The sequence below is a fragment of the Georgenia sp. X1117 genome (assembly GCF_057784635.1).
Map to the genome: position 1 here is coordinate 2,674,142 of NZ_CM173492.1, position 113,720 is coordinate 2,787,861.

General features: G+C 73.4%; 106 protein-coding genes and 2 riboswitches (1 of these 108 cut by a window edge). Of the genes, 86 read left to right on the plus strand and 20 right to left on the minus strand.

Annotation, left to right across the window (positions count from 1 at the left end; translation table 11 throughout):
* From fusA to rplQ, 33 genes are all read left to right on the plus strand, one after another.
* A protein-coding gene (gene fusA / locus AC3D3D_RS12345) for an elongation factor G (protein WP_463661692.1) crosses the window boundary here: on the plus strand, positions 1-1,417 show its 3' portion. The gene continues 698 nt to the left of window position 1, outside the view; only the last 1,417 of its 2,115 coding nucleotides appear in the window; its start codon lies off the left edge, out of view; the stop codon is at positions 1,415-1,417.
* Positions 1,418-1,536: 119 nt separating this feature from the next.
* Positions 1,537-2,730 carry an elongation factor Tu gene (tuf, locus tag AC3D3D_RS12350; protein WP_463661691.1) on the plus strand — a complete coding sequence of 398 codons (1,194 nt, stop codon included), beginning with the start codon at positions 1,537-1,539 and terminating at the stop codon, positions 2,728-2,730.
* Positions 2,731-3,344: 614 nt separating this feature from the next.
* Positions 3,345-3,653, plus strand: coding sequence for a 30S ribosomal protein S10 (gene rpsJ, locus AC3D3D_RS12355; RefSeq protein ID WP_425708338.1), 309 nt, complete (start codon positions 3,345-3,347; stop codon positions 3,651-3,653).
* Between the two features lie 11 nt (positions 3,654-3,664).
* Positions 3,665-4,333, plus strand: coding sequence for a 50S ribosomal protein L3 (gene rplC, locus AC3D3D_RS12360; protein ID WP_463661690.1), 669 nt, complete (start codon positions 3,665-3,667; stop codon positions 4,331-4,333).
* A 2-nt stretch (positions 4,334-4,335) separates the two neighbouring features.
* Positions 4,336-4,980, plus strand: a complete 645-nt coding sequence (rplD, locus tag AC3D3D_RS12365) for a 50S ribosomal protein L4 (protein ID WP_463661689.1) — start codon at positions 4,336-4,338, stop codon at positions 4,978-4,980.
* A complete protein-coding gene (gene rplW / locus AC3D3D_RS12370; protein WP_463661688.1) occupies positions 4,977-5,282 on the plus strand; it encodes a 50S ribosomal protein L23 in 306 nt (101 codons plus the stop codon). The genes rplD and rplW overlap by 4 nt, the downstream gene beginning before the upstream one ends.
* A gap of 33 nt (positions 5,283-5,315) precedes the next feature.
* Positions 5,316-6,152, plus strand: a complete 837-nt coding sequence (gene rplB, locus AC3D3D_RS12375) for a 50S ribosomal protein L2 (protein WP_463661687.1) — start codon at positions 5,316-5,318, stop codon at positions 6,150-6,152.
* A 19-nt stretch (positions 6,153-6,171) separates the two neighbouring features.
* On the plus strand, positions 6,172-6,453 hold the full coding sequence (rpsS, locus tag AC3D3D_RS12380) for a 30S ribosomal protein S19 (protein WP_463661686.1): 282 nt from the start codon (positions 6,172-6,174) through the stop codon (positions 6,451-6,453).
* Positions 6,454-6,491: 38 nt separating this feature from the next.
* On the plus strand, positions 6,492-6,881 hold the full coding sequence (gene rplV / locus AC3D3D_RS12385; protein WP_463661685.1) for a 50S ribosomal protein L22: 390 nt from the start codon (positions 6,492-6,494) through the stop codon (positions 6,879-6,881).
* Complete coding sequence (gene rpsC / locus AC3D3D_RS12390) at positions 6,881-7,672, plus strand: 30S ribosomal protein S3 (protein ID WP_463661684.1); 792 nt, start codon at positions 6,881-6,883, stop codon at positions 7,670-7,672. The genes rplV and rpsC overlap by 1 nt, the downstream gene beginning before the upstream one ends.
* A gap of 2 nt (positions 7,673-7,674) precedes the next feature.
* On the plus strand, positions 7,675-8,094 hold the full coding sequence (rplP, locus tag AC3D3D_RS12395) for a 50S ribosomal protein L16 (protein ID WP_463661683.1): 420 nt from the start codon (positions 7,675-7,677) through the stop codon (positions 8,092-8,094).
* The gene (rpmC, locus tag AC3D3D_RS12400) at positions 8,094-8,345 is read left to right on the plus strand and encodes a 50S ribosomal protein L29 (RefSeq protein ID WP_463661682.1); all 252 of its coding nucleotides are present in this window, start codon (positions 8,094-8,096) and stop codon (positions 8,343-8,345) included. Before rplP ends, rpmC begins: the two co-directional genes overlap by 1 nt.
* 8 nt (positions 8,346-8,353) lie before the next feature.
* On the plus strand, positions 8,354-8,650 hold the full coding sequence (gene rpsQ / locus AC3D3D_RS12405) for a 30S ribosomal protein S17 (protein WP_463661681.1): 297 nt from the start codon (positions 8,354-8,356) through the stop codon (positions 8,648-8,650).
* A 79-nt stretch (positions 8,651-8,729) separates the two neighbouring features.
* Positions 8,730-9,098: a 50S ribosomal protein L14 gene (rplN, locus tag AC3D3D_RS12410; protein WP_425713570.1), complete on the plus strand. Its 369-nt coding sequence runs from the start codon at positions 8,730-8,732 to the stop codon at positions 9,096-9,098.
* The gene (gene rplX, locus AC3D3D_RS12415) at positions 9,098-9,439 is read left to right on the plus strand and encodes a 50S ribosomal protein L24 (RefSeq protein WP_463661680.1); all 342 of its coding nucleotides are present in this window, start codon (positions 9,098-9,100) and stop codon (positions 9,437-9,439) included. The genes rplN and rplX overlap by 1 nt, the downstream gene beginning before the upstream one ends.
* Position 9,440: 1 nt before the next feature.
* Entirely contained in the window at positions 9,441-10,007 is a 567-nt protein-coding gene (gene rplE, locus AC3D3D_RS12420; RefSeq protein WP_463661679.1) for a 50S ribosomal protein L5, read from the plus strand.
* Positions 10,008-10,011: 4 nt separating this feature from the next.
* Positions 10,012-10,197, plus strand: a complete 186-nt coding sequence (locus AC3D3D_RS12425) for a type Z 30S ribosomal protein S14 (RefSeq protein ID WP_463661678.1) — start codon at positions 10,012-10,014, stop codon at positions 10,195-10,197.
* A 57-nt stretch (positions 10,198-10,254) separates the two neighbouring features.
* A complete protein-coding gene (gene rpsH, locus AC3D3D_RS12430) occupies positions 10,255-10,653 on the plus strand; it encodes a 30S ribosomal protein S8 (RefSeq protein ID WP_463661677.1) in 399 nt (132 codons plus the stop codon).
* 19 nt (positions 10,654-10,672) lie between these two features.
* Entirely contained in the window at positions 10,673-11,212 is a 540-nt protein-coding gene (gene rplF / locus AC3D3D_RS12435; protein WP_463661676.1) for a 50S ribosomal protein L6, read from the plus strand.
* A gap of 3 nt (positions 11,213-11,215) precedes the next feature.
* Positions 11,216-11,587 (plus strand): 50S ribosomal protein L18, encoded by a 372-nt coding sequence (gene rplR, locus AC3D3D_RS12440; protein WP_463661675.1) that lies wholly within the window; start codon positions 11,216-11,218, stop codon positions 11,585-11,587.
* 29 nt (positions 11,588-11,616) lie between these two features.
* Positions 11,617-12,327, plus strand: a complete 711-nt coding sequence (rpsE, locus tag AC3D3D_RS12445) for a 30S ribosomal protein S5 (RefSeq protein WP_463661674.1) — start codon at positions 11,617-11,619, stop codon at positions 12,325-12,327.
* Positions 12,327-12,509: a 50S ribosomal protein L30 gene (gene rpmD / locus AC3D3D_RS12450; protein ID WP_463661673.1), complete on the plus strand. Its 183-nt coding sequence runs from the start codon at positions 12,327-12,329 to the stop codon at positions 12,507-12,509. Before rpsE ends, rpmD begins: the two co-directional genes overlap by 1 nt.
* Positions 12,510-12,511: 2 nt before the next feature.
* Positions 12,512-12,982 carry a 50S ribosomal protein L15 gene (gene rplO / locus AC3D3D_RS12455; RefSeq protein ID WP_463661672.1) on the plus strand — a complete coding sequence of 157 codons (471 nt, stop codon included), beginning with the start codon at positions 12,512-12,514 and terminating at the stop codon, positions 12,980-12,982.
* A 215-nt stretch (positions 12,983-13,197) separates the two neighbouring features.
* On the plus strand, positions 13,198-14,490 hold the full coding sequence (secY, locus tag AC3D3D_RS12460; protein ID WP_463661671.1) for a preprotein translocase subunit SecY: 1,293 nt from the start codon (positions 13,198-13,200) through the stop codon (positions 14,488-14,490).
* Complete coding sequence (locus AC3D3D_RS12465; protein WP_463661670.1) at positions 14,487-15,068, plus strand: adenylate kinase; 582 nt, start codon at positions 14,487-14,489, stop codon at positions 15,066-15,068. The genes secY and AC3D3D_RS12465 overlap by 4 nt, the downstream gene beginning before the upstream one ends.
* A gap of 49 nt (positions 15,069-15,117) precedes the next feature.
* On the plus strand, positions 15,118-15,903 hold the full coding sequence (map, locus tag AC3D3D_RS12470) for a type I methionyl aminopeptidase (RefSeq protein ID WP_488512647.1): 786 nt from the start codon (positions 15,118-15,120) through the stop codon (positions 15,901-15,903).
* A gap of 284 nt (positions 15,904-16,187) precedes the next feature.
* Positions 16,188-18,605, plus strand: a complete 2,418-nt coding sequence (locus tag AC3D3D_RS12475; RefSeq protein ID WP_463661668.1) for a helix-turn-helix transcriptional regulator — start codon at positions 16,188-16,190, stop codon at positions 18,603-18,605.
* A 520-nt stretch (positions 18,606-19,125) separates the two neighbouring features.
* The gene (gene infA / locus AC3D3D_RS12480; RefSeq protein ID WP_043501486.1) at positions 19,126-19,347 is read left to right on the plus strand and encodes a translation initiation factor IF-1; all 222 of its coding nucleotides are present in this window, start codon (positions 19,126-19,128) and stop codon (positions 19,345-19,347) included.
* A gap of 79 nt (positions 19,348-19,426) precedes the next feature.
* On the plus strand, positions 19,427-19,540 hold the full coding sequence (rpmJ, locus tag AC3D3D_RS12485; RefSeq protein WP_100421663.1) for a 50S ribosomal protein L36: 114 nt from the start codon (positions 19,427-19,429) through the stop codon (positions 19,538-19,540).
* Between the two features lie 142 nt (positions 19,541-19,682).
* Positions 19,683-20,057 (plus strand): 30S ribosomal protein S13, encoded by a 375-nt coding sequence (rpsM, locus tag AC3D3D_RS12490; RefSeq protein WP_463661667.1) that lies wholly within the window; start codon positions 19,683-19,685, stop codon positions 20,055-20,057.
* A 72-nt stretch (positions 20,058-20,129) separates the two neighbouring features.
* Positions 20,130-20,537, plus strand: a complete 408-nt coding sequence (rpsK, locus tag AC3D3D_RS12495; protein WP_463661666.1) for a 30S ribosomal protein S11 — start codon at positions 20,130-20,132, stop codon at positions 20,535-20,537.
* A gap of 151 nt (positions 20,538-20,688) precedes the next feature.
* Entirely contained in the window at positions 20,689-21,711 is a 1,023-nt protein-coding gene (locus AC3D3D_RS12500) for a DNA-directed RNA polymerase subunit alpha (RefSeq protein WP_463661665.1), read from the plus strand.
* A gap of 35 nt (positions 21,712-21,746) precedes the next feature.
* Positions 21,747-22,325, plus strand: coding sequence for a 50S ribosomal protein L17 (gene rplQ / locus AC3D3D_RS12505; RefSeq protein ID WP_463661664.1), 579 nt, complete (start codon positions 21,747-21,749; stop codon positions 22,323-22,325).
* A 225-nt stretch (positions 22,326-22,550) separates the two neighbouring features.
* Here the strand turns inward: rplQ and AC3D3D_RS12510 are convergent, their stop codons facing one another.
* Positions 22,551-23,099: a hypothetical protein gene (locus AC3D3D_RS12510; RefSeq protein ID WP_463661663.1), complete on the minus strand. Its 549-nt coding sequence runs from the start codon at positions 23,097-23,099 to the stop codon at positions 22,551-22,553.
* Between the two features lie 184 nt (positions 23,100-23,283).
* Between AC3D3D_RS12510 and AC3D3D_RS12515 the strand changes: the two genes are divergently transcribed.
* From AC3D3D_RS12515 to AC3D3D_RS12535, 5 genes are all read left to right on the plus strand, one after another.
* Positions 23,284-24,198, plus strand: coding sequence for a tRNA pseudouridine synthase A (locus AC3D3D_RS12515; protein WP_463661662.1), 915 nt, complete (start codon positions 23,284-23,286; stop codon positions 24,196-24,198).
* A 341-nt stretch (positions 24,199-24,539) separates the two neighbouring features.
* The gene (gene rplM / locus AC3D3D_RS12520; protein ID WP_463661661.1) at positions 24,540-24,998 is read left to right on the plus strand and encodes a 50S ribosomal protein L13; all 459 of its coding nucleotides are present in this window, start codon (positions 24,540-24,542) and stop codon (positions 24,996-24,998) included.
* A gap of 29 nt (positions 24,999-25,027) precedes the next feature.
* Positions 25,028-25,519: a 30S ribosomal protein S9 gene (gene rpsI / locus AC3D3D_RS12525; RefSeq protein ID WP_463661660.1), complete on the plus strand. Its 492-nt coding sequence runs from the start codon at positions 25,028-25,030 to the stop codon at positions 25,517-25,519.
* Between the two features lie 131 nt (positions 25,520-25,650).
* The gene (glmM, locus tag AC3D3D_RS12530; RefSeq protein ID WP_463661659.1) at positions 25,651-27,015 is read left to right on the plus strand and encodes a phosphoglucosamine mutase; all 1,365 of its coding nucleotides are present in this window, start codon (positions 25,651-25,653) and stop codon (positions 27,013-27,015) included.
* Positions 27,016-27,019: 4 nt separating this feature from the next.
* The gene (locus tag AC3D3D_RS12535; RefSeq protein WP_463661658.1) at positions 27,020-27,817 is read left to right on the plus strand and encodes a DedA family protein; all 798 of its coding nucleotides are present in this window, start codon (positions 27,020-27,022) and stop codon (positions 27,815-27,817) included.
* A 4-nt stretch (positions 27,818-27,821) separates the two neighbouring features.
* Here the strand turns inward: AC3D3D_RS12535 and coaA are convergent, their stop codons facing one another.
* Complete coding sequence (coaA, locus tag AC3D3D_RS12540) at positions 27,822-28,814, minus strand: type I pantothenate kinase (RefSeq protein WP_463661657.1); 993 nt, start codon at positions 28,812-28,814, stop codon at positions 27,822-27,824.
* Between the two features lie 41 nt (positions 28,815-28,855).
* On the opposite strand from coaA, the gene glmS reads away from it, so the two are divergent.
* The 11 genes from glmS to AC3D3D_RS12595 all read left to right on the plus strand — a co-directional run bounded on the left by glmS (position 28,856) and on the right by AC3D3D_RS12595 (position 40,221).
* Positions 28,856-30,709 (plus strand): glutamine--fructose-6-phosphate transaminase (isomerizing), encoded by a 1,854-nt coding sequence (gene glmS / locus AC3D3D_RS12545; protein ID WP_463661656.1) that lies wholly within the window; start codon positions 28,856-28,858, stop codon positions 30,707-30,709.
* Between the two features lie 11 nt (positions 30,710-30,720).
* Positions 30,721-31,077: a holo-ACP synthase gene (locus AC3D3D_RS12550; RefSeq protein WP_463661655.1), complete on the plus strand. Its 357-nt coding sequence runs from the start codon at positions 30,721-30,723 to the stop codon at positions 31,075-31,077.
* A complete protein-coding gene (locus AC3D3D_RS12555; RefSeq protein WP_463661654.1) occupies positions 31,077-32,687 on the plus strand; it encodes an NAD(P)H-hydrate epimerase in 1,611 nt (536 codons plus the stop codon). Before AC3D3D_RS12550 ends, AC3D3D_RS12555 begins: the two co-directional genes overlap by 1 nt.
* Before the next feature lie 20 nt (positions 32,688-32,707).
* On the plus strand, positions 32,708-33,874 hold the full coding sequence (gene alr / locus AC3D3D_RS12560; protein ID WP_463661653.1) for an alanine racemase: 1,167 nt from the start codon (positions 32,708-32,710) through the stop codon (positions 33,872-33,874).
* A complete protein-coding gene (gene tsaE / locus AC3D3D_RS12565; protein WP_463661652.1) occupies positions 33,871-34,458 on the plus strand; it encodes a tRNA (adenosine(37)-N6)-threonylcarbamoyltransferase complex ATPase subunit type 1 TsaE in 588 nt (195 codons plus the stop codon). The genes alr and tsaE overlap by 4 nt, the downstream gene beginning before the upstream one ends.
* A complete protein-coding gene (locus tag AC3D3D_RS12570) occupies positions 34,455-35,381 on the plus strand; it encodes a hypothetical protein (RefSeq protein ID WP_463661651.1) in 927 nt (308 codons plus the stop codon). The genes tsaE and AC3D3D_RS12570 overlap by 4 nt, the downstream gene beginning before the upstream one ends.
* A gap of 139 nt (positions 35,382-35,520) precedes the next feature.
* Entirely contained in the window at positions 35,521-36,210 is a 690-nt protein-coding gene (gene tsaB, locus AC3D3D_RS12575; RefSeq protein WP_463661650.1) for a tRNA (adenosine(37)-N6)-threonylcarbamoyltransferase complex dimerization subunit type 1 TsaB, read from the plus strand.
* Positions 36,207-36,704: a ribosomal protein S18-alanine N-acetyltransferase gene (gene rimI, locus AC3D3D_RS12580; RefSeq protein ID WP_463661649.1), complete on the plus strand. Its 498-nt coding sequence runs from the start codon at positions 36,207-36,209 to the stop codon at positions 36,702-36,704. Before tsaB ends, rimI begins: the two co-directional genes overlap by 4 nt.
* Before the next feature lie 165 nt (positions 36,705-36,869).
* On the plus strand, positions 36,870-37,502 hold the full coding sequence (locus tag AC3D3D_RS12585; protein ID WP_488512648.1) for a succinate dehydrogenase cytochrome b subunit: 633 nt from the start codon (positions 36,870-36,872) through the stop codon (positions 37,500-37,502).
* An 11-nt stretch (positions 37,503-37,513) separates the two neighbouring features.
* Positions 37,514-39,478, plus strand: coding sequence for a fumarate reductase/succinate dehydrogenase flavoprotein subunit (locus AC3D3D_RS12590; RefSeq protein ID WP_463661647.1), 1,965 nt, complete (start codon positions 37,514-37,516; stop codon positions 39,476-39,478).
* A 50-nt stretch (positions 39,479-39,528) separates the two neighbouring features.
* Entirely contained in the window at positions 39,529-40,221 is a 693-nt protein-coding gene (locus tag AC3D3D_RS12595) for a succinate dehydrogenase/fumarate reductase iron-sulfur subunit (RefSeq protein WP_488512650.1), read from the plus strand.
* Between the two features lie 84 nt (positions 40,222-40,305).
* Here the strand turns inward: AC3D3D_RS12595 and AC3D3D_RS12600 are convergent, their stop codons facing one another.
* A complete protein-coding gene (locus AC3D3D_RS12600; protein ID WP_463661861.1) occupies positions 40,306-41,097 on the minus strand; it encodes a helix-turn-helix domain-containing protein in 792 nt (263 codons plus the stop codon).
* 86 nt (positions 41,098-41,183) lie between these two features.
* On the opposite strand from AC3D3D_RS12600, the gene ilvD reads away from it, so the two are divergent.
* Together ilvD and tsaD are read left to right on the plus strand one after the other, a co-directional pair.
* Positions 41,184-43,046, plus strand: coding sequence for a dihydroxy-acid dehydratase (gene ilvD, locus AC3D3D_RS12605; RefSeq protein ID WP_463661645.1), 1,863 nt, complete (start codon positions 41,184-41,186; stop codon positions 43,044-43,046).
* A gap of 115 nt (positions 43,047-43,161) precedes the next feature.
* A complete protein-coding gene (gene tsaD / locus AC3D3D_RS12610; protein ID WP_463661644.1) occupies positions 43,162-44,205 on the plus strand; it encodes a tRNA (adenosine(37)-N6)-threonylcarbamoyltransferase complex transferase subunit TsaD in 1,044 nt (347 codons plus the stop codon).
* A gap of 81 nt (positions 44,206-44,286) precedes the next feature.
* Here the strand turns inward: tsaD and AC3D3D_RS12615 are convergent, their stop codons facing one another.
* Both AC3D3D_RS12615 and AC3D3D_RS12620 read right to left on the minus strand, forming a co-directional pair.
* Entirely contained in the window at positions 44,287-45,408 is a 1,122-nt protein-coding gene (locus AC3D3D_RS12615) for a glutamate--cysteine ligase 2 (RefSeq protein WP_463661643.1), read from the minus strand.
* 130 nt (positions 45,409-45,538) lie between these two features.
* Complete coding sequence (locus AC3D3D_RS12620) at positions 45,539-46,792, minus strand: THUMP-like domain-containing protein (protein WP_463661642.1); 1,254 nt, start codon at positions 46,790-46,792, stop codon at positions 45,539-45,541.
* 253 nt (positions 46,793-47,045) lie between these two features.
* Here AC3D3D_RS12620 and groES point away from each other — a divergent pair, with 253 nt between their 5' ends.
* On the plus strand, positions 47,046-47,342 hold the full coding sequence (gene groES, locus AC3D3D_RS12625) for a co-chaperone GroES (RefSeq protein WP_463661641.1): 297 nt from the start codon (positions 47,046-47,048) through the stop codon (positions 47,340-47,342).
* Between the two features lie 137 nt (positions 47,343-47,479).
* On the opposite strand, the gene AC3D3D_RS12630 is transcribed toward groES, so the two are convergent.
* Positions 47,480-47,782: a WhiB family transcriptional regulator gene (locus AC3D3D_RS12630; RefSeq protein ID WP_463661640.1), complete on the minus strand. Its 303-nt coding sequence runs from the start codon at positions 47,780-47,782 to the stop codon at positions 47,480-47,482.
* 221 nt (positions 47,783-48,003) lie between these two features.
* Between AC3D3D_RS12630 and AC3D3D_RS12635 the strand changes: the two genes are divergently transcribed.
* Entirely contained in the window at positions 48,004-49,101 is a 1,098-nt protein-coding gene (locus AC3D3D_RS12635; RefSeq protein WP_463661639.1) for a MerR family transcriptional regulator, read from the plus strand.
* A gap of 4 nt (positions 49,102-49,105) precedes the next feature.
* A complete protein-coding gene (gene guaB / locus AC3D3D_RS12640) occupies positions 49,106-50,617 on the plus strand; it encodes an IMP dehydrogenase (protein WP_463661638.1) in 1,512 nt (503 codons plus the stop codon).
* Positions 50,618-50,698: 81 nt separating this feature from the next.
* Here the strand turns inward: guaB and AC3D3D_RS12645 are convergent, their stop codons facing one another.
* Positions 50,699-51,829, minus strand: coding sequence for a DNA glycosylase AlkZ-like family protein (locus AC3D3D_RS12645; protein ID WP_463661637.1), 1,131 nt, complete (start codon positions 51,827-51,829; stop codon positions 50,699-50,701).
* A gap of 12 nt (positions 51,830-51,841) precedes the next feature.
* Positions 51,842-52,552: an exonuclease domain-containing protein gene (locus AC3D3D_RS12650; RefSeq protein WP_463661636.1), complete on the minus strand. Its 711-nt coding sequence runs from the start codon at positions 52,550-52,552 to the stop codon at positions 51,842-51,844.
* 65 nt (positions 52,553-52,617) lie between these two features.
* Between AC3D3D_RS12650 and AC3D3D_RS12655 the strand changes: the two genes are divergently transcribed.
* A complete protein-coding gene (locus AC3D3D_RS12655) occupies positions 52,618-53,742 on the plus strand; it encodes a GuaB3 family IMP dehydrogenase-related protein (RefSeq protein ID WP_463661635.1) in 1,125 nt (374 codons plus the stop codon).
* A 215-nt stretch (positions 53,743-53,957) separates the two neighbouring features.
* Complete coding sequence (locus AC3D3D_RS12660; protein WP_488512651.1) at positions 53,958-55,322, plus strand: class II fumarate hydratase; 1,365 nt, start codon at positions 53,958-53,960, stop codon at positions 55,320-55,322.
* A 70-nt stretch (positions 55,323-55,392) separates the two neighbouring features.
* Here AC3D3D_RS12660 and AC3D3D_RS12665 read toward each other — a convergent pair whose 3' ends face one another.
* Positions 55,393-56,580, minus strand: a complete 1,188-nt coding sequence (locus tag AC3D3D_RS12665) for an acetate/propionate family kinase (RefSeq protein WP_463661633.1) — start codon at positions 56,578-56,580, stop codon at positions 55,393-55,395.
* On the minus strand, positions 56,577-58,649 hold the full coding sequence (pta, locus tag AC3D3D_RS12670) for a phosphate acetyltransferase (protein WP_463661632.1): 2,073 nt from the start codon (positions 58,647-58,649) through the stop codon (positions 56,577-56,579). The genes AC3D3D_RS12665 and pta overlap by 4 nt, the downstream gene beginning before the upstream one ends.
* 144 nt (positions 58,650-58,793) lie before the next feature.
* On the opposite strand from pta, the gene AC3D3D_RS12675 reads away from it, so the two are divergent.
* Both AC3D3D_RS12675 and AC3D3D_RS12680 read left to right on the plus strand, forming a co-directional pair.
* Complete coding sequence (locus AC3D3D_RS12675) at positions 58,794-59,894, plus strand: SURF1 family protein (protein WP_463661631.1); 1,101 nt, start codon at positions 58,794-58,796, stop codon at positions 59,892-59,894.
* A 64-nt stretch (positions 59,895-59,958) separates the two neighbouring features.
* Positions 59,959-60,780 (plus strand): DsbA family protein, encoded by an 822-nt coding sequence (locus AC3D3D_RS12680; RefSeq protein WP_463661630.1) that lies wholly within the window; start codon positions 59,959-59,961, stop codon positions 60,778-60,780.
* A 51-nt stretch (positions 60,781-60,831) separates the two neighbouring features.
* Here the strand turns inward: AC3D3D_RS12680 and AC3D3D_RS12685 are convergent, their stop codons facing one another.
* Positions 60,832-62,565: an ABC transporter ATP-binding protein gene (locus AC3D3D_RS12685; protein ID WP_463661629.1), complete on the minus strand. Its 1,734-nt coding sequence runs from the start codon at positions 62,563-62,565 to the stop codon at positions 60,832-60,834.
* Entirely contained in the window at positions 62,562-64,469 is a 1,908-nt protein-coding gene (locus AC3D3D_RS12690) for an ABC transporter transmembrane domain-containing protein (RefSeq protein ID WP_463661860.1), read from the minus strand. Before AC3D3D_RS12690 ends, AC3D3D_RS12685 begins: the two co-directional genes overlap by 4 nt.
* 196 nt (positions 64,470-64,665) lie before the next feature.
* Between AC3D3D_RS12690 and AC3D3D_RS12695 the strand changes: the two genes are divergently transcribed.
* The 7 genes from AC3D3D_RS12695 (at position 64,666) to AC3D3D_RS12725 (ending at position 70,922) form a co-directional block, all read left to right on the plus strand.
* Positions 64,666-65,139, plus strand: coding sequence for a DUF3817 domain-containing protein (locus AC3D3D_RS12695; protein ID WP_463661628.1), 474 nt, complete (start codon positions 64,666-64,668; stop codon positions 65,137-65,139).
* Positions 65,136-66,740 carry a glutamine-hydrolyzing GMP synthase gene (gene guaA, locus AC3D3D_RS12700; protein WP_463661627.1) on the plus strand — a complete coding sequence of 535 codons (1,605 nt, stop codon included), beginning with the start codon at positions 65,136-65,138 and terminating at the stop codon, positions 66,738-66,740. Before AC3D3D_RS12695 ends, guaA begins: the two co-directional genes overlap by 4 nt.
* 236 nt (positions 66,741-66,976) lie before the next feature.
* On the plus strand, positions 66,977-67,324 hold the full coding sequence (locus AC3D3D_RS12705) for a hypothetical protein (protein WP_463661626.1): 348 nt from the start codon (positions 66,977-66,979) through the stop codon (positions 67,322-67,324).
* 120 nt (positions 67,325-67,444) lie between these two features.
* Positions 67,445-67,918, plus strand: coding sequence for a DUF456 domain-containing protein (locus tag AC3D3D_RS12710; RefSeq protein ID WP_463661625.1), 474 nt, complete (start codon positions 67,445-67,447; stop codon positions 67,916-67,918).
* Between the two features lie 313 nt (positions 67,919-68,231).
* Positions 68,232-68,990, plus strand: a complete 759-nt coding sequence (locus tag AC3D3D_RS12715) for a DUF4352 domain-containing protein (RefSeq protein ID WP_463661624.1) — start codon at positions 68,232-68,234, stop codon at positions 68,988-68,990.
* A gap of 315 nt (positions 68,991-69,305) precedes the next feature.
* Positions 69,306-70,049, plus strand: coding sequence for a hypothetical protein (locus AC3D3D_RS12720; RefSeq protein WP_463661623.1), 744 nt, complete (start codon positions 69,306-69,308; stop codon positions 70,047-70,049).
* A 369-nt stretch (positions 70,050-70,418) separates the two neighbouring features.
* Positions 70,419-70,922: an FBP domain-containing protein gene (locus AC3D3D_RS12725; RefSeq protein WP_463661622.1), complete on the plus strand. Its 504-nt coding sequence runs from the start codon at positions 70,419-70,421 to the stop codon at positions 70,920-70,922.
* A 16-nt stretch (positions 70,923-70,938) separates the two neighbouring features.
* Here AC3D3D_RS12725 and AC3D3D_RS12730 read toward each other — a convergent pair whose 3' ends face one another.
* Both AC3D3D_RS12730 and AC3D3D_RS12735 read right to left on the minus strand, forming a co-directional pair.
* Positions 70,939-71,592 (minus strand): response regulator, encoded by a 654-nt coding sequence (locus AC3D3D_RS12730; RefSeq protein WP_463661621.1) that lies wholly within the window; start codon positions 71,590-71,592, stop codon positions 70,939-70,941.
* Between the two features lie 9 nt (positions 71,593-71,601).
* Entirely contained in the window at positions 71,602-72,897 is a 1,296-nt protein-coding gene (locus AC3D3D_RS12735; protein ID WP_463661620.1) for a sensor histidine kinase, read from the minus strand.
* A gap of 159 nt (positions 72,898-73,056) precedes the next feature.
* Between AC3D3D_RS12735 and AC3D3D_RS12740 the strand changes: the two genes are divergently transcribed.
* Positions 73,057-73,755, plus strand: coding sequence for a DUF4352 domain-containing protein (locus tag AC3D3D_RS12740; RefSeq protein WP_463661619.1), 699 nt, complete (start codon positions 73,057-73,059; stop codon positions 73,753-73,755).
* Positions 73,756-73,988: 233 nt separating this feature from the next.
* A complete protein-coding gene (locus tag AC3D3D_RS12745) occupies positions 73,989-76,688 on the plus strand; it encodes a UvrD-helicase domain-containing protein (protein ID WP_463661618.1) in 2,700 nt (899 codons plus the stop codon).
* A gap of 27 nt (positions 76,689-76,715) precedes the next feature.
* On the opposite strand, the gene AC3D3D_RS12750 is transcribed toward AC3D3D_RS12745, so the two are convergent.
* Positions 76,716-79,034, minus strand: a complete 2,319-nt coding sequence (locus AC3D3D_RS12750; RefSeq protein ID WP_488512653.1) for a 6-phosphofructokinase — start codon at positions 79,032-79,034, stop codon at positions 76,716-76,718.
* Positions 79,035-79,366: 332 nt separating this feature from the next.
* Between AC3D3D_RS12750 and AC3D3D_RS12755 the strand changes: the two genes are divergently transcribed.
* The 3 genes from AC3D3D_RS12755 to sucD all read left to right on the plus strand — a co-directional run bounded on the left by AC3D3D_RS12755 (position 79,367) and on the right by sucD (position 83,946).
* On the plus strand, positions 79,367-81,619 hold the full coding sequence (locus AC3D3D_RS12755) for an acyltransferase family protein (RefSeq protein WP_463661616.1): 2,253 nt from the start codon (positions 79,367-79,369) through the stop codon (positions 81,617-81,619).
* Between the two features lie 214 nt (positions 81,620-81,833).
* Entirely contained in the window at positions 81,834-83,000 is a 1,167-nt protein-coding gene (gene sucC / locus AC3D3D_RS12760; RefSeq protein WP_463661615.1) for an ADP-forming succinate--CoA ligase subunit beta, read from the plus strand.
* A gap of 19 nt (positions 83,001-83,019) precedes the next feature.
* Complete coding sequence (gene sucD / locus AC3D3D_RS12765) at positions 83,020-83,946, plus strand: succinate--CoA ligase subunit alpha (RefSeq protein WP_463661614.1); 927 nt, start codon at positions 83,020-83,022, stop codon at positions 83,944-83,946.
* A gap of 293 nt (positions 83,947-84,239) precedes the next feature.
* Here sucD and AC3D3D_RS12770 read toward each other — a convergent pair whose 3' ends face one another.
* Complete coding sequence (locus AC3D3D_RS12770; RefSeq protein ID WP_463661613.1) at positions 84,240-85,040, minus strand: MerR family transcriptional regulator; 801 nt, start codon at positions 85,038-85,040, stop codon at positions 84,240-84,242.
* A gap of 300 nt (positions 85,041-85,340) precedes the next feature.
* Here AC3D3D_RS12770 and AC3D3D_RS12775 point away from each other — a divergent pair, with 300 nt between their 5' ends.
* Positions 85,341-87,047 (plus strand): cell division protein PerM, encoded by a 1,707-nt coding sequence (locus AC3D3D_RS12775; protein WP_463661612.1) that lies wholly within the window; start codon positions 85,341-85,343, stop codon positions 87,045-87,047.
* 155 nt (positions 87,048-87,202) lie between these two features.
* Here AC3D3D_RS12775 and AC3D3D_RS12780 read toward each other — a convergent pair whose 3' ends face one another.
* Positions 87,203-88,447 (minus strand): cystathionine gamma-synthase, encoded by a 1,245-nt coding sequence (locus AC3D3D_RS12780; RefSeq protein WP_463661611.1) that lies wholly within the window; start codon positions 88,445-88,447, stop codon positions 87,203-87,205.
* Between the two features lie 82 nt (positions 88,448-88,529).
* Positions 88,530-89,087, minus strand: coding sequence for a hypothetical protein (locus tag AC3D3D_RS12785; RefSeq protein ID WP_463661610.1), 558 nt, complete (start codon positions 89,085-89,087; stop codon positions 88,530-88,532).
* Positions 89,088-89,182: 95 nt separating this feature from the next.
* Here AC3D3D_RS12785 and purN point away from each other — a divergent pair, with 95 nt between their 5' ends.
* Together purN and purH are read left to right on the plus strand one after the other, a co-directional pair.
* Entirely contained in the window at positions 89,183-89,791 is a 609-nt protein-coding gene (gene purN / locus AC3D3D_RS12790) for a phosphoribosylglycinamide formyltransferase (RefSeq protein ID WP_463661609.1), read from the plus strand.
* 4 nt (positions 89,792-89,795) lie between these two features.
* Positions 89,796-89,884, plus strand: a riboswitch (ZMP/ZTP riboswitch).
* Between the two features lie 44 nt (positions 89,885-89,928).
* Positions 89,929-91,626 carry a bifunctional phosphoribosylaminoimidazolecarboxamide formyltransferase/IMP cyclohydrolase gene (gene purH / locus AC3D3D_RS12795; protein ID WP_463661608.1) on the plus strand — a complete coding sequence of 566 codons (1,698 nt, stop codon included), beginning with the start codon at positions 89,929-89,931 and terminating at the stop codon, positions 91,624-91,626.
* Positions 91,627-91,738: 112 nt separating this feature from the next.
* On the opposite strand, the gene AC3D3D_RS12800 is transcribed toward purH, so the two are convergent.
* Positions 91,739-93,040, minus strand: coding sequence for an FAD-dependent oxidoreductase (locus AC3D3D_RS12800; RefSeq protein WP_463661607.1), 1,302 nt, complete (start codon positions 93,038-93,040; stop codon positions 91,739-91,741).
* Between the two features lie 22 nt (positions 93,041-93,062).
* Here AC3D3D_RS12800 and AC3D3D_RS12805 point away from each other — a divergent pair, with 22 nt between their 5' ends.
* From AC3D3D_RS12805 to AC3D3D_RS12825, 5 genes are all read left to right on the plus strand, one after another.
* Complete coding sequence (locus AC3D3D_RS12805; RefSeq protein ID WP_463661606.1) at positions 93,063-93,344, plus strand: hypothetical protein; 282 nt, start codon at positions 93,063-93,065, stop codon at positions 93,342-93,344.
* A 72-nt stretch (positions 93,345-93,416) separates the two neighbouring features.
* Positions 93,417-94,805, plus strand: coding sequence for a hemolysin family protein (locus tag AC3D3D_RS12810; protein ID WP_463661605.1), 1,389 nt, complete (start codon positions 93,417-93,419; stop codon positions 94,803-94,805).
* 85 nt (positions 94,806-94,890) lie between these two features.
* Positions 94,891-95,880: a malate dehydrogenase gene (locus AC3D3D_RS12815; protein ID WP_463661604.1), complete on the plus strand. Its 990-nt coding sequence runs from the start codon at positions 94,891-94,893 to the stop codon at positions 95,878-95,880.
* Between the two features lie 282 nt (positions 95,881-96,162).
* The gene (locus tag AC3D3D_RS12820; RefSeq protein WP_463661603.1) at positions 96,163-97,239 is read left to right on the plus strand and encodes a CE1 family esterase; all 1,077 of its coding nucleotides are present in this window, start codon (positions 96,163-96,165) and stop codon (positions 97,237-97,239) included.
* A 237-nt stretch (positions 97,240-97,476) separates the two neighbouring features.
* Positions 97,477-103,383 carry an ExeM/NucH family extracellular endonuclease gene (locus AC3D3D_RS12825; RefSeq protein WP_488512102.1) on the plus strand — a complete coding sequence of 1,969 codons (5,907 nt, stop codon included), beginning with the start codon at positions 97,477-97,479 and terminating at the stop codon, positions 103,381-103,383.
* A 180-nt stretch (positions 103,384-103,563) separates the two neighbouring features.
* Here AC3D3D_RS12825 and purU read toward each other — a convergent pair whose 3' ends face one another.
* Positions 103,564-104,427 (minus strand): formyltetrahydrofolate deformylase, encoded by an 864-nt coding sequence (gene purU, locus AC3D3D_RS12830; protein ID WP_463663284.1) that lies wholly within the window; start codon positions 104,425-104,427, stop codon positions 103,564-103,566.
* 187 nt (positions 104,428-104,614) lie between these two features.
* Here purU and AC3D3D_RS12835 point away from each other — a divergent pair, with 187 nt between their 5' ends.
* From AC3D3D_RS12835 to AC3D3D_RS12870, 8 genes are all read left to right on the plus strand, one after another.
* The gene (locus AC3D3D_RS12835) at positions 104,615-105,130 is read left to right on the plus strand and encodes a GNAT family N-acetyltransferase (RefSeq protein ID WP_463663285.1); all 516 of its coding nucleotides are present in this window, start codon (positions 104,615-104,617) and stop codon (positions 105,128-105,130) included.
* 81 nt (positions 105,131-105,211) lie between these two features.
* A riboswitch (ZMP/ZTP riboswitch) is annotated at positions 105,212-105,314 on the plus strand.
* Between the two features lie 50 nt (positions 105,315-105,364).
* Entirely contained in the window at positions 105,365-106,666 is a 1,302-nt protein-coding gene (gene glyA, locus AC3D3D_RS12840; RefSeq protein ID WP_463663286.1) for a serine hydroxymethyltransferase, read from the plus strand.
* Complete coding sequence (locus AC3D3D_RS12845) at positions 106,663-107,538, plus strand: bifunctional 5,10-methylenetetrahydrofolate dehydrogenase/5,10-methenyltetrahydrofolate cyclohydrolase (RefSeq protein WP_463663287.1); 876 nt, start codon at positions 106,663-106,665, stop codon at positions 107,536-107,538. Before glyA ends, AC3D3D_RS12845 begins: the two co-directional genes overlap by 4 nt.
* A 95-nt stretch (positions 107,539-107,633) precedes the next feature.
* Entirely contained in the window at positions 107,634-108,449 is an 816-nt protein-coding gene (locus AC3D3D_RS12850; RefSeq protein ID WP_463663288.1) for an exodeoxyribonuclease III, read from the plus strand.
* Between the two features lie 66 nt (positions 108,450-108,515).
* The gene (locus AC3D3D_RS12855; RefSeq protein WP_463663289.1) at positions 108,516-109,778 is read left to right on the plus strand and encodes a YihY/virulence factor BrkB family protein; all 1,263 of its coding nucleotides are present in this window, start codon (positions 108,516-108,518) and stop codon (positions 109,776-109,778) included.
* A complete protein-coding gene (locus AC3D3D_RS12860; RefSeq protein WP_463663290.1) occupies positions 109,775-110,905 on the plus strand; it encodes a mannose-1-phosphate guanylyltransferase in 1,131 nt (376 codons plus the stop codon). The genes AC3D3D_RS12855 and AC3D3D_RS12860 overlap by 4 nt, the downstream gene beginning before the upstream one ends.
* Before the next feature lie 82 nt (positions 110,906-110,987).
* Positions 110,988-112,253, plus strand: a complete 1,266-nt coding sequence (locus tag AC3D3D_RS12865; RefSeq protein WP_463663291.1) for an amidohydrolase — start codon at positions 110,988-110,990, stop codon at positions 112,251-112,253.
* A gap of 252 nt (positions 112,254-112,505) precedes the next feature.
* Positions 112,506-113,693 (plus strand): BMP family lipoprotein, encoded by a 1,188-nt coding sequence (locus tag AC3D3D_RS12870; RefSeq protein ID WP_463663292.1) that lies wholly within the window; start codon positions 112,506-112,508, stop codon positions 113,691-113,693.
* Positions 113,694-113,720: the final 27 nt, after the last annotated feature.

Consider the following 113,720-nt stretch of genomic DNA (forward strand, 5'->3'; position numbering starts at 1 on the left):
CATGGAGAAGTACTTCGAGGGCGAGGAGCTGACGGTCGAGGAGATCAAGGCCGGCATCCGCAAGCTCACCGTCAACTCCGAGATGTACCCGGTGCTGTGCGGGTCGGCGTTCAAGAACCGCGGCGTGCAGCCGATGCTGGACGCGGTCGTCGACTACCTGCCCAGCCCGCTGGACGTCCCGGCGATCCCCGGTACGGACCCGAAGGACGAGTCGATCGTCGTCGAGCGTCACGCCGACTCCACGGAGCCGTTCTCGGCGCTCGCCTTCAAGATCGCCGTGCACCCCTTCTTCGGCCGCCTGATCTACATCCGGGTCTACTCCGGGACGATCAAGTCCGGCTCGCCGGTGCTCAACTCGACCAAGGGCAAGAAGGAGCGCATCGGGAAGATCTTCCAGATGCACGCCAACAAGGAGAACCCGGTCGAGGAGATCGGTGCCGGCCACATCTACGCCGTCATCGGGCTGAAGGACACCGTCACCGGTGACACCCTCTCCGACGTCAACAACCCGGTCGTCCTCGAGTCGATGACGTTCCCGGAGCCGGTCATCCACGTGGCCATCGAGCCCAAGACCAAGGGTGACCAGGAGAAGCTCGGCACCGCGATCCAGAAGCTCGCCGAGGAGGACCCGACCTTCACGGTCCGCCTGGACGAGGAGACCGGCCAGACCGTCATCGGCGGCATGGGCGAGCTCCACCTCGACGTCCTCGTCGACCGCATGAAGCGCGAGTTCCGCGTCGAGGCCAACGTCGGTGCGCCGATGGTCGCCTACCGCGAGACGATCCGCCGCAAGGTCGACAAGGTCGACTACACGCACAAGAAGCAGACCGGTGGGTCGGGCCAGTTCGCCAAGGTCCAGGTCTCCTTCGAGCCCATGGAGACCGAGGACGGCGAGCTCTACGAGTTCGTCAACTCCGTCACCGGTGGCCGCATCCCGCGCGAGTACATCCCCTCCGTGGACGCGGGCATCCAGGACGCCATGCAGGGCGGCGTCCTGGCCGGGTACCCCCTGGTCGGCATCAAGGCCTCCCTGCTCGACGGCGCGTACCACGACGTCGACTCCTCGGAGATGGCCTTCAAGATCGCCGGCTCGATGGCCCTCAAGGAGGGCGTGAAGAAGGCCGACCCGGTCCTTCTCGAGCCGATGATGGACGTCGAGGTGCGTACGCCCGCCGAGTACATGGGCGACGTCGTCGGCGACATCAACTCGCGGCGTGGCATGATCCAGTCGATGGAGGACGCAACCGGCGTCAAGGTCGTCCGGGCGCTCGTGCCGCTGTCCGAGATGTTCGGGTACGTGGGCGACCTGCGGTCGAAGACCCAGGGCCGTGCCGTGTACTCGATGCAGTTCTCCAGCTACGCCGAGGTTCCTCGGAACGTGGCGGAGGAGATCATCAAGAAGACCCGGGGCGAGTAGGTCCCACGGGCCGCACCCCAGCACCAATCCCAACCGACCCGTAGGATCCATCTGCCCCTGGCGTGGGCATCCGGTTCTCGCCAGACAGACAACTACCCGAGTCCCAGGAGGACACCACAGTGGCTAAGGCCAAGTTCGAGCGGACCAAGCCGCACGTCAACATCGGCACGATCGGTCACGTCGACCACGGTAAGACGACGCTGACCGCGGCGATCTCCAAGGTTCTGGCGGACCAGTACCCGGACCTCAACGACTTCACGCCGTTCGATCAGGTCGACAACGCTCCCGAGGAGCGTCAGCGCGGCATCACGATCAACGTCTCGCACGTCGAGTACCAGACCGACAAGCGTCACTACGCGCACGTCGACGCCCCCGGTCACGCGGACTACGTGAAGAACATGATCACCGGCGCGGCGCAGATGGACGGCGCGATCCTCGTGGTCGCGGCGACCGACGGCCCGATGGCCCAGACGCGTGAGCACGTCCTGCTCGCCCGTCAGGTCGGCGTGCCCTACCTCCTGGTGGCTCTCAACAAGTCCGACATGGTCGACGACGAGGACCTCCTCGAGCTCGTCGAGATGGAGGTCCGTGAGCTGCTCTCGGAGCAGGACTTCCCCGGTGACGACGCCCCCGTCGTGCGCGTCTCGGCGCTCAAGGCGCTCGAGGGCGACGAGCAGTGGGTCAAGTCGGTCCAGGACCTCATGGCGGCCGTGGACGAGAACGTCCCGGACCCGGTCCGCGACATCGAGAAGCCCTTCCTCATGCCCATCGAGGACGTCTTCACGATCACCGGCCGCGGCACCGTGGTCACCGGTCGTGTCGAGCGTGGCCAGCTCAAGGTCAACGACGACGTCGAGATCGTCGGCATCCAGGAGCAGAAGCAGACCACCACGGTCACGGGCATCGAGATGTTCCGCAAGCTGCTCGACACCGCCGACGCCGGCGAGAACGTCGGTCTGCTGCTGCGCGGCACCAAGCGCGAGGACGTCGAGCGCGGGCAGGTCGTCTGCAAGCCGGGCTCGATCACCCCGCACACGCAGTTCGAGGCGCAGGTCTACATCCTCGGCAAGGACGAGGGTGGCCGCCACAACCCGTTCTACTCGAACTACCGTCCGCAGTTCTACTTCCGGACCACGGACGTCACCGGCGTCATTCAGCTGCCCGACGGCGTCGAGATGGTCATGCCCGGTGACAACACCGAGATGACCGTCGACCTCATCCAGCCCATCGCCATGGAGGAGGGCCTCGGCTTCGCCATCCGTGAGGGTGGCCGCACCGTCGGCTCGGGCCGGGTCACCAAGATCATCAAGTGATCTGACGCCGGCGAGGGCCGGCGCCTCGGAAGGGCCCGTCACCCCCAGGGGTGGCGGGCCCTTCCGCATGCCCGCCCGGGGATGCTGCTCGCCGGCGCGCGCCTTCCGGGGTCCGCCGCTCGCCGAGATGGACCGTGCTCGTCCCAGGACGACCGCGGCGAGGTCAGGCTCGACCGAGAGTGGTCCACCTCGACGGGGGGAGCGCGGGAACGGTCAGGTGCAGCGAGGCGAGGCGCGGGACAGTTCCGGCCCGACGGTTCGGTGCGCAGCCTCACAGGCGGGGGAGGGGCCCCGGGGTTCCGGCGGGACAACCGCGCTGGTAACGTTGACGGCCGGACATCGGTGGCGCGCGCATGCGTGTCCACCAGCTGCGGCAGGCACTCCAACCTGCGGCAGGCAGACGTTGCGGACGTCCGGGCCACGCCCGGCAGGCCGCAGGCCGGCGATCACGGGCTTCCGGCCCGGGAGAGCGGGGCGTGGGCGCGAGGCCCGCGACGGACAGCATCCAAAGGTCAGGCCCATCAGGGTCGCTCGGGCCGGACGTGCGCCAAGTGCGACACGCCCGGGCGCGGGGGTCGGCCGAAGCAAGGGTACGAGAGAGGTATGACGACGCCATGGCGGGACAGAAGATCCGCATCCGGCTCAAGTCCTACGACCACGAGGTCATCGACAGCTCGGCGCGCAAGATCGTCGACACGGTGACGCGCGCTGGTGCGACGGTCGTGGGCCCGGTGCCGCTGCCGACGGAGAAGAACGTCTTCGTCGTCATCCGGTCGCCCCACAAGTACAAGGACAGCCGCGACCACTTCGAGATGCGCACGCACAAGCGGCTCATCGACATCATCGACCCGACGCCGAAGGCGGTCGACTCGCTCATGCGGCTCGACCTGCCGGCCGACGTCAACATCGAGATCAAGCTCTGAGGATCGACGCCATGACCACCACTTCCCAGCAGACTGCCGGGGCCACCGTCAAGGGCCTCCTCGGCACCAAGCTCGGCATGACCCAGGTGTGGGACCAGGACGGGCTCCTGGTCCCCGTGACCGCCGTCAAGGTGGACACCAACGTCGTGACCCAGGTCCGCACGGTCGAGCGTGACGGCTACACCGCCGTCCAGCTCGCCTACGGCGAGATCGACCCCCGCAAGGTCACCCAGCCGCTGCGCAAGCGCTTCGACGCCGCCGGCGTCACGCCGCGCCGCCACGTCACCGAGCTGCGCACGGCCGACGCCGAGGAGTACTCGGTGGGCCAGGAGCTCGACGGCTCGGTCTTCGAGGCCGGCGAGATCATCGACGTCGTGGGCACCACCAAGGGCAAGGGCCTGGCCGGTGTGATGAAGCGCCACGGCTTCGCCGGCGTCTCCGCCTCCCACGGTGCGCACCGCAACCACCGCAAGCCCGGCTCGATCGGCGGGGCCGCCACGCCCGGCCGCGTGTTCCGCGGCCAGAAGATGGCCGGTCGGATGGGCAACGCCCGCCGCACCGTCCACAACCTCCGTGTCCACGCCGTGGACCTCGAGCACGGCGTGCTGATCATCGCCGGCGCGATCCCCGGCCCGAAGGGCGGCCTCGTCGTCGTCCGCACCGCCGCGAAGGGGGCCTGACCATGACCGCCATCGACGTCACCGACGCCACCGGCAAGAAGACCGGCAGCGCCGAGCTGCCGGCCCACGTGTTCGACGTGCAGGCGAACGTCGCCCTCATGCACCAGGTCGTCGTCGCCCAGCTCGCCGCGGCGCGCCAGGGCACGCACGCCACCAAGACCCGCGGCGACGTCCGCGGCGGTGGCAAGAAGCCCTACAAGCAGAAGGGCACCGGCCGCGCCCGCCAGGGCTCCACGCGCGCCCCGCAGTTCGCCGGCGGTGGCATCGTCCACGGCCCGCAGCCGCGCGACTACGCCCAGCGCACCCCCAAGAAGATGAAGGCCGCCGCCCTGCGCGGCGCCCTGTCCGACCGGGCCCGCGCCGGCCGCGTGCACGTGGTCAGCTCGCTCGTCGAGGGGGAGACCCCCGCGACCCGCACCGCCCGCGCGACCCTCGAGGGCCTCGTCGGCACGCGCCGCGCGCTCGTCGTGCTCGCCCGTGAGGACCGCGTCGCCGAGCTGTCGGTGCGCAACCTCGCCGAGGTGCACACGCTGTGGGTCGACCAGCTCAACACCTACGACGTCCTGGTCAACGACGACGTCGTGTTCACCTCCGCCGCCCTCGACGTCCTCGTCGGCGGCCGCGCGGACGAGGAGGAGTCGAAGTGAGCCTCGAGAGCGCCAAGAACCCGCGGGACGTCATCGTGCGCCCCATCGTGTCGGAGAAGAGCTACAACCTCATCGACCAGGGCAAGTACACCTTCGAGGTGGACCCCCGCTCGAACAAGACCGAGATCAAGCAGGCGATCGAGCAGATCTTCGACGTGAAGGTCAGCGCCGTCAACACGATCAACCGCAAGGGCAAGACCCGTCGCACGCGCAACGGGCTCGGCAAGCGCAAGGACACCAAGCGCGCCATCGTCACCCTGCGGACCGGCACCATCGACATCTTCGGTGAGGTGGCCGGCTGACCGCCGGCCGGATAGGACCAGGGGAACCAGATCATGGGAATCCGTAAGCACAAGCCGACCACGCCGGGCCGTCGCGGCTCGAGCGTGGCCGACTTCGTCGAGATCACGCGCGCCACGCCGGAGAAGTCGCTCGTCCGCCCGCTGAGCAAGTCCGGCGGCCGCAACTCCACCGGTCGGATCACCACCCGGCACAAGGGTGGCGGCCACAAGCGCGCCTACCGCGTCATCGACTTCCGTCGCCACGACAAGGACGGCGTGCCCGCGAAGGTCGCGCACATCGAGTACGACCCGAACCGCACGGCGCGCATCGCGCTCCTGCACTACGCGGACGGCGAGAAGCGCTACATCCTGGCGCCGAAGCAGCTGCGCCAGGGCGACGCCGTCGAGGCGGGTCCCGGTGCGGACATCAAGCCCGGCAACTCGCTGCAGCTGCGCAACATCCCCGTCGGTACGACCGTGCACGCGATCGAGCTCCGCCCCGGCGGCGGCGCGAAGATCGCCCGCTCGGCCGGCTCGTCGGTCCAGCTCCTCGCGAAGGAGGGCATCTACGCCGCGCTGCGCATGCCCTCCGGCGAGATCCGTCAGGTCGACGCCCGTTGCCGCGCCACCATTGGTGAGGTCGGCAACGCCGAGCAGTCGAACATCAGCTGGGGCAAGGCCGGCCGCATGCGGTGGAAGGGCAAGCGCCCCACCGTCCGCGGTGTCGTGATGAACCCCGTCGACCACCCGCACGGTGGTGGTGAGGGCAAGACCTCCGGTGGTCGCCACCCGGTCAGCCCGTGGGGCCAGCCCGAGGGCCGTACCCGCCGTCCGAACAAGCCCAGCGACCAGCTGATCGTGCGCCGTCGCCGTACGGGCAAGAAGCGCTGAGTCTAGGAGCACTGACGAGATGCCACGCAGCCTGAAGAAGGGTCCCTTCGTCGACGACCACCTGCAGAAGAAGGTGGACGCTCAGAACGAGAAGGGCTCCAAGAACGTCATCAAGACCTGGTCCCGCCGGTCGGTGGTCACGCCCGACTTCCTGGGCCACACCTTCGCCGTGCACGACGGCCGCAAGCACGTCCCGGTGTTCGTCACCGAGGCGATGGTCGGCCACAAGCTGGGCGAGTTCGCCCCGACGCGGACCTACCGCGGGCACGACAAGGACGACCGGAAGGGCCGCCGCCGCTGAGGCGCGCGCCCGACGACCAGTAGAGGTAAGGCAGAGACATGGAAGCCAAGGCGCAGGCGCGATTCGTGCGTGTCACGCCCCAGAAGGCTCGCCGGATCGTGGACGTCGTCCGCGGCCGGGGTGCCGAGGATGCCGTGGACGTGCTCCGGTTCGCCCCCCAGGCGGCGGCGGAGCCCGTCCGCAAGGTGCTCGAGTCGGCGATCGCCAACGCTCGTGTGGCGGCCGACCGCGACGGCGAGCGGTTCGACGCGGGGGACCTCCGCGTGCTCGAGGCGTACGTCGACGAGGGCCCCACGATGAAGCGGTTCCGCCCGCGCGCCCAGGGGCGCGCGGCCCGCATCCTCAAGCGGACGAGCCACATCACCGTCGTCGTCGGCGACGAGTCCGAGGTGCCCGCGGGCGCCGGAAGCAAGGGAGGGACCAACTAGTGGGTCAGAAGGTCAACCCGACCGGATTCCGGCTCGGCGTCACCACGGATCACCGTTCGCGCTGGTTCGCCGACTCCCCCAAGGAGGGGCAGCGCTACCGCGACTACGTCCGCGAGGACGTCGAGGTGCGCAAGCTCATGTCGAAGGGCCTCGAGCGCGCCGGCATCTCCAAGGTGGACATCGAGCGCACCCGTGACCGCGTGCGCGTCGACCTGCACACCGCGCGCCCCGGCATCGTCATCGGCCGCCGCGGCGCCGAGGCCGACCGCCTGCGCAGCGACCTGGAGAAGCTCACGGGCAAGCAGGTCCAGCTCAACATCCTCGAGGTGAAGAACCCCGAGACCGATGCGCAGCTGGTCGCCCAGGGCATCGCCGAGCAGCTCGCCTCGCGCGTCTCCTTCCGCCGCGCCATGCGCAAGGGCATGCAGTCCGCCCAGCGCGCCGGCGCCAAGGGCATCCGGGTGCAGTGCTCGGGCCGCCTCGGCGGCGCCGAGATGTCCCGCTCGGAGTTCTACCGCGAGGGGCGCGTGCCGCTGCACACCCTGCGCGCGAACATCGACTACGGCTTCTTCGAGGCCCGCACCACGTTCGGCCGCATCGGCGTCAAGGTGTGGATCTACAAGGGTGACGTGACCGAGAAGGAGTACGCCCGCCTGGAGGCCGACTCCAGCCAGCAGCGCGGCCCCCGCGGCCGCGGCGGTGGCCGTGGGCCGCGCCGCGACTCCCGCCCCGCGGCGGCCGGCAACGAGGGCGCCCCCGCGGCGTCCGCAGCACCGAACACGGAGGCCTGAGCATGCTCATCCCCAGGCGGACCAAGCACCGCAAGCAGCACCACCCCGGTCGGCGTGGCACCTCCACCGGCGGCACGACGATCTCCTTCGGCGACTACGGCATCCAGGCGCTCGAGCACGCCTACGTGACCAACCGCCAGATCGAGGCCGCCCGTATCGCCATGACCCGTCACGTCAAGCGTGGCGGCAAGGTGTGGGTGAACATCTTCCCCGACCGCCCGCTGACCAAGAAGCCGGCCGAGACCCGCATGGGCTCGGGCAAGGGCTCGGTCGAGTGGTGGGTCTCCAACGTCAAGCCGGGCCGAGTGATGTTCGAGCTCGCCGGCGTCCCCGAGGACCTGGCCCGCGAGGCCATGTCCCGTGCGCAGCACAAGCTCCCGATGAAGACGCGATTCGTCGTGCGTGAAGGTGGTGAGGGCTGATGGCCATCGGATCGAAGGGTCTGACGCCGATCGAGCTCGACGAGATGGACGACACCGTCCTCGCCGAGAAGCTGGCCGAGGCCAAGACCGAGCTGTTCAACCTGCGGTTCTCCTCGGCCACGGGCCAGCTCGAGGACCACGGCCGGCTCAAGGCGGTCAAGCGGGACATCGCGCGCATCTACACGATCGCGCGTGAGCGCGAGCTCGGGCTGCGCACCGCGCCGGCCCCGGCCGAGACCAAGAAGAAGTGAAGGACGAGATGAGCGAGAACACCACCTCCGCCGTCGAGCCGTCGGACGCCGCCGAGCGCAACTACCGCAAGGTCCGCCGCGGCTACGTCGTGTCGGACAAGATGGACAAGACCGTCGTCGTCGAGGTCGAGGACCGCGTCAAGCACGCCCTCTACGGCAAGGTCCTGCGCCGCAGCGAGCGCGTCAAGGCGCACGACGAGAGCAACGAGGTCGGCGTCGGTGACCTGGTCCGGATCATGGAGACCCGTCCCATGTCCGCTACCAAGCGCTACCGCGTCACCGAGATCATCGAGAAGGCCCGCTGACCGGGCCCTCGACCCCCACCATCACATCCGTTCGGCCAGGCTCGCCCGGCGAGAACCGGCACGACGACAGGAGTAAAGAATGATCCAGCAGGAGTCGCGGCTCAAGGTCGCCGACAACACGGGTGCGAAGGAGATCCTCTGCATCCGTGTCCTCGGTGGCTCGGGCCGTCGGTACGCCGGCATCGGTGACGTCATCGTCGCCACCGTCAAGGACGCGATCCCTGGCGGCAACGTGAAGAAGGGCGACGTCGTCAAGGCGGTCATCGTCCGCACCCGCAAGGAGCGTCGTCGTCCGGACGGCAGCTACATCCGCTTCGACGAGAACGCGGCCGTCATCCTCAAGGCCGACGGCGACCCGCGGGGCACCCGCATCTTCGGGCCGGTCGGCCGCGAGCTGCGCGACAAGAAGTACATGCGAATCATTTCCCTGGCACCGGAGGTGCTGTGATGGCGAAGATCAAGAAGGGCGACCTCGTGGTCGTCATCGCGGGCCGTGACAAGGGCAAGCAGGGCCGTGTGCTGCGCGTCGACGTGGCCAAGGACCGGCTCATCGTCGAGGGCGTCCAGCGCGTGACCCGCCACACGAAGGTCGGCCAGTCCGCCTCCGGCGGCACGAGCGGTGGCATCGAGACCGTCGAGGCCCCGATCCACGTGAGCAACGTGATGCTGGTGGACCCGGAGACCAAGAAGGGCACCCGCGTGGGGTACCGCACCGAGCAGGTGGAGCGCGACGGACGGACCCGCGACGTGCGCGTCCGCATCGCCAAGCGCTCCGGTAAGGACGTCTGACATGAGCGAGACCACCACCGTCGCCGCGCCGCGGCTCAAGGAGCGCTACCGCTCCGAGATCAAGCCGGCGCTCCGCGAGGAGTTCGGCCACGAGAACATCAACCAGGTCCCGGGCCTGGTCAAGGTCGTCGTCAACATGGGTGTGGGGGACGCCGCGCGCGACTCCAAGCTCATCGAGGGTGCCATCCGCGACCTCACCCTCATCACGGGGCAGAAGCCGCAGGTCACCAAGGCCCGCCGCTCCATCGCGCAGTTCAAGCTGCGCGAGGGCATGCCGATCGGCGCGCACGTCACGCTGCGCGGCGACCGCATGTGGGAGTTCCTCGACCGTCTGATGTCCATCGCGCTGCCCCGCATCCGCGACTTCCGCGGGCTGTCGACCAAGCAGTTCGACGGGAACGGCAACTACACGTTCGGTCTCAACGAGCAGTCGATGTTCCACGAGATCGACCAGGACGCCATCGACCGGGTCCGCGGCATGGACATCACCGTGGTCACGTCCGCCATCAACGACGACCAGGGGCGCTCGCTGCTGCGTCGCCTCGGCATGCCCTTCAAGGAGGACTGATCCCGTGGCCAAGACCGCTCTCAAGCAGAAGGCCTCGCGCGCGCCGAAGTTCAAGGTGCGCGCCTACACCCGGTGCCAGCGCTGCGGCCGTCCGCACTCCGTGTACCGCAAGTTCGGCCTGTGCCGCATCTGCCTGCGCGAGATGGCCCTTGCCGGCCAGCTCCCCGGCGTCACCAAGTCCAGCTGGTAATCCACTGACGTCGCAGGTCCGCGAGGAAACCGCGACGAGGAAGGGCTGCAGCCCACCATGACCATGACCGATCCCATCGCAGACATGCTCACGCGTCTGCGCAACGCCAACTCGGCGTACCACGAGTCGGTGTCGATGCCGTACTCCAAGCTCAAGGCCGCGATCGCCGAGATCCTCCAGGCCGAGGGCTACATCGCCGGGTTCTCCGTCGAGGACGCCGAGGTCGGCAAGACCCTCGTCCTCGCCCTGAAGTTCGGGCCCAACCGCGAGCGCTCGCTCGCCGGCGTGCGCCGCGTGTCCAAGCCCGGTCTGCGTGTGTACGCGAAGTCCACCAACCTGCCCCGTGTCCTCGGCGGCCTCGGTGTGGCCATCCTGTCCACCTCCTCCGGCCTGCTCACCGACCGTGAGGCCGGCGACAAGGGCGTGGGCGGCGAAGTCGTCGCCTACGTCTGGTGATCGGGAAGGAAGAGACAACATGAGCCGCATCGGAAAGTACCCCGTCACCGTGCCCGCGGGCGTCGACGTGACCATCGAGGGGACCGCCGTGTCCGTCAAGGGCCCCAAGGGCACCCTGTCGCACACCGTCAAGGAGCCCATCGTCGTCACCCGTGACGACGAGGGTCAGATCGTGGTCAGCCGCCCCGACGACGAGCGCGAGTCGCGCTCGCTGCACGGCCTGACCCGCACCCTCATCGCCAACATGGTCACCGGCGTGACCGAGGGTTACACCCGGGGCCTGGAGATCGTCGGCACCGGTTACCGCGTGGTCGCCAAGGGCTCGAACCTCGAGTTCGCCCTGGGCTACTCGCACCCGGTCGTCGTCAGCCCGCCCGAGGGCATCACGTTCACGGTCGAGTCGCCCACCAAGATCAAGGTGTCGGGCATCGACAAGCAGCTGGTCGGCGAGACCGCCGCGAACATCCGCAAGATCCGCCGGCCCGAGCCGTACAAGGGCAAGGGCGTGCGGTACGAGGGCGAGCAGATCCGCCGCAAGGTCGGAAAGGCTGGTAAGTAAGCGATGGGCATCACCATCAAGGGCAAGGGGCGCATGGTCGCCCGCAGCCGCCGCCACCTGCGCGTGCGCAAGCACGTCCACGGCACGGCCACCCGTCCGCGCCTGGTCGTCACCCGCAGCTCGCGCCACATGGTCGCGCAGCTCGTGGACGACGCGGCCGGCGTCACGCTCGCCTCGGCGTCCACGCTCGAGGCCGACCTGCGCTCCGCCGACGCGGAGAAGGTCGAGAAGGCCCGCACCGTCGGGCGTCTGGTGGCCGAGCGTGCGAAGGCCAAGGGCGTCACCTCCGCGGTCTTCGACCGCGGCGGCAACAAGTACCACGGTCGGGTCGCCGCCGTCGCCGACGGCGCTCGCGACGCGGGCCTGGAACTCTGACCCCGACCAGAGAGCTATAGGAGACAGATATGGCTGCACAGCAGCGAGACCGAAGCTCTGGCTCGGCCGCCACGGGTGGTCCCACGGAGGGCCGTGAGGACCGCCGCGGTCGCGGCGACCGCCGGGGCGGGCGCGACAACCGTCGCGAGGAGAAGAGCCAGTACATCGAGCGCGTGGTGACCATCAACCGCGTGTCCAAGGTCGTCAAGGGCGGCCGCCGCTTCAGCTTCACCGCGCTGGTCGTGGTGGGCGACGGCGACGGCACCGTGGGCGTCGGCTACGGCAAGGCCAAGGAGGTGCCCGCGGCGATCGCCAAGGGGACCGAGGAGGCCAAGAAGAACTTCTTCAAGGTGCCGAGGGTCCGCAACACGATCCCCCACACGGTGCAGGGCGAGGACGCTGCCGGCGTCGTCTTCCTGCGTCCGGCCGCCCCGGGTACCGGTGTCATCGCCGGTGGTCCGGTCCGCGCCGTCCTGGACTGCGCCGGGATCCACGACATCCTCAGCAAGTCGCACGGCTCCTCGAACGCCATCAACATCGTCCACGCGACGGTGGCGGCGCTCAAGGGCCTCGAGCAGCCCGAGTCCGTGGCCGCGCGCCGCGGGCTGCCGCTCGAGCGGGTCGCCCCGGCGGCCATGCTGCGCGCACGGGCCGAGGGTGACGCCAAGGAGCGCGAGGAGAAGGCCGCCGAGTCCGCCAAGGCGGAGAACGAGGCCGCCGCCGCGGGGGTGTCTGCCTGATGTCCCAGCTCAAGGTGACCCTGACGAAGTCCACCATCGGTGGCAAGCAGTTCCAGAAGGACACCCTGCGGACGCTGGGCCTGCGCAAGATCGGCCAGTCGGTCGTGCGCGAGGACCGCCCCGAGGTCCGCGGGATGATCAGCACGGTGGCGCACCTCGTCGCCGTCGAGGAGGTCGACTGACCATGTCGGAGGAGACGACGGGCGCCTCGCGCCCGATCAAGGTCCACCACCTGCGTCCGGCGCCCGGTGCCAAGACCACCCGCACCCGCATGGGTCGCGGTGAGGCCGGCAAGGGTGGCAAGACCGCCGGCCGCGGTACCAAGGGCACCGGCGCGCGCTACCAGGTGCCCGCCGGGTTCGAGGGTGGCCAGACGCCGCTGCACATGCGTCTGCCGAAGATGCGCGGGTTCAAGAACCCGTTCCGCGTCGAGTACCAGGTGGTCAACCTGGACACCCTCGGCGAGCTGTTCCCCGAGGGCGGCACGGTCGGCGTCGCCGAGCTCGTGGCCAAGGGCGCGGTCCGCAAGGGCCGCCCCGTCAAGGTCCTCGGCGACGGCGAGCTGTCGGTGGCCCTGACGCTGAGCGTCGACAAGGCCTCGGCGTCCGCCCGCCAGAAGATCGAGGCGGCGGGCGGCACGGTCACCACCGCGTGACCACCACCCATCCACGTACGAGGGCGGTCCGGCTCCGACCGGGCCGCCCTTCGTGCACCCCGGGCGGCGGCCGGGGGACCCACGTCACGTCCGAGCGGCGCGCGCCGGCCCGGACCGCCCCGGGCGGCAGGTAAGGTGTCCCGGGCGCCTCGTGCGCCACAGACCGCGTGCCGACGGCGCAGCCGGTCGACGAACCTGATCAGGAGACGAACTAGGTGCTGAGCGCATTCCTCCAGGCGTTCCGGACTCCGGACCTGCGGCGCAAGCTGCTCTTCACGCTCGGGATCATCGCGATCTACCGTGTGGGGGCCTTCGTGCCCGCGGTCGGCGTGAGCTACCCCAACGTCCAGCAGTGTCTCGGCGTGACCCAGCAGAACGACCTCATGGGGATGATCAACCTCTTCTCCGGCGGGGCGCTGCTGCAGCTGTCCGTCTTCGCGCTGGGCGTCATGCCCTACATCACCGCGAGCATCATCACCCAGCTCATGCGCGTGGTGATCCCGCGGTTCGAGGAGCTGCACAAGGAGGGCTCCTCGGGCCAGGCCAAGCTCACCCAGTACACCCGCTACCTCACGGTGGGCCTGGCCGTCCTGCAGTCCGCCGTCGTGGTGACCGTGGCCAACAACGGGCTGTTCCCCGGCTGCCCGGTCAACCCGATCCCCGACACCTCCCCGATGGGCCTGCTCATCACCGTCATCTCGCTGACGGCCGGGACCGTGCTCATCATGTGGTTCGGCGAGCTCATCACCGAGCGCGGCGTCGGCAACGGCATGTCGCTGCTCATCTTCATCTCCATCGCCGCCTCCTTCCCCTCGGCCATGATGACCGTGGCCCGCGGCGACGGCGGCGCCGGCCGCTTCGCCCTCATCGTGGGCCTGCTGCTCGTCATCACGCTCGTCATCGTGTTCGTCGAGCAGAGCCAGCGGCGCATCCCGGTGCAGTACGCCAAGCGGATGGTCGGACGCCGGATGTACGGCGGCTCCTCGACCTACATCCCGCTGAAGATCAACATGGCCAACGTCATCCCGGTCATCTTCGCGTCGTCGATCCTCATGCTGCCCACGATGGCCGCCCAGTTCGGCGACCAGGCCGACCCCGCGGGCTGGGCCGTCTGGGTGATGACGAACTTCTCGCCCCAGAGCTGGGGCTACATGGTCCTCATGGGCCTGATGATCTTCTTCTTCGCGTTCTTCTACACGTCGATCACGTTCAACCCCGACGAGATCTCGGACAACATGAAGCGCGCCGGCGGGTTCATCCCCGGGATCCGCGCGGGCCGGCCCACCGCCGAGTACCTGCGCTACGTGACCACGCGCATCACCACGGTCGGCGCCACGTACCTGACGATCGTCGCGCTCATCCCGACGATCGCCCTGGCGGCCATGAACGTCACGGAGATCCCGTTCGGCGGCACCTCGATCATCATCGTCGTCGGCGTCGGCCTGCAGACCGTCAAGGAGATCAACTCCCAGCTCCAGCAGCACCACTACGAAGGGTTCCTGCGATGACCACCCGCCTCGTCCTCCTCGGCCCCCCGGGGGCCGGCAAGGGCACCCAGGCCGCCCGGCTCTCGGCGGCGCTCGGCGTGCCCGCCATCTCCACCGGCGACATCTTCCGCGCCAACGTCGCCGAGCAGACCGAGCTGGGCCGCCGCGCCCAGCGGTACATGGACGCCGGGGAGTACGTCCCGGACGAGGTCACCAACGCGATGGTGCGTGACCGCCTCGCCCAGGACGACGCCGCGGGCGGCTTCCTCCTCGACGGCTACCCGCGCACCGCGGACCAGGTCACCGAGCTCGACGGCATGCTCGCCGACGCCGGGACCACCCTCGACGCCGTCGTCGAGCTGACCGCCGAGACCGACGAGGTCGTGTCCCGGCTGCTCCAGCGCGCCCAGGAGCAGGGCCGTGCCGACGACACCGAGGTGGTCATCCGCCGCCGGCTCGAGGTCTACGCCGAGCAGACCGCGCCCCTGGCGAGCACCTACGCCGAGCGTGGGCTGCTGGTCCAGGTCGACGGCATGGGCGCCGTCGAGGACGTGACCGACCGGCTGCTCGCCGCCCTCGGCACGGGCACCCAGGACTGACGTGGCACGGGGCAGGATCGAGTACAAGTCCGACGCCGAGGTCCTCGCGATGCGGGCCCCCGGGCTCGTCGTCGCCGCCATCCACCGCGCGGTCCGCGCGGCGATCGCCCCGGGCGTGACCCCGGTCCAGCTCGACGAGGTGGCCGCCGGCGTGCTCGCCGAGCACGGCGCGGAGTCGAACTTCCTCGGCTACCACGGCTTCCCCCGCCGCATCTGCGTCTCGGTCAACGACCGGGTCGTGCACGGCATCCCCGACGAGGTGCCCCTGGCCGACGGCGACGTCGTCTCGGTGGACGTCGGCGCCGTCCTCGACGGATGGCACGGCGATGCGGCCTTCACCGCGATCGTGGGGGAGTCCGCCGAGCGTGACCGCCACCTGGTCGAGGCCACCCGGCGCGCGATGTGGGCCGGGGTCGCCGCGCTCGGGCGCGGCGGGCACGTGACGGACGTCGGCCACGCGGTGCGCGACGAGGTCGAGGCCTACGACGCCGAGCACGGGGTGGACCACGAGGTCGTGCGCGACTACATCGGGCACGGGATCGGCTCCGCCATGCACATGGCGCCCGACGTGGTCAACCACCGCTCCCGGGTCTCCCGCGTCCCGGTCGTGCCGGGCCTGGTGGTGTGCGTCGAGCCGCTGCTGACCGTGGGCGCGCAGGACAACACCATCCTCGACGACGACTGGACGGTCGTCACCCTCGACGGCTCGCGGGCCGCGCACTGGGAGCACACCGTCGCGGTGCACTCGCGGGGCGTGTGGGTCCTCAGCGCACCCGACGGCGGGGCCGCGGAGCTGGCCGCGCGCGGCGTCGACGTCGTGCCGCTCGGCGACTGACCGCCCCTCGTCGGTCACGACGCCGGCCGCGGTGCCGGCCCCGGCCCGCCCGCGCCGGCCGCGGCGCCGGCGCGCACCGGACCCGGACCGTCCGCGTCTATCCGACGCGTCCATCCCTTCCGGCCCGGCCGCGGTCTCGGTACTGTGGCCACACCTCTCCCCCGGGAGGTGGGTAGGCGGCCCGGACAGGTCCGACGTGAGGGCAGCGCGCGGACGCCGACGTGCGGTGCCGCACGCCCGGTAACCGCGTCCGCAGCGCCGGATGCCCGGACTGGAGCTGCTCGATGATCGGCATCCCGCGTGTCTCGGTCGGATACGCCATGCCCGCGGCCGCCGCCGCGCAGCTCGATCCGTTGCCGGCCCTCACCCTCGTGCACGCGCCGCGCGGCTGGGGCAAGTCCTCCCTCATCGCCTCGCGCCTGTCGCCCGAGGGCAGCCACGACGGGCCCGTGCTGTGGGTGGCCCTGGGCGAGGAGGAGCTCACCGGTGCCGAGTTCCGGCGCCACCTCGATGCCCTCCTGGCCCACGCGGCCGACCGGCCGGAGCGCCCCACGCTCGTGCTGGACAACATCGCCTCCCTGGCCCCCGACGCCACGCCCGTCATCCTCGAGGTCGCCGAGGCCTGGGACGGACCGAACCTCGTGCTCATCTCGCGCGACTCCGCCCCGCTGGCCTCGCTCGCCCCCCTGGCCCCGGACTCGGTCATCATCACCGGCCAGCACCTGCGCATCGACGCCGCCCGGACGATGGCGATCGGGGCGCGGATGGGGGTGAGCATCGACGAGGAGCAGGCCCAGGTCATCGTCGACGACTTCGCCGGCTGGCCGGGGCTCGTCCGCGGCGCGCTGTTCGGCCAGGTCACCGGCGGCGAGGGGGCGGCCAACTACGACGTGCTCACCCGGCTGTCCGCGCACGTGATGACCGACTTCTCCGCGATGACCTCCGGCGGGTACGCCGGCCTGCTGCTGCCGGAACGGATCGAGAACTGGGTCACCGACGAGCTCTTCGGCGGGGTGGACGCCTCCTTCGTGGTGCGCCGGGTCGAGGGGCTGGGAGTGGTCCGTCCCGACCACGGCGGCTACGTGTTCGCGCCCGGGATCCGGCGGATCGGCCTGCGGGCCTTCCGCGAGGCCCACCCCGACCACCTGCAGGCCCTCGCCGCCCGGCTCCAGGCACGCGCGCGCAAGGAGGGGGACATGCGCGCGGAGATGCTGCTCGCCGCGGAGGCCGAGGACTGGGCCGCGGTGCGCGAGGTGGTGCACGCGGGGTGGGAGCACCTCGCCCTGGCGGCGCCCGCCGCCCTGCACGAGGTCGCCACCCGGGTACCGGACGCCCAGGTCGCCGGGGACGCCCGGCTGCTCGCCGCCCGCCACCTCCTCAGCGCCGACCACCCGCCCGGGTGGATGTTCGAGTTCATGTCCGCCCGGATCCTCGCGGAGCCGCCCGCGCCCACCATGGGTCCGCTGCCCCCGGCGGGCCGGGGCGGCATCGACGCCCAGGAGTGGCGCCGCACCCTCTCGCTGCTCGCCGTGGCCCGGCTGCGTGCGGCCGACGGTGTCACGGCGGCGGTCGCGGCGCACCAGGCGCTGCGCTACCGGCCCGGGCCCGACGAGGAGGTCCCGACGTGGGCGCGGGAGGAGGCGGTCGCCGCGAGCCTCATGCTGGCCCTGACCCTCGTGGGCAGCACGAGCGACGCCCTGCGGTGGATGCACCGCTACCCCGAGCCGGGCGCGGACCCCGGGGACGCGGCGGCGAGCGGCGAGGACCCGGGCCTCACGGCGGCGACGGAGGCGGTGTCGGTCGCCGGGGAGCTGGCCCGCGTCGCCGACGCGATCGACCTCCTCGGCGAGATCGTGGCGGGGGAGAGGTCCGCGGGCGCCGCCACCGTCGAGCGGCTGCGCGCCATGCTCGACGTCACCGTGGACCCCGGCCTGCAGGGCGGGCTCCTGCTCGTGCTCACCGGGATCGCCCTCGTGCGCGGCGAGGCGGCGTCGATGCTCCTCGAGGTCGAGCGCCGGGCGATCGTCGCGCGTTCCTCGCCCCAGATCCCCGTCGCGCGCGTGCTCATGCACGCCTGTGCCGCCGACCTGTGCCTCGCGCTCGGGCACACGACCTCGGCGCGCTCCTGGCTGGACTCGGCCACCGCGACCGGGAGCTCCTCGGTCCTCGTCGAGCCGGCGTCGATCCGGCTGCTGCTCGCCGACGGCGACGAGGCCGAGGTGCTGCGCCGCACCGAGTCCGTCGCGGCCACGGTCGCCCCCCGCTACGCCATCGAGCTCTGGCTCGGTCGGGCCGTCGCCGCCCACCGGACGGGCCTGCTCTACGTCCAGTCCGAGGCGATCGAGCGCGCCGCCGCCCTGGCGGTGGAGCACGGGATCGTGCGCCCGTTCGTCATGCTCCCCAAGGACGCCTCGGCGGCGATCCTCGAGCGCGCGCGGCCGCTGCTCGGGGAGCTCGCGGTGCCGCTGCTGTCGACCCATCCGGGCGTGTTCCCCGCGCCCGACGGCCAGGTCCGGCTCACCGCCCGCGAGTCGGAGGTCCTCGGTGAGCTCGCCCGGGGGACGACGGTGCCCGGCATCGCCCGGAAGTACGTCGTCGCGCCGTCGACGATCCGCACCCACACCTCGGCGCTGTACCGCAAGCTCGGGGTGACCACCCGGGCGGCCGCGATCGAGCGCGCCGAGCGTCTCGGCCTGCTCTAGGGCCGCGCGGGCACGGCGTCTCGACGCCGGGTGGACACGATCTCGACGCCCCTCGCCGCGACCTCGGCGCCCCCGGGCCTCCCGCGCAGGGGGTCGGGCGGGGTTGACTTCTCTCACGTCCGCGGGGGCCCGACGTGCAGCCACGGGAGCCGGGACGGGAAGGGACCGGCACCCGTCCGAGGACAGCGTCGTCAGGCGCGGCGGGGGCCGCCCCTGACGAGGCGTGTCCCAGGGGGTGGGGGCGAGATCGCCCCCACCCCCGCCCACCGTCCAGGCCGGGGTGGCGACGGGAGGGGAGCCGCGCCGTCGGGCCAAGCCGGTGCGTGCCTGTGCCCCGGGAACCGCTCGCTGCGTGCCCGCGGCCCGGGAACCACCCGCTGCGTGCGCTGGCTCACCTGCTACGCCTGTTCCCCGGCGCGGGTCGATGGCGTAAAGTTGTCCGCTGGGCATGGCTGTGTCTTGCGCACGGCCGCGCGACCGCACGGCGCGGTCGGGCCACACCACGACGTGAGCGGAGAGCATGGCGAAGAAGGACGGGGTCATCGAGATCGAGGGCAGTGTCGTCGAGGCACTCCCCAACGCGATGTTCCGGGTTGAGCTGAGCAACGGGCACAAGGTCCTCGCTCACATCTCGGGCAAGATGCGTCAGCACTACATCCGGATCCTCCCCGAGGACCGGGTCGTGGTCGAGCTCAGCCCGTACGACCTCACCCGCGGCCGCATCGTCTACCGCTACAAGTAATCCATCCGACTCTCGAGCGTCGACGCCGCCCGTGCCCCCAGGGGGACGGCGGGCGAGCGACGATGAAGGAACAACCACCATGAAGGTCAAGCCCAGCGTCAAGAAGATCTGCGACAACTGCAAGGTGATCCGTCGCCACGGCCGCGTCATGGTCATCTGCGACAACCTTCGCCACAAGCAGCGCCAGGGCTGAATCCCTGGAAGTCGGCGGTAGCTACCGGCCGGCGACGTTCCGACAGCACCCTCGGGTGCGACCCTCGGCCCGGAGGCCGGGGCCCGCAGCAGGCGGGAGGTCGGGGCGATAGGACCTCCGGAACGGATCGAGGAGACCCGAGTTGGCACGTCTTTCCGGCGTCGACCTTCCCCGCGAGAAGCGGCTGGAAGTAGCGCTCACCTACATCTACGGCGTCGGCCGCACCCGTGCGGTCGAGACCCTCAAGGCCACCGGCATCAGCCCGGACCTGCGCGTCAAGGACATGACCGACGCCGACCTCGTCGCCCTTCGCGACCACATCGAGGGCAACTACCAGATCGAGGGTGACCTGCGACGCGAGGTCGCCGCAGACATCCGTCGCAAGGTCGAGATCGGCAGCTACCAGGGCATCCGGCACCGCCGCGGCCTGCCCGTGCGGGGCCAGCGCACCAAGACGAACGCGCGCACCCGCAAGGGCCCGAAGAAGACCGTGGCCGGCAAGAAGAAGACCAAGTAGCGCTCGCGGCGCCCGCCCGCCGCGCGGCGCCGTACCGATCAATCACAGACCCTCGCGAGAACGGAACCTCCCATGCCTCCCAAGGCTCGTACCACGACGGCCACCCGCCGTCCGCGTCGCAAGGAGCGGAAGAACGTCTCCGCCGGCAACGCCTTCATCAAGTCGACGTTCAACAACACCATCGTCTCCATCACCGACCCCTCCGGCGCGGTGATCTCCTGGGCATCCTCGGGCCAGGTCGGCTTCAAGGGCTCGCGCAAGTCGACGCCCTTCGCCGCCCAGCTCGCCGCCGAGGCGGCCGCCCGCCGCGCCCAGGAGCACGGCATGAAGAAGGTCGACGTCTTCGTCAAGGGCCCCGGCTCCGGCCGGGAGACCGCGATCCGCTCGCTGACGGCGACCGGCCTCGAGGTCGGCTCGATCCAGGACGTCACCCCCCAGGCCCACAACGGCTGCCGCCCGCCGAAGCGCCGTCGGGTCTGACCCAACCTTCCGGTCCCGCAGGCGCCACGGCGTCGGCGGGACCGTTCGGCCCCCTGCGGGGGCCACCGGCACCACCCGCCCGGACGGACCGAGCCCGGGCGGCCCTGCGCGGCGTCATATAGCGGATGCCCGCCGAAAGGAATGATCACCAGTGCTCATCGCACAGCGCCCCGTTCTCAGCGAAGAGGTCGTCGACGACCGCCGTTCGCGCTTCGTCATCGAGCCGCTCGAGCCCGGTTTCGGCTACACGCTCGGCAACTCGATGCGTCGCACCCTGCTGTCCTCGATCCCCGGTGCCGCCGTCACGTCGATCCGCATCGACGGCGTGCTGCACGAGTTCTCCACCGTGCCGGGTGTCAAGGAGGACGTCTCCGAGATCATCCTCAACATCAAGGACCTCGTCGTCTCCTCGGAGAACGACGAGCCGGTCGTCATGTACCTGCGCAAGCAGGGCTCCGGCGTCGTCACGGCCGAGGACATCACCCCGCCGGCCGGGGTCGAGGTGCACAACCCCGAGCTGCACATCGCCACCCTCAACGCCAAGGGCAAGCTGGAGATCGAGCTGACGGTCGAGCGTGGCCGCGGCTACGTCTCCGCGCAGCAGAACAAGTCCTTCGACGCCGAGATCGGCCGCATCCCGGTCGACTCGATCTACTCCCCGGTGCTCAAGGTCAGCTACAAGGTCGAGGCCACCCGTGTCGAGCAGCGCACCGACTTCGACAAGCTGATCGTCGACGTCGAGACCAAGAGCGCGATCACCCCGCGTGACGCGCTGGCCTCCGCGGGCAAGACGCTGGTCGAGCTGTTCGGCCTGGCCCGGGAGCTCAACGTCGAGGCCGAGGGCATCGAGATCGGCCCCTCGGCGATGGACACGGAGCTCGCGCAGGACCTGGCCCTGCCGATCGAGGAGCTCGGCCTCCTGTCGCGCTCGTACAACTGCCTCAAGCGCGAGGGCATCCACTCCGTCGGCGAGCTCGTCGCCCGCTCGGAGGCGGACCTGCTCGACATCCGCAACTTCGGTGCGAAGTCGATCGACGAGATCAAGGAGAAGCTGCAGGCCCTGGGCCTCGGCCTCAAGGACAGCCCCGCCGGCTTCGACCTCGCCCAGCACCGCGGCACGGAGGCGGACGACGACTTCGGCGACATCCGGTTCTCCGCCGAGAACCCCGCCTGACGCACCGCCCACCGCATTTCACCCAAGGAGTCATCATGCCCAAGCCCGCCAAGGGTCCGCGTCTGGGTGGCAGCCCGTCGCACGAGCGCCACATGCTCGACAACCTCGCGCAGTCGCTCTTCGAGCACGGCCGCATCACGACCACGGTCGTGCGCGCCAAGCGCGTCCAGCCGCTCGCCGAGCGCCTGGTCCAGCTCGCCAAGCGGGGCGACCTCGCCTCGCGCCGTCGCGTGCTGCGCCACCTGTCCGACAAGGGCGTCGTCCACTCGCTGTTCGCCGAGACGGCCCCGAAGATGAGTGAGCGCAACGGCGGCTACACGCGCATCACCAAGGTCGGCAACCGCAAGGGTGACAACGCCCCCATGGCGCAGATCGAGCTCGTCCTCGAGCCCGTCTCGCCGAAGCAGGCGGTCGTCAAGGAGGCCACCAAGGCGGCGGCCAAGGCTGCGCCGAAGGAGGAGGCCGCCCCGGCCGAGGCCGTCGAGGAGACCCCGGCGACCGAGGAGACCGCGGTCGAGGCCGCTGCCGAGGAGGCCCCCGAGGCGGAGGCCGCCGCGGAGGAGACCCCTGCCGAGGACACCCCCGAGTCCGAGGAGTCGGCCGACAAGGCCTGACACTTCCCGCCAGACGCGGACGGGGCCCGGCACCACATGGTGCCGGGCCCCGTCCGCGTCCGTGGGCACGTGTCCGCTCGCAGATGTCCGTGTACCCGCGGACGCAGTCTTCCTGCGGGCGGGCACGAGAAGGGGCCGACGGCGGAACCCCCTCAGGATCCGCCGCCGGCCCGTGCGCGGGCGTCGCCGCGCGGGAGGCGTCCCGGCCGTGGGCCGGGCGCGTGGTCAGTCGCCGGAGTCGGCGCTCGGGGCCGAGTGGCCCGACGGGGCGCTCGCCGCGGAGACCGGCGACGGCGCGGAGTAGCCCGAGTCCGCCGAGACCGGGGCCTGGCGCTGGACCGGAGCCGGCGCCGGGGCGGGAGCCTGGGTGCGCGGGGCCTGCTGGACCGGGGCGGGAGCGGGCGCGGGGGCCTGCTGACGCGGCGCGGCCGCCGGCGACTGCGCGGAGACCGCGGACGGGGCGGACGCCGGGGACGGCGCGGGGGCGGGTGAGGCGGCCGAGACCGCGCTCACGGCCGTGGGCGGGGAGGCGGGGGTGTCGATCGACTTCGCGGACATGGCGATCTCGAGGGCCTGGCCGGGCTCGACGACCGGGGCGCTGGCCGCCGACGGTGCCGACCGGGGCGAGGGCGCCGAGGCGGTGCGTTCGGTGGCGGTCGAGCCCGGGTTCCGGTCGCCGCGGTCGTCCGTGTCGTCGGCGACGGCCAGGCTGCCGCCGGCGATGATCGCGACCGCCGACAGGGTCCCGGTGGTGATCCACAGCTTCTTGCTCATGTCGTTCTCTCCTTCGTCCGTCATCCGGGGGGATGGGGTGGCTTGATGAGGACCACTCTGCCGACGCGTGAGGTGAGGACCAGGAGATCCGGGTGAAGGACTCCTCATCCCGGGTGAGGCTCGGCTCATCGCTGTGGGCGCGCGGCGGGGAGCCCCGCCGTCGGGGCCCGGCTACCCTCGCCGGGTGGAGGACGAGGACCGGGGAGCGGGCACGCTGCGGGTGCGGCTCGACCTGGCCTACGACGGCTCGGCCTTCTCCGGGTGGGCGGCGCAGCCCGGCCTGCGGACCGTCGAGGGCGAGCTCATCGGCGCGCTGGCGACCGTCCTGCGCACGCCCGAGCTTCGCCTGACGGTGGCCGGTCGCACCGACGCGGGCGTGCACGCCCGCCACCAGGTCGCCCACCTCGACGTCCCCGCCTCGCGCTGGGAGCTGCTGCCGGGACGGTCCGACCGCGCCCCCGGCGAGGCCCTCGTCGACCGGCTGGCCGGGGTGCTCGCCCGGGGCTCGGGCGGTCCGCGCGGGACGAGCGACGTCGTCGTGCACCGCGCCGCACCCGCGCCGCCGGGCTTCGACGCGCGCTTCTCGGCCACGTGGCGGCGCTACGCCTACCGGGTGAGCGACGCCGTCGCCACCCGCGACCCGCTTCGCGCGGGCTCCGTGCTCTGGCACGGCCGGGGCCTGGACACGGACCTCATGGCGCGGGCCGCCATCGCGCTGATCGGCGAGCACGACTTCCTGTCCTACTGCCGCCCGCGCGAGGGGGCCACGACCATCCGCACGCTGCGCTCCCTGGCGGTGACCCGCCCTTCCGACGGTGCGGACGCCGGGCTCGTGGTGCTCGCCGTCGAGGCCGACGCCTTCTGCCACTCGATGGTCCGCTCGCTTGCCGGCGCGCTGCTGGCCGTCGGCGCCGGCCGCCGGCCCGTGACCTGGCCGGGGGAGGCGCTCGCGCTGCGCAGCCGCGAGGCGAAGGTGGACGTCGCCCCGGCGCACGGCCTCACCCTCGAGGAGGTCGGTTACCCGCCCGCGGGCGAGCTGGCCGCGCGGGCCTGCGCCGCGCGCCGCGTGCGCACCCTCGGCGACGACGCGGCCACCTGATGCCGGCGGACCGCCCCTGTCGGCGGCCTGCGCCCGTCGACGGCCGCAGGCCGCCCCCGCGACGGGCGCGAACTGCTCCCGCGACGGGCACGAGCCGCACCGGTCGACCGGCGGCGGTGGTGTCCACCATCACCTGGTCGCCGCGCGCGCAGTCTTCCTGCGCGCAGCCGTCGTGGGCTACCCTGGGGAGTCGTCGTACGTCCCTGGTGCGCCCCGGTGCCTCCCACTCGCCGGAGCTGCGCCCTCGGAGACCACGGCAGACGTCAACCGACCGTCGCGGTGCCTCACGGCGCCGCACCCGTTCGTCAAGAACGCCGACAGTAGTAGTGAGGCATACGCCCGTGCGCACGTACACCCCCAAGCCCGGTGACATCAAGCGGCAGTGGCACGTCATCGACGCCACCGACGTCGTCCTGGGCCGCCTGGCCAGCCAGGTCGCCACCCTGCTCCGTGGGAAGCACAAGCCGACCTTCGCACCGCACGTCGACGGCGGCGACTTCGTCATCGTCGTCAACGCGGACAAGGTCGCCCTGACCGGGGCGAAGCTGGCCGACAAGAAGACTTTCACCCACTCGGGCTTCCCGGGCGGGCTCAAGTCGACGACGTACGTCGAGATGCTCGCGAAGCACCCGACGCGCGCCGTGGAGCGCGCCGTGCGCGGCATGCTGCCCAAGACGACCCTGGGTCGTCAGCAGCTCGACAAGCTCAAGATCTACGCGGGCCCCGAGCACCCGCACGCGGCCCAGCAGCCGCAGCCCTTCGTCATTGACCAGGTCGCTCAGCAGCCCGCCAAGGCCTGAGCCCACCACCGATACCCACGAGGAGAACCGTGGCCGAGCCCACCACCGAGTTTGACGTCGACGTCGACGACGCACCTGCGAGCTACACGTCCGAGAGCGAGTCGGCCCCCGAGGGCAGCGGCTCGTCGATCACCGCCCCCGGCCAGGCCCTGGGCCGCCGCAAGGAGGCCGTCGCCCGCGTCCGGCTCGTGCCCGGCACCGGCGAGTGGACGATCAACGGTCGCACGCTCGAGTCGTACTTCCCCAACAAGCTCCACCAGCAGCTGGCGCGCTCGCCCTTCACGCTGCTGGACCTCGACGGTCGCTTCGACGTCATCGCCCGCATCGCCGGCGGCGGCGTCTCCGGCCAGGCCGGTGCGCTGCGCCTGGGCATCGCCCGGGCGCTCAACGAGATCGACCGCGACGCGAACCGCGCCGAGCTGAAGAAGGCCGGTTTCCTCACGCGTGACGCCCGCGCCATCGAGCGCAAGAAGGCCGGTCTGAAGAAGGCCCGCAAGGCTCCGCAGTACTCCAAGCGCTGACCGCGCCACCGACGGCCCCGTCCCCTCCGCGGGACGGGGCCGTCGCCGTATCAGGGCAGGTGTACCGATCGACGGACCGGTGCCCACCCGGCAGGCTGGACCCGAGGCACGAGACACGAGGAGGGGACCGGATGGCGCGACTGTTCGGCACGGACGGGGTTCGCGGGCTCGCGAACCGGGACATCACGGCGCGGCTGGCGCTCGACCTCGGCGTGGCCGCGGCGCGCGAGCTCGTCGCCGAGGGGCACACGCACGGGAGCGGGGAGCGGCCGCGGGCCATCGTGGGCCGCGACACCCGCGTGTCCGGCGAGATGCTCTCGGCCGCCGTGGGCGCCGGGCTCGCCTCGGCCGGCGTCGACGTCGACGACGTCGGCGTGCTCCCCACCCCGGGCATCGCGCACCTCACCGCCACCTCCGACGTCGACCTCGGCGTGGTCATCTCCGCCTCGCACAACGCCATGCCCGACAACGGCATCAAGTTCTTCGCCCGCGGCGGGTACAAGCTCGACGACGCCGTCGAGGACCGCCTCGAGTCGCTCCTCGGGACCGACTTCGTCGCGCCGGTGGGCGACGCCGTCGGGCGGCTCGGCTCCGGCTCGGTGCGCGCGGACTCCACCTACGTCGAGCACCTCGTCGGCGCGATCGACCACACCCCCCTCAAGGGGCTGCGCATCGCCGTCGACTGCGCCAACGGCGCCGCCTCGGACATCGCCCCTCTCGCCCTGCGCGAGGCCGGGGCCGACGTCGTCGTGCTCAACGCGTCCCCGGACGGGTACAACATCAACGACGCCTGCGGCTCGACCCACCCCGAGCAGCTCCAGGCCGTCACCGTCGCCGCGGGCGCCGCCTTCGGCGTGGCCTTCGACGGCGACGCCGACCGCTGCCTCGCCGTGGACGGCGCCGGCACGCTGGTCGACGGCGACCAGATCATGGGCGTGCTCGCCACCGCGCTCAAGGAGTCCGGCGAGCTCGCCCAGGACACCCTCGTGGTCACTGTCATGTCCAACCTCGGCCTCCTGCAGGCCATGGACCGGGCGGGCATCTCCACGGTGCAGACCGGCGTCGGGGACCGGTACGTCCTCGAGGCCATGCGCGCCGGCGGCTTCGTCCTCGGCGGCGAGCAGTCCGGCCACATCATCTCCGCCTCGCACGCCTCCACCGGCGACGGCGTGCTCACCGCCCTGCTGCTCGCCGCGCGCGTGGTGCAGACCGGGCGCTCGCTGGCCGACCTGGCGTCGGTGGTCACCCGCCTGCCGCAGGTGCTGCTCAACGTCAAGGGCGTCGACCGGGCCGCCGCGGGCACGGACCCCGGCGTGGCCGACGCCGTGGCCGCCGCCGAGGGCCGCCTGGGCCGGAGCGGACGCGTCCTGCTGCGCCCCTCGGGGACCGAGCCGGTCGTGCGCGTCATGGTCGAGGCCGGCACCGAGGACCGGGCGCGCGAGGAGGCCGAGACCCTGGCCGCCGTCGTCGCCGAGCGCCTCGCCCTGACCGCCTGAGCCCATGGGGCAGGTGCTCGAGCTCGTCGACGCGGTCCAGACCTGGCTGGTGGACCTGGCGGCCTCGCCCTGGGTGCTGCTCATCGTCCTGCTGGGCTGCATCGTCGACGGCTTCTTCCCTGCCGCACCGAGCGAGGGCGTGGTCATCTCCGCCGCCGCGCTGACCGCCGCCGGCCACGGACCGCACCTGTACCTGCTCTGGCCGCTGGCCGCCGTGGGCGCCTTCGTCGGCGACCTCATCGCCTACCGGATCGGGGCGGCGATCCCGCTGGACCGCGTCCCGGTGCTCAACCGCCCCGGCGGGCGACGGGCGGTCGCCTCGGCCCGGCGCACGCTCGGCCGACGGGGGGCCTCGCTGGTCCTGGCCGCCCGGTTCATCCCCTTCGGCCGGGTCGCGGTCAACATGACCGCCGGCGCGGTGGCCTACCCGCGGGCGCGGTTCACCGTGCTGGCCGGCATCGCCGCCGTGGTCTGGTCGAGCTACTCCGTGGCGCTGGGGTACGGGGCCGGCTCGGTCCTGGCCGACCACCCGCTGCTCGGGGTCCTCGCCGGCGTCGTCGGCGGGGTCCTGCTGGGGATCCTCCTCGAGCGGGTCCTCGGCTGGGCGCAGGGGCGCCTGCTGCCCGACCTGGGCGTGCGCACCCACGACGACGACGGCGGACCCGCCGACGACGGCGCCACCACCGAGGCCGGAACCTCGGCCGACGGCGGCACGACCGCCGGCGACGACACCGCCGACGGCGAGCCCGAGGACGCCGACCCGGCGGGGGAGGACGAGGAGCGTCCCGGCCGCGTGGCCTGAGCGCTCAGAGCTTGCGCAGAAGCATCCGGTGCATGCGGTGGTGGCCGTCCTTGGTGATGACGAGCTTGGCCCGGCTGCGGGTGGGCAGGATGTTCTGCTCGAGGTTGGGGGCGTTGATCGACTCCCAGATCTCGGTGGCGGTGCGCACGGCCTCCTCGTCGTCGAGGTCGGCGTAGCGGCGGAAGTACGAGCCCTCCGTGGCGAAGGCCGTCCGGCGCAGCTTGAGGAACCGGTCGACGTACCACCGGCGCACGTCCGAGGTGCGGGCGTCGACGTAGATGGAGAAGTCGAAGAAGTCGCTCACCGCGAGCATCGAGGACCGCCCGGCGCTCGACCGCGCCGGCTGGAGGACGTTGAGGCCCTCGACGATGAGGATGTCCGGGTGCTCGACGACGTTGCGGGCGCCGGGGACGATGTCGTAGGTGAGGTGGTCGTAGACCGGCGTCGAGACCGAGGCTGCGCCCGCCTTGACCGAGGCGACGAAGCGCAGCAGCGCCCGCCGGTCGTAGGACTCCGGGAAGCCCTTGCGGCCGAGCAGCCCGCGCCGCTCCAGCTCGGCGTTGGGCAGCAGGAACCCGTCGGTGGTGACGAGCTCGACCCGCGGGGTCTGGGGCCAGCGCCGCAGCAGCTCGCGCAGCAGGCGTGAGGTCGAGGACTTGCCCACGGCCACGGAGCCCGCCACACCGATGACGAACGGCGTGCGCGTGTAGCTGCCGCCGAGGAAGTGCGCCGACGCGGTGTGCAGCTGGTCGGTCGCCGCCACGTACTGCTGGAGCAGCGCCGACAGCGGCCGGTAGACGACGTCGACCTCGGACAGGTCGAGCGGGTCCCCGAGGCCGCGCAGGTGCACGACGTCGGCATCGGTCAGGGGCAGCGGCGTCGTCGCGGCCAGCCGGGACCACGAGGCGCGGTCGAGCTCGGTGTACGGCGTGAGGTGACGGTCGAGATCCTCGACGGGGCGGCGGTGGTTGCCGCGGGCAGGAGCGTCGTCGGTCACCGGGACATCGTGCCACCGAGGTGGCAGTTATCCTCGCTCCCATGTGTGGAATCGTCGGCCACGTCGGTCGCAGCACCCCGTCCGCCCGCCCGCTCGAGATGGCCATGGAGGGCCTGGCCCGGTTGGAGTACCGCGGCTACGACTCCGCCGGGATCGCGCTGCACACCGGCGAGGAGATCGTCGTGCGCAAGCGCGCCGGCAAGCTCCAGAACCTGCGCGACGCCATCGAGCAGGACCCGGTGCCCGCGGGCGTGGCCTCGCTCGGGCACACGCGCTGGGCCACCCACGGCGGCCCCACCGACGCCAACGCCCACCCGCACGTCGGCGGCGACGGCGCCGTCGCGGTCATCCACAACGGCATCATCGAGAACTTCGCCCCCCTGCGCCGCGAGCTCGTCGCCGACGGCGTGACCATGACGTCGGAGACCGACACCGAGGTCGTCGCCCACCTGCTGGCCGCCGCCTACGACGGCGACCTCACCGCCGCGATGCTCGCCGTCGTCGGCCGCCTCGAGGGGGCCTTCACCATCCTCGCCCAGCACCGCGACCAGCCCGGCGTCATCGTCGGCGCCCGCCGGTCCTCGCCGCTCGTGGTCGGCCTGGGCGAGGGGGAGAACTTCATGGGCTCCGACGTCGCCGCGTTCATCGGTGGCACCAAGGAGGCCCTCGAGCTCGACGAGGACCAGGTCGTCACCATCACCCCCGACACCGTCGAGGTCGTCGGCTTCGACGGCACGCCCGCGCAGGGGCGCCGCTTCACCGTCGACTGGGACTCCGAGGCCGCCGTCAAGGGCGGGTTCCCCACCTTCATGGACAAGGAGATCCACGACCAGCCGGCCGCCGTGCGCGACACGCTGCTGGGCCGCCAGGACGAGTCGGGGCACCTGGTCCTCAACGAGATGCGCATCGAGGAGTCGGTGCTGCGCACGGTGGACAAGGTCGTCATCATCGCCTGCGGCACCGCCGCCTACGCCGGGCACGTGGCCAAGTACGCCATCGAGCACTGGTGCCGCATCCCCTGCGAGGTCGAGCTGGCCAGCGAGTTCCGCTACCGCGACCCGATCGTCACCGAGCGCACCCTCGTGGTGGCCATCTCCCAGTCCGGCGAGACCATGGACACCCTCATGGCCGTGCGCCACGCCCGCGAGCAGGGCTCGAAGGTGCTCGCCATCGTCAACACCTTCGGCTCGACCATCGCCCGCGAGGCCGACGCGGTGCTCTACACCCACGCCGGGCCCGAGATCGCCGTGGCCTCCACCAAGGCCTTCCTCGCCCAGATCACCGCCTGCTACCTGCTCGGGCTCTACCTGTCCCAGCTGCGCGGCAACAAGTACGCCGACGAGGTCTCCGGCTACCTCGAGGAGCTCGCCGCGATGCCGGACAAGATCTCCGCGCTGCTCGAGGCGGAGGAGGAGAACGTGCGCGAGCTGGCCCGGTCGATGCGCGAGGAGTCCTCGGTGCTCTTCCTCGGCCGCCACGTGGGCTACCCGGTGGCCCTCGAGGGCGCGCTCAAGCTCAAGGAGCTCGCCTACATCCACGCCGAGGGCTTCGCGGCCGGCGAGCTCAAGCACGGGCCGATCGCCCTGGTGGACCAGGACCAGCCCGTGTTCGTCGTCGTGCCGACCCCGCGGCGCCCCGTCCTGCACCAGAAGGTCATCTCCAACATCCAGGAGGTGCGGGCCCGCGGCGCGCGCACGATCGTCGTCGCCGAGGAGGGGGACACCGACGTCGAGGAGTTCGCCTCCCACATCATCCGCGTGCCCCGCACGCCCACCCTGATGATGCCGCTGGTGACCACGGTGCCGCTGCAGATCTTCGCCTCGGAGATCGCCGCGGCGAAGGGGCTCGACGTCGACCAGCCCCGCAACCTGGCCAAGTCCGTCACGGTGGAGTAGGAGGCGCGTCGGTGGCGGTGCGCTCGGTGGGGATCGACGTGTGCTCGGTCGCACGGTTCACGGCGGCGCTCGAGCGTTCGCCCCGGCTGCTCGAGCGGCTGTTCACGCCCGCCGAGCGTGAGTTGCCGCCCGCCTCGCTGGCGGCGCGGTTCGCCGCCAAGGAGGCCATCGCCAAGGCACTGGGCGCGCCGGGGGGCATGCGCTGGCACGACTGCACCGTGCGCCGCGTGCCCCACGGACCGCCGCAGGTGGAGATCACCGGGACCGTGGCCGCCCGGGCGGCCGAGCTCGGCATCGAGCGCTGGCACCTGTCGATCTCGCACGACGGCGGGATCGCCGCCGCCGTTGCCGTGGGGGAGGGGGACTGATGCGCACCGCCCTGACCTCGACGGACGTCCGCGCCCTCGAGGCGCCCCACCTCAAGGCCGGCGAGCCGCTGATGGAGCGGGCTGCACGCGCCGTCGCCGACGCGGTGACCGCCGAGCTGCGCACCACCCGCAAGGACGTCAGCGGGTCCCGGGTCCTCGTCCTGGCCGGGGGCGGGGCCAACGGCGGCGACGCCCTGTTCGCCGGCGCCATGCTCTCCGGCGCGGGCGTGCGGGTCGTCGCGCTCGTCGTCGCCGCCGAGCCGCACCCGCCGGGGCTGTACGCGGCGCGCACCGCGGGCTGCGAGGTGCTGGCCGCGCCCGGCTCGGGCTTCGGGGACGCCCCGGTGGCCGGCGACCTGGCGGACCTCTCCCGGTGGGCCGAGCTCGTCGTCGACGGCGCCGTGGGCACCGGCGCGAGCGGTCCGCTGCGCGGTGCGGCGCTCGAGGTCGCCGAGGTCCTCGCCGCCGCCCCGCGCTCGACGGTCGTCGCCGTCGATGTGCCCTCGGGGGTCGGGGTCGACGACGGCACGCTGCCGGGGACGGTGCTGCACGCGGACGTGACGGTGACGATGATCGCCCCCAAGCCGGCGCTGCTCCTGCCGCCGGCGGCGGGCCGCGCCGGCCGGGTCCAGGTCGCCGACATCGGCGTGGCACCGGCGGCCGCGCCGCGCGTGCTGGCCCCGGACGTCGTCGACGCCGCCGAGCAGCTGCGTCCGCCGGGCTGGGCGGACGATAAGTACACCCGCGGCGTGCTCGGGGTCGTCGCCGGCTCGCAGCGGTACCCCGGGGCGGGGGTGCTCGCCGTCGGCGGTGCGCTGCGCACGGGGCTGGGGATGGTCCGGCACCTCGCCGAGGGCCGGGCCGCGGACCTCGTCCTGGCCGCCCACCCCGAGGTGGTTGGCGCCGACGGACGGGTCCAGGCCCTCGTCATCGGTCCGGGCACCGACGACGCCGACGGCGAGCGCCTGGGTGCCGCGCTGCGCCGGGCCGAGGCCGAGCGGGTGCCCGCCGTCGTCGACGCCGGGGCGCTCGACGCCCTGGCAGCGACCCTCACCGGCGACGAGCCCACGGGACGGCAGCTGATCCTCACCCCGCACGCCGGCGAGGCCGCGCGGCTGCTCGGCGCCGTCACCGGCCGGGAGGTGGGCCGCGAGGAGGTGCTCGCCGCCCCGGCGCACGCCGCCGAGCAGCTCGCCGGCGCCACCGGGTCGGTCGTGCTGCTCAAGGGGGCCCGCACGGTCGTCGCCGGGGGCGGCCCGCTGCGGGTGGCCTCCGCCGGCGTGCCGTGGCTGGCCACCGCCGGCACCGGGGACGTCCTGGCCGGCGTGCTGGGCGCCCTGCTGGCGGGCGCCGGCGCCCGCGCCGAGGCCGCCGACCGGTCCCTCGACGCCGCGGCGCTCGCCGACGTCGCGGCGGCCGCCGCCCTCCTGCACGGCGCGGCCGGGCACCGGGCCGCCGGGGAGGCACCGGGCCGGCCGATCTCCGCCGGCGACGTCGTGGCCGCCCTGCCCCAGGTCGTCGCCGACCTGCTGGCGGGCCGCGATCCCGCGGGCGAGGAGGATGGCCGGCGGGGGGCCACCGGGCTGCTCTCGCGGTTCGGGCTGCGGTGAACCCCTGGCACACTGTCGCGGTGACCGACGAGCAGGGCAGAGCGGCGTCCGCGTGGCCCGCCACGGCGCGGGTCGACCTCGACGCCTTCGCCCACAACCTCACCACCCTCCGCGAGATCGCCGGCGGCACCGACGTGCTCGCCGTCGTCAAGGCCGACGCCTACGGCCACGGCCTGCTGCCCGTCGCCCGCACCGCCCTGGCCGCCGGGGCGGCGTTGCTCGGCGTCGCCCAGCTCGCCGAGGCGCTCGACCTGCGCGCCGGCCTCGGCCCCCACGGGCGGGTCCTGGGCTGGCTCTACGCCCCCGGCGCCCCGCTGCAGCAGGCGATCGAGGCCGACGTCGAGATCGGCGTCGGGGCGCCGTGGATGCTCGAGGAGGTGCTGGCCGCCGTCGACGCGGCCGACCGACCGGCGACCGTCCACCTCAAGCTCGACACCGGGATGGCCCGCAACGGGCTGGCCCCCACCGAGCTCGACGGGGTCCTCGCCCGCCTGGGCCCGGCCCTCGCCTCGGGCGCGGTGCGCCTCGCCTCGACCTTCTCCCACCTGGCCAGCGCCGACGAGCCGGCCACCGGCACCACCGAGCGGCAGACCGAGCTGTTCCTCGACCTCGTCGCCCGCATGCGCGCGGCAGGCATCGACCCCGGCGCGCTGCACCTGGCCGGCTCCTCGGGCGTCCTGCTGCACCCGGCGACCCACCTGGACATGATCCGCCCCGGCATCGCCCTGTACGGCGTCTCGCCCGAGGAGGAGGTCGCCCCCGCCGCCGCGTACGGGCTGCGCCCGGTCATGACCGTCGCGGGACGGCTCGTGCGCACGCGCGCGGCCGGCGCCGGCACCCCGATCGGCTACGGGCACACGGCCCGCACGGAGCGGGACACGGTCCTCGGCCTCGTCCCGCTCGGCTACGCCGACGGCGTGCCGCGCGCCGCCTCGAACAGCGTCGCCCCGGCCGTGGGCGGCCGACGCGCCCCCCAGGTGGGGCGCGTGAGCATGGACCAGATCGTCGTCGACCTCGGACCCGGCGCGACCGAGCGGCCCGGCGAGGAGGTCGTCCTGTTCGGCGACCCGGCCCGCGGCGAACCCTCCGCCTGGGACTGGGCGCGCCCGGCCGGCACCATCGCCTACGAGATCCTCACCTCCGTGGGCGCCCGCGTGCCCCGCGTCCACCACGGGGGTGCGGCGTGACCGGCCCCGACGAGCAGGGCGCCGGGCCGGGCGCGGACCCGGTGGCGCCGACCGCGCGCAGCTGGCGCGCGCACGCCCCGACGGCGGACGAGACCCGGGCGGTCGCCGCCGCCCTGGCCGGTCACCTGCGGGCCGGCGACCTCGTCGTCCTCACCGGGCCGCTCGGCGCCGGCAAGACGACCTTCGTCCAGGGGCTCGGCGCCGCGCTGGACGTCACCGGCACGATCGCCTCACCGACCTTCGTCATCGCCCGCGTGCACCGCGCCCGCGGCGCCGGGCCGGACCTCGTGCACGTCGACGCCTACCGGCTGGGCGGGATGGACGAGCTCGACGCCCTCGACCTCGACACCGCGCTCGAAGACTCGGTGACGGTCGTGGAGTGGGGCGGCGGCACCGTCGAGACGCTCGCGGACAGCCGCCTCGAGGTCGTGCTCACCCGGCCCACCGGGCTCGCCGCGGGCGTCGGTGGCGCGGGTGTCGAGGAGGGGGAGGAGCCGGCGGGCGACGAGCCGCGCGGCATCGAGATCACTGCCGTCGGACCGCGGTGGGAGGGCGTCGACCTCTCCGGCGTCGTGGCCCCGTGACCGCGTCCCCTCCCTCCGCGCAGGGCCCGCACCGGAGGGGTCGGGACGGCGCCGCATCGGCCGTGGTGGCCGCGCTGCTCGCGGCCTGGCTGCTGGTCGGCTGGCTGCTGCCGCCCGCCGGTCCCGCCTCGGCCTCGGGGGAGGAGTCCGCCACCGGATCGGGCTCCGAGGGTCCCGCGTCCGAGGAGGTCGACGAGCCCGACCCCACCCTGTCCGACCTCCTCGTCCTGCCGCCGGCCGTCCTGCGCTGGTTCGAGTCCGACGGTCTGACCGTGGCCCGGTCCGGGGCGCCCTCCGTCCTGTCCGACCAGGTCGGCAGCCGTGGCGGCGAGGTGACCGTGGGCAGCCCCAGGCCCGTCCTGACCTGGTCGCCCGAGCTCCTGGCGGGCTCGGCCGAGGACCCCGTCGTGACCACGACGGGCCGTGCCGTCGCCCCGGTCCTGCTCGAGGACGAGGCCGTCGGCGTGCTCGTCCTCGACACCTCCTCGGGCAGCTACGAGGGCGAGGTCCTCCAGGTGCCCGGGCTCGGGCCGGCGCTGCGCGAGCTGCCGCAGACGGTCGGGGTCGTGCACGACCCGCGCACCACGGCCTGGTACCGCTACGCCCACCGCCGCATCGGCCCGCTCGACGCCCAGGCCCAGGTGCTGCTCGCCGGTTCGGCCGACGTCGAGGACTACCTCGACTTCCTGCTCGATCCCGAGCCGACCGCCGCCGCGGCCGACGGCGGCAGCCGGACGGTGGTGTGGGTCGTCGTCGTCGGCGCGGTCGTCGTCGGCGGCCTGCTGGTCACCGCCGGGCTCGTGGTGTGGCTGCGCGGCGACGAGGACGAGCCCGAGGAGCGCCCCAGCACCGACAGCCTGCGCGCCCGCGTGCGCGCCGAGCTGCGCAACGCCCGCTCCGGCACCTGGGACCACCGCGGCTGACCGAACGTGACCGACCTGCTGCCGGCCGCGCTCGGGGCCCCCGACCGGCCCGCGGCCGGCCCGCGGCGCCCCGGCCACCACCGCACCGCCGCCCGGGGTCCGACACCGGCCCCGGCGGCGGTGCCCCTACCCTTGTCCGGTGCGCCTGCTCCTCATCGACACCTCCGCCCGCCCCGTCGCGGCGCTCGCCGACGCCCCGGGCGCCGACCCCGCGGCCGCCGCCCTGCTCGGCGCCCACGAGGGCGCCTCGGACCGCCGGCACGCCGAGGAGCTCGCCCCCGCCGTCGAGTCCCTCGTCGCGGCCCACGGCCGCCCCGACCTCGTGGTCGTGGGCACCGGGCCTGGCCCCTTCACCGGCCTGCGCGTGGGGCTGGTCACCGCCCGCACCCTGGCGCGCGGCTGGGGCGCCGAGGTGCTCGGCGTGCCCTCCCTGGACGCCCTGGCCCGGGCCGCGCTCGACCGGGCGACCGGTGCGGTGGTCGTCGTGGCCACCGACGCGCGTCGTCGGGAGGTGTACCACGGCCGGTACCGGGCTGCGGGCGAGAACGAGGTCGAGGTCCTCGCCGGCCCCGCGGTGGCCGCGCCCGCCGCGGTGCGCGACGCGCTGGTGGCGGGCGACGTCGTCGTGGGGGACAAGGCCGACGAGGTGACCGGCGAGCAGGCGCCCGGCACCGAATCGGCACCGGAGCGACCCGAAGCCACGGCAGCGGCGGCCCTGGCGATGGCCCGGCTCGCCCTGTCCCGCCGCGCCGCCGGGACCGAGCAGCCCACCGAGCCGCTCTACCTGCGCCGTCCCGACGCCGCCGTGCCCGCCCAGGTGCGGGCATGACCTACGGGATCCGGCCGCTGCGCCCGGGCGACCTCGACCGGGTCGCCGAGCTCGAGCCCGCCCTGTTCGGCCCCGACGACTGGTCGGCCGCCACCTACCACCAGGAGCTGCAGACCCCCGGGCGCACCTACCTGGCCACCGTCGACGCCGAGGACCGCCTCGTGGGCTGGGCCGGCGTCGCCGCGGGGGACGAGACCCAGGTGATGACGATCGGCGTCGACCCCGCGCACCGCCGCCGCGGCCTGGCCACGGCGATGCTCGCCGAGCTGGTGGACGTCGCCCGCCGGGCGGGCGCGCGCAGCATGCTCCTCGAGGTCCGCTCCGACGACGACGGCGCCCGCACCCTCTACGAGCGGGCCGGCTTCACGGGCGTGGGGACCCGCCGGCGGTACTACCAGCGATCGGGGCGCGACGCGCTCGTCATGCGGCTCGAGCTGGGCGAGGAAAATATCGATCACATTTCGTCAGGCAATGCTGGCAAAAATGAGCCATGACCATTCTTTGACGCTTCTCGAACGCATTCTGGGACAATCCGTCCCAGCGTCGGTCAAGGCGCAGAAGGTGCTCCGCGCGGGGGTTAGGATCGCCGGGTGACCACCACAGCAGCGCCAGCGAGGGCGCGAACTGCTCGCCGGACGACGGTCGCCCTCAAGGCCGCGATGGCGGTGACGGGCATCATCTTCGTGCTCTTCGTCCTCACGCACATGTACGGCAACCTGAAGATGTTCCAGGGCGCCGAGGCGTTCGACGGATATGCGCACTGGCTGCGCGAGGCCTTCTACCCGATCCTTCCGCACCAGGGTCTGCTGTGGATCATGCGGGTGGTCCTGCTGGCCTCGCTGGTCATCCACGCCGGCGCCGCCTTCGCGCTGTGGCGCCGCGCCCGCGCCGCGCGCGGCACCCGGTACGTGGTGAAGCGGTCCGTGCGGCAGTCCTACGCCTCGCGGACGATGCGGTGGGGCGGCGTCATCCTGCTCGCCTTCATCGTCTTCCACCTGCTGCAGTTCACCACCATGACCGTCGAGGTCGGGGGTTCCTTCGACAGCCCCTACGAGCGCATGGTCGCGGCCTTCCAGCCCGAGCACTGGTGGGTCTACGTCGTCTACCTCGTCCCGATCGTCCTGCTCGCGCTGCACGTGCGCCACGGCGTGTGGTCCGCGCTGGCCACCCTGGGCCTGTCGACGAAGCGGCGCGAGGCCGCGTTCAACGCCGTCGCCGCCGTCGTGGCGATCCTGCTCCTGGTCGGGTTCATGGCGACACCGACGGCCATCCTGCTCGGACTCGTGAAGTGAGTGAGACGTCCATGACCGCACTGATCAACGACCTCTACCGCGAGGGCGAGCCGATCGCCGACACCAAGGCGCCCACCGGCCCGCTCGCCGAGAAGTGGTCCCAGCGCAAGTTCGGCGCCAAGCTCGTCAACCCGGCCAACCGCCGCAAGATCTCCGTCATCGTCGTCGGCACCGGCCTGGCCGGCGGTGCGGCGGCCGCCACGCTCGGCGAGGCCGGCTACCAGGTCAAGGCCTTCTGCTACCAGGACTCCCCGCGGCGCGCGCACTCGATCGCCGCCCAGGGCGGCATCAACGCGGCGAAGAACTACAAGAACGACGGCGACTCCGTGTACCGCCTCTTCTACGACACGGTCAAGGGCGGTGACTTCCGCTCGCGCGAGTCCAACGTCTACCGCCTGGCCGAGGTCTCCACCGAGATCATCGACCAGTGCGTGGCCCAGGGCGTGCCCTTCGCCCGCGAGTACGGCGGCCTGCTGGACAACCGCTCCTTCGGCGGCGTCCAGGTCTCCCGCACGTTCTACGCGCGCGGCCAGACCGGTCAGCAGCTGCTCATCGGTGCCTACCAGGCCCTCGAGCGGCAGATCGGCGCCGGCACGGTGCAGATGAACGCCCGCCACGAGATGCTCGAGCTCGTCGTCGTCGAGGGCCGGGCCCGCGGAATCATCGCCCGCGACATGGTCACCGGCGAGATCGAGACCCACCTGGCCGACGCCGTGGTCCTCGCCTCGGGCGGCTACGGCAACGTCTTCTTCCTCTCGACCAACGCCATGGGCTGCAACGTCACCGCCACCTGGCGCGCGCACCGCAAGGGCGCCTACTTCGGCAACCCCTGCTACACGCAGATCCACCCCACCTGCATCCCCCAGGCCGGCGACTACCAGTCCAAGCTCACCCTCATGAGCGAGTCGCTGCGCAACGACGGCCGCATCTGGGTGCCGAAGCGGGCCGAGGACTGCACCAAGGACCCGCGCCAGATCCCCGAGGAGGACCGCGACTACTACCTCGAGCGGATCTACCCCTCCTTCGGCAACCTCGTGCCCCGGGACATCGCCTCGCGCCAGGCGAAGAACATGTGCGACGACGGCCGCGGGGTCGGCCCCGAGGTCGAGGGTGTGCGCCGCGGCGTCTACCTCGACTTCGCCGAGGCGATCGGCCGGATGGGGCGCGCGGCGGTCGAGGCCAAGTACGGCAACCTGTTCGACATGTACGAGCGCATCACGGGGGAGAACCCCTACGAGGTGCCGATGCGCATCTACCCGGCCGTGCACTACACGATGGGCGGGCTGTGGGTGGACTACGACCTGCAGTCCTCGATCCCGGGCCTGTTCGTCACCGGCGAGGCGAACTTCTCCGACCACGGCGCCAACCGCCTCGGTGCCTCGGCGCTCATGCAGGGCCTGGCCGACGGCTACTTCGTGCTGCCGAACACGATCAACGACTACCTGGCCGAGAACCACGGCTCCCCGGTGCCCGCCGACCACCCCGACGTGGTGGCGGCCGCCGACCAGGTGCGCGAGCGCGTCAACCACTTCCTCGGCAACGCCGGGACCCGGTCGGTGGACTCCTTCCACAAGGAGCTCGGCACCATCATGTGGGAGTACTGCGGCATGGAGCGCACCGAGGAGGGCCTGCGCACCGCGATCGACAAGATCCGGGCGCTGCGCGAGGAGTTCTGGCGCGAGGTCAAGGTCACGGGGAAGAACGAGGAGCTCAACCAGTCCCTCGAGAAGGCCGGCCGGGTGGCCGACTTCTTCGAGCTCGGCGAGCTCATGTGCATCGACGCCCTGCACCGCAGGGAGTCGTGCGGCGGTCACTTCCGCGCCGAGTCGCAGACCGAGGAGGGCGAGGCGCTGCGTCACGACGACGAGTTCGCCTACGTCGCGGCCTGGGAGCACGGGGCGGACGGGGTCCCGGTGCTCCACAAGGAGGACCTGAGGTACGAGTACGTCGAGATGAAGCAGCGGAGCTACAAGTGAAGATCACCATCAACGCCTGGCGTCAGGCCGGCCCCGACTCCGGCGGGTCGATGCACTCCTACCGGCTCGACGACGTCGCTGAGCACATGTCCTTCCTCGAGATGCTCGACGTGCTCAACGAGCAGCTCTTCGCCGCCGGCGAGGAGCCGATCGCGTTCGACCACGACTGCCGCGAGGGCATCTGCGGGGCCTGCGGCATCGTCATCGACGGCGTCGCGCACGGTCCGGAGGTCACCACGACCTGCCAGCTGCACATGCGCTCGTTCAAGGACGGCGACTCGATCACCATCGAGCCGTGGCGCGCCAAGGCCTTCCCCGTGGTCAAGGACCTCGTCGTCGACCGCTCCGCCTTCGACCGGATCATCGCCGCCGGCGGCTACGTCTCGGTCAACACCGGTGCGGCCCCGGACGCGCACGCCGCCCCCGTGCCCAAGACCGACGCCGACCGCGCCTTCGAGGCCGCCGCCTGCATCGGCTGCGGCGCCTGCGTGGCGGCCTGCCCCAACGCCTCGGGGATGCTCTTCCTCGGCGCGAAGGTCACCCACCTGGGGATGCTGCCGCAGGGCCAGCCCGAGCGGGAGGCGCGGGTCGTCGACATGCTCGCCCAGCACGACGCCGAGGGCTTCGGCGGGTGCACCAACATCGGCGAGTGCGCCGCGGTGTGCCCCAAGGAGATCCCGCTCGACGTCATCTCCCAGCTCAACAGCGACCTCGGCCGGGCCACGATCGCCGGCCGCGCCTGAGCCCACCCGACGTCCCGGCGCCCCGTCCCCACCCGGGGGCGGGGCGCCGTCGTCGTCCGCGGGACCGCGTCGCCGGTGACCGGTTCAGGGGGTGGGCGGGGCGTACACCACCACGTGCAGGTCGGTGGCGTCCGAGGGGACGAGGCGGTGGTGCTCGTAGGTGACCGGGCCCAGGGTCGGGTGGTGGAAGGTGCGCAGGCGGGACTCGAAGCGGGAGACCTCGAGCTCGGCGGCGTGGGCGCGGAACTCCGCGCTCGCCGCGGCGAGGCGGTCGACGACGGCCCGGTGGCCCGGCCCCGACAGCCTCGGCCCGGCCTCGGCCCGGAACTCGGCGAGGAAGCGGCGGCTGTCGCGCTCCCAGTCGGGGAGCATCCCGCGCAGCCCGGGGTCGGTATAGACGAGCCACAACAGGTTGCGGTCCGCCTCGGGCACGTCCGCGATGCGGGGGTAGAGCGCGGCGTAGGCCGCGTTCCACCCGAGGATCGCCCAGTCCGCCCGCACGACGAACGCGGGGAAGTCCAGCGCGTCGACGAGGTGCTGGAGGTGCGCGGGGACGCGCCTGCGCTCCTCGGCCGGCGGGGCCGGGTCCTCGCGCTCGGCCAGGGCGAGCACGTAGGAGGTCTCGTCCTCGGTCAGGGTCAGCACCCGCGCGACGGCGAGCAGCACCTGCCTCGAGACGTTGGTGTCCCGGCCCTGCTCGAGCCACGTGTACCAGCTGCCCGAGACCCCGGCCAGGGCGGCGACCTCCTCGCGGCTCAGGCCGTGCGTCACCCGGCGCCCGGCCGGCGGCAGGCCGAGCGTGGCGCGGCTCGAGGCGAGACGCCGGGCGCGCAGGAAGGCGCCGAGCTCCTCGCGTCTGGGGGTGCGCGGCCGGATCACCCCCAGATGGTACTGCCGGTACCAGTACCGACCCCACCGGCTGGCGTGGCCGCGTTCCGGGGGCGGGCGGGCGACCATGGGGCATGCCCGACTACCGTTCCCGCACCGTCACCCATGGCCGCAACATGGCCGGGGCCCGCGCCCTCATGCGCGCCTCCGGCGTGGACGGGGCCGCCATCGGCAGGAAGCCGGTGATCGCCGTCGCCAACTCCTTCACCGAGTTCGTGCCCGGCCACACCCACCTCGCCCCGGTCGGCCGCATCGTCTCCGAGGCGGTCGAGGCCGCCGGCGGCATCCCCCGGGAATTCAACACGATCGCGGTGGACGACGGCATCGCCATGGGCCACGACGGCATGCTCTACTCCCTGCCCTCGCGCGACCTCATCGCCGACTCCGTGGAGTACATGGTCAACGCGCACTGCGCCGACGCCCTGGTGTGCATCTCCAACTGCGACAAGATCACGCCCGGGATGCTGCTGGCGGCGCTGCGGCTCAACATCCCCACCGTTTTCGTCTCCGGCGGCCCGATGGAGTCCGGCCGCGCCACCCTGGTCGACGGCACCGTGCGCAGCCTCGACCTGGTCGACGCCATCTCCGAGGCCGTCAACGACGAGGTCTCTGACGCCGACATCGCCCGCATCGAGGAGGCCGCCTGCCCCACCTGCGGCTCGTGCTCGGGGATGTTCACCGCGAACTCGATGAACTGCCTGACCGAGGCGATCGGCCTGTCCCTGCCGGGCAACGGCTCGGTCCTGGCCACCCACACCGCGCGCCGCGCCCTGTACGAGAAGGCCGGCGAGCTCGTCGTGGACATCACCCGGCGTCACTACGAGGACGACGACGCCACGGTGCTCCCGCTGAGCATCGCCACGCCCGCCGCCTTCGGCAACGCCATGGCCCTCGACATCGCCATGGGCGGCTCGACGAACACGATCCTGCACCTGCTGGCCGCGGCAGCCGAGGCCGGCGTCGACTTCGGCCTGGACGAGATCGACGAGATCTCCCGGCGCGTGCCCTGCCTGGCCAAGGTCGCCCCCAACGTGGCCGACGGGCGCACCTACTACATGGAGGACGTCCACCGGGCCGGCGGCATCCCCGCCCTCCTGGGCGAGCTGCGCCGCGGCGGCCTGCTCGACGAGGAGGTGCACACCGTGCACGCCCGCACGCTCGGCGCCTGGCTCGACGAGTGGGACGTGCGCGGCGGGCGCGCCTCGCAGGAGGCCATCGACCTGTGGCACGCGGCCCCCGGCGGGCGCCGCTCCTCGACCGCCTTCTCCCAGTCCGAGACCTGGGACAGCCTCGACCTGGACGACACCCACGGCTGCATCCGCTCCTTCGCCCACGCCTACTCCAAGGACGGCGGGCTCGGTGTGCTGCGCGGCAACGTCGCCCCCGACGGCGCGGTCGTCAAGACCGCCGGCGTGGACGAGTCGATCTGGACCTTCTCCGGGCCGGCCGTCGTCTGCGAGTCGCAGGAGGAGGCCGTCCGGCGGATTCTCGCCAAGGAGGTCACGGAGGGCGACGTCGTCGTCATCCGCTACGAGGGACCCAAGGGCGGTCCGGGCATGCAGGAGATGCTCTACCCCACCTCCTTCCTCAAGGGGCGCGGGCTGGGCAAGGCGTGCGCGCTCGTCACCGACGGCCGCTTCTCCGGCGGCACCTCCGGGCTGTCGATCGGGCACGTCTCGCCCGAGGCCGCCGCCGGCGGGGTCATCGCGCTGGTGGAGGAGGGGGACACCGTGTCGATCGACATCCCCCGCCGCAGCCTGCGTCTCGAGGTCCCCGACGAGGAGCTCGAGCGGCGCCGCGCCGCCATCGAGGCCGGCGGCGGGTACCGGCCGAAGGAGAAGCGCCCCCGGAAGGTCACCCCCGCGCTGCGCGCCTACGCCGCCTTCGCCCAGTCCGCCGACAAGGGTGCGGTGCGCCTGGTCCCCGAGATCGACTGACCGGGCTCGACCGGGTGGGCATGCGTGCCCGCCCGGACCCGGCCGGCCGGGTGCGGACTGCCGGGTGCGGGCGGCGCCGCAGGGTGCCGGCCGGGCACGCGCGTACGATTCCCCGGTGACCGCACCGCTCGTCCTCGGCATCGAGACCTCCTGCGACGAGACCGGGGTCGCGCTCGTGCGCGGCACCGAGCTCGTCGCCGACGTCACCGCCTCGTCGATGGACGAGCACTCCCGGTTCGGCGGGATCATCCCGGAGATCGCCTCGCGCGCCCACCTCGAGGCCTTCGGGCCCACCCTCGAGGCCGCCCTGGCGCAGGCCGAGGTCGACCTCGACGAGGTCGACGCGATCGCGGTGACCGCCGGTCCCGGGCTCGTCGGCTCCCTCACGGTGGGGGTGGCCGCCGCCAAGGCGCTCGCCCTGTCCGTGGGCCGCCCGCTCTACGGCGTCAACCACGTCATCGGCCACGCCGCCGTCGACGCGCTCGTGCACGGACCCGTCCCGCCGGACTCGGTGGCGCTCGTGGTCTCCGGCGGGCACACCACCCTGCTGGCGGTCGGGACGGGCATCACCGACGTCACCCTGCTGGGCGAGACCCTCGACGACGCCGCGGGCGAGGCCTTCGACAAGGTCGGCCGGCTGCTCGGCCTGCCCTACCCGGGCGGCCCCCACGTCGACCGGCTCGCCGCGACCGGTGACCGCGAGGCCATCCGCTTCCCGCGCGGGCTGACCGCCGCGAAGGACCGCGAGCGGCACGCCTACAACTTCTCCTTCTCCGGGCTGAAGACCGCGGTCGCCCGTGACCTCGAGGCGCGCGAGGCCAGCGGCGAGGCCGTCCCCGCCGCCGACGTCGCGGCCGGCTTCTCCGAGGCGGTCGCCGACGTGCTGGTCACCAAGGCGCTGCGCGCCTGCGCGGACCGCGGCGCCGGCACGCTCGTGGTGGGGGGCGGCTTCTCCGCCAACTCCCGGCTGCGCGAGCTGCTCGCCGAGCGCGGCGGCGAGGCGGGCGTCGACGTGCGGATCCCGCCGATCCGCTACTGCACGGACAACGGGGCGATGATCGCCGCGCTGGGCTCGGCCGTCGTCGAGGCCGGACTGGCCCCCTCGGACCTGACCATCGGCGTGGACTCGGCGATGCCGACGACCATGGTCACCGTCTGAGCCGGTCGGCCGTCCGACCGTCCGGCCGTCTGCGCCTTCTGGCCGACCGGCCGTCCGACCGGTCCCGCCGGGTCGATCCGGTCAGGCGCTCGGCCGTCCGGGCAGCTCGCCGGCCAGGTGCAGCGGCACCGCCTGCCACCCCTCGCGGGCCGCGTGCGCGCGCTGGCGCTCGTACGAGGCCCCGACGTCGAGGATCCGCCCGACCAGGTCGAGCTCGGCGGTGCAGCCCAGCCGCCGCGCCGCCGGGGCCAGCTCGCCCAGCAGGTCGCGCACGACCTGCCGCGCGGGTGCGGAGCCGCCATGGGCGTCCGTGACCAGGTCGCAGTCCAGGCCGAACCGGGCGGCCCGCCACTTGTTCTCCGCCACGAGCCAGCGGGGCAGCGTGCGCGGGGTGCCCCCGTCCTCGAGGCGCTGCCGCGCGTCGTCGACCAGGCACGCGGTCAGCGCGACGAGCGCGGAGAGCTCGGTCAGCGTCGGCGGGGAGTCGGCGATCCGCGACTCCACGGTGCCGAACCGGGTGGGGCGCACGTCCCAGCGGAGCTCGGTCAGCCGCGCCACCGCGCCGGCGGCGGTCAGCGAGCCGGCCACCTCCTCGTAGTCCGCCCAGGAGGTCATGTGGTCCGGCAGCCCGGCGGTGGGCAGCTGCTGGAACATCATCGTCCGGTTGGACGCGTACCCGGTGTCGGTCGCGCGCCACGCCGGAGAGGCGGCCGACAGGCCCAGCAGGGGGCCGACCTGGCCGAGCAGGGCGTGCAGCACGGGGATGGCGTGCTCCCGTCGCTCGATCCCGGTGTGCACGTGCAGGCCGAAGATGAGCATCTCCCGACCCCACCACCCGGTGCGCTCGAGCAGGCGCTCGTAGCCCGGGGCGGTCTCCTGGGCCTGCGGGTCGGCGACCGGGTGCGTGCCGCCGCCGGCGAGCACCAGCCCGCGGCGCTCGGCGGCCACGGTCAGCTCGTCGAGGACGGCGGCGACCTCGCCGACCGCCGAGGCGACGGTGCGGTGCACCCCGGTGACGATCTCGACCGTGTTGGTGAGCAGCTCGTGGGTCAGGCGCGGGTGCGGGGCGCCGCCGGGGGAGCGCAGGTCCTCGATGAGGCGCTCGCCGTCGGGCCGCAGTGCCCCGGTGGCCGCGTCGAGCACCTGGAGCTCCCACTCGACCCCCAGGGTCGAGCGCTCGGAGGCGGCGAAGTCGAGCGGCACGGCGTCATTGTGCCCCGCGGGGTCGCGGTCGGGGCGGCGCGCACGCGGGGCTTCTCGATGCGTGGCGGGCCCGGGCGGACAGTCGGCCGAGGGACGGCCGCGCGGCGCCGTCGCCGGGCCCGAGGCGCGGTCAGCCGTCGTCGGTCCCCGCCGTGCCTTTGTCGGCCCCCGTCGTGCCGTCGTCGACCGGCTCGACGAGCAGCGCGACGTGCCGCCCGCCGGCCCGGGTGAGCACCACGGTGGCGCTGCGGGGCCCGGAGAGCCGGAGCCGGCGTCGGACCTGGTCGACCTGCACGCCGGAGCCGCGCTGCTTGAGGGTGAGGGTGCCGATCTCGCGCCGGGCGAGCTCGCGGGAGAGCCCTCGCACACCGGCGTCGAGTTCGTCGAGGATCCGGTAGGAACGGGCGAACGGCGAGGCCGCGGGCGCGTCGGAGGTGAGGTAGGCGATGCGTTCGGAGACCACGCCCGCCCCCAGGCGGCGGCCGAGCTCGGCCACCAGGCCCGCGCGGATGACGGCGCCGTCGGGCTCGTGCAGGTAGGCGCCCAGGGGGGCGGCCGGCGCCGCCTCGTGCGGCGCGGACGGCGCGGTGGGCTCATCGGCGGCGAGCAGGTGCGCGCGCTCGCCGGCCACGACCAGCGCCGAGCGGCCGGGGCCCTCGGGGGCGGCGTCGCCGAGCCACAGGGCGGCCTCGACGACCTCCCGGTCGACGGAGACCCACTGGGCGTGGGCGTCGTCGGGGATCGCGTCGAGGTCGATGCCCGGGGCGACCTTGATGCCGGCGGCGCGCACGGAGCGGGCCCGGGTGAGGACCTCCGCGAGCGGCGGCCCCCAGCGGCTGGGGTCGGCAAGGCGTCGGCCCGCGGTGTCGCGCCGAGCGGGGTCGGCCCACACCGCGTCCGCGCCGGCCGCCGCGAGGTCGAGCTCGAGCGCGTCGCCGTGGACGACGCGGGCGTCCTCGAAGGGGCCGATGTTGGCGCCGGCGAAGATCGCGGTCACCTCGTCGCGCTCGACGCCCACGACCGGTGTGCCCAGCCCCGCGACCGCCAGCGCGTCCAGGCCGAGCCCGCAGCCGAGGTCGGCGACCAGGCGCGCGTCCGCGGCCCGGAAGCGGCCCGCGTGGTGGGCGGCGACGACCGTGCGGGTGGCCTGCTCGAGGCCGGTGCGGGTGAGCAGCAGCAGCTCGGCCACGGGCCCGAGCTTCTCGGCCGCCTCGGCGCGCAGGGCGAGCTGGGTCAGGGCCGCGGCGGCGAGGTCGGCGTCCATCCCGTGCGCGCGCAGGCGCTCGTTCATCCGCGGTGCCTCGGCCGGCGAGTAGGGCGGCAGGGCGGCCAGCATGGCCCGGCCCTCGGCGGAGGCGAGCAGGCGTGCGGTGGCGGGCTCCATCGGGCCATCGTCGCAGCACTTCCCCCGCCGCACGCCTGACGAACACCCGGCACACTCCCGCCGAGCCCCGACCACGCTCCGGCCGGGGAGGGGACGCTGCCCAGGATCTGGCACTCTGATTGCGTGAGTGCTAACTCTCGCTCTAGGCTGGTCCTCGACGCCCTCACCGGACGGCCGACCCCCGCGACGGCGGACGGACCGAGGAGGACGACAGTCCCAGTTCCATCCCATACGTAGGAAGGGGAGGTCCGCAGTGTCGGTCTCCATCAAGCCGCTCGAGGACCGCGTGGTCGTCCAGACCCTCGAGGCCGAGCAGACCACCGCGTCCGGTCTCGTCATCCCGGACACCGCCAAGGAGAAGCCCCAGGAGGGCACCGTCGTCGCGGTCGGCCCGGGCCGTGTCGACGACAACGGCAACCGCGTGCCGATGGACGTCGCGGTCGGCGACGTCGTCCTGTACTCGAAGTACGGCGGCACCGAGGTCAAGTACTCCGGCGAGGAGTACCTCGTCCTCGCCGCGCGCGACCTGCTCGCCGTCGTCGAGCGCTGAGTCGCACCTCCGCCTGACGCGATCGACCCCCGCTGCCCCCGGCAGCGGGGGTCGATCCGTCTCCGGGCGGGGTCGGGCCGACGGCCCGCCCGCCGGGACCGGCGTCGAGGCTCACCCCGCGCTCGACGCCGGGGTCCTCACCCCGCCCGCGGCGTCCTGCGCCGCGTCTCGGAGCGGTAGATCGTCGAGCGCTCGTCCTCGCTCAGCCCGCCCCACACCCCGTAGGGCTCGCGCACGGCCAGGGCGTGCTCGCGGCAGGACTGCAGGACGGGGCACTGCGCGCAGATCGCCTTGGCCGCGTCGTCGCGACGACGCCGGACGCCGCCGCGCTCGCCCTCGGGGTGGAAGAACTGCTCGGGGTCGACGTCCCGGCACGCCCCGTGCACCTGCCAGCTCCAGACGTCGAGCAGCGGTCCGGGCAGTCGGGACAGATCGACCATGGGTCCTCCTCGTGTGCGGGCGGAGGTGGGGGGTCGGCCAGGCGCCGCCCCCGTACCGCCCTGACGGTCAGATTACGTATTGTGCGAAAGTTGCGCAAGCAGGTGTGCGGGGACACGGGACGGGCGATGTGTCAAGGTCTACGGGGTTGCGCATCTGCCGTGTCTGCACAGGTCGCGGCGCCAGACGTTGCTCACCGGACGAACCGGACAAAGGATGGGGTATGACCGCACGCGCGAGGACCGCCGAGATGGCCGAGGCGGTGGAGTCCCTCGACGGCGCCCACGTCGAGGGCGACCAGGAGGTGCGCCCCGCGGGCGAGGCGCTGCCGGGCGCGGCCGAGGTGCAGGCGGGGGTCGACGACGCCACCGCCCGGGACGAACCCCACCCGGCCCCGCGCGAGGACGCGCACCACGCCCCGCGCGAGGACCTCTTCGACGCGCCCGCCGAGGCGCCGCTGACCGTGGGGGCGCTCGCGGAGCGGCTCGGGGTCTCGCCGTCGACGCTGCGCAGCTGGGACCGGCGCTACGGGCTCGGGGCGAGCGACCACCGGCCCGGCGAACGACGCCGCTACGGGCCCGCCGACGTCGTGCGCCTTGAGCGCATGCGGGCGCTGACGCAGTCGGGGGTGAGCCCGGCCGACGCCGCCCGGGCGGTCACCCGACCCGGCTCGGGTTTCGGCGAGGTCGTGCCCGTGGGCGTGAGCGCCACGAGCCTGGACGTGCGCTCGCTCGCGGCGGCCGCCTCCGTGGGCGACCGCGCCGACGTCCGGATGGCGATCGCCCGGCACGTCGACGCGCACGGCTGGACCGGCACCTGGCAGCGCCTGCTGTCCCCGGCGTGCGACCTCCTGGCCGTGGGGGCCGAGCCGCAGCCGCCCGGCGGCGACGGCATCACCGTCCTCACCGGCAGCGCGCTCGAGGTCGTGCGCACCACCGTCGTCGCCCAGGTCACCGACGAGCACGTGCGGGTGGTCATCCACACCGTGCCCAGGCACGTCCTCGCCGCCCACGTCCTCGCCGGCGCGATGGGGGAGCACGGCGTGGCCACCCGGCTGCGACGCGTCGGGCGCAAGCGGGTACCCAAGGGCGCGCTGCAGGACGTCACCGGGTCCGGCGCGCGCACCGAGGTCCTCGTCGGGTTCGGCCGCGCGGCGAGCGCGCGGGCGATCGCGGGACGCGACGTCACCGGTGGCCCCGCCGTCGTGCTCGTCGGGCCCGGCCTGCCGCGGCACGTCCCCGAGCGGGCGGTGCTGGCCGCCGGTGTGCCGGAGGCGGTGTCGGCGGTCACTGCACTGCTGGACGGCGCGGACCTAGCATGAAGGGGTGACAGACGCCCCCGCACACGACCCGTTCGCCCTCGTCGGACTCACCTACGACGACGTCCTGCTCCTGCCGGGGGCCACCGACGTCATCCCGTCCGAGGTGACCACGACCTCCCGCCTCACGCGCGAGATCGAGCTCGCGGTCCCGCTGGTCAGCGCCGCGATGGACACCGTCACCGAGGCGCGCATGGCGATCGCGATGGCGCGCCAGGGCGGCATGGGCATCCTCCACCGGAACCTGTCCATCGCGGACCAGGCGCAGCAGGTCGCGGTCGTCAAGCGCTCCGAGTCGGGCATGATCACCGATCCCGTGACGATCGGCCCCGAGGCCACGCTGGCCGACCTGGACGCGCTGTGCGCGCAGTACCGCATCTCCGGCCTGCCGGTGGTCGACGAGGACCAGGTCCTGCTCGGCATCATCACCAACCGGGACCTGCGATTCGTCCCCGCAGAGGCGATGGCCGAGCGCACCGTCCGCTCCGCCATGACGCCGATGCCGCTCGTCACCGGCCCCGTGGGGATCTCCAACGCCGACGCCGCCGCGCTGCTGGCCCGGCACAAGATCGAGAAGCTCCCCCTGGTCGACGACGGCGGGCGCCTGCGCGGCCTCATCACCGTCAAGGACTTCGTCAAGACCGAGAAGTACCCGGATGCCACGAAGGACGCCGACGGCCGCCTCCGGGTCGGCGCGGCCATCGGCTACTGGGGCGACGCCTGGGAGCGGGCCACGGCCCTGGCCGAGGCCGGCGTCGACGTGCTCGTCGCCGACACCGCCAACGGCGAGGCCCGCCTCCTGCTGGAGATGGTCAAGAAGCTCAAGGCCGACCCGGCCTTCAGCCACGTCCAGATCATCGGCGGCAACGTCGCCACCCGCGAGGGCGCCCAGGCGCTCGTGGACGCGGGCGTCGACGCCGTCAAGGTCGGCGTCGGGCCGGGCTCGATCTGCACCACCCGGGTGGTCGCCGGCGTCGGCGTCCCCCAGGTCACCGCCATCCACATGGCCGCCCAGGCCTGCCGCCCCGCCGGGGTCCCGGTCATCGGCGACGGCGGCCTGCAGCACTCGGGCGACATCGCCAAGGCCCTGGTCGCCGGAGCCGACACGGTCATGCTCGGCTCCCTGCTGGCCGGCTGTGAGGAGTCGCCCGGCGAGCTGGTCTTCGTCAACGGCAAGCAGTACAAGCACTACCGCGGCATGGGCTCGCTCGGTGCGATGGCCTCGCGCGGGCGCATCTCCTACTCCAAGGACCGCTACTTCCAGGCCGACGTCGACACCGACGACAAGATCGTGCCCGAGGGCATCGAGGGGCAGGTGCCCTACCGCGGCCACCTCTCCGCGGTCGCCCACCAGCTCGTCGGCGGCCTGCACCAGTCGATGTTCTACGTCGGCGCCCGCACCACCGCCGAGCTCAAGGAGCGCGGGAAGTTCGTCCGCATCACCCCGGCCGGGCTCAAGGAGTCCCACCCGCATGACGTGCGGATGATCGCCGAGGCGCCGAACTACTCCGCCCGGTAGCACAGGCGCTCGCGGCGCTCGCGGCGCTCGCGGGGGCCCGGGAGGTCCCGTGGCGGCCGGCCGGGCCCCTCGGCCCGGGGATCACGGGGCGGCGGGCCCGACGACGACGCCGCCGCGGACACGCAGCGCCGCCCCGCGGCTCGCGTGCGCACGCAGGTGAGCGGGGACCACGCGCTCGTCCGCGGTGCCCGGACCCATCACCCACGGGTCGTGGGGCGGGAGGACGAGCTCCGTCGCGTCGGGCCGTGCCGCACGCATCGCGTCGAGGTCGCGCTCGAGGACGTGCGCCTCGACGCCGCCCACGTCCACCGTGACCGTCCCCTCAAGGTCGGCCAACCAGGACGCCACGCGCCGCCGCGGTGCGGACAGGCCCTCGGCCAGCCAGTACTCGAGGTTCGCGCTCGTCGCGGGTGCGTAGGCCGAGAGGTAGCGGCGGACGGCGGCGCGCCCGGCGGCGTCGATCTCCTCCGGCGTGGCGCGCATGGGGTCGGTCGGCCAAGGGTCCGCCGGCCAGGTGCCCGACGCGTCCCGGCGGGGGGCGGACGCCCGCGCGTCCCCGGTGGTGGCGGGCGTGGGCCACAGCGCGAACGTCGCCCGGCCGTCGACCTCCGGCCCGAAGCAGATGTCGCCCCACCAGTGCAGCGGCTTGTACAGGGCGTCGGCCCCCGCGCCCGAAGCGGCGGCGTCGGCGAGGTGCGCGAGGGCGGGGTGGCCGGCGAGGTGCTCGGCGATCGCCGGGCGCGCGGCGGGACCGTCCGCGAGCCGCTCCCGCACAGCGTCCCGCAGCGGAGCCCAGTCGTCGATCGCGAACCCGCCCTGGCGCTGGTAGCGGGCCGACTCCCACACGCGGGTCGTCGTGCGCACGGTGAGCAGCGTGGCCGCGTCCTCGGGCGTGAGGATCCACGAGCCCCCGCGGAACGCGTAGGCCCGCACGAGGTGACCGGCGGCCAGCCGGCGGTCCAGGTCCGGCGTCGCCGGGCGGTCTCCCTCCGGCCCGGTGCGCACCCCTTCTGGTCCCGTGCGGACCTCATCGGGCCCCGTGCGGACGTCGACTGCGGTGCGGGCGGCGGCCGCCGGCCAGCCGCGCAGCGCCACCACCCGCGAGAGAATCTCGACGGCGTCCGTGGCCACCGCGGGCGCGAGGCTGTGGCGGGCCAGGCGCCAGGCGAGCGCCCGCTCGGCGTCGATCTCCAGGGCGCCCCGGGCGGTCACGACGCCCGCCGGTCAGGCGGTCTCGACGGGCCAGGCGCGCGAGACGTGGGCGTCCGCTCGGCCCTTGCGCCGCAGGAACCCCTCGAAGTCCTCCGCCCACGCGGCGTGCCAGAGCGCCTGCGCGGCGTGCAGGTCGGCCGCAGGCATCTGCGTGACCTGCGGGTGCCGCGCGGTGAGCGCCTCGAGGACGGCGAGGGTGTGCGCGACGTCGCCGTCGGCCGTGTGGGCCGAGGCGTTGGCGGCCACGCCGTAGGCCTCGCCCATCGCCTCGAGCGTCTTCTTGCCCTTGCGGAAGCGGTCGACCTTGCGGTCGACGACCAGCGGGTCGACGACCGGGGAGACCTCGCGCCCGAGCCGCTCCTCGAGCGTGGCCAGGCCGTGCCGGGTGAGCTCGGCGCGCAGGATGCTCAGGTCGTAGGCCGCGTTGAAGACGACGAGCACGGCGCCCGAGCCGAGCGCCCCGGCGATGACCTGCGCGACCTCGTCGAGGGCCTGGGCGGGCGCGGCGCCGTGCTCGCGGGCGTGGGCGGTGGTGATCCCGTGCACCGCCGTCGCCGCCTCGGGGATCTCGACGCCGGGGTCGATGAGCCAGGTGCGCGAGCTCCCGGTGGAGCCGTCCGCCTCGCGCACGACCAGCGCGGCGGTGACGATCCGGTCGCCGGCGACGTCGATGCCGGTGGTCTCGGTGTCGAAGCCGAGCCACACGTCCTGCGTCCATCCCATGGGTCCTCCTCGGGTCGGGGCCACTGTCGCAGAGGTCGCCGACATCGTGCGGGTAGCCTCCACATGTGAGCATCGAGATCGAGATCGGACGCGGCAAGCGCGGGCGCCGCACTTACTCCTTCGACGACGTCGCGGTCGTCCCCTCCCGCCGGACCCGCGACCCGGAGGACGTGTCGATCACCTGGCAGATCGACGCCTACCAGGTCGACATCCCCGTGCTGGCCGCCCCCATGGACTCCGTCATGTCGCCGTCGACGGCGATCGCGCTGGGGCGCCTGGGCGGGATCGGCGTGCTCGACCTCGAGGGGCTGTGGACCCGATACGAGGACCCGGCGCCGCTGTACGAGGAGATCGCCGCCCTCGAGGGCGAGGCCGCGATCGCCCGGATGAAGGAGATCTACGCCGAGCCGATCCGCGCCGAGCTCATCACCTCGCGCCTGCAGGAGATCCGTGCGGGCGGGGTGACCGTGGCCGGCTCGCTGTCGCCGCAGCGCACCCAGGAGCACTGGCGGACCGTCGTCAGCGCCGGGGTGGACCTGTTCGTCATCCGCGGCACCACCGTCTCGGCCGAGCACGTCTCCTCGGCCGCCGAGCCGCTCAACCTCAAGCGTTTCATCTACGAGCTCGACGTCCCGGTCCTCGTCGGCGGCGCGGCCACCTACACCGCGGCGCTGCACCTCATGCGCACCGGTGCCGCCGGCGTGCTCGTCGGCTTCGGCGGGGGAGCGGCCTCGACGACGCGCCAGTCCCTCGGCATCCACGTCCCCATGGCCTCGGCGATCGCCGACGTCGCCGCCGCGCGCCGCGACTACCTCGACGAGTCCGGGGGCCGGTACGTGCACGTCGTCGCCGACGGCGGGGTGGGGCACTCGGGCAACCTCGTCAAGGCCGTGGCCTGCGGGGCCGACGCCGTCATGCTCGGCGCGGCGCTCGCCCGGGCCGAGGAGGCGCCGGGCCGCGGCTGGCACTGGGGCCCGGAGGCCCACCACCCCCAGCTCCCGCGCGGTGAGCGCGTGCAGGTGGGCACCGCCGGCACGCTCGAGGAGATCCTGCACGGACCCTCGGACCGCGCCGACGGGACGGTCAACCTCATGGGCGCGCTGCGTCGGGCGATGGCCACCACCGGCTACTCCGACGTCAAGGAGTTCCAGCGCGTCGAGGTCGTCGTCTCCCCGTACCACGCGCCGTAGCCGCGTAGCCGCGTAGCCGCGTAGCCGCGTAGCCGCGTGGCCGCGTGGCCGCGTGGCCGTCGTCGCGGCACGGTGGCCCTCCGGGCCGCCGGTCGCGGACCGGGGCGCCCGCGCAGGTGGAAGACTGTGCACGGACGGGGCGCGGCGTCGCGCCCGAGGCAGCGCAGCGGAAGGTGGACGACGACGTGACTGAGTACCGGATCGAGCACGACACGATGGGGGAGGTGCGGGTCCCCGCACAGGCGCTCTACGCGGCCCAGACCCAGCGGGCCGTGGAGAACTTCCCGATCTCGGGCAAGACCCTGACCCCGCACCACATCCACGCGATCGGCCAGATCAAGCGTGCCGCGGCGATCGCGAACAAGGAGCTCGGTGTGCTCGAGGCCCCGGTCGCCGACGCGATCGTCGCTGCCGCGGAGCAGGTCGTCGCCGGCGAGCACGACGGCGAGTTTCCCATCGACGTCTTCCAGACCGGCTCGGGCACCAGCTCGAACATGAACACCAACGAGGTCGTCGCGACGATCGCCTCGCGGGACTCGGGCCTGGCGGTGCACCCGAACGACCACGTCAACGCCTCGCAGTCCTCCAACGACACCTTCCCCTCGGCGATCCACATCGCCGCCACGCAGGTGCTCGTCACCGAGCTGGTGCCCCAGCTGACCGTGCTCGCGGAGTCCCTCGAGCGCAAGGCCGCCGAGTTCTCCGACGTCGTCAAGTCGGGCCGCACGCACCTGATGGACGCCACGCCGATCACGCTCGGCCAGGAGTTCTCCGGCTACGCCCAGCAGATCCGCAACGGCATCGCCCGCGTCGAGGCGACCCTGCCGCGGCTGGCCGAGCTCCCGCTGGGGGGCACCGCCGTCGGGACCGGGATCAACACCCCGCAGGGCTTCGCGCCGCGCGTGATCGCGCTCATCGCAGAGAACACGGGGCTGCCGCTGACCGAGGCGCCGAACCACTTCGAGGCCCAGGCGGCCCTCGACGCCGCGGTGGAGACCTCCGGCGCGCTGCGCACCGTGGCCGTCTCCCTGACCAAGATCGCCAACGACCTGCGCTGGGGCGGCTCGGGCCCGCGCACCGGTCTGGGCGAGCTGCGCCTGCCCGACCTGCAGCCCGGCTCCTCGATCATGCCCGGCAAGGTCAACCCGGTGCTGCCCGAGGCCGCGGTCATGGTGGCCGCCCAGGTCATCGGCAACGACGCCGCCATCGCCTTCGCCGGCGCGCAGGGCAACTTCGACCTGCTCGTCATGCTGCCGGTCATGGCGCAGAACCTGCTGGAGTCGATGACCATCCTCGGCAACGTCTCGCGCGTGCTGGCCGAGCGGTGCATCGACGGGCTCGAGGCCGACGAGGAGCGCTGCCTGCGCCTGGCCGAGTCCTCGCCGTCGATCGTCACCCCGCTCAACCGGGTCATCGGCTACGAGGCCGCCGCGGCGATCGCCAAGCACTCGGTCAAGGCCGGCCTGACGATCCGCGAGGCGGTCCTCGACCTCGGCTACGTCGAGCGCGGCGAGATCACCGAGACCCAGCTCGACGAGCTCCTCGACGTGCGCACGATGACGGGCCCGAACCAGGCCTGAGCCCCGGGTAGGACCTCGTCGGGGGTGCGGTCGGCGGGACCGGCCGCACCCCCGACGTGTGCGGGGGGCGTCAGGCGCCGCTGGTGGCGACGGCCAGGCGCGCGATGGCCAGCTCCTCGTTGGTGGGCACCACGAGCACGGTGACCGCCGAGCCCGGTGTGGAGATCACCCGGGCGCCGTCGCCGCGTGCGGCGTTGGCCGCCTCGTCGAGCTCGATGCCGAGGAAGCCCAGCGGCGCCAGCACCTCGGCGCGGATGTCGGCGTCGTTCTCGCCCACCCCGGCGGTGAAGGTCAGCGCGTCCAGGCCGCCCATCACCGCGGCGTAGGAACCGATGTACTTGCGCAGCCGGTGGTCGTAGACGTCGAGCGCGAGGCGGGCGTCGACGTCGCCCCCCTCGGCCAGCTGGCGTACCTCGCGCATGTCGTTGTGGCCGGTCATCCCCTTGAGGCCGGAGCGCTTGTTGAACAGGTCGTCGATCTGGTCGACGTCGAGGCCGCCCACCCGCCGCAGGTGGAAGACCGCGGCCGGGTCGATGTCGCCCGTGCGGGTGCCCATGACCAGGCCCTCGAGCGGGGTGAGCCCCATCGAGGTGTCCACGGCCCGACCGGCGTGGACCGCGGAGGCCGAGGCGCCGTTGCCCAGGTGCAGGACGATCTGGCGCAGGTCCTCGCGCCCGAGCAGCGCGGAGACGGCCTCGGAGACGAACTGGTGGGAGGTGCCGTGCGCGCCGTAGCGCCGCACCGCGTAGCGCCGGGCGGTCTCCTTCTCCAGCGCGTAGGTCGCCGCGGCCTCGGGCAGGTCGGCGAAGAAGGCGGTGTCGAACACCGCCACGTGCGGCACGTCCGGCAGCAGCTCGCGGGCCACCCGGATGCCCGCCACGTTGCCGGGGTTGTGCAGCGGGGCGAGCGGCGAGAGGGAGTCGATCCGCTCGACCGCCTCCTCGTCGAGGAGGACCGGACCGGAGAAGTGCTCGCCGCCCTGGACGACGCGGTGCCCGACGGCGCGGATGCCCGCCCCGGCCAGGGCGGGGCCGTGCTCGGCGAAGGCGTCGAGGACGGCGGCCAGACCGGCGGTGTGGTCGGGGACGGCGAGGTCGCTCTCCGAGCGCTCGCCGCCGGCGGTGTGCCGCAGGTGCGCGGTGGGCTCGCCGATGCGCTCGAGCAGGCCGACGGCGGCCACCTCGCCGGTGTCCGGGTCGAGCAGCTGGTACTTGATCGAGGACGACCCCGAGTTGACGACGAGGACGGTGCCGCTCATGCGTTCTCCTTCTGTCCCTGGGCCTGGACGGCCGTGATGGCCACGGTGTTGACGATGTCGCTGACCAGCGCCCCGCGGGAGAGGTCGTTGACCGGCTTGTTCAGGCCCTGCAGCACGGGCCCGACGGCGACCGCGCCGGCCGAGCGCTGGACGGCCTTGTAGGTGTTGTTGCCCGTGTTGAGGTCCGGGAAGATGAACACCGTCGCCCGGCCGGCGACCTCGCTGCCGGGGAGCTTCTTCGAGGCCACGGAGGCGTCGACGGCGGCGTCGTACTGGATCGGTCCCTCGACGACGAGCTCACCGGCCCGCTCGCGCACGGCCTCCGTGGCGGAGCGGACCTTCTCGACCTCGGTGCCCGAGCCGGAGGCGCCCGTGGAGTAGGACAGCATGGCGATGCGCGGGTCGACCCCGAACTGGGCCGCGGTCTGCGCCGAGGAGATGGCGATGTCGGCGAGCTGGTCGGCGCTCGGGTCGGGGTTGACGGCGCAGTCGCCGTAGACGAGCACCCGGTCGGCGAGGCACATGAAGAACACCGAGCTGACGATGGAGACGCCGGGCTGGGTCTTGATGATCTCGAAGGACGGCTTGATGGTGTGCGCGGTGGTGTGCGCCGCGCCGGAGACCATGCCGCCGGCGTGCCCGAGGTGGACCATGAGCGTGCCGAAGTAGGACACGTCGGTGACGATCTCCCGGGCGCGCTCGACCGTCATGCCCTTGTGGGCGCGCAGGCGGGCATACTCCTCGGCGAAGGGCTCGACGAGCGCGGAGGTGGCGGGGTCGATGACGGTGGCGGCGTCGATGTCCAGACCGAGCTCGGCGGCGCGCGACCGCACCTCGGCCTCCCGGCCCAGGATGGTGAGGTCGGCGACCTGACGGGACAGGACGGTCGAGGCGGCGCGCAGGATCCGGTCGTCGTCGCCCTCCGGCAGCACCACGTGCTGGCGGTCGGCCCGGGCCCGGTCCAGCAGCGTGGCCTCGAACATCAGGGGCGTGACGACCTCGGTGGCCGGCAGGTCGAGGAGCCCGAGCAGCTTGTCGGCGTCGAGGTTCTGCTCGACCACGCCGAGCGCGAGGTCGCGCTTGCGCTGGGTGTGCCGCGACATCACCCCGCGGGTGCCGGAGACCTTGAGGACGGTCTCGAAGGTGTCGTCCTCGGTGGTGATCACCGGCAGGCGGTCGACCAGGCCGGACATCAGCTGGCGCAGCTGCTCGCTGGGCAGGTGGCCGCCGTTGAGGACCATGCCGGACAGCGAGGGGAAGCCCTCGGCGGCGTGGGACGCGATGACGGCCAGGACGGCGTCGACCCGGTCGGCGGGGGAGATGACGAGCGTGCCCTCCCTGAGCCGCTCGATGACGTGCTCGGCGTTCATGCCGGTGACGAGGATGTGCTCGGCCTCGCGCGTGAGCAGGTCGGGCTCGCCGAGGTAGAGGCGGCCGCCGAGCGCGTTCATCACCTCCTCGACAGTGGGGGCCGAGAGCACGGGCAGCTCGGGCAGGACGCCGGTCTCGAGCTCGCCGTCGGCGAAGGCCGCACGCACCTGCTCGATCCGGTCGGTCTCGCACCGGTTGATGACGACGCCGACGGTGCTCGCGTGGCCCTGGGAGATCTCGTTGCGTCCGACCTCGATGACCTGGCGGATCTCGTCGATGCTGCGCCCCAGCCCGAGGACCACGAGCAGCACGGGCGCGCCGAGGTTGGCGGCGATCCGGGCGTTCGTGGCCAGCTCGGTGGGGGTGGTGACGTCGGTGTAGTCCGAGCCGACGACGACGACCACGTCCGTGCGCCGGGCGACGGCGCGGTACCGCTCGACGACGGTCGCCAGCGCGGCGTCCTCGTCGGCGTACCACTCGTCGTAGGTCACGCCGAGGCAGTCCTCGTACGACAGGTCGACGGCGTCGTGCTCGAGGAGCAGCTCGAGGACCGCGTCGCGCTCCTCCCGGGACTCGACGAGCGGCCGGAAGACGCCGACCCGCGAGGCGCGCCGGGCGAGCTGGTCGACCACGCCGAGCGCGACGAGCGACTTGCCCGTGAATCCTTCGATCGAGGCGACGTACAGGCTCTGGGTCATGCGCGGGGCTCCTCACGGCGGACGGTGGGACGTGGTCGATGCTTCCAGATCGTGGGCCGCGCTGCGCCCCTCGCGCCTGGGCGCCGGGCGCCGGCGTCCCGGCCGTCCCAGTCAACACCCGTCCCGCTCGCCTACCCTTGGACCATGGACCCGACCCGCGATCGCCACGACGGTGTAGGCGGTGACACGGCGGGCGGGGTCGTGACGGCGGAGCCCGACGGCGCAGAGTCGGACGGCCCGCACCCCGACGACTCGATGTCCGACGACGCGGTGCCCGGCGACGCGGTGCCAGGCCGTCGGCTGTCCGCCGAGAGGGACCCGGCCGCGATCGCCGCCGAGTCCGCCCAGGCCGCCCGGCTGCGCCGGGAGAAGGGGAAGAAGCCGCCGCGGCCCCGGGTCACGCTGCGTGAGCTCGCCCGCTCGGCCTTCGCGCCGCGGATGATCGGCCTGCTCGTCCTCTTCCTCGCCGCCGCGGTCGTCTGCGTCCAGCTCTCCGCCTGGCAGCTCGACCGCGCGGCCCTGCGCGGTGCCGACGAGGCGATCGCCGAGCACGCCGCGACCCTCGAGGCCGCCCCGGTCCCGATCGAGGACGTGCTGCCGGCCCAGTCCAGCTTCTCCACCGACGTCTACGCCACCGGCGTGAGCATGACCGGCGAGTGGGAGCCGGACAACCAGGTCCTCGTCGTCGACCGCGAGGTCGAGGGCGAGGCCGCCGTCCTCGTCGTCACCGCCCTGCGCCTGACCGAGGGCAGCGAGGCCGGCGCGATGATCCCGGTCCTGCGCGGCTGGCTGCCCGCCGACCAGGTCGAGGTGGGCACCGACGGCGCGACCGTCGCCGACCCGGCCGCCCTCGACGTGCCCGACGGCGAGGTCGAGGTCGTCGGCCACCTGTCGAACTCCGAGCAGCACCGCGCCGGCGCCACCGCCCCCGGGACGACGCGGGCGATCTCCACGGCGGCGCTCGCCGGCACCTGGGGAGGCCCGACCTTCTCCGGCTACCTCGTCGAGGGGGCGCACGACGGCACGGGCTGGGTGACCGCCGAGGGACCGCTGCGCCAGGCGCCCGACCCGACGATCGCCGTCGAGACCGGGCTCAACCTGCAGAACCTCGCCTACGCCGTCGAGTGGCTTGTCTTCGGCGGGTTCGCGCTGTGGCTGTGGTGGCGCATCGTCCGCGACGACGCCCTCGACCGCCGCGACGAGGCGCTGCTCGCCGCAGGGACGGGCACGGGCCGGGCAGCCTGAGGACCGGGCAGTTCTGCTGGGGACAGGACGCTCCTGGACGGTCGACGACTGCGAGCATGGCGGTGTGCTGACCGCCCGACGCCTGCTCGTCCCACTCCTCGGTGCCGTCGTCGTGCTCGGGGCCCTTGTCCTGGTCGTCATCGGTGTCCGGGCCGCGACCGCACCGACACCGTCGGTCGCGCCGAGCGGGGAGCCGGCCGGGCAGGTCCTCGATGATCCCCCGGCCGGCCTCGACGACGCGCCGACGTCGGACCCGCCCCGACGCTACGACCAGTACGACGTCGACGGCGAGGTGCCGGACAACGTGGGCAGCGACGGCGCGATCGAGGTCGGCCCGGGCGGGGTCGCGGGCGAGGTCGATCCCGCCCTCCCGGTCGTCGAGGTCTTCCTCGACCACGCGTGCTCCTACTGCGCCACCTTCGAGGAGGCGAACGGCGCCGACCTCGCCGACCTCGCGCGCGAGGGCACCGTCCAGGTGCGCCTGCGGCCCGTCGCGTTCCTCGACCAGTCCGGTGACTGGTCCGGCTACTCGGGTCGCAGCGTCGAGGCGATGTTCATCGTCGCGGACGGGGCCCCGGACCGCATTCTCGAGGCCAACGCCGCCCTCTTCGACCTGTGGGAGGGGATGACCGACGAGATCGTCGTGACCGGGATCCAGCCGTCCGACGACGACATCGTCGGTGCGCTGACGGACGCCGGCGTGCCCGAGGACGTGGCCGAGGGGATCCGCGAGGACACCTACGTCCCGTTGGTCGAGGCGGCCACCGAGGGTGCGACCGCGCAGGGCGTGGCCGGGGTTCCCCTCACCCTCATCGACGGCGAGGAGTGGATCCTGGGCCGCTACGACCCCGGCGGCCTGCGCGAGGAGATCGAGTCCCGCGGCTGAGCGGCCAGACGCCGCGGACCCGACCGTCCCGGTCGCGGGTGACCGGCCCGGTCAGTCCTGGTGCCAGCTGGCCCACAGCGACGCGTACTCCCCGCCGGCGGCCACGAGCTCGTCGTGGGACCCGAGCTCGACGATCCGGCCGCCCTCGACCACGGCGACCCGGTCGGCGTCGTGCGCCGTGTGCAGGCGGTGCGCGATGGCGACCACCGTGCGGCCGGTGAGCACGTTGCTCAGCGAGCGCTCGAGGTGCCGCGCGGCGCGGGGGTCGAGCAGCGAGGTCGCCTCGTCGAGCACGAGGGTGTGCGGGTCGAGGAGCACGAGACGCGCGAGCGCGAGCTGCTGGGCCTGGGCGGGGGAGAGCGCCAGCGCGCCCGAGCCGACCTCGGTCGCCAGCCCCTCCGGCAGCCGGTCGACCCAGTCCAGCGCGTCGACGGCGTCCAGGGCGCGCCGCATCCCCGCCTCGTCCACCCGCTCGTCGGCCAGCCGCAGGTTGTCCGCGAGCGTCCCGACGAACACGTGGTGCTCCTGGGTGACGAGCGCGACCTGCCGGCGCAGGTCCTCCTCGGGCAGGTCGACGAGCCGCACCCCGCCCACGGTCACCTCGCCGCCGGTGGGCGGGTGGATGCCGGCGAGCATGCGACCGAACGTCGACTTGCCGGCCCCCGACGGGCCGACGATCGCCAGGCGCTCGCCGGGGCGCAGGTCGAGGTCGATGCCGTGCAGCACGTCCTTGCCCTCGACGTAGGCGTAGCGCACGTCGCGGGCGGTGAGCGACGCCCCCGCCGGCCGGTCGGCGCCCGCCGTGCGGTCGGGCTCGACGAGCGCGACGCCGAAGATGCGGGCGAGCGAGGCGGCGGCCACCTGGAGCTCGTCGATCCACATGAGGAGCTCGGTGAAGGGCTGACGCACCTGCATCGCGTAGAGCGCGACGGTGGTGACGGCGCCGATCGTCACGTCGGTCGCGCCGATGAGGTAGGCGCCCCAGACGACCACGGCGCCGAGCGGCAACACGAAGCTCAGCTCGAGGCTGCGGAAGAGGTGTACGCGCAGCCAGGTCGTCGCCAGCTCCCAGTGCCAGGCCTCGGCCATCGCCTCGTCCGAGCGGCGGCGCCGGCTGCGGCCCAGCGAGAGGGCGTCGACGGTGGCGGCCTGCTCGACGTTCTCCGTCACCACGCCGTTGATCTCGGCGAACGCGGCCGAGTCGGCGAGGTAGGCGGGCATCGCCTTCCTCAGGTAGCGCCGGGCCGACCACCACAGCAGGGGCAGGCCGACGAGGAGCCCGAGGGCCACGCGCCGGTCGACGAGGAACGCCGCCCCGTAGGTCAGCGCCACGGTCGTGAAGCCCACCAGCAGCGCGGGGATGCCGAAGCGGAGCACCCACTGGACCCGGTCGATGTCGTTGGTGGTGCGGCCCAGCAGGTCGCCCGTCCCGGCGCGCTCGACGGTGGACAGCGGCAGGTGCGTGACGGTGCGCAGGAAGTCCTCGCGCAGCTCGGCGAAGAGCTGCTCGCCGAGGACGAGCGAGGCCCGGTGGGCCCACGCGGCCATGAGGGTCTGGACCACGACGGCGCCGACGAGCCACAGCGCGGTGCGGTTGACCTCGCCCGCGGTCGTGCCGGTGACCACGGAGTCGACGAGTCGTCCGAGCAACCACGGCATGGTCAGGGCGGCGACGGCGGCGAGGGACTGGACGAGCACGACGAGCGCGAGCTGGCCGAGGTGCCCGCGCAGGAAGCGCATGCCGAGCCGGAGCGTGGTGCGCGTGTCCGCGACGGGGAGCCTCATCGCACGGCCTCGCTCTCGTCGGCGGTGGTGCGGGTGACGACCGCGCGGTAGCGCAGCGCGTCGGGATCCCCGGCGCGGGCGCGGCGCACGAGCTCGGCGTGCGGGGCCTGGACCGCGACGCGACCGCCGTCGAGGAAGGCGACGGCGTCGGCGTGCTCGAGCACGAGCGGCGAGGACGTGACGACGACGGTGGTGCGGCCGGCGCGGCGCCCCGCGAGCGTGGCGGCGATCCGGGACTCGGTGTGGGCGTCGACGGCGGAGGTGGGCTCGACGAGCACGAGCGCCGGCGCCTCGGTGAGCAGCGCGCGGGCGAGCGCGACGCGCTGGCGCTGACCACCCGACAGGGAGCGGCCCTTCTCAGCGATCTCGCCGTCGAGCGTCCCGCCGACGGAGTCGAGGACGTCCTGCCCGTCGGCCGCGGCGAGGGCGTCGAGGAGCGCGGCGTCCTCGCCCCGGTCGCGCACGTCGAGCGCCTCGCGCAGCGTCCCGGCGAAGAGCTCGGGGTTCGAGCCGGCCACGACGACGCGCTCGCGCACCTGGGCGACCGCCAGCTCGTCGACGGGGGTGCCGTCGACGAGCGCCGACGCGAGACGGCCCGGTGCGATACCGGGCCGGGCGGCGACGTCGGGGGAGGTGGCGGCGACGTCGGGGGAGGCGGCGACGTCGGTCGCGCCGGGATCGGGCACGTCCTGCACGCCCCCGGCGTCGACGGCACCCGCCTGCCCGGGGTCGCGCAGGCGGCCGAGCCGGGCGGCGAGCGCCTCGGCGGCCTCGGGCGGGTCGCTGACGACCGCCGTGAGCAGCCCGGCGTCGACGACGAGACCCGAGATGGGGTCGGCGAGCGTGACGCCGTCCCCGGGGCCGGCCGGCGGGGGGACGGGCCGGGCGTCGGCGGCCTCGGACTCGGCGAGCGTGCCGGCGGACGGCTCCGTGCCGACCACCGTGATGACCTTGTGGGCGCCGACGCGGGCCCGCACGAGGACCTGGATGAACTGGGTGAAGGCCTGCAGCGGGGCGGCGAGGTAGGTGGTGAACCCGAACAGGGCGACGAGGTCGCCCGGCGTCATCTCGCCGCTGAGGGCGAGGTGGGCGCCCACCCACACGACGAACGCGACGAACAGGCCGGGCAGGAGGACCTGGAGCCCGCGCATGAGGGCGGCGATCGTGGCGACGGAGACGCCCGCGCGGCGCACCTCCTGCGAGCGGGCGGCGTAGCGGTCCGTGAACACGTCCTCGCCGCCGATGCCGCGCAGCACGCGCAGCCCGGCGACGGTGTCGGTGGCGAGCGCGCCGAGGCGGCCCTGCGCCTCGCGCTGGGCCTTCTGGCGCACCTGGAGGGGCCGCACGAGCAGCGCCACGACGGCGGAGACCAGCGGCATCCCGACGAGCACCACGAGTCCCAGCAGCACGGAGGACTGCAGGAGCACGACGGCGACGAACAGCACGCCCGCGAGCGACCCGACGAACCGCTGCGACATCTCGAAGAAGTTGCCGATGTGGAACGTGTCGTTGGTGACGGTGGCGACGACCTCGCCGGTGGCGGCGTGCTTGGTGACGTTCGGGCCGACCCGGGTGACGTGGTGCCCGACGAGTCGCCCGGTGTCGAAGGTGCCGTGGACCCAGCACATCGTCTCGTAGAGGTGGCCGTAGGCCGAGGCCAGGGTGGCGACGACGCCGACGAGCAGCACCGCGCCCGCGCCCCACCACGTCGCGGCCGTCAGCCCGTCGGTCAGACCGGCGTCGAGCGCCCGGCCGAGCACGAGGGGGATCGCCGCCGTCGCGACCTGCCGCACGACCCCGAAGAGCACGGCCACCACCAGCGCGAGGCGCTGGCGCCGGGCGAGCCAGAGGAGCACGCCGTCGGCGCTGCCGAGCGGCGGGGACCCGGGATGGCCGGTGGGCATGGTGAGCACGCAGGGACGGTACGCCGCACCACCGACGCCGCTCCACGCGATTACCCGTGGCGGTGCGCACCAGGGCTGGTGGGCACGGCCGGTGTGCACGAATGGTGCGGACAGCGTCGTCGGACGGGCACGGTGGCCGGGGCGGCATCGTCGGACGGGGACCGCACGGTCGGTGCGCGCGGGGGACAATGGCCCCATGAGCGAGACCGACCCGTCCACGCCGTCCGCCGAGGCCCGCGAGGCCGGGCAGGCCGCCGCCGCGGCGGCCGAGACCCGCGCCCACCGCGCCTTCGGGTGGTACCGCGCGATGGCCCTCGTCACCGGGGTCATGCTGCTCGTGCTCACCGCCGAGATGGTGCTCAAGTACGTCTTCGGCGTCTCGGGGTACGAGGACGAGTCGAAGTGGTGGACCGCGCGGCCGGTGATGGGCACGTGGATCGCGATCCTGCACGGCTGGATTTACGTCGTCTACGCCGCCACCGTCCTCAACCTGTGGTCGGTCATGCGCTGGGGCCTGGGACGGATGGTCGCCCTCATCGCCGCCGGCGTGGTCCCCGTGCTCTCCTTCGTCCTCGAGCGCCGGGCGCACGGCTGGGTCGAGGCCGACCTGCCCGCCGTCACGGGCCGCGCCCGGGTGGTCGCCGAGCGGCGCACTACCCTGGACCGGTGACCACGCACGCGCCGGACACCGCCGGCACCAGCAACCACCGCCCGGTCCTCGTCGTCGACTACGGGGCGCAGTACGCGCAGCTCATCGCGCGCCGCGTGCGCGAGGCCGAGGTCCTCTCCGAGGTCGTCCCGCACACCGCCTCCGTGACGGAGATGCTGGCCAAGGAGCCCGCGGCGATCATCCTCTCCGGCGGCCCGTCCTCGGTCTACGCCGACGGCGCGCCCGCCGTGGACCCCGCCCTGTTCGACGCGGGTGTCCCGGTGCTCGGCATCTGCTACGGCTTCCAGGCCATGGCCCAGGCCCTCGGCGGGACCGTCGACCGCACCGGTGAGCGTGAGTACGGCGGCACGGTCGTGCGGGTGGGGGAGGAGCGCGAGGGGTCCACCCTGCTCTCCGGGTCGCCCGACGTGCAGACCGTGTGGATGTCCCACGGCGACGCCGTCACCGCCGCCCCCGAGGGCTTCGAGGTCCTCGCGACCTCCGCCGGCGCGCCCGTGGCCGCCTTCGAGGACGCCGACCGCCACCTGTACGGCATCCAGTGGCACCCCGAGGTCCACCACACCGAGCACGGCCAGACCCTGCTCACCCGCTTCCTGCGCGAGGGCGCCGGGCTGGCCGGGGACTGGACCGCCACCTCGGTCGTCGCCGAGCAGGTGGACGCGATCCGCGCCCAGGTCGGGGACGCCCGCGTGATCTGCGGGCTGTCCGGCGGGGTGGACTCCTCGGTGGCGGCGGCCCTCGTCCAGAAGGCCGTCGGTGACCAGCTGACCTGCGTGTTCGTCGATCACGGCCTGCTGCGCGCCGGCGAGGCCGAGCAGGTCGAGCGCGACTTCGTGGCCGCGACCGGCGTCGACCTGCGGGTCGTGGACGCCTCGGACACCTTCCTCGACGCCCTCGCCGGGGTCACCGACCCCGAGGAGAAGCGCAAGATCATCGGCCGCGAGTTCATCCGCACCTTCGAGGAGGCGGCCTCCGCGATCGTCGCCGAGGCCGGCGAGCAGGGCGCCGAGGTGAAGTTCCTCGTCCAGGGCACGCTCTACCCCGACGTCGTCGAGTCCGGCGGCGGCGAGGGGGCCGCGACGATCAAGTCCCACCACAACGTCGGCGGGCTGCCGGAGGACATGACCTTCGAGCTCGTCGAGCCGCTGCGGCTGCTGTTCAAGGACGAGGTCCGCGCCGTGGGGCGCGAGCTGGGGGTGCCCGAGGCGATCGTGGCGCGCCAGCCCTTCCCCGGGCCGGGTCTCGGTATCCGCATCGTCGGCGAGGTCACGCGCGAGCGGCTCGAGATCCTGCGGGCCGCCGACCTCGTCGCCCGCGAGGAGCTGACCGCCGCCGGGCTGGACGAGGCGATCTGGCAGTGCCCGGTCGTGCTGCTGGCCGACGTGCGCTCGGTCGGCGTGCAGGGCGACGGCCGCACCTACGGCCACCCGATCGTGCTGCGCCCGGTCTCCAGCGAGGACGCCATGACCGCCGACTGGTCGCACGTCCCCTACGACGTGCTCGCACGCATCTCCACCCGCATCACCAACACCGTCCCGGAGGTCAACCGGGTGGTCCTCGACGTCACGTCGAAGCCCCCGGGCACCATCGAGTGGGAGTAACGCGCGGGACGCCGGGGCCGCTAACTCGCGCCCGCCACCTCGCGCCGAGACATCGGGTCGTGTATCGAGACGATGCCCTGAGTCCATGCTCTCGAGACACAACCCATGTGCTCGATGAGCAGGAGGCCAGGAGGCCAGGAGGCCAGGAGGCCAGGCGGGGGCCCGGGGCGCGGCGGGTGACCGGTCCCATCCCGGTCGGGCCGGTGAACTGACACCGTGACAGATACCCTGGAGACATGGACATCGTCACCGGCATCGTCGTCGTCATCCACCTCCTGGGCTGGGCCATGGCCCTCGGCATGGCGATCGCCGGCATGCGCGAGGGTGTGCTGCCCAAGGGCGCCACGCACGGCGTGCTCACGGCCCTCATCGCGGGCATCCTGCTCGTCGGCCTGGCCGAGATGGGCGACGGCGAGGTCAACCACATCAAGATCGGCGTCAAGCTCGTCGTGGCGCTCGGCGCCACCGTCGTGGCCTTCCTCGGCGACCGCGCCCGTCGCGACGGCCAGAAGGGCTCCCCGATGGTTCCCACGCTGGCCGGCCTCATCGTCGTCAACGTGGCGATCGCCGTCCTCTGGAGCTGACGTACCGAACAACCGCGCGGCCGGGTCCCGGACGGAGCCCGGCCGTCCTGCGTCCGGGCTCGGCGTAGCCTTCGACCTGCACCGCCGACCGGCGGCCACCCCCGGGGCGGGAGTCTGAGCATGGCCGAGCTGCTGACGATCGTCGCCATCGGCGTCGGGCTGTTCGGCACGGTGACGATGATCTTCCCGGGCGGCGGCCTCGTCGCGGGCGCCGTCGCGATCTGGGGTTGGTACCAGGGCGGCACGCTCGGCTGGACGGTCGCGATCGTCGCGATCGCCGCCTTCCTCCTCGCGATGGTGCTCGGCTACGTCCTCGCGGGTCGGTACATGCGCCGCGGCGGCGTGCGCACGTCCACGCTCGTCCTCGCCGCGGTCGCCGGCGTCGTCGGCTTCTTCGTCGTGCCCGTCGTCGGACTCTTCCTGTTCTTCGTCGGGACCGTGTTCCTCGTCGAGCTCGCGCGCCTGCGGGACGTGCGGCGCGCCTGGCCGGCCACCGTCCGCGCGCTCAAGGCCGCCGGGCTGACGATCCTCATCGAGCTCGCGGGGGCGATGGTGGCGGTCGGGGCCTTCGTCGTCGCCTGGATCGTGCGGTAGCCGGCGCGGACGACCGTGACCGCATGCCCCGTGGTCCGCGTGCCAGGGGCGGAACGGACGGCTCGGGACCCGAGCCTTCGCGCTCGGGTGTGTCGAGAATCTCATCGGTCTCCCGGAGGCGTCGCCGCGTTCCCGGGCGCGCGATCGCGGGCGACAGATCAGCTCATTCATTACCTTTCATCGACTTGGAGAGGTCGTCCAGGGACCGAGGTCCCGGTCGCGGCGAGCCGCACGTCACGCGCCAGACCACTGTTGTAACGGCGTGAGGCCTGCCAGCCTCAGGCTCGAACGCCCCACCCTTCCGGAGGAAACGATGTCCACGCAGTCCGCCCCCGAGCCCGTCGCCCCGAACCCGTACGGCGCACCGCAGCAGCCGCTCAGCAAGAAGGAGCTCAAGGTGCAGAAGCGGATGCAGAAGGCTGCCCGCCCGTGGGTGGCGCGGCACAAGTTCCTCACCGGAGTGATCGCCGTGGCCGGCGTCGCCGCCGTCGGCTCGCAGCTCGGTGGCGCGGAGGAGGACACCCAGGCCGCGACCGCCCCGGCGGAGACGGCCGCCCCGGCGGGGACGAGCTCTCCCGCGCCGGCCACGGAGGACGAGGGCGTCGCGGCCCCCGCGACCGAGGGCGTGGCCGTCGCCGAGGAGGCCGTTGCCGAGGAGGCTCCCGCGGAGGAGGCCGGTCCCCAGATCGGCGTGCCGGTCGAGGTCGGCGACCTCGAGGTCACGGTCGTCGGGCTCGAGCCCGGGATCGCCTCGGTGGGTGACCAGTACTTCGGCGCGCAGGCGCAGGGCCAGTTCGTGCGCGTCGACCTCTCCCTGACGAACACCGGCGACTCCGGTGCGACCTTCTGGGAGGACGACGCGGTGCTCGTCGACGCCGAGGGGCGCCAGCACTCGACGTCCTCGGACTCGATCTACCTCGACGAGGCTGAGAGCTGGCTGATCACCGAGATCAACCCCGGCAACACCGCCGCCGGCGCCCTGCTGTTCGACATCCCCGCCGACGCCGAGATCGACCTGCTGCAGGTCTCGCCCGGCATCTTCTCCGACCCGGTCGACATCCGCCTGCGGTGACCGACCCGCGCTGACCGGCCCGTGCCGGCGGCGCACCAGCGCCCGGCGCCCCCGACCGCCCGGGCCGTGACCCTCCCCGGCACGGTCCGGGCCCGACGACGGCCCGACGACGGAACCCCCCGGCCCGTCGTCGGGCCGTCGTGCGTCCGGCGCGTTCGTCGTCGCCTGGAGGTCGTCACGAGTGGGTCTCGAACCGTCGCGCGACCTCGCCGGAATGCCGCTCGGCGGGGCACGCTGAGGGGCGTGACGGGTGGCGCGGCGGCAAGGCAGGCGGACGAAGGGCAGGCCCGCGCTCATGCCTCGGCCGGTCTCGCCGTGCTCCTGCTCGTGACCGGGCTCGCCGCGTGCGGCGCAGGGGAGGAGGGGACGACGACGCCGGGCGCCGAACCGCCATCGGCCGCGGTCCCGGCCGAGCCCACCACCTCGGCCACCACGGATCCGGCGGAGGCCCCGGGGCCACCCATGTCGGCGAGCGAGGTGGCCGCCACCGCCCTGCCCGGGGACGTGGTGGCCGTCGACGCGGCGCTGATCGCGTACGACCGCGCCGAGCTGTGCGATGTCGTCGGCGAGACGTACCCGCCCGTCTGCGCGCCCGCGATCCTCGAGCTGACCGGCGCTCCCCTCGACGACCTCAACCTGTTCGACGAGTCCGGCACCCGGTGGGGATCGGTGGTGATCGTCGTCGAGGTCGTGGACGAGGACACGGTGGCCTACGTCGACGTCGTCGAACGGAACGAGACGCCGCCGCCGGCACCGGAGCCGCGAGAGACATGGACGGTCGCGGACGCGCTCGAGATCGCGGAGCCGAACCTCGCGCTGGTCCTCGACGCCGTCCTCGTCACGACGCAGGCCCCTGCGGACTCGGCCTACCTCTGCGACGAGGTCACGGAGACGGAACCGCCCGCGTGCGACGAACTGCGCATCGAGGTCGCCGGCGTCCCGCTCGACGAGCTCGACCTCGACGAGTCCGGCGGCGAGCGTCACGGGCCCGTGCGGATCGCCGTCGGGTTTCTCGACGACGGCACGGCCACCTTCCTTCGGGCGCACGAGGCCGAGTAGGCCACCGTGGCGCCCACCGACCGACGGTCGGTGGTGACCTCCGTGAAGGCCAGGCGCACCGAGAAATCCCCTGGGCCCCGGTCCGCACCCGCCCCTACGGTGTCCGGGTGAACCACCGAGAGCTGTACGCACAGCGCCAGGAGGTCGTCGGCGAGGCGCTCGCCGACGGTGAGTAGCCGGCCCGCCCCGGCCGTGGTGCGCGAGGAGCGCGTCACGGCCGGTCCGTCGTGCCCGCGGCCGGCCCCGACCGGCCCTCGCCGCCCGGACGTCCCCGCCCCGCACCCGCTGCCGGGCGGCCGTCGACTCCGACCTCCACGCTCTCGAACCTCAGGCCCGTCGACCCCGGCGAGGCCCGAAAGGCGCTCACCCATGCTCACACTCACCGAATCGACCATCCGTTCCTCCTTCGTCAACGCCTCCCGCAAGGAGGTCGCGGTCGCCTCGCTCCCGCCGGACCTCGGATCGATGACCGACGAGGACTTCGCCGAGCTCGACCTCCTCGGCTGGCGCGACGCCACCTACCTGCACCGTGCCTACGTGGTGATCCCCGGCCTCGAGGGCGACCCCATCGGCATCGCCCTGCGACAGGTGGAGTCGGCCCCGCGCAGGCGTGCGATGTGCCACTGGTGCCGTGACGTCCGGCTCCCGAGCGAGGTCGTCTTCTGCTCGGCGAGGAAGGTCGGTCCCGCCGGTCGCCGCGGCGACACGGTCGGCACCCTGCTGTGCCGTGACTTCGAGTGCTCGGCCAACGTGCGCGACGACCCGCCGCCCCCGTACGAGGGGTACGACGTCGACGCCGCCCGCGTCCGCAGGATCGACGACCTGCGGCTGCGGGTGACCGGCTTCGCCGAGGACCTCCTGGCGAGGCGCTGACCCGGCGGGGCCGCGGCTACTCGCTCGCGCGGTCGACGATGACCGCGACCTGTGTGCGGTTGTCGACGCCGAGCTTCGCCTGAACGCCGCTGAGGTACGTCTTCACGGTCGTCTCGCCGAGGTGCAGCGCGCGGGCGATCTGCGCGTTCCCGGCGCCCTGCGCCACGAGCCGGGCGACCTCGAGCTCGCGTGCGGTGAGGGTGCTCAGCGCACGCACGGCCGCCGCCCGCCGGGACGCACCGCCGCGGCGCATCCGCTCGAGGAGGCCGGGCTGGACCTGCGGCGAGATCGCCCCGAGCCCGGAGGCGACCGCGTGGACCGCCGCGAGGAGCTCGTCCGGCCCCGCCGTCTTGAGCAGGTAGCCGGCCGCGCCGGCCTCCACCGCCGCCTGGACGTCCGTGTCGAGGTCCCAGGTCGTCAGCACGAGGACCGCCGGGGGAGAGGGGCGTGCGCGGATCGCCCGGGTCGCCGCCACGCCGTCGGTGCCCGGCATCGTCAGGTCCATGAGGACGACGTCGGGGTGGTGGGCGATGACCTGCTCGAGGGCCGCGTCGCCCTCGGCGGCCTCGCCGACGACCTCGAGCGCGTCGTCGGTGTCGACGATCCGCCGCACGAAGGCACGAACCATCGGGTCGTCGTCGACGACGACCACTCGGACGGGCGGGTGCACCCGGGCAGTCTAGGAGGGGCCGGCGACACCGGCCTCGCGCCAGGGGAGGTGGACGTCCACACGGTGCCTGTCGCCGTCGACCCCGTGGTGTGCGTGCCCACCGAGGATCTCGGCGCGCTCGACGATGCCGACCAGGCCGGCGCCACCCGTGCCGGGGCGGTTGTCGGCCGGCGGCCCTGCCAGTCGGTTCGACGCCGCGACGTCGATGCCGCGCCCGGGCCCGCCGGTCACGCGCAGGCGCAGCGTCTCCTTCGGGGCGTGCTTGCGGGCGTTGGTCATGATCTCGGTGGTGATGCGGTGGACCGCCCGGGCCAGCGGTGCCGGTGCGTTCGTGGCGTCGTCGACGTTGACGACGGCGGCCAGGAGCTGACCGGCATCGGCCGACTCGTCGAGGACGGCCTGGAGCTGGTCGAGGGTGACGACCGGTTCCGGCGTCGGTTCGCGGAGCATGCCGACGAGCGTGCGCAGCTCCTGGGTGGCCTCCGCGGCCTGACCGCGCAGGCGGGCGGCGGACTCGGCGAGCCGCGGATCGTCGCGTGCCTCCATCTGGAGCGCGCCCGCCTCGAGGCTCAGCAGGGAGAGACGGTGACCGATGCCGTCGTGGATCTCCCGGGCGACCCGCTCGCGCTCGGCCTGCCTGGAGACGGTCTCGACGGCGTCGTCGCGGCTGCGCAGCGCGGTCTGCGCGACCGCCTCCGCCCCGCGGGCGTCCGAGCGGGAACGACGCAGCAGGCCGAGGCCGACCGCGCTGCCGACGGCGAGAGCGACGAACAGGGCGACCCCGACCCAGGGCACCGGGGCGGGGGCGTGGTCGTGCGGGGCGCTCGCGAGCATGACCCGCACCCACGAGGTCCACGTCGTCTCCCCGAGCAGGTCCCGCCACGTGCACACGACCGTCGCCACGGTGACCAGGACGACGGCCGCGACGGGGCGGGACAGCCGGCGGTGCGACAGGTGGCTCGAGAGCACCACGAGCGCGGTCACCGGGGAGAAGGGCAGCAGCAGGGCGATCGCGGAGGCGACGAGCAGCGTGGTCCGGGGGCGGCGGGCGCGGAGCAGGAGGATGAGCCCGTGCAGCATGCCGCCGACGGCCAGGGCGGGCACGAGGAAGACCTGCCACCCCACGAGCGTCTCCGGGTCCGCCTCCAGCCAGCTGCGCATGAAGGGCGAGTAGATGAGGTCCATCAGGGCGAGGACGCCGATGACCGCGACCACGAGCGTCGTGCGGGTCGGACCAAGAAGGCGGCGGACCGGTCCCCGGCGTGGTGCCGGGGCAGGCCGGCCGGAGGCGGTCGGGAAGGACATGCGCGCATCGTCCCAGGAGCCGCCGACGATCGTGCCCCTCCGAACGGGCGGACGGACGGACCGGTCGGAGGGTGGTGCCGGGACCGATCGGGGGATCCGGTGGGTGGGTGCGTCGGGCGAGCCTTCCTCCGTACCGATCAGCCCCCACCGGAGGACACCATGAACGAGCAGCCCACCACCGAGACCGGCGCACCCGCCGCGTCGAGCCCCGACGTCGCACCGCAGCGTCCGATGAGCAAGCAGGAGCTCAAGGCGCAGAAGCGGATGCAGAAGGCGAGCCGCGGCTGGTTCGCCCGGCACAAGGTCCTCACCGGTGTCCTCGTCCTCGGCGGCGTCGTCGCGGTCTCCTCGCAGCTCGGCGGCGAGGACGAGCCGGCCGAGGCCTCGGCGTCGGGCACCGCCACGGGCGAGCAGACCGAGGCCTCGGCTCCGAGCGCCGCCACGGGCGAGGCGGCCGAGGTCGCCGGCTCCCAGGTCGGAGTGCCCGTCCCGGTCGGCGACCTCGAGATCACCGTCGACGAGGTCGAGACCGGTGTCCCCGGCGTCGGTGACGGGTTCCTCGGCGAGGAGGCGCAGGGTCAGTTCGTGCTCGTGGACGTGACGATCTCGAACACGGGGGACAGCGGCGAGACGTTCTGGGAGAGCGACGCCGTCCTCGTCGACACCGAGGGCCGTGAGCACTCGACGTCCTCGGCCTCGATCTACCTCGAGGACGGGTCCTTGTTGCTCACCGAGATCAACCCTGGCAACACGACGAACGGCACCCTGCTCTTCGACCTCCCGGCCGACGCCGAGCCGGACCTCCTGCAGGTCTCCGCGGGCGTCTTCTCGGGAGACGAGGAGATCCGGCTGCGCTGAGGCGCCCCTGATCGCCCGGCCCGCGACCCTCCCCGGCGCGGGTCGGGCCCGACGTCCGCGCACCCCCGGGCGCGAGACGGCGTCGGGCGCCCGGTCCGCGGCCACCGCCGCGGGCCGGGCGTCCGCGTGCGGGGGGCGGTGCGGTGCTCATCGTCCACAGCCGGGCGGTGACGGGCCCGTCATCCACAGCCCCGCTCTCGGGTGTCGGCCGGCGCGGCTAACCTGGACCGACGATGAGCACCCTGTTCGACGGCCTCGACCTGCCCGCGCGCCGCAGCCGCACCACGGCCCTGCCCGCGACCCTCGCGCCGCGCCCGGACGAGGACGCGTGGGCGCCCGCCGAGCCACCGCCGGACGAGGGCGGCCCGTCGGACTCGCTGCCCACCCAGGCCGACCCCTTCGCCGACCTCCCGCCGGCCGGCACCGGCGCCGAGCTGCCCTCGGCGGCCGAGCGGGCACAGGCACGCGCCGATGCCGGCGGCCGCGGACCGCGCGGTGCCGACGAGCTCCTCGTCGGCCTCAACCCGCAGCAGCGCGAGGCGGTCACCCACGCGGGCTCGCCGCTGCTCATCGTCGCCGGCGCGGGCTCGGGCAAGACCCGCGTGCTCACCCACCGCGTCGCCCACCTCCTGGCCACCGGGCGCGCCCGGCCCGGCGAGATCCTGGCCATCACCTTCACCAACAAGGCCGCGGCCGAGATGCGCGAGCGCGTGGAGGACCTCGTCGGCGCCTCGGCGCAGCGCATGTGGGTCTCGACCTTCCACTCCGCCTGCGTGCGGATCCTGCGCCGCGAGCACGAGGCGCTGGGGATGCGCTCCTCGTTCTCGATCTACGACTCGGCCGACAGCCAGCGGCTCATCACCCTCGTGGGCCGCGAGCTCGACGTCGACCTCAAGCGCTTCCCCGCCAAGCTCCTCGCCCGCAAGATCTCCGACCTGAAGAACGAGCTCGTCGACCCCGACGACCACTCCGCCACGGTCATGGGCTCCGGGCAGGAGCTCGACGAGGTCGTCTCGCAGGTCTACCGCGGGTACGACGCCCGCCTGCGCCAGGCCTCGGCGATGGACTTCGACGACCTCATCATGCGCACGGTCCACATGCTCCAGGCCTTCCCGGCGATCGCCGAGCACTACCACCGCCGCTTCCGCCACGTCCTGGTCGACGAGTACCAGGACACCAACCACGCCCAGTACGTGCTCGTGCGCGAGCTGTCCGGCGGCACCACCGACGACCCCGTGCGTCCCGGCGAACAGTCCGGCGTCCCCGGCGCCGAGCTGACCGTCGTCGGTGACGCGGACCAGTCGATCTACGCCTTCCGTGGGGCCACGATCCGCAACATCCTCGAGTTCGAGGCGGACTACCCGCAGGCCCGCACGATCCTGCTCGAGCAGAACTACCGCTCGACCCAGACGATCCTGTCCGCGGCCAACGCCGTCATCTCCACCAACCCCGGCCGGCGCCCGAAGAACCTGTGGACCGACTCGGGCGGCGGCCCGCGGATCGTCGGCTACGTCGCGGACTCCGAGCACGAGGAGGCGCGCTTCGTCGTCGAGGAGATCGACCGGCTGCGCGACGACGAGACCGCCACGACGGGCGGGCCCGGGCCCGGCGAGCGGCGCATGCGCTACGGCGACATGGCGATCTTCTACCGCACCAACGCCCAGTCCCGGGCGCTGGAGGAGGTCCTCGTCCGCGCCGGCGTGCCCTACGTCGTCGTCGGGGGGACCCGCTTCTACGAGCGCCGCGAGATCAAGGACGCCGTCGCCTACCTGCGTGCCGTGGCCAACCCCGACGACGAGGCGAACATCCGGCGCATCATCAACGTCCCGCGGCGCGGGCTGGGGGAGAAGGCCGAGCAGGCCCTCGAGCGGCACGCCTCCCGCGAGCGGATCTCCTTCGGCCAGTCGATCGCCGACGCCGCGGCCACGGCCGGCGACGTCGTCGAGGGGCGGACGGTGCCCGAGGTGCTCGGCCTGGCCACCCGCTCCCGCACGGCGGTGCGGGGCTTCCACGAGCTGATGACCGGGCTGCGCGAGCTGGCCGACGGCGGGGCGGGGCCGGCGGAGATCCTCGACGCCGCCCTCGACCGCTCCGGCTACCTTGCCGAGCTGCGCGCCTCGGACGACCCGCAGGACCAGAGCCGCGTGGAGAACCTCGCCGAGCTGCACGCGGTGGCGGCCGAGTTCGTCGAGACCGACCCCGAGGCCGGCCTGGGCGACTTCCTCGAGCGGGTCGCGCTGGTGGCCGACGCCGACCAGATCCCGGGCCTGGCCGGTGACGAGGGCGTCGTCACCCTCATGACCGTGCACACCGCCAAGGGCCTGGAGTTCCCGGTCGTGTTCGTCACCGGGCTCGAGGACGGCACCTTCCCGCACCAGCGCTCGCTGGGGGAGTCCGACCAGATCGCCGAGGAGCGGCGCCTGGCCTACGTCGCGCTGACCCGCGCGCGCGAGCGCCTCTACCTCTCGCGGGCGGCCGTGCGCACCGCCTTCGGCCTGCCGCAGGAGATGCCCGAGTCGCGGTTCGTCTCCGACATCCCGGCCGAGCTCGTCGAGTGGCGTCGCGAGCAGTCCTCCACCGACGCGATCCGCGGCTCCGGGCGCGGCGCCGACGGCCGCACCTGGGCCTCGGGGGTGCGCGTCTCGCGCGCCGAGCCGCGCACGCCCACCCGCCCGGCCGCCTCGTCCAGGCCGTGGAAGCCGGGCGAGAGCGTGCGCAAGGACGGCGAGCCCCGCTTCGGCTCGGCCACCCCCCGGCCCGACGTCGAGGTCCCCTCGCTGAGCCCCGGCGACCGCGTCAACCACGACGCCTACGGGCTGGGCACCGTCATCTCCATGGAGAACCCCGGCGCCTCGGCGGTGGCGAAGGTCGACTTCGGCGACGGCCAGGTCAAGCGCCTGCTGCTGCGCTACGCGCCGCTGACCAAGCTCTGACCGACGCGTCCGCGCCGACCGACGCCGTCAGGGCCGGCCGACGCCGATGCGCGGCATCTCGACGTCGTGGCCCGGCCGCGACACCGCGGCGACCAGGTCCCGCATCGCCATCCACCACTGGTGGCGGGGGCGCCGGTTCGGCATGTCCATGAGGGCGGGGAAGCCCGCCAGGTCGGCGACGGCGACACCGCCGTCGACCTGCCCGACGTACCGGTAGTCGTGCCCGCCATCCGCGAGCTGGTCGTCGAGCTCGCCGACCGCGGCGTGCACGAGCCGCGTGGCCAGCACCCGGTCGAACGGTGAGGGCGTGCCGCCCTGCTGGAGGTGGCCGAGCACCACGGTGCGCACGTCGAACAGGTCGTGGGACTCCTCGGTGAAGACCTTCGCCAGCAGGTCCGCGTCGTAGCTCGAGGCCTCCTCGTTGCGCACCACGAGGTAGAGGCGTCGCCCCTCCTCGAAGGAGGCGCGCATGGCGGCGGCGTCGTCGGCCAGCTCGGCCAGGGTGAGCCCGTCCTCGTGGAGGTGGACGCGCTCGGCACCCGAGGAGATGCCGGCCATGAGCGCGAGGTAGCCGCAGCGCCGGCCCATCGTCTCGGCGACGAAGCACCGCCGGGTTGCCGAGGCGGAGCGGCGCACCGGGTCGAGCACGTCGACGATCGAGTTGAGCGCGGTGTCCGCCCCGATGCTCAGCTCGGAGCCGGGCAGGTTGTTGTCGATCGACGCGGGGACACACACCACCGGCAGGTCGAGGGCGGGCAGCCGTTCGCGCTCGCCGGCCATGCGCAGCGCGCCCCGGTAGGCGTTGAGGCCGCCGACGAGGACGAGCGCGTCGATCCGCCGGTCCTCGACCACGCGCGCGATCCGGTAGAGGTCCGCGCCCTCGGGCAGGCGGCGCCGGGTCCCCAGGTTCGCCCCGCCCTCACCGACCCAGGCGTCGACGCCGGCCCAGGTCAGCTCCTCGAGCTCGCCGGCGACCAGTCCCGGGAACCCGCCGCGCACCCCGAGCATCCGCCAGCCGCGGGCCGCCCCGAGCCGGACCGCCGCGCGCACCGCGGTGTTCATCCCCGGCGCCGGCCCGCCGGCGTGGAGCAGGGCCATCCGGGGGGCGTCCTCGCCGGGCGGCGCCTCGGGCGGGACGGTGAGGTCGGTGAACACCGAGTGCATCTCCCGGAAGGACCGGCCGCGCGCCGCCATGGCCGCGGGGCCGTCGCCGGCGCGGACGAGCTCGCCCACCGCGCGGGTGCGGGCCACGGCCTCGGTGAGGTCGAGGGCGGTGACCTGGTTGCGCTGCACGCCCAACACGATCGACGCGCCCGGGTCGGCGGTCGGGGCGTCGTCCGGTCGGTCGGGGGATGCCGCGTCGACCGCCCGGCCGGGTGCCGCCGGCGCACCCGTCGCTGCGGGGCCCGCCGTCTCGTGCGCCGGTGCGGAGGCGGCGACGCCGGTGCGGCCGGGGGCGAGGAGCTCCTGGGCCGCGGCGCACCCCAGCAGGGTGGGCATCCAGCGGTCGTAGGCCGAGGGCGCGCCGCCGCGCTGGACGTGCCCGAGGATCGTCACCCGCGCGTCCTCCCCGGCGCGGCGTCCGATCTCCTCGGCGACGCGGGCGGCGTCGACCGGCTCGCCGGCCAGGTCCCGGGTCCCCTCGGCGACGACGACGATCGACTCGCGCCGCCCGGCCCGCCGGCCCGCCAGCAGGCGGGCGTGCAGGGCGTCGCCCCAGTCCGCGCCCGGCGGGTCCTCGGGGGTGAGGACGTAGTCGCAGCCGCCGGCGACGGCGGACATCAGCGGCAGGTATCCGCAGCTGCGCCCCATCACCTCGACGACGAAGGTGCGCTGGTGGCTGGCCGCCGTCGAGGAGAGGTCGTCCAGCGCGGCGACCACCCGGTGCAGCGCGGAGTCGGCGCCGATGGTCATGTCCGTGCCGACGAGGTCGTTGTCGATCGTGCCGACCAGGCCGACCACCCGCAGCGTGGGATGCCGGTCGGCGACCTCCGGAGCCAGGGCGCCGGCCGCCACGGCCTCGGCGAGCAGCTCGGGCCACTCCCGGCGCAGCGCCTCGGCGCCGGTGAGCGAGCCGTCGCCGCCGATGACGACCAGCCGGTCGATGCCCGCGCCGGCGAGGTTGGCCGCGGCCCGCCGGCGTCCCGCGCGCTCCCGGAAGTCCGAGGCGCGGGCGGTGCCGATGATCGTCCCGCCGCGGCCGAGGATCGAGCCGACGTCGTCCCACCCCATCTCGCGCAGGTGCTCACCGCCGGCGACGGCGCCCTGCCAGCCCTCGGTCACGGCGAAGGGTCGCCCGCCGAGGCGGATCGTGGCCCGGACGACGGCGCGCACCGCGGGGTTCATCCCCGGGGCGTCGCCGCCCGAGGTGAGGACGCCGACCCGGGGTGCGTGCTCGCGGGGCCGCTCGGCCGCCGGGTCGGACCGGTCGTCGGGGGTGGTGGGACGGGCCGGTGCGGGAGCGCTGGGCACGCCCCCATCCTGCCAAGACCTGCGACGACGCGCCCGGGCCCGCCACGGCACCGGCGGCGGGCGGCCGCACCGTACCGGGTCGCGCCCCGGATCCGGGGGAGTGCTGTCCGCGCGTCGCACCCTGCGGCGTCGGGACATCGTTCTAGCGTGAGGCCGTAGGAGGGGAACGACGACACGGCCGTTCCCCGGCGACAGGTGGTGAGGCGATGACCGGGCGGCAGCCGACGGGCTCCGGAGCGACGGGCCACCCCCAGCGCTCGCCCCGTGCGGGCTCACCCTTCGCCGACGGCCCCCGGGCCAGCCGCCCCGGGTCCGCGGCAGGCGCCACGGCCGAGGGCGACCGGCGCACCGGCGGATACTCGTCCGGCTCCTATTCGACGCGCGGCACGGCGACGGGCCCCGCCTCCGCGGGCGGCACCCCGACGGGTGGCACCTCGGCCAAGGACGTCGTCCGTTCGGGCCGGATGCCGGGCCTGGACGGTATCCGCGCGCTCGCCGTCGGGGCCGTGTTGCTCTTCCACCTCTTCCCGGCCGTCGCCCCCGGCGGCTTCCTCGGCGTCGACCTGTTCTTCGTTCTGTCCGGCTTCCTCATCACCACCCTGCTGCTGCGTGAGATCTCCCGCTCGGGCCGCATCGATCTGCCCGGCTTCTGGCGGCGGCGCGCGCGTCGACTGCTGCCCGCCCTCGCGCTGGTCGTCGTCGTCGCCGTCCCGGTGGCAGCCCTGGTCGAGCGCGACCTCATGGTCAACATCGGCCGGCAGGTCCTCGGGGCGCTGACCTTCTCGTCGAACTGGCTGGAGGTTGCGGCGGGCTCGTCCTATGCCGACCAGACCGCACCGCAGCTGTTCGTCAACTTCTGGTCCCTCGCCGTCGAGGAGCAGTTCTACCTGCTGTGGCCGCTGCTCGCGCTGCCACTCATCAAGCTCGTGCGCGCCCCGCGGATGCTCGCCCTCATCGCCCTGGGCATCGCCCTGCTCTCCGCGGTGCTCATGGCGGTGCTCGTCACCCCCGGCGGCGACCCCACGCGGGTCTACTACGGCACCGACACCCACCTGTTCGGGCTCATGCTCGGGATCGCGCTGGCCTTCGTCGCCCGGGACTCCCGCGGACCGCTGACGACCACCGCCTGGCAGCGGGCCCGGCCCGTCGTCCCCGTGGCCGGGCTGCTCGTGCTCGTGCTGCTCGCGCGGTTCGTCCCCTTCGAGTCGGTGTGGACCTTCCGCGGCGGCCTGTTCCTCGCCTCGCTGGCCGCCGCCGCGCTCGTCGCCGCGCTGCTGGGGCCGCGCACCTGGTTCACCGCGGCGATGGAGCTCGCGCCGCTCAAGTGGCTCGGCGAGCGCTCCTACGGCATCTACCTGTGGCACTGGCCGGTCATCATCGTCCTCGACGCGCTCGTGCCGACCGCCGAGGGCTCGGCCGCCCGCACCGTGCTGCGCCTCGCGGCCCTCGTCGTCACCCTCGGCATCTCCGCCGCCTCCTACGAGTGGCTCGAGCAGCCCGTGCGCCGCAACGGCATCCGCGCCACCGTGCGCGGCTGGCTGGCCGGGGTGGCCGGTCTGGGCCGTTCCCCGGCGCTGCCGGCCCGGCTGGCCGCCGCCCTGGGCGTGGGGCTCGTGGCGGGCACCGGCGTGGCGGTGGCCACCGCACCGGAGCAGTCCGAGACCGCCGCGGAGATCGCCGACAACGAGCAGCGCCTCGCCGACCAGCGCGCCGCCGAGCTGGCCGCCGCCGAGGAACGCGCTCGCGAGGAGGAGGCGGCCTCCGACGGCACCGCCGGCACCGAGGACGGTCAGGGCGAGCCGGACGACGGCGGCGCGGACGAGCCCTCCGACGGCGCCGCCGAGGACGGGACCGGCGGCGAGGCGCCCACCGAGGACGATCCGACCGAGGACCCCTCCGACGACTCCTCCGAGGGGACGGAGGAGGGGCAGCAGCCCTCGCCGGACGCCGACTTCTCCGTCCCCACCGGCGAGGAGCTGTCCATCTTCGGCGACTCGCTCGTCGTCACCAGCCTCGACGCCCTGGAGTACTACTACCCCGGCGTCCACGTCAGCGCCCTGTCCAACGACCAGTGGCCGGCGGGCGAGGCCGCCGTCGACGCGGCGCTGTCCGCCGGGACAGTGCGCCGCGCCGTCGTGCTGCACTACGGCACCAACGGCGGGATGCCCGACCCGGCCATCCTCGAACGGATCCTCGACAATCTGGGGCCGGACCGCCCCGTCGTGCTCGTCAACCTCTACGGCTCCTCGTCGTGGGTCCCCGAGGTCAACGGACAGCTCGAGGAGATCGCCGCGGCCCGGCCCAACGTGGCCCTGGCCGACTGGAACGCCACCGCGAGCGAGAACCCCGGGGCGCTGCAGGCCGACAACATCCACCCGGACATCGACGGCGCGCACGAGTACACCCACACCATCACCCGTGCCTTCGAGGAGCTCGCCGAGCGCCACGAGCAGGAGTGAACGGCGGCCCCCACGACCGTCCGAGGACTTGGCCATCGCGGACCCACGGTCGGACCAAGAGCCCGCCACGAATGTGAGAAACCCCAGAAATCCGCCAGAAACGTGGGCCTGCACACCCTGAGACGCAGGGCCTGGGACAGAGGTCCCGCGCTAGGCTCGCCTCGAATGTCTCGGAGTCGAGACATCGCCACGGAGCGAGGGAAGGAACCATCGGGTGGACCTCTTCGAGTATCAGGCGCGCGACATGTTCGACAAGCACGGAGTCCCCGTGCTGCCGGGCATCGTCGCCTCGACCCCGGCCGAGGCGCGTGCCGCCTACGAGCAGCTCGGCGGCGAGCTCGCGGTCATCAAGGCGCAGGTGAAGATCGGCGGCCGCGGCAAGGCCGGTGGCGTCAAGCTCGCCCGCTCCGCCGACGAGGCCGAGCAGCACGCCGAGGCCATCCTCGGTATGGACATCAAGGGGCACACCGCCCGCAAGGTGCTCGTCGCCGCCGGCGCCGACATCGACACCGAGTACTACTTCTCCGTCCTGCTCGACCGCTCCGAGCGTCGCTACCTCGCCATGTGCTCGGTCGAGGGCGGCATGGAGATCGAGCAGCTCGCCGTGGAGCGTCCCGAGGCGCTCGCGCGCGTCGCCGTCGACCCGGTCGTGGGCATCGACGAGGCCAAGGCGACCGAGATCGTCACCGCCGCGGGCTTCTCCGACGACGTGGCCGGCCAGGTCGCCGACGCCATCCGCAAGCTGTGGGTCGTCTACCGCGAGGAGGACGCCACGCTCGTGGAGGTCAACCCGCTGGTGCGCACCACGGACGGGCAGATCATCGCCCTGGACGGCAAGGTCTCCCTCGACGACAACGCCTCCTTCCGCCACGAGGACCACGAGGCGCTCGTCGACACCGCCGCCGAGGACCCGCTCGAGGCCAAGGCGAAGGCCAAGGACCTCAACTACGTCAAGCTCGACGGCGAGGTCGGCATCATCGGCAACGGTGCGGGCCTGGTGATGTCCACGCTCGACGTCGTCGCGTACGCGGGTGAGGGCCACGGCGTCGGACCGGCCAACTTCCTCGACATCGGCGGCGGCGCGTCCGCCCAGGTGATGGCCGACGGCCTGGACGTCATCCTCGGTGACGAGCAGGTCAAGGCCGTGTTCGTCAACGTCTTCGGCGGCATCACCGCCTGCGACGAGGTCGCCCGCGGCATCGTCCAGGCCCTCGAGATCATCGGCGACCAGGCCACCAAACCGCTCGTCGTGCGCCTCGACGGCAACAACGTCGAGCAGGGCCGGGCGATCCTGGCCGAGGCGAACCACCCCCTGGTCACCCAGGCGGACACCATGGACGGCGGCGCGGCCAAGGCCGCCGAGCTCGCGGCAGCGAAGTAAGGAACGGGACCCACACACCATGTCGATCTTTCTCAACCGCGAATCGAAGGTCATCGTCCAGGGCATGACCGGCTCCGAGGGCCGCAAGCACACTGGCCGCATGCTCGGTGCCGGCACGAACGTCGTCGGCGGGACCAACCCGCGCAAGGCGGGCACCACCGTCGAGTTCGACGTCACGCCGGTCGGCCCGGGCGCCGAGGAGCGCACCGCCGGCACCGTCTCCGTCCCGGTCTTCGGGACCGTCGCCGAGGCCAAGGAGGCCACCGGCGCGAACGTGTCGGTCATCTTCGTGCCGCCGGCCTTCGCCAAGAGCGCGGTCGTCGAGGCCGTCGACGCCGGCATCCCGCTGGTCGTCATCATCACCGAGGGCATCCCGGTCAAGGACTCCGCGGAGTTCTTCACCTACGCCCAGTCCAAGGGCGTGCGCCTCATCGGCCCGAACTGCCCCGGCATCATCACGCCCGGCCAGTCCAACGTCGGCATCACGCCCCCGGACATCACCGGCCCCGGCCGCATCGGGCTCGTCTCGAAGTCCGGCACGCTGACCTACCAGATGATGTACGAGCTGGCCGACATCGGCTTCTCCACCGCCATCGGCATCGGCGGCGACCCGGTCATCGGCACCACGCACATCGACGCGCTGCGTGAGTTCGAGGCCGACCCCGACACCGACGTCATCGTCATGATCGGCGAGATCGGCGGCGACGCCGAGGAGCGTGCCGCCGAGTTCATCAAAGCCAACGTCACCAAGCCGGTCGTCGGCTACGTCGCGGGCTTCACCGCGCCCGAGGGCAAGACCATGGGCCACGCCGGCGCCATCGTCTCCGGCTCCGCCGGCACCGCCCAGGCCAAGAAGGAGGCCCTCGAGGCCGTCGGCGTCAAGGTCGGCAAGACCCCCACCGAGACGGCGAACCTCGCCCGGGAGCTCCTCACCGGCACGGCCTGATCGCTCTGGTCCGACCGCTCTGGTCGGCTCGACGACGCCCCCGGCACCCACGCGCGGTGCCGGGGGCGTCGGCGTGCTGGCAGGTGCCCCGCGCTGGCTGGAACCGACGCCCGGCCTGCTCGCCGCCACCGACCTGCCACTCCCGACCTCTCAACTGCAGATGTCACCTATCAACTGGCAATGCGGGCTGACAGGTGACGTTGGCGGTTGATCGGTCGGGGTCTGTGTCTGGCGCGGCTGGACGTGGGACCGCAAACGCCCCGGCCCCTCAGCGTCGGACGCGCTCGTGCCGCCTACGTCAGCGGGCTCTGGAAGTACCAGAGGTGTCCCTCGAGGTCGCGGGCCCCGTACTCGCGCACGCCGTAGGGGGCGTCCATGGGCTCCTCGACGATGTCCGCCCCGCGTTCCACCGACCGGGCGTGGTGCTGGTCGGCGTCGTCGACCTCGACGGCGGTCATCCCCGTGGCCGCCCCGACCTGTCGGGGCGAGCGGAAGCCGTCGCCAGGCGGGTGCAGCCAGATCGCGAGGTCGCCGGCGAAGAGCTCGGCGTGGACGACCCTGCCGTCCGGCGCGTGGGTGAGGCGGCCGGGAGAGAGGTCGTAGGTCGTCGACAGGTAGGTGTGGGCGGCCTCCAGGTCCTCGTAGACCAGAAGGGTCGTTGTGCCGCGGGCGGGGGTGTCCATCTCGCTCATTTCCTCGATGATCGACAGCAGATTCTCGGAACTCAGCTCCGTCGTCCCGTCCAGCTCCGAGACGATCGCCCGGAGCCGGGCCGCCAGTCGGGTGGCGGCCGTCGCGGTGCGCGTGGCCTCCTCGGCGTGGCGCGTGAGCGTCTCCCGCAGGTCCCAGCCCGGGTCGTCGAGCAGCGAGCGGATCTCGGCGAGGCCGAAGCCGAGCCGACGCAGCGCCAGGATGCGGTACAGCCTGACGACGTCCAGCGGCCGGTAGAGGCGGTGCCCGCCGGCGGTCTGGTCCGAGGGGCGCAGCAGGCCGGTGACGTCCCAGTGGTGCAGGGTGCGCACGGTGATGCCTGCGTGCTCGGCCAGCTGACCGGTGCGCCATGCCGGTGCGACGGGCTCGGTGTTCTCAGCCATGCGGCGACGTTAGAGCGTCACGCAGCGTGAGGTTCAAGCCCGGGGCGTATGGCGCCACTGCGAACGTCGACGGGCACCGCCGACCGTTCTCGCCGACCTGCCACTCCCGACGTTTCAACGGCAGATGTCACCTATCAACGGGCACTGCGGGCTGACAGGTGACGTTGGCGGTTGATCGGTCGCAGGTTCGACGCCGGACGGTGTACCTGCACCGTCGCTACCCGTCGACTGGCCCACACCCTCCACCTCCTCGGGCGTGGCGTCGCGCGGGCGCGCCCCGGCGGCGCGACCATGTCACCGATGACCGCGACCTCGACCCGACCGCAGGCGCCCGCCGGCCAGGGCGCCCGACCGCCCCTGCTGCCGGAGGGCTGGCTGCGGGCGCTCGTGGCCGCGCTGGAGGCGGTGCTGCTCGGCTGGCTGGTCTGCGTCATCCCCGCCATCGCCGCCTACGTCGCCACCGCCGCCTCGCCGGCGCTCGGGGAATCGACCTGGCAGTCGGCGCTCGGCGTCGGGTCCGCCGGCTGGTTGCTCGGGCACGGGGCACCGGCGGGGACCCTCTCGCTCGTCCCGCTCGGGCTCAGCGCCGTGTTCGCGGCGATGGTCATGGTCACCGCCCGCCGCCACGTCCTGCACGGCGGCGCCCACCTGGTCGGCGCGATCGGCTACGTCGGCATGGTCCAGCTCGTCAGCCTGCTCTCCCCGTTCGCCGTCGACCACCTGCGCCTCCTGGCCGGCTCGGCCGTCGTCGCGGCGGTCGGCGCCGGCTGGTCCTGGTGGCGCACCGGCGCACGCACCGCCCACCTCATCACCGACGACGCCGAGGCCGCACCGAGCGACTCCCTGCGGCACCGCTCCAGGCTGATCGCCGTCCGGGCGGTCCGGGGGGCGGCGGGCGCCCTCGGCGTGCTCGTCGCGCTGGGCCTCGTGCTCGTCGTCGCGGCGGTGGTCCTGCACCTCGACCGGGTCACCGCCCTGCACCAGTCCTACGAGGCCGGGATCGTCGGCGGCACGGTCCTCGTCCTCGGCCAGCTGGCCTACCTGCCCACGGCCGGGGTGTGGGCGCTGTCCTACGTGGCGGGGCCGGGGTTCGCCGTCGGGGACGGGACGACGGTCAGCGCCGCCTCGGTCGAGCTCGGCGCGGTCCCGGGCATCCCGCTGCTCGGTGCGCTGCCGCAGTCGCCCTCGCCGATGGGGGTGTGGCCGGTGCTGGCGGTGGTCCTCGCCGGCGCGCTCGCGGCGTGGTGGATGGCGCGGCCGGGGCAGGCCCACCGTCTGGTCGACGCCGTCGCGGCCGCGCTCGGGACGACGCTGGTCGTCGGCGCCGCCGTGCTCGTCTCCGCCCTGGCCTCCACCGGCGCGATCGGCACGGGGCGCATGGCCACGCTCGGCCCCGACGCCCTGCTGCTCACCGGCCTGGTGACCGTCGAGGTCGGCCTCGGCGCGGTGCTGACGACCGTGGCGATCCACCCGCGCACACGCGCGGTGCTCGGCTCCGGCGTCTCCTCGCTGAGCGACCGCCTCGGCCGCGACGACGACGCGCAGGACACCGATGGCACCGGGTCCGGGCGGGCCGGGTCCGCGGCGGGCTCGACCACGTCGGCGGGTTCCGCCGCGACGACGGGGTCCTCCACGAAGGGGACCTCGAGCGGGTCGGGCACGTCAGGGAAGGGTTCGGCGTCCGGCGGGTCCGCCACGGGCGGGGCGACGACGGGCTCCGGGGCATCGACGGGTGCCGGTGCCGCGAAGGGCGGCAGCGCGTCGAGGTCGAAGGCGGCCAACCCGTCGACGGGTGGCAGCACCTCGAAGGGGGCGAGCGCGTCGAAGGCCGAGCGATCCGCCGGCTCCGGGACCGGCGCGTCCGCTCCGGCCAGGTCCGCAGGTCTGCGTTCCTCGGGTGGCGCGAGCGGCATCCAGCGGTGGTCGGTCACGGGCTCCATGGCCCGGTCGAGCACGGCCCGCGGCTCGTTCTCGGCGGGCGGCGCCACGTCCGGCCCGACCGGCTGACCCGAACGCCGACACCGACGTTCCTCGGTATCGATCGGGCGCCGACCGCGCCGCGGCACCCGCTGGCGCGCCCTCGGACCGCTGACGCCAACCCCTACGCGCCGACCGCGCGCCCCGACGCGTCCACCGCGCGCCTCTGCGCGACCACCGCGCCCCTACGCGACCTCCTCGTCGCGCTTCTCGTCGTCCTCCTGGTCCGCGGGCCGTGTGCCCACGCCCGGGGCGACCGCGTCGGCCGCCCCGCCGGTACACGAGCGCCGCACCTGCTCGAGCGCCTGGTCGAGGTCGGCGATGAGGTCCCCGGCGTCCTCGATCCCCACGGAGATCCGCACGAGGTCGTCGGGCACCTGCAGCGGGGTGCCGACCGCCGCGAGATGCGTCATGGTGGCCGGCTGCTCGATGAGGGACTCGACGCCGCCGAGCGACTCCGCCAGGGTGAACAGCTCGGTGGACTGCACGAAGGTCCGCGCGGCGGCCTCGTCGTTCAGCCGCACCGAGACCATCCCGCCGAACCCGCGCATCTGGCGCGCGGCGACCTCGTGCCCGGGGTGGTCCGCCCGGCCGGGGTAGATGACCTCGGCCACGAGGTCGCTCGCGGCGAGGTGGTCGGCCACGCGTGCCGCGTTCTCGCAGTGCCGGTCCATCCGCACGGCCAGGGTCTTCACGCCCCGGGTGACCAGCCAGCAGTCGAAGGGGGCCAGCCCGGTGCCGACGTCGTTCTGCAGCCCGCCGACCCGCTCGGCGAACCGATCGTCCGCGAGGACCACCGCCCCGCCGACGACGTCGGAGTGCCCGCCGAGGTACTTCGTCAGCGAGTGCACCACCACGTCGGCGCCCAGCGCGATCGGCTGCTGCAGGTAGGGGGTGGCAAAGGTGTTGTCCACGACGACGACGGCACCCGCCGCGTGCGCGATCTCGGCCAGGGCCGCGATGTCGACGACGCGCAGCAGCGGGTTGGTCGGCGTCTCGATCCACACCAGCGTCGGCGGGTGGGCCTCGACGGCGGCGCGCACGGCGTCGAGGTCGGTGAGGTCGACGGCGTCCAGCGTGACGCCCCACCGGCCGAGCTCGGCCACGAGCAGGCGGTGGGTGCCGGCGTAGGCGTCGTCACCGAGGAGCACGTGCGAGCCCGGGCCGGTCAGGGCACGCAGCGTCACGTCCTCGGCCGCCATCCCGCTCGCGAACGCGAAGGCGTGCCGCCCGCCCTCGAGCCCGGCGAGCGTGTCCTGCAGGGCGTCCCGGGTGGGGTTGCCGCTGCGGGTGTACTCGTACCCCGCGCGCAGGTGGCCCACGGCGTCGTGCCGGAACGTCGAGCTGAGGTGGAGGGGGCGGCTGACCGCCCCGGTGGCGGGGTCGGGGGACTGCCCCTCGTGGATGGTGCGGGTGCTGAGCTCTGCCATGCCGGGACGCTATCCAGCCCCTGACCAGGCAGGTCGACGGCGCCGCCCGGTGTCCGCGACGTGGACGCCTGCGGGCGCCGGCCTACGGGAGGTCGAGCCAGCCGAGCAGGTCGTCCTCGAACTCGGACTGGCACGCGGTGCGTGCCTGGTTCGTCAGCGCGCCGTCGAGGCAGTCCTGGAGGTCGGCGGACGACTGCCAGGCCAGCGCGGGGGAGAGGTGGACCAGCGCGAGGACCGAACCGAGGACGATGGTCACCACCGTCGAGCGCGCGCGACGCTCGTCGAGCGAGGGCTGCTCGCGTCCCTCGCCGCCTTCGCCCTTGCTCTCCCCGCGCGAGCCGGACCGGCGCGGCGGCATGACGCCGGGCATCGAGCCGTCGCCACGGGCGCCGTCGCTCCGCGCGGGCGGGCGGAAGCGTCGTGCGACGATCGCCGCACCCACACCGGCCAGTGCGAGCACCCCGAGCGCCAGACGTTCGGGGAAGCGGGACAGCACGAGCGTGCCCAGCGCGGCGGCCACGATGAGCACGGCCCCGACCTGCGACCACCGGGCCAGCCTGGCGGAGCGCTCGTCGTCCTCGCCGGCGGGCGTGGGCCCGCGGGTCGGGGCAGGGGCCGGTCCGCGCGGAGGGGTCGTCACCGCTCCATTGTCACCCGTCGGGCGGCCCGGGGTGCCGACGCCGCCGGGCGGACCTGCGCGCCGCACCACGACCGAGCGGTCTACCGTGGGTCGCCGTGAGCCACCCACCGCGCCCCCTGCGCCTCGTCGTGCTCGTCTCCGGCTCGGGGTCCCTCCTGCAGGCGGTGCTCGACGCCGTCCAGGGCGGCGCCCCGCTGGAGGTCTGCGCCGTCGGGGCCGACCGGCCCGGCACCCTGGGCCAGCAGCGCGGCGAGCGGGCCGGCGTGCCGACCTTCGTGGCCCCCCTGCGCGAGCACCCCGACCGCACCGCCTGGGACACCCACCTCGCGGGCGAGATTGCCGCCCACGCCCCGGACGTCGTCGTGAGCGCGGGGTTCATGAAGATCCTCGGTCCCGCCGTCCTCGGCCTGGTCCCCGTGGTCAACACCCACCCGGCGCTGCTGCCCTCCTTCCCCGGCGCACACGGTGTGCGCGACGCCCTGGCCCACGGCGTGCGGGTGACCGGCTGCACCTGCCACGTCGTCGACGCCGGGGTCGACACCGGCCCGATCCTCGCCCAGCGCGCCGTCGACGTCCGCGTCGGCGACACCGAGGAGACCCTGCACGAGCGCATCAAGGTCCAGGAGCGCGAGATGCTCGTCGAGGTGCTCACCGGCCTCGCCGTCGGCGAGATCGCGCTGCCCGGTCGGTCGCCCACCCCGTAGGATGTGGCGCGGCCGCAACTGGCGAACGAGGTGGGTGACCACCGGGGAGCGGCCCGCACACCCCTCACCGCGCCGCTCGCCTGGGCGTCGGGGCCGGGCGTGACCGCGCCCGGGACCACCGCATTGAGGAGGACCCCGTGACCGACCCGACCGCTCCCACCAGCCCCGTCGGCGACCGAGTCGCCGTGCGCCGCGCACTCGTCTCCGTCTACGACAAGACCGGCCTGACCGACCTCGCCCGCGCCCTGGACGACGCCGGGGTCCAGATCGTCTCCACCGGCTCGACCGCCGCCCGCATCGCCGAGGCCGGCCTGCCGGTCACCCCCGTCGAGGAGGTCACCGGCTTCCCCGAGTGCCTCGGCGGCCGGGTCAAGACCCTGCACCCGCGCGTGCACGCCGGCGTGCTCGCCGATCGTCGCCTGGCCGACCACCGCGAGCAGCTCGACGAGCTGGGCATCGAGCCCTTCGACCTCGTGGTCGTCAACCTCTACCCGTTCGCCGACACCGTCGCCTCGGGAGCCGCGGCCGACGACGTCGTCGAGCAGATCGACATCGGCGGCCCCACCATGGTGCGCGCGGCGGCGAAGAACCACCCCTCCGTGGCCGTGGTCGTCGACCCGAAGCGGTACGACGAGGTTGCGGCCGCCGTCGCCGAGGGCGGCTTCAGCCTCGCGCAGCGCCGGACGCTCGCCGCCGACGCCTTCGCCCACACCGCCGCCTACGACGCCGCCGTGGCAACCTGGTTCGCCGAGCAGGTCGCGGCCGCGCCGGCCCAGGCCGACGACGACGCCTCGACCGACGACGACGCCGCGCAGGCCCCGGCCTTCCTCGGCCTCGCCCTCGAGCGCCGCGCGACCCTGCGCTACGGGGAGAACCCGCACCAGAGCGCCGCCCTGTACGCCCGCCCCGGCGAGAGCCGCGGCATCGCCGGCGCCACCCAGCTCCAGGGCAAGGCGATGAGCTACAACAACTACGTCGACGCCGACGCCGCGCTGCGTGCCGCCCTCGACCACGCCGGCCCCGCCGTGGCGATCATCAAGCACGCGAACCCGTGCGGCATCGCCGTCGGGGAGAGCGTCGAGGAGGCCTACCGCGCCGCCCACGCCTGCGACCCCGTCTCCGCCTACGGGGGCGTCATCGCCGCCAACCGGCCCGTCACCGCCGCCATGGCCGAGGCCATGCGGGGCGTGTTCACCGAGGTCCTCGTCGCGCCCGAGATCGAGCCCGCGGCGCTCGAGGTGCTCTCGAGCCGCAAGAACCTGCGCGTGCTCACCGTGGTCCCCGAGGAGCGCGGCGGCAGCGAGATCCGGCCGGTCACCGGCGGCGCGCTGGTCCAGGCGCGCGACGCCGTCGACGCCCCCGGAGACACCCCCGAGGGCTGGACGCACGTCGCCGGGGAGCCGGCCGACGAGGCGACCCTCGCCGACCTCGCCTTCGCCTGGCGGGCCGTGCGCGCCGTCCGGTCCAACGCGGTCCTGCTGGCCGACGCCGGCGCGACCGTGGGCGTGGGGATGGGCCAGGTCAACCGGGTCGACTCCTGCCGGCTGGCCGTCGAGCGTGCGAACACGCTCGGCGCACCCGTGACCTCCGACGCCGAGACCGCCGGCGGCGCCCAGGCCGACGCCGACGCGCCCCGCCCCGAGCGCGCGCGGGGCTCGGTGGCGGCCTCGGACGCGTTCTTCCCCTTCGCCGACGGCCTGCAGGTGCTGCTGGACGCGGGGGTGCGCGCGGTGGTCCACCCGGGCGGCTCCATCCGCGACGACGAGGTGACGGCTGCCGCCCAGGCCGCCGGGTTGACGATGTACCTCACCGGCACGCGTCACTTCTTCCACTGACGCCCGGCGCTGCTCGCCCCGCCTGCCGAGAGTGCGGTGGGTTCCCGCCGAGGGGGTGGTTGGTCGTCATCGAGGGTGCGAGTCGTCGCACGACGGACCGCACTCTTGCGGGTCAACCGATGGCGTCGCGCAGGCGACGTGCCGGGTCGGCGGCCACCGTCGCGTCCAGCGCGGGCGTCGCACCGCCGGCCAGGGCCCGGCGCAGGGGCGCGACGTCGCGGGGATGGTCCGCCGTCGCGCCGGCGAGCAGCCGCCCCTGCGGCGCCCACAGCCAGGTGACCCCGGCGCCGTCCGCACGGACGACGTCGGGGTCGCCGACCGGGGTGCCGACGACCGCGACGTCGTGCCCGAGCTGCTCCGAGAACACGTAGGGCGCGGGCAGGTCGGGCACCGGCTCGCCGAGTATCGAGGCGGCCACCGCCGCGGGGTGGTGCAGGGCGCCCTCCCAGTGGGCGCCGGGCTCGACCACGCCCGAGGCGGTCACTGCCGCGGCGTCGCCGACGGCCCACACCACGCCGTCACCGCCCTCAGCACGCCCCGCGGCATCGACGACGACGTGCCTCTGGTCGGTCAGCGTGAGGCCGGTGCCGAGCCAGGCCGTGGCGGGGAGCGCCCCCAGGGCGGCCAGCACGACGTCGGCGCGCAGCTCCCGCCCGCCGACCAGGGTGACGACGTGCTCGCCGGCGGCGCCATCGGCTCTGTCGCCACCGCCCTCGGCGCCACCACCGTTCCCGACCTCGGGCCCCTCGACCGAGACGACGAGCTGCCCGGTGAGCAGCTCGACCCCCGCCGCCTCGAACCAGGGCCGCACGTGCGCGCCGAGGACCTCCGGCGCCCGCGACAGCGGCCGCGGCGCCGCCTCGACGACCGTGACCCGGGCACCCGCCGCCGCGGCGGCACCGGCCACCTCGGTGCCGATCCACCCGGCCCCGACGACGACGAGCCGCGTCCCCGCCCCGACCGCCCCGCGCAGGGCCCGGGCATCGGTGGCGGTGCGCAGCGTGCGCGCCTGCGGCCACGGCGGCGTGATCGCCTCGGCACCGGTGGCCACCACCACGTGCCGCGCCCGCACGACGACCTCCTGGTCCCCGCGGCGCTCGAGGCCCACGAGTGCGGAGCCGTCGTCGAGGGTGAGGGAGCGGGCGCGGGTGGCGGGCCACCAGGTCACGTCCAGCTCCTCGAGATCGCCGAGGCCCTGGGCGGCCAGGGACGGGGCGAGGCCGCCGGTGAACAGCTCCACCGAGAGCGTCGTGCGGTCGTAGGGGGCCTCCTCCTCGAGGCCGGCGAGCAGCACCGGACCGGTCAGCCCGCGCCTGCGCAGCTCGGCGACGGTGCGCAGCCCCGCCACCCCGCCGCCGACGACGAGCACCTCGACGTCGTCCGCCTCACCCCGACCGTCCGCCTGCTCGTGCATCCGTCCACGGTAGCCTCGCGGCGTGTCTCCGAACCGGGTGCCCGGGCACCGAGCCCCCGTCCTGCCGGGGCTGGCGATCCTCGGCTGGGTCGCCGTCGTCGTGCTCGTGGGTGTGGTGGTGGGCGTGCCCGCCGCCTGCTACCTCATGGCCGCGATGCTCGTGGTGCTGGCCGCGGTCCGGTGGGCCTTCGGTGCGCGGGAGATCATCGGCGGGCGCGCCCTGCCCATCGATCTGCTCAGCCTGCTCGGTGGCGCCGCGGTCCTGGCCTTCCTCGCCCCGTGGGGCGACGCCGTCGCGGTCTGACCACCCCACCCCGAGCGCAGTGCCACATCCGGTGCCATACCGCGGGCGCGCTCCCGGCCCGATAATGGAGCGGTGAATCCCGTCGTCTCCGACTCCCTGCTCGTCATGCTCTTCGTGCTCATCGGCGGGGTGTTCGCGGCCTCGGAGTTCGCCCTCGTCTCCCTGCGCGAGTCCCAGGTGAAGTCGATGGCCGCCCGGGGCGGCAGCGGCGCGACCGTGGCGAAGCTGACCGAGAACCCCAACACCTTCCTGTCCGCGGTCCAGGTCGGCGTCACCCTGGCGGGCTTCTTCTCCGCCTCGTACGGCGCCTCGACGATCGCCCCCTACCTGCAGCCGGTCCTCATCGACGCCGGGATGTCCGAGGGCGTCGCGGGCACGGTGGCCTTCATCGGCATCACGCTCGTCGTGTCCTACATGTCGCTCGTCTTCGGCGAGATGGTGCCCAAGCGGCTCGCGATGCAGGGCGCCGAGAAGTTCTCCATGGTGGTCGCGCGCCCGCTCAACGCGATCGCCATCGTCCTGCGGCCGGTGATCTGGCTGCTGGACGTGTCGACCAACATCGTGCTGCGGCTGCTGGGCCGCGACCCGCATGCGCGCAGCGAGGAGATGGACGCCGAGGAGCTGCGCCAGATCGTCGCCGGCCACGAGGGCCTCGGCGACGAGGAGCGCCAGATCGTCGTCGACCTGCTGGCGGTGGGGGAGCGCTCCGTGCAGGAGGTGATGACCCCCCGTACCGAGGTCGAGTTCCTCGACGCCGACACCCCGATCCAGGAGGCCCGCGTCACCGTCGGCGCGATGGAGCACTCCCGTTACCCGGTGCGCGGCGAGAACGACGACGACATCCTCGGCTTCGTCCACGTCCGCGACTTCATCAACCCCGGCCCCTCGGTCACGGTCGTGCGGGACCTCGTCCGCGAGACCCTCTTCTTCCCCACCGGCAAGGCGGTGCTGTCCACGCTGACCGAGATGCGGCGCAGCCACGCGCACTTCGCCGTCATCGTCGACGAGTACGGCGGGACCGACGGCATCGTGACGATGGAGGACGTCGTCGAGGAGTTCGTCGGCGAGATCCACGACGAGTACGACCGCGAGGAGCCCGAGGTCGTCCAGGGCGCCGCCGCCAACGACGTCTCCGGGCTGCTCAGCCGGGCCGAGGTCCAGCGGCTGTTCGACGTCGAGCTGCCCGAGGGGCCCTACGACACCCTGGCCGGCTACATCATGTCCGAGCTGGGGCGGCTGCCCGAGCCGGGCGACACCGTCGACTGGGGCGACGCGACGCTGACCGTGCGCACGCTCGACGGTAGGCGCATCGACCGGGTCACCGTCGAGCGCGCCGAGCAGCTCCCGGTCGACGACGGTGGCCGCGGACTCGCGGAGCCGTCCGACGACGCCTTCGCCATCGAGGGCAACGTGCCCGAGGGCGGCGGCCGCCCGGGCACGGGTGCCGCACCGACGCACTAACCTGGGCGGTGAGCAGGCCCGGTGCCCGACCTGCGGGCGACCCGGGCCGCGTCCGTCCCCGACCCGTAAGACGAAGGAGTCACGCATGTCCGTCACCCCCGTGAACGTCACCGTCACGGGCGCCGCCGGCCAGATCGGCTACGCCCTGCTGTTCGGCATCGCCTCGGGCCAGCTCCTCGGCCCCGACACCCCGGTGCGCCTGCGCCTGCTGGAGATTCCGCAGGCGGTCCGGGCCGCGGAGGGCACGGCCATGGAGCTGGCGGACGGCGCGTTCCCGCTGCTGGCCGGCGTGGACATCTTCGACGACGCGACCCGTGCCTTCGACGGCGCGAACGTCGGCCTGCTGGTGGGCGCCCGCCCGCGCGGGGCCGGCATGGAGCGCGGCGACCTCCTCGCCGCGAACGGCGGGATCTTCGGGCCTCAGGGCAAGGCCATCAACGACGGTGCGGCGGAGGACATCAAGGTCCTCGTGGTCGGCAACCCGGCGAACACCAACGCCCTCATCGCGGCGAAGAACGCTCCCGACGTCCCCGCCTCGCGCTTCACCGCGATGACCCGGCTGGACCACAACCGGGCCGTCAGCCAGCTCGCCGCCAAGACCGGTGCGGCCGTGTCGGACATCGACCGCCTGACGATCTGGGGCAACCACTCCTCCACGCAGTACCCGGACCTCACCCAGACCACCGTCGCCGGCCGGCCGGTCACCGACCTGCTCGCCGACCGCGAGTGGGTGGAGAACGACTTCATCCCGACCGTGGCCAAGCGCGGCGCGGCGATCATCGACGCCCGCGGTGCGTCGTCGGCCGCCTCTGCCGCCTCGGCCGCCATCGACCATGTGCACGACTGGGTCAACGGCGTCACGGGCTCGTGGACATCGGCCGGCATCTACTCCGACGGCTCGCACTACGGCATTCCCGAGGGCGTCATCTACTCGTTCCCGGTGACCGCCGAGAACGGGGAGTGGAAGGTCGTCGAGGGCCTGGAGATCGACGAGTTCTCGCGTGGGCGGATGGACGCCACCGCGGCCGAGCTGGTCGAGGAGCGCGACGCCGTCGCCGAGCTCGGTCTCATCTGAGTCGCGACGCCGCCCCTGACCTCTCAACAGGCTCAGCCACCGATCAACGGGCACTGTCGGTTGATTCGTCCGCCTGCCAGTTGACAGGTGGGAGGCAGGGGGCCGGAGGCGCTGGAGCTGGCTCGGCCACGGGGCCGTCACCTTCGGGTGGCGGCCCCGTCGTCGTGGGTGGGGCGCTCGAGGGAGAGCGGTGACCACCATCTGGGACCTGGGCAGATGGACGGGTGTGCGTCGATGGGCCGGGGCTAGCGTCGGTCGCTCCGACAGTGATCAAGGAGCACCATGACTTCCCCCCGACGCCCCCTGCTGCGCACATTCACCCTCGGCGCGCTGCTGCTGACGACAGCCGCCTGTTCCGCCGAGGACGGGACCGATGAGGAGACCACCACCGAGACTGGCTCCGACGCATCGACGACCTCGGCACCGGCCCCGGAGAGCTCGTCCGAGTCCGACTCGGAGTCCTCCTCCGCGCAGGCCGCAGCGGCGGACGAGCCGGGTCAGCACGTGTTCAGCGCCGAGATCGACGGCCACGAGCGCACCGGCGTCGTCCTGCTGCCCGAGGGCTGGACCCCCGAGGCGGAGCTCCCGCTCGTGATCAACCTGCACGGCTCCGGCTCCGACGGCGCCGAGCAGGTCCTGTGGTCCGACGCCACGGCGACCGCTGACGAGGAGGGCTACGTCGTCGTCCTGCCCGACGGCGGGTTCGCCAGCCCCGACGGCGGGTACCTGTGGAACGTCCCCGGCGTCACCGACGCACCGGATGACGCCCCCGACGACATCGCCTTTCTCGCCGCGCTCGTCGACTGGGCCGGCGAGGAGTACGGCACCTCGACCGAGGACGTCTTCGCCACCGGCTACTCCGGCGGCGGCCGGCTGGTCTCCCAGGCCGCCTGCGACGACCCCGACCTCTTCCGTGCGATCGCACCGGTGACGGGCCTGCGCGCCGGATTCCCCGTGGAGCAGGACGGCGAGTGGCAGCCGGACCCCGCCACCTGCGAGCCCGCCGAGGTCACCCCGATCATCACGTTCGTGGGCACCGAGGACCCCGTCAACCCGCTCGACGGCGGCGGCGCCGAGTACTGGCAGTACGGGCACGAGGCCGCCCTCGAGCGCTGGAGCGAGATCGGCGGGTACGAGGTCCGCGAGGAGGAGGAGCAGGGCGACGGCGTCACCCTGACCACCATCGGCGACGGCGAGGAGCCGGCCGCGATCGAGTCCTGGTCGATCGAGGGCGCCGGTCACGTGTGGCCCGGCAGCCCGGCGTTCGAGGCGGAGACCGACTGGGCCGGGACGCCGACCGACGCGATCGACGCCAACGCCCTGATCTGGGACTTCTTCGAGGCGCACAGCGCCGAGTAACGCGCTCCACTGGTCGGGCACGGGTCCGTCACCTGCAGGTGGCGGCCCTGTCGTCGTGCCTGGTGACGGCCGCACGACCTGAACGAACAGTGGGGGCCGTCCAGGTGAACAGTCGGCAGACAACGGGCGACGAGTTCACCCGACCGGCGGGTCGGCGCGTGCTCTGAGGGGAAGATGGTCCGGGCACCGGTGACGGTGCCTCCCCGCAGATCCCCCTCGGTCAAGGAGCATCACGACGTGACTGTCCGCCCACACTTCGGAAGACGGGGGGTGGGCCTGGGCGCAGTCGCGGCGTTGGCCCTCACCACCGTCGCCGTGCCCATCGCCGCCGCGCCGGCCGTCGCCGCGCCCGACGGCTCCGACGTCATCATCAACGAGTACTACGCCCGCGGCGGGTCGGCCAACCAGCCGTACCAGCAGAAGTTCGTCGAGCTCTACAACCCCACCGACGAGGCCATCGACCTGTCGGGGATGTCGCTCCAGTACCGGTCGGCGACCGGCACGGGCGGTTCGAGCAGCACCGCGCCGCTGACGGGCACGATCGAGCCGGGCGACTACTTCGTCGTGACCATGAATGGAAACGATGGGGGCAACGGAGAGGACATCTCCGGCCTGTCCGACCAGCACGTCGGTGGCGCCGTCAACCCGGGCGGGTCGAACGGCACGATCGCCCTGGTCAACGGCACCAGCGCGGTCACCCTCCCGACCGGCTCCGTGTCCACCTCCGACGTCATCGTCGACCTCATCGGCACCGGCAGCTCCAACACCTACGAGGGCACCGGCGCCGCCGCCAACACGGGTGGTAACTCCAACCCGCTCTCCTGGCAGCGCACGGACCACGTCGACACCGACGACAACGCCGCCGACCTGACGATGGCGGCCCCCACGCCGGAGATTGACGGCGGCACCGACCCGGACCCGGACCCGGACCCCGAGCCGGAGCCCGGCGAGCTCGTCACCATCGAGGAGATCCAGGGCACCGGTGACGCCACCCCGCTCGACGGCCAGACCGTCACCACCCGAGGCGTCGTGACCGCGGCGTACCCGACCGGTGGCTACAACAGCTTCGTCATCCAGACCGAGGGCACCGGCGGCGACCTGAGCGAGCACACCGCGTCCTCCGGCATCGCCGTCTATGTCGGCAACGGCGACCTCGGCGTCGAGATCGGTGACTTCGTCGAGGTCACCGGCACCGCCGGCGAGTACTACGGCCTCACGCAGCTGACGAGCCCGAGCGTCACCACGCTCGAGGAGGAGTTCACCGCCGTCGAGCCGGCCTCGATCGCCTGGCCCGAGACGGACGCGGAGCGTGAGCTCTACGAGTCGATGCTCATCGAACCGACCGACGAGTTCACCGTCTCCAACACCTACTGGACGCTCCAGTACGGCACCGTGGGCCTGGCCGCCGGCGACTCCGCCCTGGTGACCCCGACCGAGGTGGCCAACCCGGTCACCGAGGCGGCCGCCCACGACGCCGTCGTCGCCGAGAACGCCGCCCGCGGCGTCGTCCTCAACGACGGCTCGAGCCACAACCTCATCAACTTCGGCTTCGACGACCACGAGATCCCGCTGCCGTACGTCACCCCCGAGGCGCCGCTGCGCACGGGTGCCGCGGCCTCGATCGACGGTCCGGTCGTCCTCACCTACCGGCAGATGGTCTCGAACGGGGGCAGCGTCTGGGCCCTCGACCCCACGACCCGCGCCACCGGTGAGAACTACACCGAGTGGGCCAGCTTCGAGGACGACCGCGCCGAGCACGCCGCGCCCGCCGAGGTCGGCGGCAACGTCCAGGTCGCCTCGTTCAACGTCCTCAACTACTTCACCACCCTGGGTGACGAGGAGGGCTGCTCGTTCTACGGCGACCGTGAGAACAACCCCACCACGGCGCGGAACTGCGACGTCCGTGGCGCCTACGACGCCGAGAACCTCGCCCGCCAGGAGGAGAAGATCGTCGAGGCGATCAACACCCTCGAGGCCGACGTCGTCGCGCTCGAGGAGATCGAGAACTCCGGCCACTTCAGCGGTGACCGCGACACGGCCCTGGCCGACCTGGTCGAGGCCCTCAACGCCGACGCCGGCGAGGGCACCTGGGCCTATGTCGAGTCCCCGGAGACCGTCCCCGCTCTCTCCGACGAGGACGTCATCCGCAACGCCTTCATCTACCGGCCCGACGTCGTCGTGACGGTCGGGGAGTCGCAGATCCTCATCGGCAGCTCCGCGTTCGGGAACGCGCGCGAGCCCCTCGCGCAGGAGTTCGCCGTGCTCGACGAGGCGGGCGAGGCGTCGGAGTCGACCTTCGTCGTCACCGTCAACCACTTCAAGTCCAAGGGCTCCGGCACCGACGACGGCACGGGGCAGGGCAACGCCAACCCCGACCGCGTCGCGCAGGCGGAGGCCCTGGTGGAGTTCACCGAGGAGAACTGGGGCGCCGAGACGCCCGTCCTCCACGCCGGTGACTTCAACTCGTACTCGGCAGAGGACCCCATGCAGGTCTTCTACGGCGCCGGCTACACCAACCTCACCGAGGCCGAGCGTTCGGGCGCGTACACCTACAACTTCGACGGCATGGAGGGGTCGCTCGACCACATCATCGCCAACGAGGCCGCGGCCGAGCTGTTCACCGGCTCGACCGTGTGGGAGATCAACGCCAACGAGCCGCTGGCCCTGGAGTACAGCCGGTTCAACTACAACGTGACCAACTTCCACGAGGTCTCGCCGTTCCGGTCCTCCGACCACAACCCGGGCATCGTCGGCCTCGACATCCCGGCCGAGACCGCGCCCCCGGCCGAGCCGGGTCCGGTGACCTTCTCCGTGGAGGGCTCGGACGGGTCCGCCGCCCGGGGCACCACGTGGAGCCTGACCGACGCCGACGGCAACGCGTTCGTCGTCAGCGACAACGACCAGTACAACCAGGACACGGCCAACCTGTCCGACACGGACCCGGCCGACGGTTCCTTCTCCTTCACCGGCCTGCCGGCGGGGGAGTACACGGTCGAGAACGTGCGCATCCCGCGCGTGTGGCAGGCCCCCGAGCCGTTCACCGTCTCGGTGACCGGTGAGGAGCAGGCCCTGGAGGACATCGTCCTCGACGCCAACGGGCTCATCACGGTGAGCGTGCGTGACGAGGCCGGGGAGTACGTCCCGGGCGCGACGGTCCGCTTCACCCCCGAGGGTGGCGAGCCGATCGACATTGTCGACAACTCCGAGCTCGACGAGAACACCTTCCCGGGCGCGGTCCGCGCCGGTGGACTGCCGCTGGGCAACGTCACCTACGAGGTCGTCGAGGTCCCCGAGGGCTACGAGGTCCCCGAGGACACCCGCGACCGCCGCCTCACCGTGAGCAACTTCAGCCACGTCGACTACAACGCGTTCGTCCTGCCCGCCACCCCGGAGGTGCCGGGTCCGGCGACGCTGTCGGTGGTCAACAACCTGGGTGACACGGTGGGTTCGACGGCGTGGCAGTTCGAGGATGCTGAGGGGAACGTGTTCACCGTTGGTGACAACGGTCGGAACGCTCCTGAGGGCAGCCTGGAGGACACGGACTCGGCGTTCGGGACGATCACGTTCTCGGGTCTGCCGGCTGGTGAGTACACGGTGACGAACCTGTCGCACGGGTCGTCGGCCTATGCGGCTCCGGAGCCGTTCACCGTCGAGGTGACCGGTGAGGAGCAGGTCCTCGGTGAGGTCGTCATGGCGGGTGCCGCCTCGACGACGGTCTACACCCTGGACGAGAACGAGGACCGCGTTGCCGGCATGACCTACCGCCTGGTCGGTGCTGACGGTGAGGCTGTCGAGGTCACCGACGGTGGCGAGGGTGATGACCACGACTCCGACGGTTACGTCCGGTTTGCCGGTCTCGACCTGGGGACCTACACGGTCACGATCGTCTCGGCGCCGGAGGGCTATGCGTTCGACGAGTCGCAGGAGCTGAGCGTCACGCTCGACGCTGGTCGGCCGCACCGGTTCGCCGGTGGTTTCGAGGTGACCTCGGTCCCCGGTCCGGTGACCTTCTCGGTCGTCAACAACCTGGGCGACACGGTCGGTTCGACGGCGTGGCTGTTCACGGCGGAGGACGGTTCGTCGTTCTACGTCGCGGACAACAACCGTTCCTCGGGTGCTGAGGGCGTCACGACGCTGAGCGACGAGGACGACGCGTTCGGCACCGTGGTGGTCAACGGTCTTCCGGCCGGTGAGTACACGGTGACCAACGAGCGGCCGGGTTCGTCCGCGTACGCGGCTCCGGAGCCGTTCACCGTGACGGTGACCGGTGAGGAGCAGTCGCTCGAGCAGATCGTCATGCCGGGCAACGGTCGGATCGCCGCTTGGGTGACCGACGAGGCGGATGAGCCGATCGCGGGCACGACGATCCGGTTCACGCACGAGGACGGCACGAGTGTCGACGTCGTCGACGGGTCCGAGGCGGACCTGTCCCCGGCGGTCGGCACGGTCCGTGCGGGCGGTCTCGAGCTCGGCACCTACACGGTGACGATCGTCGAGGCGGCGGGGTACGACGTCGACGGGGCCGAGGCCCTGACGACGACGATCGACGCCGGTGCGCCGGCCCGGTTCGCGGGCGGCTTCGTCCTGGCCGAGATCCCGGGTCCGGCGACGCTCACGGTTGTCAACAACCTGGGTGACTCGGTGGGTTCGACGGCGTGGCAGTTCGAGGATGCTGAGGGGAACGTGTTCACCGTTGGTGACAACGGTCGGAACGCTCCTGAGGGCAGCCTGGAGGACACGGACTCGGCGTTCGGGACGATCACGTTCTCTGGTCTGCCGGCCGGGGAGTACACGGTGACGAACCTGTCGCACGGGTCGTCGGCCTATGCGGCTCCGGAGCCGTTCACCGTCTCGGTAACCGGTGAGGAGCAGGACCTGGGTGAGGTCGTCATGGCGGGTGCCGCCTCGACGACGGTCTACACCCTGGACGAGAACGAGGACCCGGTCGCCGGTGTCACCTACGCGCTCGAGGGTGCCGACGGTGAGGTCGTCGAGCTGACCGACGGCTCCGAGGCCGACACGGACGAGCGTGAGGGCTACGCGGAGTTCACCGGCCTGGGTCTGGGTGAGTACACGATCACGATCGTGTCCGTGCCGGAGGGCTACGCGTTCGACGAGTCGGCGTCGCTGACCGTCGAGCTCACCGCCGGTACCCCGCACCGCTATGCCGGCAACCTCGCCGTCACCACGGTGCCGGAGCCGGTCGTGGTCGAGCCTGCCGACGTCACGTTCACGGACGAGGACGGCACGGCCGACGACACCTACACGGTGCCCGAGGTCGAGGGCGTGGAGTACCTGCTCGGCGACGAGGTCGTCGAGGCGGGCACCTACCCGGGCGAGGGCACGGTGACGGTCACCGCTCGCGCGATCGAGGGCTACGAGCTCGCCGAGGGCGCGACCACCGAGTGGTCGCACACCTTCGACGCCACGGAGCCCGAGCCGGAGCCGACCCCGGCGCCGCCGACGCCGGGTCGTGGGTTCTACCTCAACAACGGTTGGGGCATCTGGGCCGACCACGAGTTCTCCTTCGGTCGCCCCGGCGACGAGGTCCTCGTGGGTGACTGGGACGGCGACGGCGCGGACACCCTGGCCGTGCGTCGTGGGAACCGGTACTTCCTCACCAACGACCTGTACGGCGGGTACGCGGACGTGGAGCTCGGCTTCGGCCGCGCCGGCGACACCGTGCTCGTGGGTGACTGGGACGGCGACGGCGTCGACACCTTCGCGGTGCGTCGCGGCAACGCCTACTTCCTCACCAACTCGCTGACCGGTGGCAACGCCGAGATCGAGCTGCGGTACGGCCGCTCCGGTGACGAGGTCCTCGTCGGCGACTACGACGGCGACGGGAACGACACCTTCGCCGTCCGCCGTGGCAACCGGTACTTCGTCAACAACGCGCTGACCGGCGGCAACGCCGACGTGGAGTTCGGCTACGGCCGGGCCACGGACGACGTCCTGGTCGGTGACTGGGACGGCGACGAGATGGACACCTTCGGTGTGCGTCGTGGTCACGTCTTCTTCCTGTCCAACACGCTGACCGGCGGCAACGCCGACATCGAGCTGGGCTACGGCCGCGCCGGCGACGAGGTCTTCGTCGGCGACTGGGACGGCAACGGCACCGACACCCTCGGTGTGCGCCGCTGACCCGGACGGTCGACACAGCACGACAGGGCGAGCCCCCGCACCACACGGTGCGGGGGCTCGCCCCTTGCTGTCACCGGGAGGCCGGCGTCCCACGACCTCGGCGAAGGGACAGCGAAGAGACGTCGCAGGGGCGACGCAAGGAAGAGGCGAAGGCCAGCCGCCGCCGTCGGGGGAGAAGGGTCAGGGAAGGACGACGGTGCGGTGCCCGTTGATGAGCACCCGGTGCTCGGCGTGCCAGCGCACCGCGCGGGCGAGCACCCGCCGCTCGACGTCCTGACCCCGCGCCACCATCTCGGCAACCTCGTCGGCGTGCGTGACCCGCTCGACGTCCTGCTCGATGATCGGCCCCTCGTCCAGGTCCGCGGTCACGTAGTGCGCGCTCGCCCCGATGAGCTTGACGCCCCGCTCGTGCGCCTGCGCGTAGGGCCGCGCCCCCTTGAAGCTCGGCAGGAACGAGTGGTGGATGTTGATGGCCCGCCCTTCGAGCTTGCGGCACAGGTCGTCGGAGAGGATCTGCATGTACCGGGCCAGGACCACCAGCTCGACGTCGAGCTCCTCGACGAGGTCGAGCAGCCGGGCCTCCGCCTCGGGCTTGGTCTCCTTCGTCACCGGGACGTGCAGGAACGGCACCCCGTAGAAGGTCGCGAGCGGCTCGAGGTCGGGGTGGTTGGAGACCACCGCCACGACGTCGACCTGCAGGCGGTCCGAGCGCTGCCGGAAGAGCAGGTCGGTCAGGCAGTGCGCCTCCTTGGACACGAGCACCACGGTGCGCAGCGGGCGGCCGACGACGTCGAGCGTGTAGGTCATCTCGAAGCGCTCGGCGACCCCCGCGACGGCGTTGCGCAGGTCGTCGACGTCGTGGTCGGTGCGCACCTGCACGCGCATGAAGAACAGCCCGGTCTCGGGGTCCCCGTACTGCTGCGACTCGGTGATGTTGCCGCCGTGCTCGGACAGCACGCCGGAGACGGCGTGCACGATGCCGGGCCGGTCCGGGCAGGACAGGGCGAGGACGAGATGCTGCGGGTCGACGACGCTGGGGTTCACCGGCGGCACCCTAGTCGTCGAACGTCCCCCTCGGACCGACCGCCCACGTGGTGACGCCCACCCGAGCTACCGGCCCGCCCGGGCAGGGGCCCCGGCCACAGGCACGGCGTGACCGGCCCGCCGGGAAGGAGTGACCAGCCCGTGCGCGCCGACCTCGCTCGGGCCCGTGGGATGGAACACTGGGGCCATGGACGTGACAATCGACGTGGTCGACGACGAGCGCGCCGGCGAGCTGCTGACCGTGCGCCGCGCAGCCTTCGTCACCGAGGCGCAGATCTACCAGGACCCCCACCTGCCGGCGCTCACGCAGTCGCTCACCGAGCTGCGCGCGGACCTCGCCCGCGCCGACGTCGTGACCATCGGTGCCTGGGCCGGCCACCGCCTCGTCGGCTCGGTGCGCGTCGAGCTCACCGAGGGCCGGGCCACCCTCAGCCGGCTCGCCGTCGTCCCCGACCTGCAGAACCAGGGCATCGGCACCGAGCTGCTCATGTCGGTCCTCGAGTACCTCCCCGAGGAGACCAACGAGGTGTGGATCTCCACCGGTCAGGACTCCGTGCAGAACCTGGCGATGTACCAGAAGAACGGCTTCGAGCACCAGTTCGACCAGCACACCGGGGACCTCACCTACGCCTACCTGCGCCGCATCCTCGGCGAGAGCGAGCCCGTCGGCGCGAGCGCCGACGTCGCCGGCTCGGCGGAGTAGCCGCCCCACGCAGCAGTGCGCACGCGCCCCGCGCACCAGCGCGCCCTCGTCGGGCGTGGGAGTGCCCGCGCGCCGGTAGGGTAGGCGTGTCGTGACTGGCGTAGGGGTGGACCAACCACCGGGGAGCGGCACACCGCGGGACCTCCGCGGGAGAAGTCTTCGGCCGTTCGCCTGGGTCGGGGTCACCACGTCGTGAGAGCTCACGTCCGAGGCGTGACCTGACCGAGGAGAGAGATGACCGCCGAGCCCACCCCCACCACCGACCCGCTGTCCGCCCCGCTGTCCGAGGTCGACCCCGAGATCGCCGCGGTCCTCGAGGGCGAGCTCACCCGCCAGCGCGAGACCCTCGAGATGATCGCCTCGGAGAACTTCGTGCCCCGCGCGGTCCTCCAGGCCGCCGGGTCGGTGCTCACGAACAAGTACGCCGAGGGCTACCCCGGCCGCCGGTACTACGGCGGCTGCGAGCAGGTCGACATCGCCGAGAACCTCGCCATCGACCGGGCACGCTCCCTGTTCGGCGCCGGCTGGGCCAACGTCCAGCCGCACTCCGGTGCCCAGGCCAACGCCGCCGTCCTGCACGCCCTGCTCACCCCCGGCGAGAAGATGCTGGGCCTCGACCTCGCCCACGGCGGCCACCTCACGCACGGCATGCGCATCAACTTCTCCGGCAAGCTCTACGACGTCTCCGCCTACGGCGTGGACGAGCAGACCCACCGCATCGAGATGGACGCGGTGCGGGCCACCGCCCTGGCCGAGCGCCCCCGGGTCATCGTCGCCGGCTGGTCGGCCTACCCCCGCCAGCTCGACCTCGCCGCCTTCCGGGAGATCGCCGACGAGGTCGGCGCCTACCTGTGGACCGACATGGCGCACTTCGCCGGTCTCGTCGCCGCCGGGCTGCACCCCAACCCGGTGCCCCACTCCGACGTCGTCTCGACGACCATCCACAAGACCATCGGCGGCCCCCGCTCGGGCATGATCCTGGCGAAGGACCCCGAGCCGCTGGGCAAGAAGCTCAACTCCGCGGTCTTCCCCGGGCAGCAGGGCGGCCCGCTCATGCACGTCATCGCCGCGAAGGCGGTGGCGCTGAAGGTCGCCCACGGCGAGGAGTTCAAGGACCGTCAGCGCCGCACCGTCCAGGGCGCGCAGATCCTCGCCGAGCGCCTCCTCGCCGACGACGTCGCCGCCACCGGGGTGCGCCTGGTCACCGGCGGCACCGACGTCCACCTCGTGCTCGTCGACCTGCGCGACCACGCCCTCGACGGCCAGCAGGCCGAGGACCTCCTGCACGCCGCCGGCATCACGGTCAACCGCAACGCCGTGCCCTTCGACCCCCGCCCGCCGCGGGTCACGTCGGGCCTGCGCATCGGCACCCCGGCGCTGGCCACCCGCGGCTTCGGCGAGGCCGAGTTCCGCGAGGTCGCCGACATCATCGCCGTGGCCCTGCGCGACGGCCAGGGCGCCGACGTCGAGTCCCTGCACGCCCGCGTCGACGCGCTGACGGCGGACTTCCCGCTCTACCCGGGCCTGTCCCAGTGACCGCCCGGCTCCTGCCCGGCGGCCCGGTCGCCGAGGCCGTCCTGGCCGACGTCGCCCCCCGGGTCGCGGCGCTGACCGCGGCCGGGCGGACGCCCGGCCTGGGCACGATCCTCGTCGGCTCGGACTCCGCCTCGGCCGGGTACATCCGGATGAAGCAGGCCAAGGCCGCCGAGCTCGGCTTCACCTCCCCGCACATCCACCTGGGCGACGGCGCGAGCCAGGCCGACGTCCTGGCCGCGGTGCGGGAGATGAACGACGCCGACGACGTGCACGGCGTCCTGCTGCAGCACCCCACCCCGCCGCAGATCGACTTCGATGCCGCCCTGCTCGCCCTCGACCCGGACAAGGACGTCGACGGCCTGCACCCGGTGAACATGGGCCGCCTGGCCCTGGGGATGCCCGGCCCCGTGCCCTGCACGCCGGCCGGCATCGAGGCGCTGCTGGCCCACCACGAGATCCCGGTCGCGGGCCGCGAGGTCGTCATCCTCGGGCGGGGCACGACGCTCGGTCGTCCGCTGGGCATGCTGCTCTCCCAGAAGCGGCCCACCGCGAACGCCGCGGTGACCGTGGTCCACACCGGTGTGCCCGACTGGGACCGCTACACGCGCCGCGCCGAGATCGTCGTCGCGGCGGCCGGCGTGCCCGGCATCCTGCGGCCCGAGCACCTCTCGCCGGGCGTGACGGTGGTCGGCGGCGGCGTGCGCTACGAGGGGCGCAAGCTCCTGCCCGACGTCGACGAGTCCTGCGCCGAGGTCGCGGGCGCGATCACCCCGCGGATCGGCGGTGTGGGGCCGACGACGATCGCCCTGCTGTTCCGCAACGCCGTCGAGGCCGCGGAGCGCACCGTCGGCACCGGGCCTGCGACCAACTGACCGGTCCCGCGGCCGAGCAGCCACGCACGTCCACGGACGGCCGGGCCACCCGCGAGGGTGGCCCGGCCGTCGGCGGTTCCTGGCACGATGGCGACGTGAAGATCGCGACCGTCAACGTCAACGGAGTCCGGGCCGCCTACCGCAAGGGCATGGGGGAGTGGCTCGAGGCCACCGCTCCCGACGTCCTGCTGCTGCAGGAGGTGCGCGCGGACGAGAAGATCCTCGCCGACCTGCTGGGGGAGCGCTGGACGGTCGTCCAGCAGGCCAGCGACCTCAAGGGCCGCGCGGGCGTCGCCATCGCCACCACCCTCGACGTCACCGCCGTCCGCGTGGGTCTGGGCACGGAGAAGGAGGCGCCGGTGGACACGGGGCGGTGGGTCGAGGCCGACGTCACCGCACCCGGGCTCGACGTGCCGCTGACCCTGGTCTCGGTGTACGTGCACTCGGGCACGGTCACCGACCAGGAGAAGATGGACAACAAGTACGCCCACCTGCGCCGCGTGACGGCGCGCCTCTCGGAGCTGACCGAGCAGCACGCCGCCGGGGAGCGTGAGGTCCTCGTGGCCGGCGACCTCAACATCGTGCACACCGAGCGCGACATCAAGAACTGGAAGAGCAACCACAACAAGACCTCCGGCGTGCTCGACGAGGAGATCGCCTACGTCGAGGGCTGGCTGGGGGACCTGGGCCTGGTCGACGTCCACCGCCACCTCGCCGGCGAGGTGCAGGGCCCCTACACCTGGTGGTCGCAGCGCGGGAAGGCCTTCGACAACGACGCGGGCTGGCGGATCGACTACCAGCTCGTCACCCAGGGGCTGGCCGACCGGGCCGCCGAGGCGGTCGTGGACCGGGCCCCCAGCTACGACACGCGCTGGTCGGACCACGCGCCGCTCATCATCACCTATCCGTGAAGGTCCGTCGCCCCTGAGGGCCGCGTCGCCGGGCGCGCCCGGTGAGGCCTGGATAACCTGGGCGATGTGACAGACGCGACGACGACGGACGACGCCGGCACCAGCTCCGGGCCCACCACCGCGCCCGCGGGGGGCACGTCCTTCAAGGACCGTGCCCTGGCGGTGTGGGAGAAGATCCAGACCACCCGGCTGTGGCGGGCCAACCAGCGCTACGGCACCGCGCGCGGTGCGATGCTCGCCGGCGGCATCTCCTACTCCGCGCTGTTCTCGATCTTCGCGGCGCTGGCCATCGGGTGGACGATCTTCAGCCGCCTCATGGGCGGCAACGACGAGCTGCGCGCCACCGTCATCGACGCCGTCAACAACGCCCTGCCCGGGATCATCGACGACGGCTCCAACAGCGGGCTCGTCTCGCCCGACCAGCTCGTGGTCTCCACCGCGCTCAACCCGGCCTCGATCATCGCCTTCGGTGTGCTGCTGTGGACGGCCAGCTCGGTGATGAACAACCTGCGCATCTGCATCCAGGCGATGTTCGGCATCAACGCCCCGCCGGAGAACTTCGTCGTGGGCCGCCTGGTGCGCCCCATCGCCGGGTTCCTCGTGCTGGCCCTGGCGGTGCTGTCCACTGCCGTCGCCTCGATCATGGTCAACACCGTCGGCGAGTCGGTGCTCTCGGCCATCGGCGTCGAGGGCTCGACGGGACAGACGCTCCTGCGCGTCGGCACGATCACGGCCTCCTTCGTCATCGACGCGCTCGTCTTCATCATGCTCATCTCCTTCACAGCCTCGGTCCGGGCCCCGCGCAAGGACCTGCTGATCGGCGCCGCGATCGGGGCCCTGGGCTCGGGCGTGCTGCGCGCGCTGGGCACCACCGCCGTCGGTGCGGTCGACAACCCGCTGCTGGCCGGTTTCGCCGCCATCGCCACCCTGCTGCTGTGGGTCAACCTGCTGGCCCGCCTCATGCTCTACGTCAGCGCCTTCATCGCCAACCCGCCGCTGCCGATCCGCGCCGACGCCCCGGAGGAGGTCCACTTCACCGAGCGGCCGAACTACATCACCGAGTCGGTCCCCGAGACCAAGGACTGGCCGCACCAGCAGATCACCGGCGTCATCGACGTCGACCCCTCCCTGCACCCCGACGCCGTGGCCGCCCGCGAGCGCGAGGAGCAGGTGGCCGAGGAGATGGGCTCCAACCCCGGCGGCCTGCTCGGCTCGGTGCGGGAGCGGCGCGTGCGCCGCCTCGAGGAGAAGGCCGGGCGCGCCCGCGCCGAGCTCGACGCCGACACCCGCCGCGCCTGGCGCCGCTACGGCCCGCAGGACGACCGATGAGCGCGGCGGGGCAGGACCCGCCGGCTACCCGGGAGGAGCCGACGCTGCACGCGATCGTCCCCGCCGGGGGAGCGGGCACCCGGCTGTGGCCCCTCTCGCGCCGCGACCGACCGAAGTTCCTCCTCGACGTCACCGGCTCGGGCCGCTCGCTCCTCCAGGCCACCGTCGACCGGCTCGAGCCCCTGTCCGGGTCGGTCACGGTGGTCACCGGCGTCGCCCACGCCGAGGCCGTCCGCGAGCAGGTGCCCGCCGGCACGGAGGTCCTCGCCGAGCCCAGCCCGCGCGACTCGATGGCCGCCATCGGGCTGGCCGCCGCGGTGCTGGCCGAGCGGCACGGGCCCGACGTCGTCGTCGGCTCCTTCGCCGCCGACCACCTCGTCACCGAGCCGGCCGCCTTCGCCGACGCCGTCACCCAGGCGGTGGCCGCGACGCGCGCCGAGGACGTCACGCTGGTCACCGTGGGGCTGACCCCCACCTACGCCGCCACCGGGTTCGGCTACATCGCGGCCGCCGACCCGCTGGGCGCCCCCGACGCACCGGACGCGCGCCGGGTGGCGAGCTTCGTGGAGAAGCCCGACGCCGCCACCGCGGCCGGCTACCTCGAGGGCGGCGCCCACCTGTGGAACGCCGGGATGTTCGTCGCCCGCGCCGGGTCGCTGCTCGACGCGCTGGCGACCCTGCACCCCGAGCTCGGCAGCGGACTGGCCGCGATCGGCCGCTCCTGGGACACCCCCGAGCGCCCCGCCGTCCTCGACGAGGTCTGGCCCACGCTGACCCGGATCGTCATCGACCACGCCCTGGCCGAGCCGCTGGCCGCCGCCGGCAGGGTCGCCGTCGTGCCCGCCGACCTGGGCTGGACCGACGTCGGCGACGCCGACTCCCTGGCCTCGGTGCTCGTGCCGGACGACCGCGGCGTCGCCGTCGCCCCGGGGGCCCGGGTGGTGGCCGAGGACTCCGAGGGCGCCTTCGTGCACGCCGACGGGCGCACGGTCGCGTTGCTCGGCGTGCCCGGGGTGGTCGTCGTCGACACCGGCGACGCCCTGCTCGTCACCACCCGTGAGCGCGCCCAGGAGGTCCGCGCCGTCGTCAACTCCCTCGAGGGACGCGGCCTCGGCCACCTCGCCTGACCCGGGCCCGTCCGGCAGCCGGCGCCGGGGTGCTCCGGCGGTCGGCCGCGGGGCCCGTCGCCCGCGCGGGTAACGTGGGGCGGTGCCCGCTCCCGACCTGCTCGACCAGCTGACCGCCACGATCGACGCCCGCCGCGAGGACCTCCTCGACTGGCGGCGCCGCATCCACGCCCACCCCGAGACGGCGTTCACCGAGCACGAGACCGCCCGGCTCGTCACCGAGGTGCTCACCGCCGAGGGCATGCGGCCGCGCCGCGTGGCGAGCACCGGCGTCGTGGTGGACCTCGGCCCCGACCCCCGCCGGGAGAGCCCGGCGCCGCCCGCCGGCGCCGGCACCCCCGCCGACCGGGCCCGCCGCTCGGGCGGGCGGCACGTCCCGCAGGGTCGCGTCGCGCTGCGTGCGGACATCGACGCCCTGCCGGTCCCCGAGACCACCGGCCTGCCCTTCCGCTCGCGCCGCCCGGGCTTCGCCCACGCCTGCGGCCACGACATCCACACCACCGCCCTGCTCGGTGCCGCCCTCGCGCTGCACGACCTCGACGCGAAAGGCCTCCTCGCCCGCGGCGTGCGCCTCGTCTTCCAGCCGGCCGAGGAGGCCCAGCCGTCGGGGGCGCGCACGCTCGTCGAGCACGGTGTGCTCGAGGGGGTCGGCCAGATCTTCGCCCTGCACTGCGACCCCAAGCTCGACGTCGGCCGGCTCGGCACCCGCATCGGGGCGATCACCGCCGCCTCCGACGCGGTGACCGTGCAGGTCCGCGCCGAGGGCGGGCACACCTCCCGCCCGCACCTGACGGGCGACGTCGTCAACGCCCTGGCCACCGTCGTCACCGGCCTGCCGGCGGTGCTGCGGCGGCGCCTGGACCCCCGCATCGGCGTCGACCTCACCTTCGGGGAGATCCGGGCCGGCAGCGCACCGAACGCCATGCCCTCGACCGGCGTGCTGCGCGGGACGCTGCGCTGCCTGGACCCCGACGCCTGGCTGGCGGCCGGGGTGCTCGTCGAGCCGGCCGTGCGTTCGCTGCTGGCCCCCTACGGGGTCGAGGTCGACGTCGAGGTGCTCCAGGGCATCCCGCCGGTGGTCAACGACGAGCGCGCCACCCGTTCCCTCGACGCCGCCGCCAAGGCGGTCCTCGGCGAGGGCTCCACCGAGCTGACGGAGCAGTCCCTCGGCGGGGAGGATTTCGCCTGGTACCTGCGCCGCGTGCCCGGGGCGCTGGCCCGCCTCGGCACGCGCACCCCCGGCGGCGAGACCTTCGACCTGCACCGCGGGGACGCGATCTTCGACGAGCGGGCGATCGCGGTGGGTGCGAAGGTGCTCGGCGGCGTCGCGCTCACCGCCGGAGCCTGACCGCCCGGGCCCGACCTCCGGCGACCGCCCGTCAGGGCCCGATCGGACACCCTCCCGTCCCACCCCTCGAGCACGTGAACCACCAGGTGAACACCGGGTGACGCGGCGGGGGACGGCGGGTGATCCACGTGACAGACGGGCCGGTCACGGATGGGACTCAAGTGGCCTGGACCGGCCGTACCGGGCACTAGTGTGAGCCGCACTCACCGGCGCGACGGCAACCGGAGCCGTCGCGGAACGATCGGAGTCCCCGTGAAGAAGACCCTGTCCCTCAGCGGCGTCGCCCTCGCCGCAGCCCTCGTCCTCGCCGCGTGCGGCGACGCCCCCGACGAGGAGACCACCGACGACGAGACCACCGAGGCCACCGGCGACGGCGGCTCGGAGACCGGTTCGGAGACCGGCTCGGAGTCCGGGAGCGAGTCCGGCAGCGACGCCGGCGGCTCCACCGGCGCCGACGGCTCGGACACGACCGCCTGCATGGTCTCCGACCAGGGCGGTTTCGACGACCAGTCCTTCAACCAGTCCGGCGCGGAGGGCCTCGACGCGGCGGTCGAGGAGTTCGGCGTGACCGACATCCTCGTCGAGTCGCAGACCGACGCCGACTACACGACGAACGTCAACTCCCTCATCTCCCAGGGCTGCAACCTGGTCTTCGGCGTCGGCTTCCTCCTCGAGAACGCGATCGAGCAGGCCGCGAACGAGAACCCGGACGTCAGCTTCGCCCTCATCGACTCGGCCTTCGAGACGGACGACTTCGAGCCGGTCGTCCTCGACAACGGCCGCCCGCTCATCTTCGACACCGTCCAGGCGGCGTTCCTCGCCGGCTACGCGTCGGCCGGCATGTCCGAGACCGGCGTGGTCGCCACGTTCGGCGGCATCCAGCTGCCGTCGGTGACGATCTTCATGGACGGCTTCGCGCTCGGCGTCGAGGCCTACAACGAGGACAACGGCGCCGACGTCGCCGTCCTCGGCTGGGACGTGGACGCCCAGACCGGGTCCTTCACGGGCAACTTCGAGGACCAGGGGCAGGGCCAGACCCTCGCCGACCAGTTCATCGCCCAGGGCGCGGACGTCATCATGCCGGTGGCCGGCCCGGTCGGCCTCGGTGCCGCCGCGGCGGCCGAGGCGGCCGGCGAGACGATGATCGTCGGCGTCGACTCCGACTGGTACGAGTCGACCGACTACGGTGACATCGTCCTCACCTCGGTGATGAAGGAGATCGGCCAGTCCGTCCGCGACACGGTCGAGGACTACGTCAACGACGAGTTCGACAACGAGCCCTACGTCGGCACCCTCGAGAACGGGGGCGTCTCCATCGCGCCGTTCCACGACTTCGAGTCGGAGGTCCCCGCCGAGCTGGTCGACCGGCTCGCGGAGCTCGAGGAGGAGATCATCTCCGGCGAGCGCGTCGTCGAGTCGCCGTCCAGCCCCGAGCAGTGACGGTTCCGCGACCCTGACCGGTCGCGC

Excerpts from the sequence above, each read along its gene's own strand:
- rpsJ (WP_425708338.1), top strand. The coding sequence starts at position 3,345 with ATGGCGGGACAGAAGATCCGCATCCGGCTCAAGTCCTACGACCACGAG.
- rplC (WP_463661690.1), top strand. The coding sequence starts at position 3,665 with ATGACCACCACTTCCCAGCAGACTGCCGGGGCCACCGTCAAGGGCCTC.
- rplD (WP_463661689.1), top strand. The coding sequence starts at position 4,336 with ATGACCGCCATCGACGTCACCGACGCCACCGGCAAGAAGACCGGCAGC.
- rplB (WP_463661687.1), top strand. The coding sequence starts at position 5,316 with ATGGGAATCCGTAAGCACAAGCCGACCACGCCGGGCCGTCGCGGCTCG.
- rpsS (WP_463661686.1), top strand. The coding sequence starts at position 6,172 with ATGCCACGCAGCCTGAAGAAGGGTCCCTTCGTCGACGACCACCTGCAG.
- rplV (WP_463661685.1), top strand. The coding sequence starts at position 6,492 with ATGGAAGCCAAGGCGCAGGCGCGATTCGTGCGTGTCACGCCCCAGAAG.
- rplP (WP_463661683.1), top strand. The coding sequence starts at position 7,675 with ATGCTCATCCCCAGGCGGACCAAGCACCGCAAGCAGCACCACCCCGGT.
- rpmC (WP_463661682.1), top strand. The coding sequence starts at position 8,094 with ATGGCCATCGGATCGAAGGGTCTGACGCCGATCGAGCTCGACGAGATG.
- rpsQ (WP_463661681.1), top strand. The coding sequence starts at position 8,354 with ATGAGCGAGAACACCACCTCCGCCGTCGAGCCGTCGGACGCCGCCGAG.
- rplN (WP_425713570.1), top strand. The coding sequence starts at position 8,730 with ATGATCCAGCAGGAGTCGCGGCTCAAGGTCGCCGACAACACGGGTGCG.
- rplX (WP_463661680.1), top strand. The coding sequence starts at position 9,098 with ATGGCGAAGATCAAGAAGGGCGACCTCGTGGTCGTCATCGCGGGCCGT.
- rplE (WP_463661679.1), top strand. The coding sequence starts at position 9,441 with ATGAGCGAGACCACCACCGTCGCCGCGCCGCGGCTCAAGGAGCGCTAC.
- rpsH (WP_463661677.1), top strand. The coding sequence starts at position 10,255 with ATGACCATGACCGATCCCATCGCAGACATGCTCACGCGTCTGCGCAAC.
- rplF (WP_463661676.1), top strand. The coding sequence starts at position 10,673 with ATGAGCCGCATCGGAAAGTACCCCGTCACCGTGCCCGCGGGCGTCGAC.
- rplR (WP_463661675.1), top strand. The coding sequence starts at position 11,216 with ATGGGCATCACCATCAAGGGCAAGGGGCGCATGGTCGCCCGCAGCCGC.
- rpsE (WP_463661674.1), top strand. The coding sequence starts at position 11,617 with ATGGCTGCACAGCAGCGAGACCGAAGCTCTGGCTCGGCCGCCACGGGT.
- rpmD (WP_463661673.1), top strand. The coding sequence starts at position 12,327 with ATGTCCCAGCTCAAGGTGACCCTGACGAAGTCCACCATCGGTGGCAAG.
- rplO (WP_463661672.1), top strand. The coding sequence starts at position 12,512 with ATGTCGGAGGAGACGACGGGCGCCTCGCGCCCGATCAAGGTCCACCAC.
- AC3D3D_RS12465 (WP_463661670.1), top strand. The coding sequence starts at position 14,487 with ATGACCACCCGCCTCGTCCTCCTCGGCCCCCCGGGGGCCGGCAAGGGC.
- map (WP_488512647.1), top strand. The coding sequence starts at position 15,118 with ATGCGGGCCCCCGGGCTCGTCGTCGCCGCCATCCACCGCGCGGTCCGC.
- AC3D3D_RS12475 (WP_463661668.1), top strand. The coding sequence starts at position 16,188 with ATGATCGGCATCCCGCGTGTCTCGGTCGGATACGCCATGCCCGCGGCC.
- infA (WP_043501486.1), top strand. The coding sequence starts at position 19,126 with ATGGCGAAGAAGGACGGGGTCATCGAGATCGAGGGCAGTGTCGTCGAG.
- rpmJ (WP_100421663.1), top strand. The coding sequence starts at position 19,427 with ATGAAGGTCAAGCCCAGCGTCAAGAAGATCTGCGACAACTGCAAGGTG.
- rpsK (WP_463661666.1), top strand. The coding sequence starts at position 20,130 with ATGCCTCCCAAGGCTCGTACCACGACGGCCACCCGCCGTCCGCGTCGC.
- rplQ (WP_463661664.1), top strand. The coding sequence starts at position 21,747 with ATGCCCAAGCCCGCCAAGGGTCCGCGTCTGGGTGGCAGCCCGTCGCAC.
- AC3D3D_RS12510 (WP_463661663.1), bottom strand. The coding sequence starts at position 23,099 with ATGAGCAAGAAGCTGTGGATCACCACCGGGACCCTGTCGGCGGTCGCG.
- glmM (WP_463661659.1), top strand. The coding sequence starts at position 25,651 with ATGGCGCGACTGTTCGGCACGGACGGGGTTCGCGGGCTCGCGAACCGG.
- AC3D3D_RS12535 (WP_463661658.1), top strand. The coding sequence starts at position 27,020 with ATGGGGCAGGTGCTCGAGCTCGTCGACGCGGTCCAGACCTGGCTGGTG.
- glmS (WP_463661656.1), top strand. The coding sequence starts at position 28,856 with ATGTGTGGAATCGTCGGCCACGTCGGTCGCAGCACCCCGTCCGCCCGC.
- AC3D3D_RS12555 (WP_463661654.1), top strand. The coding sequence starts at position 31,077 with ATGCGCACCGCCCTGACCTCGACGGACGTCCGCGCCCTCGAGGCGCCC.
- rimI (WP_463661649.1), top strand. The coding sequence starts at position 36,207 with ATGACCTACGGGATCCGGCCGCTGCGCCCGGGCGACCTCGACCGGGTC.
- AC3D3D_RS12585 (WP_488512648.1), top strand. The coding sequence starts at position 36,870 with ATGGCGGTGACGGGCATCATCTTCGTGCTCTTCGTCCTCACGCACATG.
- AC3D3D_RS12590 (WP_463661647.1), top strand. The coding sequence starts at position 37,514 with ATGACCGCACTGATCAACGACCTCTACCGCGAGGGCGAGCCGATCGCC.
- AC3D3D_RS12595 (WP_488512650.1), top strand. The coding sequence starts at position 39,529 with ATGCACTCCTACCGGCTCGACGACGTCGCTGAGCACATGTCCTTCCTC.
- ilvD (WP_463661645.1), top strand. The coding sequence starts at position 41,184 with ATGCCCGACTACCGTTCCCGCACCGTCACCCATGGCCGCAACATGGCC.
- AC3D3D_RS12620 (WP_463661642.1), bottom strand. The coding sequence starts at position 46,792 with ATGGAGCCCGCCACCGCACGCCTGCTCGCCTCCGCCGAGGGCCGGGCC.
- AC3D3D_RS12630 (WP_463661640.1), bottom strand. The coding sequence starts at position 47,782 with ATGGTCGATCTGTCCCGACTGCCCGGACCGCTGCTCGACGTCTGGAGC.
- AC3D3D_RS12635 (WP_463661639.1), top strand. The coding sequence starts at position 48,004 with ATGACCGCACGCGCGAGGACCGCCGAGATGGCCGAGGCGGTGGAGTCC.
- AC3D3D_RS12650 (WP_463661636.1), bottom strand. The coding sequence starts at position 52,552 with ATGGGATGGACGCAGGACGTGTGGCTCGGCTTCGACACCGAGACCACC.
- AC3D3D_RS12660 (WP_488512651.1), top strand. The coding sequence starts at position 53,958 with ATGGGGGAGGTGCGGGTCCCCGCACAGGCGCTCTACGCGGCCCAGACC.
- AC3D3D_RS12665 (WP_463661633.1), bottom strand. The coding sequence starts at position 56,580 with ATGAGCGGCACCGTCCTCGTCGTCAACTCGGGGTCGTCCTCGATCAAG.
- pta (WP_463661632.1), bottom strand. The coding sequence starts at position 58,649 with ATGACCCAGAGCCTGTACGTCGCCTCGATCGAAGGATTCACGGGCAAG.
- AC3D3D_RS12675 (WP_463661631.1), top strand. The coding sequence starts at position 58,794 with ATGGACCCGACCCGCGATCGCCACGACGGTGTAGGCGGTGACACGGCG.
- AC3D3D_RS12685 (WP_463661629.1), bottom strand. The coding sequence starts at position 62,565 with ATGAGGCTCCCCGTCGCGGACACGCGCACCACGCTCCGGCTCGGCATG.
- AC3D3D_RS12690 (WP_463661860.1), bottom strand. The coding sequence starts at position 64,469 with ATGCCCACCGGCCATCCCGGGTCCCCGCCGCTCGGCAGCGCCGACGGC.
- AC3D3D_RS12695 (WP_463661628.1), top strand. The coding sequence starts at position 64,666 with ATGAGCGAGACCGACCCGTCCACGCCGTCCGCCGAGGCCCGCGAGGCC.
- AC3D3D_RS12705 (WP_463661626.1), top strand. The coding sequence starts at position 66,977 with ATGGACATCGTCACCGGCATCGTCGTCGTCATCCACCTCCTGGGCTGG.
- AC3D3D_RS12710 (WP_463661625.1), top strand. The coding sequence starts at position 67,445 with ATGGCCGAGCTGCTGACGATCGTCGCCATCGGCGTCGGGCTGTTCGGC.
- AC3D3D_RS12715 (WP_463661624.1), top strand. The coding sequence starts at position 68,232 with ATGTCCACGCAGTCCGCCCCCGAGCCCGTCGCCCCGAACCCGTACGGC.
- AC3D3D_RS12725 (WP_463661622.1), top strand. The coding sequence starts at position 70,419 with ATGCTCACACTCACCGAATCGACCATCCGTTCCTCCTTCGTCAACGCC.
- AC3D3D_RS12735 (WP_463661620.1), bottom strand. The coding sequence starts at position 72,897 with ATGTCCTTCCCGACCGCCTCCGGCCGGCCTGCCCCGGCACCACGCCGG.
- AC3D3D_RS12740 (WP_463661619.1), top strand. The coding sequence starts at position 73,057 with ATGAACGAGCAGCCCACCACCGAGACCGGCGCACCCGCCGCGTCGAGC.
- AC3D3D_RS12745 (WP_463661618.1), top strand. The coding sequence starts at position 73,989 with ATGAGCACCCTGTTCGACGGCCTCGACCTGCCCGCGCGCCGCAGCCGC.
- AC3D3D_RS12750 (WP_488512653.1), bottom strand. The coding sequence starts at position 79,034 with ATGAACCCCGCGGTGCGCGCCGTCGTCCGGGCCACGATCCGCCTCGGC.
- AC3D3D_RS12755 (WP_463661616.1), top strand. The coding sequence starts at position 79,367 with ATGACCGGGCGGCAGCCGACGGGCTCCGGAGCGACGGGCCACCCCCAG.
- sucD (WP_463661614.1), top strand. The coding sequence starts at position 83,020 with ATGTCGATCTTTCTCAACCGCGAATCGAAGGTCATCGTCCAGGGCATG.
- AC3D3D_RS12770 (WP_463661613.1), bottom strand. The coding sequence starts at position 85,040 with ATGGCTGAGAACACCGAGCCCGTCGCACCGGCATGGCGCACCGGTCAG.
- AC3D3D_RS12775 (WP_463661612.1), top strand. The coding sequence starts at position 85,341 with ATGACCGCGACCTCGACCCGACCGCAGGCGCCCGCCGGCCAGGGCGCC.
- AC3D3D_RS12780 (WP_463661611.1), bottom strand. The coding sequence starts at position 88,447 with ATGGCAGAGCTCAGCACCCGCACCATCCACGAGGGGCAGTCCCCCGAC.
- AC3D3D_RS12800 (WP_463661607.1), bottom strand. The coding sequence starts at position 93,040 with ATGCACGAGCAGGCGGACGGTCGGGGTGAGGCGGACGACGTCGAGGTG.
- AC3D3D_RS12815 (WP_463661604.1), top strand. The coding sequence starts at position 94,891 with ATGTCCGTCACCCCCGTGAACGTCACCGTCACGGGCGCCGCCGGCCAG.
- AC3D3D_RS12820 (WP_463661603.1), top strand. The coding sequence starts at position 96,163 with ATGACTTCCCCCCGACGCCCCCTGCTGCGCACATTCACCCTCGGCGCG.
- AC3D3D_RS12835 (WP_463663285.1), top strand. The coding sequence starts at position 104,615 with ATGGACGTGACAATCGACGTGGTCGACGACGAGCGCGCCGGCGAGCTG.
- glyA (WP_463663286.1), top strand. The coding sequence starts at position 105,365 with ATGACCGCCGAGCCCACCCCCACCACCGACCCGCTGTCCGCCCCGCTG.
- AC3D3D_RS12860 (WP_463663290.1), top strand. The coding sequence starts at position 109,775 with ATGAGCGCGGCGGGGCAGGACCCGCCGGCTACCCGGGAGGAGCCGACG.